The 115,343-nt window shown below is 54.8% G+C and carries 88 protein-coding genes and 1 pseudogene (1 of these 89 cut by a window edge); 44 read left to right on the plus strand and 45 right to left on the minus strand.

The window, feature by feature from the left end; genetic code table 11:
- Positions 1 to 76: 76 nt before the first annotated feature.
- Both F1728_RS10665 and rpiB read left to right on the plus strand, forming a co-directional pair.
- Complete coding sequence (locus F1728_RS10665) at positions 77 to 1,339, plus strand: PQQ-like beta-propeller repeat protein (protein ID WP_155364088.1); 1,263 nt, start codon at positions 77 to 79, stop codon at positions 1,337 to 1,339.
- Between the two features lie 148 nt (positions 1,340 to 1,487).
- Positions 1,488 to 1,949 (plus strand): ribose 5-phosphate isomerase B, encoded by a 462-nt coding sequence (rpiB, locus tag F1728_RS10670; protein WP_155364089.1) that lies wholly within the window; start codon positions 1,488 to 1,490, stop codon positions 1,947 to 1,949.
- 90 nt (positions 1,950 to 2,039) lie between these two features.
- On the opposite strand, the gene F1728_RS10675 is transcribed toward rpiB, so the two are convergent.
- The 3 genes from F1728_RS10675 to F1728_RS10685 form a co-directional block, all read right to left on the minus strand.
- Positions 2,040 to 2,519, minus strand: coding sequence for a carboxypeptidase-like regulatory domain-containing protein (locus F1728_RS10675; protein ID WP_155364090.1), 480 nt, complete (start codon positions 2,517 to 2,519; stop codon positions 2,040 to 2,042).
- A gap of 34 nt (positions 2,520 to 2,553) precedes the next feature.
- A complete protein-coding gene (locus F1728_RS10680; RefSeq protein ID WP_155364091.1) occupies positions 2,554 to 3,498 on the minus strand; it encodes a DUF1559 domain-containing protein in 945 nt (314 codons plus the stop codon).
- Between the two features lie 533 nt (positions 3,499 to 4,031).
- Entirely contained in the window at positions 4,032 to 5,561 is a 1,530-nt protein-coding gene (locus tag F1728_RS10685; RefSeq protein ID WP_155364092.1) for a N,N-dimethylformamidase beta subunit family domain-containing protein, read from the minus strand.
- Positions 5,562 to 5,785: 224 nt separating this feature from the next.
- Between F1728_RS10685 and F1728_RS10690 the strand changes: the two genes are divergently transcribed.
- The 3 genes from F1728_RS10690 (at position 5,786) to F1728_RS10700 (ending at position 9,639) form a co-directional block, all read left to right on the plus strand.
- Positions 5,786 to 7,063 (plus strand): M20 metallopeptidase family protein, encoded by a 1,278-nt coding sequence (locus F1728_RS10690; protein ID WP_194242767.1) that lies wholly within the window; start codon positions 5,786 to 5,788, stop codon positions 7,061 to 7,063.
- A gap of 4 nt (positions 7,064 to 7,067) precedes the next feature.
- Entirely contained in the window at positions 7,068 to 8,183 is a 1,116-nt protein-coding gene (locus tag F1728_RS10695) for a carboxylate-amine ligase (RefSeq protein ID WP_155364094.1), read from the plus strand.
- Positions 8,184 to 8,262: 79 nt separating this feature from the next.
- Entirely contained in the window at positions 8,263 to 9,639 is a 1,377-nt protein-coding gene (locus tag F1728_RS10700; protein WP_228030637.1) for an excinuclease ABC subunit UvrC, read from the plus strand.
- A gap of 19 nt (positions 9,640 to 9,658) precedes the next feature.
- Here F1728_RS10700 and F1728_RS32565 read toward each other — a convergent pair whose 3' ends face one another.
- The 7 genes from F1728_RS32565 to F1728_RS10735 form a co-directional block, all read right to left on the minus strand.
- Complete coding sequence (locus F1728_RS32565; protein ID WP_155367368.1) at positions 9,659 to 9,874, minus strand: SMI1/KNR4 family protein; 216 nt, start codon at positions 9,872 to 9,874, stop codon at positions 9,659 to 9,661.
- Positions 9,875 to 10,111 (minus strand): hypothetical protein, encoded by a 237-nt coding sequence (locus F1728_RS10710; protein WP_155364096.1) that lies wholly within the window; start codon positions 10,109 to 10,111, stop codon positions 9,875 to 9,877.
- Between the two features lie 35 nt (positions 10,112 to 10,146).
- On the minus strand, positions 10,147 to 11,427 hold the full coding sequence (locus tag F1728_RS10715; protein ID WP_194242768.1) for a hypothetical protein: 1,281 nt from the start codon (positions 11,425 to 11,427) through the stop codon (positions 10,147 to 10,149).
- A 569-nt stretch (positions 11,428 to 11,996) separates the two neighbouring features.
- Complete coding sequence (locus tag F1728_RS10720) at positions 11,997 to 13,625, minus strand: phospholipase D-like domain-containing protein (protein WP_155364098.1); 1,629 nt, start codon at positions 13,623 to 13,625, stop codon at positions 11,997 to 11,999.
- A 1-nt stretch (position 13,626) separates the two neighbouring features.
- Complete coding sequence (locus tag F1728_RS10725; RefSeq protein ID WP_194242769.1) at positions 13,627 to 14,403, minus strand: endonuclease/exonuclease/phosphatase family protein; 777 nt, start codon at positions 14,401 to 14,403, stop codon at positions 13,627 to 13,629.
- Positions 14,404 to 14,471: 68 nt separating this feature from the next.
- Positions 14,472 to 14,939, minus strand: a complete 468-nt coding sequence (locus F1728_RS10730) for a sll1863 family stress response protein (protein WP_155364100.1) — start codon at positions 14,937 to 14,939, stop codon at positions 14,472 to 14,474.
- Positions 14,940 to 15,215: 276 nt separating this feature from the next.
- The gene (locus F1728_RS10735) at positions 15,216 to 15,422 is read right to left on the minus strand and encodes a hypothetical protein (protein ID WP_155364101.1); all 207 of its coding nucleotides are present in this window, start codon (positions 15,420 to 15,422) and stop codon (positions 15,216 to 15,218) included.
- 205 nt (positions 15,423 to 15,627) lie between these two features.
- Between F1728_RS10735 and F1728_RS10740 the strand changes: the two genes are divergently transcribed.
- From F1728_RS10740 to F1728_RS10755, 4 genes are all read left to right on the plus strand, one after another.
- Positions 15,628 to 16,569: a hypothetical protein gene (locus F1728_RS10740; protein ID WP_194242770.1), complete on the plus strand. Its 942-nt coding sequence runs from the start codon at positions 15,628 to 15,630 to the stop codon at positions 16,567 to 16,569.
- Between the two features lie 291 nt (positions 16,570 to 16,860).
- A complete protein-coding gene (locus F1728_RS10745; protein WP_155364103.1) occupies positions 16,861 to 17,877 on the plus strand; it encodes an endonuclease/exonuclease/phosphatase family protein in 1,017 nt (338 codons plus the stop codon).
- A gap of 765 nt (positions 17,878 to 18,642) precedes the next feature.
- The gene (locus F1728_RS10750) at positions 18,643 to 20,757 is read left to right on the plus strand and encodes a glutamine synthetase III family protein (RefSeq protein WP_155367369.1); all 2,115 of its coding nucleotides are present in this window, start codon (positions 18,643 to 18,645) and stop codon (positions 20,755 to 20,757) included.
- A 124-nt stretch (positions 20,758 to 20,881) separates the two neighbouring features.
- Positions 20,882 to 22,000: a potassium channel family protein gene (locus F1728_RS10755; RefSeq protein ID WP_145438938.1), complete on the plus strand. Its 1,119-nt coding sequence runs from the start codon at positions 20,882 to 20,884 to the stop codon at positions 21,998 to 22,000.
- Positions 22,001 to 22,019: 19 nt separating this feature from the next.
- Here F1728_RS10755 and F1728_RS10760 read toward each other — a convergent pair whose 3' ends face one another.
- Positions 22,020 to 22,262: a hypothetical protein gene (locus F1728_RS10760; RefSeq protein WP_155364104.1), complete on the minus strand. Its 243-nt coding sequence runs from the start codon at positions 22,260 to 22,262 to the stop codon at positions 22,020 to 22,022.
- A gap of 39 nt (positions 22,263 to 22,301) precedes the next feature.
- Positions 22,302 to 22,775 carry a hypothetical protein gene (locus tag F1728_RS10765; protein ID WP_155364105.1) on the minus strand — a complete coding sequence of 158 codons (474 nt, stop codon included), beginning with the start codon at positions 22,773 to 22,775 and terminating at the stop codon, positions 22,302 to 22,304.
- Between the two features lie 168 nt (positions 22,776 to 22,943).
- Here F1728_RS10765 and F1728_RS10770 point away from each other — a divergent pair, with 168 nt between their 5' ends.
- On the plus strand, positions 22,944 to 23,711 hold the full coding sequence (locus F1728_RS10770; RefSeq protein ID WP_155364106.1) for a hypothetical protein: 768 nt from the start codon (positions 22,944 to 22,946) through the stop codon (positions 23,709 to 23,711).
- 51 nt (positions 23,712 to 23,762) lie between these two features.
- On the plus strand, positions 23,763 to 24,305 hold the full coding sequence (locus F1728_RS10775) for a DUF1572 family protein (protein ID WP_155364107.1): 543 nt from the start codon (positions 23,763 to 23,765) through the stop codon (positions 24,303 to 24,305).
- A 307-nt stretch (positions 24,306 to 24,612) separates the two neighbouring features.
- Here F1728_RS10775 and F1728_RS10780 read toward each other — a convergent pair whose 3' ends face one another.
- Positions 24,613 to 25,701, minus strand: coding sequence for a bifunctional transcriptional activator/DNA repair enzyme AdaA (locus F1728_RS10780; protein ID WP_155364108.1), 1,089 nt, complete (start codon positions 25,699 to 25,701; stop codon positions 24,613 to 24,615).
- 187 nt (positions 25,702 to 25,888) lie between these two features.
- Here F1728_RS10780 and F1728_RS10785 point away from each other — a divergent pair, with 187 nt between their 5' ends.
- From F1728_RS10785 to F1728_RS10810, 7 genes are all read left to right on the plus strand, one after another.
- Positions 25,889 to 27,439, plus strand: a complete 1,551-nt coding sequence (locus F1728_RS10785; protein WP_155364109.1) for a glycoside hydrolase family protein — start codon at positions 25,889 to 25,891, stop codon at positions 27,437 to 27,439.
- A 591-nt stretch (positions 27,440 to 28,030) separates the two neighbouring features.
- Positions 28,031 to 29,536 carry a hypothetical protein gene (locus F1728_RS10790; RefSeq protein ID WP_155364110.1) on the plus strand — a complete coding sequence of 502 codons (1,506 nt, stop codon included), beginning with the start codon at positions 28,031 to 28,033 and terminating at the stop codon, positions 29,534 to 29,536.
- Between the two features lie 145 nt (positions 29,537 to 29,681).
- On the plus strand, positions 29,682 to 30,182 hold the full coding sequence (locus F1728_RS10795) for a hypothetical protein (RefSeq protein WP_155364111.1): 501 nt from the start codon (positions 29,682 to 29,684) through the stop codon (positions 30,180 to 30,182).
- A gap of 305 nt (positions 30,183 to 30,487) precedes the next feature.
- Entirely contained in the window at positions 30,488 to 31,009 is a 522-nt protein-coding gene (locus tag F1728_RS10800; protein WP_228030642.1) for a sigma-70 family RNA polymerase sigma factor, read from the plus strand.
- 5 nt (positions 31,010 to 31,014) lie between these two features.
- A complete protein-coding gene (locus F1728_RS10805; protein ID WP_228030644.1) occupies positions 31,015 to 32,430 on the plus strand; it encodes a FecR family protein in 1,416 nt (471 codons plus the stop codon).
- A 32-nt stretch (positions 32,431 to 32,462) separates the two neighbouring features.
- The gene (locus F1728_RS31580) at positions 32,463 to 32,678 is read left to right on the plus strand and encodes a hypothetical protein (protein ID WP_228030646.1); all 216 of its coding nucleotides are present in this window, start codon (positions 32,463 to 32,465) and stop codon (positions 32,676 to 32,678) included.
- A 148-nt stretch (positions 32,679 to 32,826) separates the two neighbouring features.
- Complete coding sequence (locus F1728_RS10810; RefSeq protein WP_155364112.1) at positions 32,827 to 33,465, plus strand: hypothetical protein; 639 nt, start codon at positions 32,827 to 32,829, stop codon at positions 33,463 to 33,465.
- Between the two features lie 29 nt (positions 33,466 to 33,494).
- On the opposite strand, the gene F1728_RS10815 is transcribed toward F1728_RS10810, so the two are convergent.
- From F1728_RS10815 to F1728_RS10825, 4 genes are all read right to left on the minus strand, one after another.
- On the minus strand, positions 33,495 to 34,550 hold the full coding sequence (locus F1728_RS10815) for a 2-hydroxyacid dehydrogenase (RefSeq protein ID WP_390644233.1): 1,056 nt from the start codon (positions 34,548 to 34,550) through the stop codon (positions 33,495 to 33,497).
- Positions 34,551 to 34,747: 197 nt separating this feature from the next.
- The gene (locus F1728_RS31585; RefSeq protein ID WP_228030650.1) at positions 34,748 to 35,125 is read right to left on the minus strand and encodes a hypothetical protein; all 378 of its coding nucleotides are present in this window, start codon (positions 35,123 to 35,125) and stop codon (positions 34,748 to 34,750) included.
- Positions 35,074 to 35,496 carry a class I SAM-dependent methyltransferase gene (locus F1728_RS31590; protein ID WP_228030652.1) on the minus strand — a complete coding sequence of 141 codons (423 nt, stop codon included), beginning with the start codon at positions 35,494 to 35,496 and terminating at the stop codon, positions 35,074 to 35,076. Before F1728_RS31590 ends, F1728_RS31585 begins: the two co-directional genes overlap by 52 nt.
- Positions 35,497 to 35,595: 99 nt before the next feature.
- A complete protein-coding gene (locus F1728_RS10825; RefSeq protein WP_155364114.1) occupies positions 35,596 to 37,023 on the minus strand; it encodes an enolase-like domain-containing protein in 1,428 nt (475 codons plus the stop codon).
- Between the two features lie 209 nt (positions 37,024 to 37,232).
- Between F1728_RS10825 and F1728_RS10830 the strand changes: the two genes are divergently transcribed.
- The 3 genes from F1728_RS10830 to F1728_RS10840 all read left to right on the plus strand — a co-directional run bounded on the left by F1728_RS10830 (position 37,233) and on the right by F1728_RS10840 (position 38,861).
- Positions 37,233 to 37,811 (plus strand): TIGR03067 domain-containing protein, encoded by a 579-nt coding sequence (locus F1728_RS10830; RefSeq protein WP_194242771.1) that lies wholly within the window; start codon positions 37,233 to 37,235, stop codon positions 37,809 to 37,811.
- A gap of 98 nt (positions 37,812 to 37,909) precedes the next feature.
- Positions 37,910 to 38,269, plus strand: a complete 360-nt coding sequence (locus F1728_RS10835) for a nuclear transport factor 2 family protein (RefSeq protein WP_155364116.1) — start codon at positions 37,910 to 37,912, stop codon at positions 38,267 to 38,269.
- Positions 38,270 to 38,351: 82 nt separating this feature from the next.
- Positions 38,352 to 38,861, plus strand: coding sequence for a hypothetical protein (locus tag F1728_RS10840; RefSeq protein ID WP_155364117.1), 510 nt, complete (start codon positions 38,352 to 38,354; stop codon positions 38,859 to 38,861).
- Positions 38,862 to 38,933: 72 nt separating this feature from the next.
- Here the strand turns inward: F1728_RS10840 and F1728_RS10845 are convergent, their stop codons facing one another.
- Positions 38,934 to 40,382, minus strand: a complete 1,449-nt coding sequence (locus F1728_RS10845; protein WP_155364118.1) for an SGNH/GDSL hydrolase family protein — start codon at positions 40,380 to 40,382, stop codon at positions 38,934 to 38,936.
- 443 nt (positions 40,383 to 40,825) lie between these two features.
- Positions 40,826 to 41,836 carry a DUF1214 domain-containing protein gene (locus F1728_RS10850; RefSeq protein ID WP_228030654.1) on the minus strand — a complete coding sequence of 337 codons (1,011 nt, stop codon included), beginning with the start codon at positions 41,834 to 41,836 and terminating at the stop codon, positions 40,826 to 40,828.
- Positions 41,837 to 42,350: 514 nt separating this feature from the next.
- Between F1728_RS10850 and F1728_RS10855 the strand changes: the two genes are divergently transcribed.
- A complete protein-coding gene (locus tag F1728_RS10855; RefSeq protein WP_194242772.1) occupies positions 42,351 to 44,909 on the plus strand; it encodes a mechanosensitive ion channel domain-containing protein in 2,559 nt (852 codons plus the stop codon).
- A gap of 15 nt (positions 44,910 to 44,924) precedes the next feature.
- Here F1728_RS10855 and F1728_RS10860 read toward each other — a convergent pair whose 3' ends face one another.
- From F1728_RS10860 to F1728_RS10870, 3 genes are all read right to left on the minus strand, one after another.
- A complete protein-coding gene (locus F1728_RS10860; protein WP_155364120.1) occupies positions 44,925 to 46,940 on the minus strand; it encodes an LVIVD repeat-containing protein in 2,016 nt (671 codons plus the stop codon).
- 349 nt (positions 46,941 to 47,289) lie between these two features.
- A complete protein-coding gene (locus F1728_RS10865) occupies positions 47,290 to 47,592 on the minus strand; it encodes a hypothetical protein (protein ID WP_155364121.1) in 303 nt (100 codons plus the stop codon).
- Between the two features lie 900 nt (positions 47,593 to 48,492).
- Positions 48,493 to 49,488, minus strand: a complete 996-nt coding sequence (locus F1728_RS10870; RefSeq protein WP_149343215.1) for a sugar phosphate isomerase/epimerase family protein — start codon at positions 49,486 to 49,488, stop codon at positions 48,493 to 48,495.
- Positions 49,489 to 49,736: 248 nt separating this feature from the next.
- Between F1728_RS10870 and purE the strand changes: the two genes are divergently transcribed.
- Together purE and F1728_RS10880 are read left to right on the plus strand one after the other, a co-directional pair.
- Positions 49,737 to 50,231 (plus strand): 5-(carboxyamino)imidazole ribonucleotide mutase, encoded by a 495-nt coding sequence (gene purE, locus F1728_RS10875; protein WP_155364122.1) that lies wholly within the window; start codon positions 49,737 to 49,739, stop codon positions 50,229 to 50,231.
- Positions 50,228 to 51,367, plus strand: a complete 1,140-nt coding sequence (locus F1728_RS10880) for a 5-(carboxyamino)imidazole ribonucleotide synthase (protein ID WP_155364123.1) — start codon at positions 50,228 to 50,230, stop codon at positions 51,365 to 51,367. Before purE ends, F1728_RS10880 begins: the two co-directional genes overlap by 4 nt.
- A gap of 17 nt (positions 51,368 to 51,384) precedes the next feature.
- Here the strand turns inward: F1728_RS10880 and F1728_RS10885 are convergent, their stop codons facing one another.
- Positions 51,385 to 52,065, minus strand: coding sequence for a 7-carboxy-7-deazaguanine synthase QueE (locus F1728_RS10885; protein WP_145180852.1), 681 nt, complete (start codon positions 52,063 to 52,065; stop codon positions 51,385 to 51,387).
- Between the two features lie 162 nt (positions 52,066 to 52,227).
- On the opposite strand from F1728_RS10885, the gene rph reads away from it, so the two are divergent.
- The 3 genes from rph to F1728_RS10900 all read left to right on the plus strand — a co-directional run bounded on the left by rph (position 52,228) and on the right by F1728_RS10900 (position 54,902).
- A complete protein-coding gene (rph, locus tag F1728_RS10890) occupies positions 52,228 to 52,968 on the plus strand; it encodes a ribonuclease PH (RefSeq protein ID WP_155364124.1) in 741 nt (246 codons plus the stop codon).
- A gap of 187 nt (positions 52,969 to 53,155) precedes the next feature.
- Positions 53,156 to 54,094: a YwqG family protein gene (locus F1728_RS10895; RefSeq protein WP_155364125.1), complete on the plus strand. Its 939-nt coding sequence runs from the start codon at positions 53,156 to 53,158 to the stop codon at positions 54,092 to 54,094.
- A 160-nt stretch (positions 54,095 to 54,254) separates the two neighbouring features.
- Positions 54,255 to 54,902 carry a hypothetical protein gene (locus F1728_RS10900; RefSeq protein WP_155364126.1) on the plus strand — a complete coding sequence of 216 codons (648 nt, stop codon included), beginning with the start codon at positions 54,255 to 54,257 and terminating at the stop codon, positions 54,900 to 54,902.
- 50 nt (positions 54,903 to 54,952) lie between these two features.
- Here F1728_RS10900 and F1728_RS10905 read toward each other — a convergent pair whose 3' ends face one another.
- Entirely contained in the window at positions 54,953 to 55,867 is a 915-nt protein-coding gene (locus F1728_RS10905; RefSeq protein ID WP_155364127.1) for a leucine-rich repeat domain-containing protein, read from the minus strand.
- Positions 55,868 to 56,002: 135 nt separating this feature from the next.
- Positions 56,003 to 56,542, minus strand: a complete 540-nt coding sequence (locus F1728_RS10910; protein ID WP_155364128.1) for a DinB family protein — start codon at positions 56,540 to 56,542, stop codon at positions 56,003 to 56,005.
- Positions 56,543 to 56,730: 188 nt separating this feature from the next.
- On the opposite strand from F1728_RS10910, the gene F1728_RS10915 reads away from it, so the two are divergent.
- Positions 56,731 to 57,510: an ATP-grasp domain-containing protein gene (locus tag F1728_RS10915; RefSeq protein WP_155364129.1), complete on the plus strand. Its 780-nt coding sequence runs from the start codon at positions 56,731 to 56,733 to the stop codon at positions 57,508 to 57,510.
- An 88-nt stretch (positions 57,511 to 57,598) separates the two neighbouring features.
- Here the strand turns inward: F1728_RS10915 and F1728_RS10920 are convergent, their stop codons facing one another.
- Positions 57,599 to 57,994: a hypothetical protein gene (locus F1728_RS10920; RefSeq protein ID WP_155364130.1), complete on the minus strand. Its 396-nt coding sequence runs from the start codon at positions 57,992 to 57,994 to the stop codon at positions 57,599 to 57,601.
- A gap of 201 nt (positions 57,995 to 58,195) precedes the next feature.
- Between F1728_RS10920 and F1728_RS10925 the strand changes: the two genes are divergently transcribed.
- Complete coding sequence (locus F1728_RS10925; RefSeq protein ID WP_155364131.1) at positions 58,196 to 59,212, plus strand: zinc-binding alcohol dehydrogenase family protein; 1,017 nt, start codon at positions 58,196 to 58,198, stop codon at positions 59,210 to 59,212.
- A gap of 145 nt (positions 59,213 to 59,357) precedes the next feature.
- On the opposite strand, the gene F1728_RS10930 is transcribed toward F1728_RS10925, so the two are convergent.
- The 6 genes from F1728_RS10930 to F1728_RS10955 all read right to left on the minus strand — a co-directional run bounded on the left by F1728_RS10930 (position 59,358) and on the right by F1728_RS10955 (position 63,880).
- Complete coding sequence (locus F1728_RS10930; protein WP_194242773.1) at positions 59,358 to 59,726, minus strand: hypothetical protein; 369 nt, start codon at positions 59,724 to 59,726, stop codon at positions 59,358 to 59,360.
- A complete protein-coding gene (locus F1728_RS10935) occupies positions 59,651 to 60,745 on the minus strand; it encodes a sodium/glutamate symporter (protein ID WP_155364133.1) in 1,095 nt (364 codons plus the stop codon). The genes F1728_RS10930 and F1728_RS10935 overlap by 76 nt, the downstream gene beginning before the upstream one ends.
- Before the next feature lie 37 nt (positions 60,746 to 60,782).
- On the minus strand, positions 60,783 to 62,453 hold the full coding sequence (locus F1728_RS10940) for an FAD-dependent oxidoreductase (protein ID WP_155364134.1): 1,671 nt from the start codon (positions 62,451 to 62,453) through the stop codon (positions 60,783 to 60,785).
- A 76-nt stretch (positions 62,454 to 62,529) separates the two neighbouring features.
- On the minus strand, positions 62,530 to 62,919 hold the full coding sequence (locus tag F1728_RS10945) for a hypothetical protein (RefSeq protein WP_155364135.1): 390 nt from the start codon (positions 62,917 to 62,919) through the stop codon (positions 62,530 to 62,532).
- Between the two features lie 24 nt (positions 62,920 to 62,943).
- Entirely contained in the window at positions 62,944 to 63,417 is a 474-nt protein-coding gene (locus F1728_RS10950) for a DUF1569 domain-containing protein (RefSeq protein ID WP_145438859.1), read from the minus strand.
- A gap of 82 nt (positions 63,418 to 63,499) precedes the next feature.
- Entirely contained in the window at positions 63,500 to 63,880 is a 381-nt protein-coding gene (locus F1728_RS10955; protein WP_194242774.1) for a gamma-glutamylcyclotransferase family protein, read from the minus strand.
- Positions 63,881 to 64,131: 251 nt separating this feature from the next.
- On the opposite strand from F1728_RS10955, the gene F1728_RS10960 reads away from it, so the two are divergent.
- The 6 genes from F1728_RS10960 (at position 64,132) to F1728_RS10985 (ending at position 70,300) form a co-directional block, all read left to right on the plus strand.
- Positions 64,132 to 64,560, plus strand: a complete 429-nt coding sequence (locus tag F1728_RS10960) for a hypothetical protein (RefSeq protein WP_155364137.1) — start codon at positions 64,132 to 64,134, stop codon at positions 64,558 to 64,560.
- On the plus strand, positions 64,560 to 65,606 hold the full coding sequence (locus F1728_RS10965) for a hypothetical protein (protein WP_155364138.1): 1,047 nt from the start codon (positions 64,560 to 64,562) through the stop codon (positions 65,604 to 65,606). The genes F1728_RS10960 and F1728_RS10965 overlap by 1 nt, the downstream gene beginning before the upstream one ends.
- The gene (locus F1728_RS10970; protein ID WP_155364139.1) at positions 65,603 to 66,409 is read left to right on the plus strand and encodes a hypothetical protein; all 807 of its coding nucleotides are present in this window, start codon (positions 65,603 to 65,605) and stop codon (positions 66,407 to 66,409) included. The genes F1728_RS10965 and F1728_RS10970 overlap by 4 nt, the downstream gene beginning before the upstream one ends.
- The gene (locus F1728_RS10975; protein ID WP_155364140.1) at positions 66,406 to 66,750 is read left to right on the plus strand and encodes an NADH-quinone oxidoreductase subunit K; all 345 of its coding nucleotides are present in this window, start codon (positions 66,406 to 66,408) and stop codon (positions 66,748 to 66,750) included. Before F1728_RS10970 ends, F1728_RS10975 begins: the two co-directional genes overlap by 4 nt.
- On the plus strand, positions 66,743 to 68,623 hold the full coding sequence (locus F1728_RS10980; protein WP_155364141.1) for a hypothetical protein: 1,881 nt from the start codon (positions 66,743 to 66,745) through the stop codon (positions 68,621 to 68,623). Before F1728_RS10975 ends, F1728_RS10980 begins: the two co-directional genes overlap by 8 nt.
- A 66-nt stretch (positions 68,624 to 68,689) precedes the next feature.
- On the plus strand, positions 68,690 to 70,300 hold the full coding sequence (locus F1728_RS10985; RefSeq protein ID WP_155364142.1) for a hypothetical protein: 1,611 nt from the start codon (positions 68,690 to 68,692) through the stop codon (positions 70,298 to 70,300).
- Here the strand turns inward: F1728_RS10985 and F1728_RS10990 are convergent, their stop codons facing one another.
- Positions 70,301 to 72,925 (minus strand): carboxylesterase family protein, encoded by a 2,625-nt coding sequence (locus F1728_RS10990; protein WP_155364143.1) that lies wholly within the window; start codon positions 72,923 to 72,925, stop codon positions 70,301 to 70,303.
- Positions 72,926 to 73,251: 326 nt separating this feature from the next.
- On the opposite strand from F1728_RS10990, the gene F1728_RS10995 reads away from it, so the two are divergent.
- Entirely contained in the window at positions 73,252 to 74,220 is a 969-nt protein-coding gene (locus tag F1728_RS10995) for a YHYH protein (protein WP_155364144.1), read from the plus strand.
- Between the two features lie 73 nt (positions 74,221 to 74,293).
- Here F1728_RS10995 and F1728_RS11000 read toward each other — a convergent pair whose 3' ends face one another.
- Both F1728_RS11000 and lgt read right to left on the minus strand, forming a co-directional pair.
- On the minus strand, positions 74,294 to 74,881 hold the full coding sequence (locus tag F1728_RS11000; protein WP_228030657.1) for an RNA polymerase sigma factor: 588 nt from the start codon (positions 74,879 to 74,881) through the stop codon (positions 74,294 to 74,296).
- Positions 74,882 to 75,190: 309 nt separating this feature from the next.
- The gene (lgt, locus tag F1728_RS11005; protein ID WP_155364145.1) at positions 75,191 to 76,066 is read right to left on the minus strand and encodes a prolipoprotein diacylglyceryl transferase; all 876 of its coding nucleotides are present in this window, start codon (positions 76,064 to 76,066) and stop codon (positions 75,191 to 75,193) included.
- A 192-nt stretch (positions 76,067 to 76,258) separates the two neighbouring features.
- Here lgt and F1728_RS11010 point away from each other — a divergent pair, with 192 nt between their 5' ends.
- Positions 76,259 to 77,752 carry a hypothetical protein gene (locus F1728_RS11010; protein ID WP_155364146.1) on the plus strand — a complete coding sequence of 498 codons (1,494 nt, stop codon included), beginning with the start codon at positions 76,259 to 76,261 and terminating at the stop codon, positions 77,750 to 77,752.
- Positions 77,753 to 77,756: 4 nt separating this feature from the next.
- On the opposite strand, the gene F1728_RS11015 is transcribed toward F1728_RS11010, so the two are convergent.
- Together F1728_RS11015 and F1728_RS11020 are read right to left on the minus strand one after the other, a co-directional pair.
- Complete coding sequence (locus F1728_RS11015; RefSeq protein WP_155364147.1) at positions 77,757 to 79,295, minus strand: tripartite tricarboxylate transporter permease; 1,539 nt, start codon at positions 79,293 to 79,295, stop codon at positions 77,757 to 77,759.
- Between the two features lie 57 nt (positions 79,296 to 79,352).
- Positions 79,353 to 80,732 (minus strand): tripartite tricarboxylate transporter substrate-binding protein, encoded by a 1,380-nt coding sequence (locus F1728_RS11020; protein WP_194242775.1) that lies wholly within the window; start codon positions 80,730 to 80,732, stop codon positions 79,353 to 79,355.
- A gap of 429 nt (positions 80,733 to 81,161) precedes the next feature.
- Between F1728_RS11020 and F1728_RS11025 the strand changes: the two genes are divergently transcribed.
- From F1728_RS11025 to F1728_RS11035, 3 genes are all read left to right on the plus strand, one after another.
- Positions 81,162 to 83,543: a DUF1592 domain-containing protein gene (locus tag F1728_RS11025; protein ID WP_155364149.1), complete on the plus strand. Its 2,382-nt coding sequence runs from the start codon at positions 81,162 to 81,164 to the stop codon at positions 83,541 to 83,543.
- The gene (locus tag F1728_RS11030; protein WP_155364150.1) at positions 83,540 to 84,883 is read left to right on the plus strand and encodes a DUF1552 domain-containing protein; all 1,344 of its coding nucleotides are present in this window, start codon (positions 83,540 to 83,542) and stop codon (positions 84,881 to 84,883) included. Before F1728_RS11025 ends, F1728_RS11030 begins: the two co-directional genes overlap by 4 nt.
- 174 nt (positions 84,884 to 85,057) lie before the next feature.
- Positions 85,058 to 85,735: a hypothetical protein gene (locus F1728_RS11035; RefSeq protein ID WP_145036556.1), complete on the plus strand. Its 678-nt coding sequence runs from the start codon at positions 85,058 to 85,060 to the stop codon at positions 85,733 to 85,735.
- Between the two features lie 739 nt (positions 85,736 to 86,474).
- Here F1728_RS11035 and hisB read toward each other — a convergent pair.
- From hisB to ychF, 3 genes are all read right to left on the minus strand, one after another.
- Entirely contained in the window at positions 86,475 to 87,062 is a 588-nt protein-coding gene (hisB, locus tag F1728_RS11040) for an imidazoleglycerol-phosphate dehydratase HisB (RefSeq protein WP_145036554.1), read from the minus strand.
- 194 nt (positions 87,063 to 87,256) lie between these two features.
- A complete protein-coding gene (gene hisC / locus F1728_RS11045; RefSeq protein ID WP_155364151.1) occupies positions 87,257 to 88,318 on the minus strand; it encodes a histidinol-phosphate transaminase in 1,062 nt (353 codons plus the stop codon).
- 178 nt (positions 88,319 to 88,496) lie between these two features.
- Positions 88,497 to 89,588, minus strand: coding sequence for a redox-regulated ATPase YchF (ychF, locus tag F1728_RS11050; protein WP_155364152.1), 1,092 nt, complete (start codon positions 89,586 to 89,588; stop codon positions 88,497 to 88,499).
- 335 nt (positions 89,589 to 89,923) lie between these two features.
- Between ychF and F1728_RS11055 the strand changes: the two genes are divergently transcribed.
- Positions 89,924 to 91,723: an arylsulfatase gene (locus tag F1728_RS11055; RefSeq protein ID WP_155364153.1), complete on the plus strand. Its 1,800-nt coding sequence runs from the start codon at positions 89,924 to 89,926 to the stop codon at positions 91,721 to 91,723.
- A gap of 21 nt (positions 91,724 to 91,744) precedes the next feature.
- Here F1728_RS11055 and F1728_RS11060 read toward each other — a convergent pair whose 3' ends face one another.
- A complete protein-coding gene (locus F1728_RS11060; RefSeq protein WP_155364154.1) occupies positions 91,745 to 92,566 on the minus strand; it encodes a glycosyltransferase family 2 protein in 822 nt (273 codons plus the stop codon).
- 6 nt (positions 92,567 to 92,572) lie between these two features.
- On the minus strand, positions 92,573 to 93,331 hold the full coding sequence (locus F1728_RS11065) for a glycosyltransferase family 2 protein (protein ID WP_155364155.1): 759 nt from the start codon (positions 93,329 to 93,331) through the stop codon (positions 92,573 to 92,575).
- 225 nt (positions 93,332 to 93,556) lie between these two features.
- On the opposite strand from F1728_RS11065, the gene F1728_RS11070 reads away from it, so the two are divergent.
- Both F1728_RS11070 and F1728_RS11075 read left to right on the plus strand, forming a co-directional pair.
- The gene (locus tag F1728_RS11070) at positions 93,557 to 94,303 is read left to right on the plus strand and encodes a BUD32 family EKC/KEOPS complex subunit (RefSeq protein ID WP_155364156.1); all 747 of its coding nucleotides are present in this window, start codon (positions 93,557 to 93,559) and stop codon (positions 94,301 to 94,303) included.
- Between the two features lie 116 nt (positions 94,304 to 94,419).
- Positions 94,420 to 95,682: a glycosyltransferase family 87 protein gene (locus tag F1728_RS11075; protein WP_155364157.1), complete on the plus strand. Its 1,263-nt coding sequence runs from the start codon at positions 94,420 to 94,422 to the stop codon at positions 95,680 to 95,682.
- A gap of 7 nt (positions 95,683 to 95,689) precedes the next feature.
- Here F1728_RS11075 and waaF read toward each other — a convergent pair whose 3' ends face one another.
- From waaF to F1728_RS11090, 3 genes and pseudogenes are all read right to left on the minus strand, one after another.
- Complete coding sequence (waaF, locus tag F1728_RS11080; protein WP_155364158.1) at positions 95,690 to 96,754, minus strand: lipopolysaccharide heptosyltransferase II; 1,065 nt, start codon at positions 96,752 to 96,754, stop codon at positions 95,690 to 95,692.
- Positions 96,751 to 98,295 (minus strand): PfkB family carbohydrate kinase, encoded by a 1,545-nt coding sequence (locus F1728_RS11085; protein WP_155364159.1) that lies wholly within the window; start codon positions 98,293 to 98,295, stop codon positions 96,751 to 96,753. The genes waaF and F1728_RS11085 overlap by 4 nt, the downstream gene beginning before the upstream one ends.
- Positions 98,296 to 98,515: 220 nt before the next feature.
- Positions 98,516 to 99,903 (minus strand): annotated as a pseudogene (locus tag F1728_RS11090) (alkaline phosphatase family protein).
- 648 nt (positions 99,904 to 100,551) lie between these two features.
- Between F1728_RS11090 and F1728_RS11095 the strand changes: the two are divergent.
- Positions 100,552 to 115,343, plus strand: partial view of a Calx-beta domain-containing protein gene (locus F1728_RS11095; RefSeq protein WP_194242776.1) — the 5' portion only. 1,447 nt of this gene lie beyond the right edge of the window; 14,792 of the gene's 16,239 nt are visible here — the first part of the coding sequence; the start codon lies at positions 100,552 to 100,554; its stop codon lies off the right edge, out of view.

Raw genomic sequence — 115,343 nt, forward strand, 5'->3', positions numbered from 1 at the left:
AAGATAATCTGTCTTTCCCTGCGCGTTCAAAACAAAGGTACAGTTAACCCAGCCTCAATCAGGAGGGCCTGCTGACGTGAGTGTTTCCCGAATTTTCTCTCTCTGCGTACTCTCAACCGTCTCTGTAATCACTGCCCCTGCACTGCTCTCAGCTGAGGACTGGTTTGAATTTCGTGGCCCGACCGGCCAGGGACATTCTTCCCAGACATCGCTGCCGACCGCCTGGAGCCCGACCGAACATGTGCTGTGGAATACCAAGATTCCCGGCGTTGGCTGGTCGTCTCCGATTATTGTCGGCGAGAAAGTATTCGTCACCACCGCTGTCCCCGAGGGGGATGGCCCCATGCCCGAGCAGTCGCTGCGGGTAGTCTGCCTGGATCTGGAGTCGGGTAAGATTCTCTGGGATAAAGAGATCTTCCAGGAAACCAAAGAGACCGTACAACGGATTCACAAGAAGAACAGCCACGCCAGCCCAACACCGATCTCAGACGGTAAAGTACTCTATGTGCATTTCGGTACGCACGGCACCGCCTGCCTGACATTGGACGGAGACGTGGTCTGGAAGACAAATGCCCTCAAATATGAGATGCAGCATGGCAACGGAGGATCGCCGATCCTGGTCGACGATAAACTGGTTGTGATCTGCGACGGTAAAGGTTCCAACTTCATCGCCGCCCTGGATCGCAAGACGGGCGAGATCGCCTGGAAGGTGGAACGGAACGTTGATGGCCGGAAAAAGTTTTCGTTCGCCACGCCGCTGCTGATCACCGTGAACGGGGAAGAACAGATTGTGGCCCCGGGCACCGATGTGATCTCGGGACATTCTCCCAAGGACGGCAAAGAGATCTGGCACCTGGATTACACTGGTTACTCCGTCATCCCCCGCCCGATTTACAGTCATGGTCTGATCTTCGTGACGACCAGCTACGACCGCCCTACTCTGCTGGCAATTCGTCCGGACGGTAAAGGGGATGTGACGGAGACGCACCTGGCCTGGTCCAACAAGAACCAGATTCCGCATACACCTTCACTGCTGGTCGTGGGCGACGAGCTATATACAGTGAGTGACAAAGGGATTGCCCAGTGTTTTGATGCCAAAACCGGCAAACTGCACTGGAAAGAACGCGTGGGCGGTAACTACTCTGCCTCTCCACTGTTCGCAGATGGCAAGATTTATTTCCAGAGCGAAGAGGGGGAAACCACGATCATCGCTCCTGGAACAACCTATAAAGAGATCAGCCGCAATCACCTGAAAGAGCCGACACTCGCGTCTTACGCCGTCGCCGGTGACACGCTGCTGATTCGCACGAAATCACAACTCTACCGGATTGGGAAGTAAGACCTCGATTCACCGTTAACCCTTTTTATTTGATCCGGCGTTCCCTGCCGATGTGAGCGGGCACTGCGGTCTCTGTTGTGTGAGATCCCTGCTCGACGCGTCCGAAGAGCGCCCCTGCACGATTGCTCGACACTAGAATTTCAAACGCATGACCGCTCCAGTACCTTCAGAAGAACCTGTTAAGAAAATTGTAGTTGCCTCCGACCACGCCGGTTATCGCTACAAACGACGAATCATCGAATACCTGACGCAACAGGGCTACCAAGTCGAAGATTTCGGCACCGATTCGACCGAGTCGGTCGATTACCCGGACTTCATCTTCCCTGCCGCTAAAGCAGTGGCTGCAGGTGAGTTCGAGCGAGGCATTGTGCTGGGAGGATCAGGAAACGGCGAAGCGATTGCCGCCAATCGGGTCAAAGGGGTGCGCTGTGCCTTGTGCTGGAACGAGAAGTCAGCCCGACTGGCACGACAGCATAACAATGCAAATATGATCTCGCTGGGCGAACGTATGGTCTCGATGCACGACGTGTATGAGATCATCGATATCTGGCTGAATACCCCCTTTGAAGGGGGACGTCACCAGAGACGCATCGAAAAACTGGACGAGTAACAACTGGACGACTTACACACAAACAGGCTGTGACACTCCCGGGTGCCACAGCCTGTTTTTTTGAATGCATCGCTCCAGTGAACGACAATCTCAAGGATTACTTTTGAGATCGAACTGGAACGAGGTGTGGTCGGCGTCGACGGTCGCTTTGAGGGTCGACTCTTGATTGTACGCCGCGGGAATCTTGCCGGGAGCCGGTTTCTGCTTGCCCCCTTCATCCGAGTTCCCTGCATCGTCGGGGGCCTCTCCCATGCCTTCGGGATTACCGGCCATCCGAATACGGACCGTTTTGTCACCGATCAGGCAACCCGATTTTTCTGTGTTGAACATCAGGTCGAAATTGCCGCTGGAGTCCGTCACACCAGCGGAGTAGGTGCCATCGGGGGCTTCGAAAGCGACCTCGGCACCGGACAGAGGCTGCCCGTCGAGGGTCACGGTTCCGGAGACATCGACCAGACCGAGCTGGCTGTAATCGGGATGGATCGAACCACCACAGCCGACCGTTGCGCTGAGCAGACAAAGGGTCGCCAGCATTCGAACCGCGCGACCGGAAATTAGAAACAGTTTCATCAGAGATCACCTTTAAAATCAATCAGCATGGATGTTACGGAGTCACGACTTCCCGGCCATTGCGTGTAGCCAGGCCGCGGTAGACGTTCAGATCCATATTCTCCGAGAGGAAATGAACCGAGCCATCCGCATAGGCCATGTGTCCGCCCCCGACGTGCCAGCTGCCGTAAGAAAGTTCCATCAGATGTCCGCTGACGGTCGGTTCGGTGCGACGGGCATTCATCCGGGGATAGGCTGAGCCGACGAACTCGGTGAACTCCGTTCCGCCTGTGCCGTTATTACAACCGCAGGGATCGGTCTGGGGAGAACCGATGACCCAGTGGTCCATGGACTGCCCGTCTTTGCCGAACTCGATGTCGGTCTGCGTTTCGCCGAGCATGAAGGTATTGGAGGTTCCGTCTTTGATATCGCGGAGCACGACGCTGCTGCAGGCGTAGAACAGACCGTTCTGCGTGGTGTCTTCCAGCGACCTGGTGCCCGTGATCTTGGTCGATTCATCATCCGAAGAAGCTTCAGACCCGGAGTTCCCGAGGTAAGTCGAGGGGGCCCGGTTCGGGATGCCGTTGAAGCTGTAGTGCTTTTTGATGGGAGCACTGGGGCAGACGAGTACGGGGAGATAGGTGCTGGCAGCGGTAGTATTGGCAGAACCGGAGTCCCAGTTGCCGTCACCTGATTCCTGGAAGATGAGGGTGTTGTAAATGTTGGCCCGGTCGATCATGGGTAGAATCATGGCACTCCAGCCGGCCCCGCGCTGATCCCAGCCGAAGGGGAGCAGACCGTGGACATCGTGGTAGTTGTGCATGCCGATGGCGAGCTGCTTGAGATTGTTTTTACATTGTGAGCGACGGGCGGCTTCGCGTGCCTGCTGAACGGCGGGCAGGAGCAAGGCGATCAGAATGGCAATGATCGCGATGACGACCAGCAGCTCAATCAGAGTGAAGCCAGTGCGTCGTCGGTGTGCGTGGGCGTTGGGTAACATTCGGTTTCCTCACATGAACGGGATAAAGCAATCACAAAATCAGGTGTGTCTGTTTGCACCTGATCGAATCAGTCTGCGAGCCTGGCAGTGAAATTGCTGAAGTTCCAGATACTGCGGCGGCGGGTTGGTGGTGTGCAGGCAGCACAACCGGAATGAGCGGGAACTCAGCCTGTAAACGCAGTACTTTATACCCGGCCTGTTGAAAGATTTAATGAAGCGCCGGTAAATACCGGGGAGCAGAGAGCACTCTTATTTTGAAAAAATGTGTTCTGCAGTCCGTGGTCCCAAGGCCACCCCACCAAACCCATAACCACTTTCAGCAAAGACACTTACAACCGAACCACAAGCTATTCCACCAGGGTATCCAGGGCGATCTATCAGCAGTCTGCAGTGCTGAAATCGAGCCATCCCGCTGCAGTAAGAAGATTTCGTGAGTTTCGTTTGAAGTCCTGATCAATCTTGCCGGAGAACTGTGCTACACAAAAAAACGCCCCGTAAAAACGGGGCGTGGTGAAGCTGTCGTTCGCTCTGCTTCAGGAGATCGCGCGGCGGATGATGTTGTGTGTAATTCGCTGCACACGTTCATCGGGTCCGTGCGGTCGGGACCAGTGTGACCAGGGAAGCATGTGCCCGGGCGGGCTGGAGAGATCCTGACACCAGAAGATGGTCGAAGCGTTAAACACGAAGTTGTTCTTCGGGCCGGGGTAAATCGTAGCGGTCCACTCTTGTGGATTCACGCCTCCCTGCAGGGCGGTTCCTTTTGCCACGACTTCGAGTCCGGGAATGTCCTGTGGTGGATCGCCGTGATATTCCCAGCCGATAAGACCGGGAATCGAGTCTCCTTTTTTCATGCCCGTCCCTTCGAAGATCCAGTGGTCGGGCAGTTCGCAGACCCAGTCGCCGCCCCCGTTGACCGGATCAACATTACGGGATCCCATCAGGTAACCTTCGTCGGGACCGCGGTGCGGGAAGGGGCCGTTGTCTCGCTCACGGTCTTCGGCGTATTTATATTTTCCGCCGTAAGGACCACCGCGGAACATGATCCGTTTGGGACGCCCGTCGGTGCTGTTCAGCAGCGGTGTGACCCAACAGACGGAATTACCAGAGAAGAAGAGCAGGTTCACGCCCGCGTCGCGCATTTTGACCGCCGACTCGTACTGGCGAATATCCCAGTATTCATCGTGGCCCACCGAGAGGAACGACTTGCATTTCAGTCCGTGATCGGGGGTGATCATGTCGCTGTTGGAACAGTAGGTCACATCGTAACCATGTTTTTCCAGCCAGTAGGCGAAGGGGAATTCAAAGCAGAGCCATTCCCCCGAGCCGAGTGACTGCGGGTTCTCATAGATCTGGGCATACTTGGCATAGGGACGGTCAAAGCTGACATCGGCCCAGGGGCCTTGGTTCCCTTTGGGATGCGTGTAGACCGAATAGTTGCTGGGCCACTTGTTATAGGCCTGCCAGGTATTGTCGGAACACTGGAAGAGGATGTCCGCAGGGCGATCGTCTTTAACGATGAAGACGACATAGCTCTGCCAGTAGCCGTGACCGGTCTTATCTTTGAGTGTGGAGAGCCGGCCCAGGTAGACGCCGCTGGGCCAGTCATCGGGAATCGTCAGTGTGACCGCGGAGTCCCAGTGGCATTCGTGCAGATTCTTTTTGCCCGGTTGGGGAACGGGCTGTGGCTTGCCCTCGAACGGGCCGAGTGTGGTCATCAGCCGGGCACCGCGACCGCCGTAATAGCCGGTGCGGAAGATTTCGATTTTGAACTCTTGCGCCGGTCGGGTGGAGACCATGATGTCAATCGGCTCGCCGGCAGCGACGCTCTGCTTCGAACAGTAGCCTTCAATCTTGGACGAACGAAATCCATTGCGGCTATCGAGCATGACGCGGGTGAGCTGCCAGTCGGTGGATCCTTCTTTGAGGTTTTCCCGATGAATTAAATCGGGGTCTGCTTTGGCGGCGTGGGCACTGTTGAGTGAGAAGTTTCCGGCGAGTGAAGCCAGCGATGTTGCGACGGCCCCTTTCAACAGATTCCGGCGATCTGCATCTATCTCTTTCATGTTGCTGATTCCTAAATTCGCTGTGGTCGATTCGGTCGCAGAAATTCGGTGTGGCGGTTTCCAATAATTATTTAGGACGCTTAATTTTCTGCTTCTGCCTTTATGATAACCTTAACTTCATTAAAATAAGAAGTACAAATAAATGCTTTTTCATATCAGCCCATGATTCATCGGCTGTCGCGCAGACGGTCTGTCGGCATCATGGCAACGACGCGGAGTACTCAGTGGCCTCATTCTCAATAGATCAGACAGAAAGCCGAGCCTTTTATCAGTCACTTACGAAACAGCTGCATGAGGAGTTGGACGAGCTCGAGCCAACACTCATTCAAACACGACGCACACTGCATCAGAAACCGGAAATCAGCGGAGAAGAAAAAGAGACTTCGCAACTGATCTGCAACACGCTGCGTGACATCGGCCTCGAACCGCAGCTGATGAATAACGACATCGGTGTGGTCGCCGACATGACGCTGGGAACGCCGGCCGAGGACGCACCGCTGATCGCGATTCGGGCCGACATTGATGCGCTGCGGATCACGGACCTCAAAGAAGTCGATTACTGCTCGCATAATCCAGGTGTCGGTCACCTGTGCGGCCACGATGCTCATACGTCGATTGCCCTGGGTGTGGCGCTCGCTGCGGGACGGGTGAAGGAGCTGTTCGAGAGCGAATGGCCGGGCCAGGGATTACGGCTGCGGTTCATTTTTCAACCGGCGGAAGAGATCTGCATGGGTGCCCGCTGGATGGTGGAACAGGGCGCCCTGGAAGGGGTGAGTGCGATCATCGGGCTGCACATGGATCCGGAAATCCAGGCGGGAACCGCGAACATCCGCTATGGCGTGATGACTGCGTTCTGCGATGAAGTCCATTTTGAAATTCATGGTCGCGGCGGACACGCTGCCCGGCCGCATCACGGAAATGATCCGATCACCACGGCAGCCCAACTGATCTCAAGCCTGTATCAGAACCTGCCCCGCTCAATTGACTCGCGCATGCCGGCGGTATTTACCATTGGTCAGATCTCCTCGGGGCTGGCACCGAATGTGATTCCCGAAATTGCGGAACTGAAAGGAAGCCTGCGTTCCACCAACGACCAGGCACGCGAAGTCCTGCACGATCGGATTCAGAATATCGCCAGCGGCGTCGCCCAGAGTACGAATACCCGGATTGAAGTGCTGTTCAAATCGCCTCTACCCGCGGTCGTGAATGACAAAACGATTTCGGCCGCACTGGAACAGGCGTCGATCGACGTACTGGGGCTTGAGCAGGTCGGACTGATCGATCTGCCCAGCATGGGGGGAGAAGATTTTTCCATTTATCTGCAGCACGTACCCGGTTCGATGTTGCGACTGGGGTGTGCCCGTCCCGATCAAAAAACGGTGTTTTTGCATTCTCCCTATTTCGATATCGATGAGCGTGTGCTTAAAATAGGAAGTCGCATCTTACTGCAGGCTGCTTTGCTGCTTTCGCTGAACCCGCAACTCATCCAAAAAGGGAATTAGTACGATGGGGACCCTCTCTTTTGCCCGTAACGATTATCCGACACTGGGTGTGGAACTGGAACTGCAGCTGGTGGATGCGGAAACCTTCGCCCTCTCCAACTCGATTACGGATCTACTGCAGGGGATGCCCCCTCATATGAAAGAGACCATCAAGCCGGAGTTAATGCAGAGCTACCTGGAAATCAACACGGGCGTCTGCCGCACGGTAGGTGACGTTCGCAAAGACCTGACACAGAAACTGGAAGCGGTGACCAATGTGACCGACCAGCTGGGGCTGAAGCTGTTCTGGGCCGCGACGCACCCCTTCTCTTCCTGGCGGGATCAGAAGATAACAGTCAACGATCGTTATTACGAACTCGTGGAACTGATGCAGGACGTGGCCCGACGCCTGGTGACCTTCGGTCTGCACGTGCATGTGGGCGTTGATTCGGGCGACAAAGCGGTGATGGTCTGCGACCGGATGCTGCGTTACCTGCCGCTGCTGCTGGCACTCTCGTCGAACTCGCCGTTCTGGGAGAACCGCAACACCGGCCTGCATTCAAACCGATCCAAGATCATGGAAGGTCTGCCCACCGCGGGATTGCCGCCGAACATGCGGAACTACAGCGAATACACGTGGCTGATCAACCACCTGATCAGCACGGGCTTCATCAATACGATCCGTGAAATCTGGTGGGACATCCGTCCGCATCATAATTTCGGGACCGTGGAAATCCGCGTGTGCGACATGCCGGCCAATCTGGAACAGGTACTGTCGATCGCCGCGTTCGTGCAGTGCCTGGTGAAATGCATTTCTGATGAAATTGATGAAGGCGCCTACCAGTTGCAGCATCACCCGATGATGGTGCAGCAGAACAAGTGGCGGGCGACCCGCTACGGCATCGACGCGAGCCTGGTTAACAGCGACAGTTACCAGCTGTATTCGGTGATCGATTCGACGACGCACCTGGTCGATCTGGTCTCTCCGATGTCAGAGCGTCTGGAGTGTACGGACGAATTACAGCGGATCTACGATCTGGTTCATAACTCCGGTGCCAAGCGGCAGTTGGCCATCATGGAGGAGACCAATGATAAACGGGAAGTCGTGAAACGGATGATCGAGGAAAATAGCCTCTTCTGATTTCATCACGCCGCTTCTATAATCGTTTAGTCCGCGATCCATTCGAACAGTCACCCCGCGTTTGCAGGAATCTGATTTCGTGTCTGATTCAGACCCTCAGTCTCCAGAAGAAACTCCCACCGTCGAAACGACGTCCGCGTCGAGCGGGGAGACTCCGCAGACACCCCACGAGAAAGTACGAACGTTTCCGACCACGCCCGGCGTGTACCTGATGAAGGATGCGCAAGGCCGCGTGATTTATGTGGGGAAAGCGGTGAACCTCAAAAGCCGCGCGTCGAGTTATTTCACCCAGGCAGCTGCGGTCGAACGCAGGACGGCGGAACTCGTAACCGAAATCGCGGACATCGATTATCTGGAGACCGAGACCGAGGTCGACGCCCTGCTGCTCGAAGCGCGGCTGATCAAGGATATTCGCCCCCGCTTCAATTCCGAACTGAAAGATGACAAGACGTTTCCCTACCTGGAGATCACCACCCGCGAAGATTTTCCCCGCGTCGAGTTCACCCGCACACCGCAGAGCAAAGGGACGAAGCTCTACGGCCCCTTCACCAACGCGAAACAGCTGCGGGGGGCGATCACGGTGCTGCAGAAGATCTTCCGGTTCCGCAACTGTTCGCTGGACATCGATGAGGGGGACGAGAAGTGGCGCTGGTTCCGTCCCTGCCTGCTGCACAGCATCAACCAGTGCACGGCGCCCTGCAATCTGCGGATCAGCAAAGAGGACTACCGCAAGGACATCAACAAGCTGAAGCTGTTCCTGGACGGCAAGAAGGACCGGCTGCTGAAAGAGATGCGGAAGGAGATGCTGGCGGCGTCCGAACAGCGACTCTACGAAAAAGCGGCCCGGCTGCGGGATGAAATCGAGCTGCTGGACAACATCAACCTGCGGGGCAACCTGGAAGACCATGCGCAACCCGAGGTGTTTTACATCGACCCGAAGAAAGGCATGCAGGGGTTGAAGAAAGTCTTCGGCCTGGCTGAACTGCCGCGACGGATCGAGGGGGTCGACATCGCACATCTGCAGGGGGGCGAAACGGTGGCCAGCCTGGTGCAGTTCATCGACGGCCTCCCCTTCAAGCATGGTTATAAGCGGTTCAAGATTCGCACCGTCAAAGGGATCGACGACTTCGCCTCGATCCGCGAAGTGGTCAGCCGACGCATCCGGCGACTGCACCAGGAGGGGGAATCGTTCCCCGACATCCTGCTGATTGACGGCGGCAAAGGTCAGCTCAACGCCGCGATGACCGCGATGCGCGAACTGGGGGTCGAGCCCCCGTTCACAATCTCCCTGGCCAAGCGCGAAGAAGAGGTCTACGTCCCGGGCGAAGTCGAACCCCGCCGCCTGAGCCGGCATTCCTACGGTTTAAGACTGCTGCAATACGTGCGCGATGAATCGCACCGGTTTGCCCAGCATTACCATCATCTGCTGCGGAAGAAATCGCACTTTGATGAGTGAGGGGGAATTTTATCCGCCATCAGTCGCCCGCCTGCATTTCATGAGCTGTCAGTTCTTCTTCGAGAAATTCTCCGAATGAATTGAACACTTTTAAAAACTGCTCTGGTTCCTCATCGCTCCATTTATAAACGGGTCCCTTCTTTTTTTCAGCCAGTCGAAAGAAGAGGATCTGTTCGCCATACCGGTCGGCAAAGACGAAGGCATCTTCAGGGAGTGAAATTGATTCGGCAATCAGTTATCTTGTCCGATCGGTTAAAGAGAGCATGGCTGGATAGAAAAAGTCCAGATCACTCATGAAATGTCCGGCATGGCAGCCAATGAGCGACAGAGTTTCCAGATAATCTGCAGGGAGTGGTGCCCCCGCACATTTTTCTATTTGCCTGAGTTGCTTCTGCGAGCATCCTCTTATTTCATCAGGAGGGCAGAGTTCTGCTTGAATCAGGCGTTCCCGTAATTGTTCTGGCTTTGACATTTGGGTTCTTTCGCGATTGGGGGCTCGGTGCAATATTACTTAGTAGAATCCAGCACACGCAAGAAGCGTGCATCCCAGTCGTCAGTCTGTTTATGTTTGCCTGTCACATAACCGCTACAATAATCGACAAAACATGGCACGGTATTCAAGTGGGGGTCGATCCGCCTGAGCTTGCTCCAGGTGGCGCCAACGGGTAAGACAGCACGACCTCTGCCCGCAGCGTATCCGGCTCCCCAGGCAATATCTTGAAATTGATAGCTTGCTTTATACCTGGTCAGAATCGCTTTACCCTTAATCTCTGTTGTGCCGAATGTGGCCCAGAGCATCCCGAATTCAGCTTTCGAGTATCCATAGGGACCAGAGTCTTTCAGCAACACTACTTCAAATTGGGGTAGCCATTCGCGATCAAGCCTAAGATCGCTGAACAGGTAAAACCAGTCTAGATTCTGTGATTGCTGATCATACAACACATCAGTGTAAAATTCGCCCATTTGGGGGTACAGCTTGAGTAACCGAGAGAGCAGATCACGCTGCAGTTCCCGGTCATTCAGGCGTTGTGCTGCGTAAAACGCAGAAAAGTAGAGATAGCAGAGATCGTTGGGACTGTTCTCGTATTCTTCCCGGCTGATGCTGTAAAGCCGTTCGCTCTGTTCCAGCAGACTATTTGATACCAGTTTTAACAGTTTTTGATCCGCGCGCAAACGCGCGGATTCCAGTGAGAGTAATACATTAAACCGCCAGAGTTCACTGTCGGGTTCCTGGAGTAGTCGTTTGAAATCTTCCGGGCTCTCTTTATATGTCTCCTTTTGCAACTGATGCAGACACACATTTACACCGGAAACAAATTGTGCTAATTCTGGTGATGCCTTTCGGCTTTCAGGTGAGATCAACTGGGATTCATTACTTGCTATTTCCGGGTAGTCTAGAAAAGATGACTGCCAGACAAGCAGCGCCTGTCCTTCATCTTGTCTGGCTAACAGCTCGATCCCCGTCTCGAAAGCAGCGTACCAACCGCGACGGACACACCCGAGGCCGAACATATCGTCAATTTGACTGGAAAGTTGTCGCAATTGAGGTGTGTGCTGCTCGGCAGGAATAATAGTAAGCATAGCCAAGCCACACTGTGCCACTTCATACCTGACGGGATGATAGTGGAGGGTATGATATCCTCCGGAGGGATACTGCTTTTGCAGAAGCTGTAACACCTGCGGCACCAGTTCAATCGCGACTGGCACCAGTTTATTCTTTTCTGCATCAGGATGATTACTCTTAAGTGCCTGGTCATAGCGGGCTGCGAACCGCAGGAGTTCTACCATGGACTGATCCTGCTTTGAGAATGGTTTCTGCTCCCGTTCCAGCACTTGTTTGATCAGTTTTTCCGGTGGTACTACCACTAGTCCAGCCATGCTGGCCAGTTTCCGGGAGAGAGGGAGATCGGTTTGTGATAAGAAGTTTAGGCCTGTCCAGTAGAGCTCATTCTCCCAGCAGATTGAAAGTTGCGATTCTGCTGAGTCCTGTTCTCCTTTCGTCCAGTGCTGTAAAAGTTGCCAATACTCTTTTTCCCGGCGTAATTTTACAAGGGCACGCAGACACTGTGATCGTCGATGGTTAAGAGACAACTCCCCCGGATCGGCCTGATCGTTGAGTATCGAACGCCCCATTTGGAACAGAACGTCTTCACCTGCCTGACTGGAAGAAGAAAAGGCAGGGATGAGCATTAAAGTCATGTTCAGGAAAAGGAGTCGGCAGTGAAATCGGAATTTCATAAATCGTTTCCCCTGGAAGTAAAGGCCCGAGTCATGTCGATGATAACACGCCATGACAGCTAACCCGCCATAAATCTTTCACTTCTCCCGCTCACCTGTCGGAATCCTGTTTCTATCTTTCAGAGCGAATCGCGAAACAGATAGGACAGATTCTCGGTCAGGAAGAGTTCCACTTTTTCGTCGGAATCGTTGATTCCCGGATAGACGCCGCAGGCCTGGTAGCGTTCGTAGAAATCGGCAGCCAGGGGATCGGGGATTTCTTTGACGGTGCCTTCCCCGGGGGTGAAGCAGTAGCCGGGTCGATGCGCTCCGATGGCGTCATCGCGTGGCTGCTGGAACGAAATCAGGCCCGTTAAGCGGGTCCAGAGCGTTTCGTCCGGCCGACGGGCGACGATCCAGCTGTTCGTGTTATACCGCAACCGATTGTGGTGCTCCAGGTAATACTGGCTAAGTGCTTCATCTTCGATCCGCAGCAGCAGTTCCGTGTTGATGTACAGCGAACGGGGATCCAGATTGGGTGAGCCGAGCAGTGTCGTTGTGCCATCAATGATGAAATACTTGCAGTGCAGGGTCGTGTGGAGTTGCTCACACTCAAAGGGATTCGCCCCAAAGCCGGAAGCCGGCTGTTCGTCCGTTTTCTGATTCTCATCCGAGAGTTGTGGAAAGCTGGGAATGACTTCGGCCACATCTTCGGGAACTGCACGAATTTCATGTAGATACGCTTGGAACCGGTTGATCAGCTTTTTTCGTTGTTTGAGTCCTGCCGCATAAGTGTAAAGGTTGTCTGTGGAAACCAGGCTGTTTGTAACAATCGAGAGCAGAAAGCCGGCGTTTTGCGCGCGCAGTTTTTCCAGTCGCTCGAACCATGCAAGAGGAAAGATCGTAATCGGCGAAGTGAGATGGATACTTTTCCGGGCTGAAGCCAGGGCCTCTTCCAGCCAGTTCCCGGTTTCGTCCGGTAACCGCGTGTCGACTTGAGGCTGATCATAACAGAATTCGATCGAGCGGGGCTCAAAGAGGCGTGCGGTATAGTCTGGGCAACGCTCTGCTGCGATGGTCGAAAACGGCTCCGGCAAATCGGCCATGGTATTTGTATCTGACTGTGCCGGGGCATCGTCTTGCTCCGTTGCGAAATCCAGCAGGTTCACACTCAGATCGTGATCCCAGAAACGTGCAAACGCGTCGTGTGCTTCGGGGACGACGGGACCGCTGACCAGAATTTCCGTATCGGTAAAACAGCGGAAACGGTGCATGTCAAAATACTCATCACCCAGATTGCGGCCCCCCACGATGACGCAGGCATCGTCAAACAAGGCGATTTTACCATGCATCCGGCGGTTCAACGTTTCTCCCGAAAGCGCACCGGCCCACATGACTTCCACATCGCCGGGTTCCATCTTCTCTACGACGGGATTAAACAACCGTACTTCAACCTCACTCGAAGCCGCGAGCTGACGCAGACGTGGTAAAATTGAGTCTTCTGATTGCAGAGTAACCCAGTGGTCGAGCAGAATTCGTACTTCCACACCTTCCCGGGCACGGCGTTCGAGTTCGTTGACCAGGAAGTTTCCCGCCCGGTCATTCCGCCAGAGGAAGGTACTGAACCAGATGCGATGCTGCGCCTGTCGGATCAGTCGTTTGCGGCAGTCAAATGCGGAAAGACCTTCGCTCAGCGGTATACATCGATGCTCGCTGGCGGGAACCAGAAAAGAGGAAAGCACGGAAGAGGCCGAACTGCTTCGACTCATTTTAAAGTTCTAATTCCACTTTGACAGGAAAATGATCAGAGGCTCGACGCGCACCCGGCGAGGTGAGTATCTGGCTGGGTTGAGGTTCCAGAGCCCCGCCCGTAAAAATACGATCTAATTGTAGCAATGGAAAACGGCTGGGGAAAGTGGCACGCGGCTTTCCTGTCGGAATGCACTCTGACATCAGGGTGCGAAGCCTTCTGATCGCCCGCGACCGCCCGGTTGTGTTAAAGTCCCCCAGCAGGATCGATGCCTCGTGTTCGGTACCGGTCTGCTGAATCAACTCACACAAGGCTTGCATCTGGAGCAGATTTTCCCGGCGGTGCACGCTTAAATGCGTGTTCAGGATCGAGATGGATTTCCCCTGCCACTCTGCCTGGATTTGAAAGACACCCCGCGGCTCGCTTAACGGACTCAGCAGGGGCAGGTGAAACTCCCGGGAATCGATCAGCCGTAAGTCTTTCCGCGACAGAAAAGCCAATCCGTAGCGTCCCTGCTTTTCATGTCGACTTTGAAACTGGGCCCAGTCCACCAGACTGAAGAAGTGCGGCGTCATCTGCAGTTGTCGACCGATCTCCTCCGCCTGATGGATTTGATCTGTGCGGGGGCAGTCGACATCAACTTCCTGCAGAGCGACCACGTCCGGCTGAGCATCACCAAGCACATTCACCACCTCATCCAGAGAAGGTTCCAGTCTGGCTGAGCGGCACGAATGAATATTGTATGACACAAAGCGGAGTGAGTCTCTCTGCACATTGTCCCTTTCAATGGAGGGCACCCTGATCTTCCGCCGGCAGAATTGCGCTGCAGTAACGGGAGACCAGCAGGTGTCTCCGGAAGTTCCTGTTAAACTTCCTCGTCGATTTCATTTTCAGCATTATCGAAGGAGTTCTCCAGATTTTCCCAGGCGGTGTCCAGATCCTGTTTGAGACCTTCCCAGGCATCGGCAGAGGCATTGTTAAACTCTTCGAGTTTCTCACTTACGTGGTCGCGCTGGACTTTCAATTCGTCCATCTGCTCATTCCATTTGACTTTCGCGTCATCTTTCAGATCGCTGCCTTTTTCCTGCAGTTGATCGATCTTGACGTTCAGTTCTCTGAGCTGCTTATCCAGCTTGGCCGCGTACTCGTCGTGTTTCTGCTGGGTGAACTTTTTAGTGGTTTCGAAGGCTTCGCCGAATTCCTTAGAAACGTCCTCTTCGGTTACCGGGTCAGCAACCGGTTTTTTCACGACGACCGTTTCAGAGGTATCCTCGTTCGCACAGGCGACCAGGAACAGACTGAGACAGAGACAACAGGGGGTTACATATTTCATGGCGTTCTCCTTTTTGTTGGTGAGGGATTCTGTTTAAAGCGGCTACAGCCGCAATCACCTCTGTGTGACAGACTGTCGCAAAACACATGCCAGTGCCCAATCGGCCCGATCTGGTGGAAATACTGGTTTCTGACCGCGCAGCCTGCTTGCTGATCTGTCAGCTGCTGTCAGAATGCGAGCCGGAAACGGAATCTGATTCATGACTAAGGAGACGTTCGCATTGGACTCAATAATCTGAGCCGAAATCTGTTCGAGACGGCCAGTGGGTGAGGTTACTTAGATTGTCCAGCCACGTACGAGTGCTCGAATCACAAGAAAATGAAACAGCAATTCTGCGCCAGCGAAGAAAACCCAAGCGGTGATTTTGGTAGACTTCTTGTCCAACCGCTTTACTAGCAGCTGGTGGAAAATGAACCCCGGCAGAACGATCACCATGCTCGCCCAGGTCAACAAAATCGAAATTGCTTCACCGTCCAGCATCATCGCGTGTGCAACCTGCGTCTTTTAAAAATGAGGACAGAGCTCGGTTGGCTCTCAGTATCATGATAGCAGTGTGAAAATCACCTGCCCAAAAGGGATTTCATAATATTCGTGATTTCCATGTTTTTTTCTTATCCCCTGGAAAGTGAATTGGATATCGTGAAAAAGTAAGAGTTTTCTGTACCCACTCCTGACACAAACTCTGAACATGGTGGCGCGCCTGATGAAGCTGATGTGCAAGGTAACACTACTTACGGTTCTACCTGGTCTGTTATTCACAACGGCTAACCTCAAAGCTCAGGGCAGGAAAACAGAGAAAGAAGCCACCTGGTACGACGGTCTGACGAATAGACCGACTGAGGTTCAACCACAGAAATTGCAGCTGCTGTCGCTGCAGGTAAGCAGGCTGCCACGCGACACGTTCGGCAATGCGAAATCTCCTGTGAATCGCTTCAGTCTGAGTTCATTTCTCGCAGCCAGTGGCACCGGCGTGTACGGTACGTTCACTCTGAATGATCCAGGTACTCTGCTCTACGAAAACGAACCGAGCTTGCTGGTGAAATTCACGGATAATCGGGGGACGGATTTAACCCGAAACCCCGGAGAAGAAAAAATCAATGACTTCTTCGAAGCCAACAAGCCACTGGTCGTACGTTTGAGCGGGAAAGATCCCCGGGCGACTTTTATCGTTCGCGGGTACTCTGCCCCTGCCCGGGGAGCGGAATCGATCAATGCGACGGCTCATCTTTTTTTCCTGTCGATGAAAGAAGTCAAATCAGCTTCCGCCAGGATACCTGCTTTCCAGGCAGACCAGCAGCATCAAATCGGGCCTGTCAGTTTTACCGTCATGAAACCCATCAACAAGCAACTCGTGCGGACGGGCCGGACGGTGAATGAATCGTTTGGCCGGGGAAAACGAGAGTGGGTTTTCACAATTAAACCCCGTCTGAAACCCCTCAAGAATATAGAACTGCTGAATGCCGAGGGAGAGGTCATCAAAACCATCAACGGTCCTTACTTTCATGGCGCCAGTTTTCAATATTTTCTGGAGCCCCTGAAAGAAAAACCGACCATGATTCGCGTGAACTGGTTTGAGAAATGGAAACTGTTGCGCGTTCCTTTGAAAATCGACACTCCCCTGGGAATTTAAAAGACAGGCCCCGGAAGAAACTCAGCTTTACCAGGTGATTACCGTCGAGCAGGATCGTCTGGTCTATCAGACTAAAACGCCTACGGGAAAACGATACGATCAATTCACGATCAACAAAGAGGGAAAAAAGTATCTGAGGATCAGGCACCGCCGCTGGAGGATTGTGGGAGGAAGAAACCGGGTGCAGTCCACAGTTTTTCAACATTCACCGCTGACGTGCGTGCCTGCTCAAACTACAATTTCAGAGGCGATCTGTATCCGCACTGTTTCTTATCTGAAATCAAGCCTGGCATGACTGAACCCGAGTCGCAACCTTTTTCTCGCCCTGACAGCACGTTGGATCGGGTTGTCGCGCGGATCACCGCTGCCATCACGCTACTGTTGTGGATCGGACTCAGTATCTGTTATGCCTGGCAACCGGATGCGTGTGCTGCGGTAACCGTTTATCCGAGCTGGTGCTGGTTTGTCTGTGGTGTGGGACTGGCGCTGATGTTGTTACGGGCGAAGCGCGGACGTTTCGCCCTGGCTTCGATCGGGCTCTGGTTGCTGTTCCTGGTGGTGTTTGCGGATACGCCGCTCAGTCTGTGGCGGGGGCTGTGGAAGAGTGCTGATCCGGCCTGGCGCACACAGGCGGGAGATCAGGTTCCGTTGCGGGTTATCTCACTCAATGCGCATGGCAGCAGTCGCGCGGTGGCGGCACTCGAACAATATGAGGCGGACCTGATTCTGATCCAGGAAACGCCGGGTGTGATTCAACTCCGCGACATCAGCCAGCCGCTCCTGGGAGAGGATGCAGGCCTGCTGGCGGGTGTGGATTCTTCGATTTTGAGTCGCACGCCGATCCAGCCGCTGGCATCGACGGTCAGCTTTCTGATCGGCAAAGTGCGTCTGCAGACCGGTCGCGAGATCGCCGTGGTTTCGCTGCGACTCACACCGCCTCCGTTTCGGTCGGATTTGTGGAACCCGGACTGCTGGCGTGCGTATCGCGATCAGCGAATTCTGCAGCGGGACGAACTGCGTACACTCAGTCGACGACTCGCAGAGCTACCTGCAGACCTGCCATTGATCGTGGGTGGGGACTTCAACGTCAACCCGCGGGATCCGATCTTCCGGGAACTGCCTCCTCAGCTGCGTGATGCTTTTACGAGCGCAGGAGCGGGCTGGGGCTGCACGATTACCAACGCGGTCCCCTTCCTGCGGATTGACCAGGTACGGTGCGACACTCACTATCAGCCGGTCCGCGTCGTAGCCCAGCGAGCCGTAGACACGGACCACCGGGCTGTGATCGTGGATCTACTGTTGGATTGAGTACACAAAAGCACACTTTCGCGTGGCCAAACCTTCTGCCTTTTTTTCGTGCATGATTTGCGCGCATTCTCGGCATCTGCTCTCCAGACTGGCACGGATTGCCTGTTGTCTTCCCAGCAAGAGACAATTTTCTCCAGATTGGGCGTCCGCAGGGTGTAAGGTCGGAAGGGCTCTATTTCCGGGGGAATAAGTGGTGAAAATCCCGTACCTCTGCTTCCGGGTGTCCAAAACATCCGTTGCGGGGTCAGCGGGGAGTCGATTGTGACAGTAAATCGGGTTATCAGCTGCGGTTTGGCACACCTTCTGCTATTGTTAAGAAATATTCTTCTTCACAGGAAGTTCTGAGCCAATCTGGTGTAAGCTCGCGGGCGAATCACCCGCCGATCGACTCCAGTTTCGAAATCAATCACATAAACACAATTAGATATAACCTCACTCAGAATCTCCGGATGCGGGTTCCCTGGAGCGGCACGTGGCAATGACTGCCCGGCGACGTGAACGGATCAGGCCGCCAGGCCCGCACTCTTGATTATCCTGGATGAATCTCCGTTTCACCGGTGATGCGCTTCACGTATGAGTGGTATCGGCCGGTTGTTTTGTCAGTCGTATTAATCGCCCTATGAAAAGGTCAAAACAGTGAACACAGCAACTTCGAGTGCGTCCACTTCGTATTCCGGTGGCAGCAATGGCACCAAAACCACCGTTGGTTCAACCCGTTCCGCCGCCATCGCCGCAGTCACCAGCTACAAGCCAAGTTATCCTCCGATGAACTACAAAGAAGAACCCACCGCACAACTTTTCAATGCCAACGTCTTCTCCAAGTCAGTTATGAAAAAACGACTGCCGAAAGAAGTCTACAAGAAACTGGTCAAAACCATCGAAGCTGGTGAGAAACTGGACTGCTCGACTGCAGACGTTGTTGCTTCCGCTATCAAAGACTGGGCCATCGAAAAAGGTGCCACTCACTACGCACACGTTTTCTACCCCCTGACCGGTTCCACCGCAGAAAAGCACGACAGCTTCCTCTCTCCCGATGGAGACGGCGGTGCGATTGCTGAATTCAGCGGTTCACAGCTGATCCAGGGTGAGCCCGATGGTTCGAGCTTCCCGACCGGTGGTATCCGCGTGACATTCGAAGCCCGTGGTTACACCATCTGGGACGTCACCAGCCCCGCTTACATTCTGGAAAACACCAACGGAACCACTCTGTGCATTCCAACGGCTTTCGTTTCCTGGACCGGAGAAGCTCTCGACAAAAAAACTCCCGTGCTGCGTTCGATGCAGGCTCTGAACGTCCAGGCACAGCGGATTCTGAAGCTGTTCGGTCACACTGACGGCAGCCTGGTTTCTTCTACCGCCGGTCCGGAACAGGAATACTTCCTGATCGACAAGAACTTCTACTACGCCCGTCCCGACCTGCTCAACGCTGGTCGTACCCTGTTTGGCGCCAAGCCTCCCAAGGGACAGGAATTTGACGATCACTACTTCGGTGCCATCCCCGACCGTGTTCTGTCTTTCATGTTTGAAGCCGAACGCGAACTGTTCAAACTGGGGATTCCCGTTAAAACCCGTCACAACGAAGTGGCACCGGGTCAGTTCGAAATTGCACCGCTGTTTGAATCTGCCAACATCGCAACCGACCATCAGCAGCTGCTGATGACCACACTGCGTCGCACTGCAGAAAAACATGGCATGGTCTGTCTGACTCACGAAAAGCCTTTCGCTGGCGTGAACGGTTCAGGGAAACACGTCAACTGGTCAATGGGTAGTTCCTCTCAGGGCAACCTGCTTGATCCCGGCGATACTCCTCACGAAAACGCCCAGTTCCTGCTGTTCTGTGGTGCCGTCATCCGTGCGGTTCACAAGTTCCAGGGCCTGCTGCGATCCGTCGTTGCATCCGCCAGTAACGACCATCGTCTGGGTGCTAACGAAGCACCTCCAGCCATCATTTCAGTCTTCCTGGGTGATCAGCTGACTGACGTCTTCGAACAGATCAAAGCCGGTGGTGCTAACTCTTCAATTCCGAAGGGCACACTGACCGTCGGCGTCGATGTACTGCCTCCGCTGCCGAAAGATGCGGGCGACCGTAACCGAACCAGCCCGTTCGCCTTCACCGGTAACCGGTTTGAATTCCGTGCTGTTGGTTCTAATCAGTCTATCGCCGGTCCGCTGGTTGCGATGAACACCATCGTCGCTGAATCACTGGATTACTGTGCGACCAAACTGGAAGAAGCCACCGGTGGCGATCCTGCCAAACTGAACTCTGCCCTGCAGACACTGCTGACCGAGATCATGAACGAACATGGTGCCGTCATTTTCAATGGCGACGGTTACAGTGACGAATGGCACGCTGAAGCGGAAAAACGGGGTCTGCTGAACCTCAAAACCACCGCAGACGCTCTGCCGATTCTGCAGACAGAAGAAGTCAAAGAACTGTTTACCAAGTACAGCGTCCTGTCGGAACGCGAACTGGAAAGCCGTCTGGAAATTTACCTTGAGCAGTACGTCATGTCGATCAAGGTCGAGTACAACCTGACACTGAAGATGGCCAAGACCATGATCTTCCCGGCTGTCATCCGTTACCAGGGCGAACTGGTTTCCAACTGTGCCAGCCTGAAAATGCTGGACTACGAGTTCGACACCAAGACCCTGGACAAGGTAACTGCACTGGTGAAAGCACTGCAGGACAGTATTGGCGAACTGGAAGCCGCTGGTGCCGAAAACGGATCAGAAGATCTGCTGGCCGAAGCGAACTACTACTGCCATACGATTCTGCCGCTGATGAACAAAGTCCGCGAATATGCAGACGAACTGGAAGGTATTGTGGCCGACGATCTGTGGCCGCTGCCAACCTACCAGGAAATGCTGTTCATCAAATAATCATCTTGATGAATAAGCTGGATTTTTCGGAACAGGAGCCGACCGGCACAGTGCTGGTGCGGCTCCGTTCCTATTTGAGCCACCGCCTTCGATTCCTTCCCGCGCGTTGACGAGCAGACGAGTCATGACGGAACCTGAATCACATATCTCGACCGCAGGGAATCAGCGCCGACCTCGACACTCGGGTCCGTTCCGCAAAATTATCACGGGGATCTCGCTGTTCTTCGCAATCTGTTTGATTGCTGTCATCGGCTATGTTGCTGCAGGCTGGAAACTCGAAGACTCAATCTACATGGTGATCATCACGATCTTCGGCGTCGGCTACGGCGAAGTGCAGCCGGTGGAATCATCGGCACTGCGCGCGTTGACCATCATGGTGATCATTGCCGGCTATGGCGCGGTGATCTATACAATCGGCGGTTTCATGCAGATGCTGATTGACGGTGAAATCAACCGGGCACTGGGAGCGAGAAAAATGGCGAAAGAAATTGAACGCATGCAGGGCCACACGATCATCTGCGGCATCGGTCGCATGGGATCGATTCTGGCCAGAAACCTGTTCGCCGCGGGAAAACCATTTGTGGTGATCGACTGTGACGAACGTCGTCTCAAGGCGGCTGAGGAACAGGGCTACTGGGTCATCTACGGCGACGCTTCGGAAGAAACGACGCTGGAACAGGCGGGCATCGCTCGCGCTGCGGTGCTGGCAACAGTACTTTCGGAAGATGCGACCAACGTATTTGTAACGATCACCGCCCGCGAGATGAATGCGGACCTGATGATCATCGCCCGGGGTGAAAATCCGAAAACCGAAAAGAAACTGCTGGGCTGTGGTGCCAACCGGGTCGTGCTGCCCACCGCGATCGGGGCAAGCAAGGTTGCGCAACTGATCATGCGACCCACCGCGGAAAATATGCTGGAAGAACTGACCAGCGAAGGCGCCATCAAAGATGAACTGGGGCACTTCGGTCTCCAGTTTGAAGAACTCCAGGTCACCGCCGGTTCCGCGTTTGTGAATAAGACGCTGGAAAAGATTGAGGTCCGCAGTGAACGAGGCTACCTGGTGGTTGCCATCCGCCGGGCCAACGGTGATGTAGAAAAAGATCTCACGCCGGATACGACACTGCAGGAAGGGGATACCGTCATCGTTTTAGTGCACGATACCGACGTGCCCCGCATGACAGAGAAGTTCGCTTCGAAGGGAATCAAGATCCGCTATCGAGGTGCGACCGCGGAGATTTGAAAGCCAGTTCTCCATTCTCTTATCCATGCGCGACTGCCCTATTTTCAGGCAGGTCTGTCGCTGGTGCGGGACCTTCGAGTGCCTCCAGTCGGGTCCGGAGTTCGTCGTTTTCTTTCTGCAGTTGCACCAGATGGAGTGTGACCAGGTTGAACAATACCAGCAGTCCGACGGCATTCAGTCCTCCGTCTCCCTGACTGAAATAGACCGCGATTGAAAAGAAGACTGTGGTCACCAGTATCATCCAGGGGTTCATTCTTTGCATTAGATTTGTATCCTCTTACTAATTTGCTGACAGGCTACTTCAGTGCAATGGTCGGACCTGCTTTGAACGACACAAAAAGTATAAGGCGAGTGTCAGGCTGGAGAGTAGTGTCACATATGCGGTAAGACCAGCAACGATTGAGGTCAGCACCAACGTGTTATGAATTGGAAGCAGCGACAACAGCCTGCCAAAGAGCCGACTCATAATGACCATTCCCACGCCTGCGATGAACATGAAGTAAGACAGGCCCAGCGCACCGAGAGCCATACTGCAGACAGTAATCAGCGTCTCTCTCCAGGTAAGACGGGCTTGCAAATCAGGTGAGAATTTCCTGCGAATGAGTTCCAGCCCGAGCCCGGGGCAAATTACAGCGAGCGTGACAGCCAACAGAGTGGCCACCTGGAAGAGATCCAGTTCCGAATGCAGACAGACGAGGAGCAGGTAAACCAGGAACATCACCGCAGTCCCCACTACGAAACTCATCAGATGTATGCTGTTCTGAAAGGGTCGCATTGCCGGGTTTCCTTTCCATTCAAGTTCTGCAGGCGAAAGACGGGACGTACCAGCCCTCTGTTTGAACACATGTTACATATCAATTATGATAACAGCCTGAGGCAGTGTGATACAGCCGAAACTGTGATCCGCCTGCCCCGTGAAACATGAATAAGGAGATTCTGTCCGATGGCAATCAAGCGATGTCTTTTTCCAGAGCGAACTACCTTCCGTGGATTGCGTTTTCCATGCGCGGTTCTGATTCTGTTAACGTGTGTCTCCACAGCCAGCCTGCAGACTGCCCGGACCGATGAGGCGGAGCCCAGGAAAACACGCCCCGAGCAAGAATGCTTTATTAAACCGCTGACGTTTTTTAATGAGGTTTCCTGGAAAGAGGCTGTTGATATTTCAGATGAGTATCAGCATGCCCTGAATCATTTTGATTCGACAAACGAGAGCATGCTCCAAAAATATCAGGCTCCGGGGTTTTCCAGTCCGGGTCCCGGGACGTTAAATCCCCCGGTTAAAAATGAAGATGCGATGATCGTGTTTCTTGGATACATGCATTCAACACATAGAACGGGGCTATTAACTAACACACTACTGGATAAAATTAACCAGAAACAAAAAACCTATTATTATGCTTCAAACAGATACAAACTATTCTGTCGTGAACAACGCCCGGCCTACGACGCTCTCTCTAGAATGGGGCCCAATGTAGTCCATGCCACTTTAAGAATAATCGGTCAGGAACCGGACAAAGAAAACCGCTACTACATGGCCAAGTTATTATGCCTGGTTTTACGCAAAAAGTTTGCGTTGCTCTATCTGGAAGACCGGCAGGAGCAGGTGACTGCGGATGACAAGCTCACGGCCTCACAGAAAACGGAAGCGCTAGCCCGCTACGGCGAAGCGATTGCGGCGGTGAAAGAGATGGAAGACAGAGTACGCCACTGATGTTTCTGTTGCACTAAAAAATAAATAACTAATTTCCAGGGATATAGATCAATGGCCCCTTTCACACAATTCATGTCGGCGACGCTCAATGTTTTTGAAGCCCAGAAGCAGATGGCGGAACGGGCGGTGGCACAGGTTTCTGACGAGGGGCTCCGCACGGCTCTCGACGAGCACACGAACTCGATTGCGGTGATCATGAAACATGTCGCCGGGAATCTGATTTCGCGGTGGACCGATTTCCTGACAACCGACGGCGAGAAATCGGACCGGAACCGGGACGACGAATTTGTGGATACGTTCTCCACCCGCGAAGAACTGCTGGCCTACTGGGAGCGGGGCTGGGGTGTGCTGTTTGATTCTCTCAACAGTCTCCAGCCCGACGATCTGGAAACGACCGTCTATATCCGCGGTGATGCCCACACCGTGCCGCTGGCGATCCAGCGTTCCCTGGGACACACCTGTTATCACGTGGGACAGATCGTGCAAGTCGCCCGAATTCAGGCCGGCGATGAATGGAACACGCTGACGATTCCCCGCGGCCAGTCGGAACAGTTTAATCAAGAACGCTGGGGAGAGGGGAAGCCCGGGAAATAAGTTGAGTGGGATTGCGCTCCTCGTACTGCTCAGATTTTAGAGAGCAACAAACCACGAAGAAGAATGGGTGGGCCCGAATATAATTCGGGCCGAGCGCAGCGAGCAGGAGGTCGCAGCTACCGCGTCGAACCTCGAACCGATTTTCCACTGTAAAACTGATTACAGATTAAAGCACATTACAGAACCGGTCTTCGCTCACTACGCAACCTCCTGTTGTCTGCGACAACCACGAATTGCATTCGCGGCCACCCGATGCTGGTTCTGGAAACCGCGTTTTACATTTTACCGGTGGCGAGCGCCATTCTGCTCACTCGATTGGAGCGTTGTCTCCCTGTTCGATTTCCAGCAGTCGTTTTTTGCGCCAGAGGCCGCCGCCGTAACCGGTGAGGGTGCCGTCGGCTCCGATGACGCGGTGGCAGGGGATCAGAATCGCGATACGGTTGTCGCCGTTGGCGCGGGCCACGGCTCTGACTGCGGTGGGCTGTCCGATGATCTGGGCCTGTTCGGAATAGGAACGGGTGGCACCAAACGGAATGGTCCGCAGGGCGTTCCAGACTCGTTCCTGAAACTCAGTTCCCGCCAGGACCAGGGGGAGATCGAAGTCGGTCCGCTTACCGGCGAAGTAAGCCTGGAGCTGGCCGTCGAGTTGCGGGAACCAGGGGCTGTCGCCGGGGAGTGCGCGGGCGTTGAGTCGTTTCTGCAGGCGGTTGAGCTGCGTTTCGAGCATCCGCCGATCGGTGAATTCGAGCAGGCAGATCCCCTGCTCCGTCGCGCCGGCCAGCATCGGTCCCAGGGGGGTCAGCAGGCGACTGACGTTGATCACCTGCCGGTCATTACTTTTGGCGGGCGCGTTGCCCATCGCTTTCTTGAAGCTCTCGCCGAACCCGCTCAGCGATTCGTAGCCGCTGTCGAGGGCGGCGTCGGTTACCGTGGATTTGTGCTGCAGCTGGCTGAAAGCCTGGTTGATCCGCCGCATCCGGAGGTAGGAGGCGAAGCTCATACCGTGCAGTTTCTGAAACCAGCGGCGGACGCGGACCGGGTCGAGGCCCCGTTCCCGCAGGTCGTCAGCGGTGAGGCGAAGCGTGGCGTCCTGATCGACCTCTTCGATCAACGGCTGCAGCCAGTCGGGGGTGGAGCCGAGGGAGACGAGCGGGCGACAAACCTTGCATTCCCTGTAGCCGTGCGCGAGGGCGGTTTTCGCATCGGCGAAGTATTCGACATTCTCCGGTCTGGGTTTGCGGGCCGAACAGGAGGGCCGGCAGAAAATCCCGGTGGTGCGGATCGCGGCAACGAAGACGCCTTCAAAGCTGCTGTCCCGCTGGACCAGGGCGGCATACATCGTCTCCCGGTCCGGCAGCGATTCGGTTTCGGTAACTGGTTGATCTGTCTGTTTCATCTCGGGAAGTCCTGTAATATCTGGTGACTGTGCTATCATGGTATCGGTTCACCAGAGTGTGACAACCGGGAAATGAACAGGGAATTGGGATTTTGGGATCAGCTGAAGTCTCTATTGATGGTCCCTGTCCGTGAATTATTTGATGAGTTGAAGTACAGATATTTAGCTTTTGAATGAAAGCCGCACCATGAATTCCCCTCTCACACGTCGTCAGTTTCTGCAAACCGCAGTCGCGGCTACTACGCTGCCTGCGGTGGGGTGGGCTGCGGAATCGGAAATTTCCTCTATCGGTTCTGAACGGCAGCTGTTTCTGGATGATCTGCTCGTTGATACCGGGCGGAGCCACGGCGTGACGCGGCGGTTGAATTCGCCGACTGCGATTGAGCGGGTTTTGAAACCGGAGCAGCCTTCCGAAGCGCTGGGGTTCATCTTTTACTGCAGCGTCGTGGATGATAACGGGACTGCGAAACTGTTTCATGGGAGTTATGACGCGGAGAAGAAGAAACATTTCGCCCTGGCGACCAGCGAAGACGGCATTCACTGGGAACGTCCGCACCTGGGGCTGAAGGAATACCAGGGGAGCCGGGAGAACAACCTGCTGCCTGTCGAGGCGGTGGAAGCGAGCGTGTTCCTCGATCCGCGTGCCCCGGCGGAGAAGCGGTATCGGCTGCTGTATTCCCGGTACTGGCCCGATCCCCAGAAGGCGGGCGTGTATGTGGCTTCGTCGTCGGACGGGGTGCACTGGAGTGAATCGGAAACGCGGATGCTCCCCTTCGTGCCCGACAGTCAACATTGCGGCCTGTGGGACGAGGCGTTACAGAAGTATGTGATCTATACCCGCTGCTGGAATCCGGTGCGAGCCGTTGCGCGGGTGGCGGTGAAAGATCTCGAAACGCCTTGGCCTTATGATGCGTCCGTTCCGCCGCACCATATCTGGGGCAAAGCCAAGGTTCCCACGTTGAGTCGTGAACTGGCAACGGTGATGGCCCGCGGCGATGACGATCCGCCGGGCGTGCAGCTCTATACGAGTGCCGCGGTGAAGTATCCCTTCGCCCCGCACGTGTATCTCGCCTTTCCCGCCGCCTACCAGACATTCAAAGGACCGGACTGGCAGGACCGCGCGCTGAACGGCAATGACGGGACGTTTGATGTGCTGTTTGCCGCGAGCCGCGACGGCGTCAACTGGCACCGCTGGCGAACGCCTTATATTCCCGCGGGCTTTTACGACGGACTGGACCTGCGGCTGGTGAGTATGGGACAGGGGCTGATCCGCCGGGGCCGCGAGTTGCATCAGTATTTTGTCGGCTGGCCGCACACGCATGGCCGGCCCGTGGTCTGGGACCGTGATCTCAAAGACCGGGCCGCATGGCTGAAGAAGGATCTGGGAGGCATCTATCGGGCAACGCAGCGAGTGGACGGTTTTGTCTCGCTGGACGCAGGTTATCCTGGCGGCGTGGTCACGACAAAACCGCTGCGATTTACCGGCGATGAACTGTGGGTCAATCTGAGCACTGCCGGCGCGGGAGGTGTGCGGGTGGCGCTGCTGGATCTTGAAGGGACTCCCCTGCCCGGTTTTGGACGCGAGGATTGTGCGTGGATCAACGCGGACGAGATCGATCACCGGGTGGAATGGAAGTCCGGCAGTGATCTGAGCCGACTGGCGGGGCAGCCGGTACGTGTGGAATTTACCATGCGGAACGCGCGGCTGTTTGCGTTTGAGTTTGGTGAGGCCGGGTGACGCGGAGTCTGATTTCATTTGAGCGGAATGGCGCTAGCCACCGGTATGTGCGTTGATATCGAACTCATTACCGGCGGCCAGGTAGCGTTTCTTAATTCAGATGCTATATACCAAAGACGTTTCAACCGGGGCTAACGCCCTGCGGCTAATTTTCTTTTCTGCTGTTGAAGTCCTGAAAACAAGAGTAACAGCATACCCTCGGCCACGGTAGAAACTTACATAGCTAACGCTGTCGACCTTATGATCACGTAGAAAACTATTAAATAAACGCTACCTGGCGCCCTGCCGCTCAGGAGGGAACAGATTCGACGAACTACTGATCGCTTACCCTGACTGTTTCCTGCTCGCTGCGCTCGGCCCGAATTTTATTCGGGCCCACCCATCAATCTAGTTCTCAGTATCAGAGATCCGCCTGAGTGCCTTCACTCTGCCGCTCAGGTGCTGGTGGCCTGTGCGTTGGAGAGGCATGTGAGTAATTCTGAATTTCGAGCTGGAATGGTTGCAAAAGATTCGTCTCCCGGATTGTTCCCTGTTATGCTGTTGCTGATGCCATTGATTCGGAAACCTCTGGATGAATATAACAGGTGTGCCATGTCTTTGCGAAAGATTCTGACGACGACACTTCCCCTGGTCACGGCCCTGGTAACGACCCTGTTGCTGTCTGTGACGGCTGATGCCCAGTCGCGGAGCCTGCCTGCTGAGCCGGTTGAGATTGGCTCTGAGCCTCAATTCGTGTTCGATGGCTATATTGTCGATAATCATTATGCCTTGAAATACAAGCAGCAGGCGGTGGAGCGGGTATTTCATCCGCCAAAGAAGCATGCCCGCAATCCGCTGATCGCTGGTGAGGGTGGCTATGTCACCGTCCGCTGCGATCCCGACAGCGGACGATTCCAGATGTGGTATCAGACGCATACACCCCGGCTGGATGCCCAGGGAAAGCACAAGGGGTCGGATTATGCGATTGCTTATGCCGAATCCACAGACGGTCTGAACTGGGAGCGACCCGAGTTGGGACTGTTTGAATGGAAGGGAACGAAGCAGAACAACATTATCTATAAAGGGATCACGGACCAGCGTGCCAGCGGCCCGTGTCTGATTGAGGCCCCTGAAGCGGATCGGCGGGGATATCGCTTTATCATGTCTTACCACACGGGGGGTGTGAAAAAAGGGATGAATGGCATCCGCGTGGTTGGGTCGCAGGATGGAATTCACTGGGATAAAGCGAGCGACTCCCTGCTGGCGGAACTGCACAGCGATACCTTGAACAGCATTGTGTATGATCCGGTCGAGAAACAGTATGTGATGTACTGCCGGGCCAAACATATCTATCGCACCTTTCGCGGCGACATTCTGGATACGGGTGCCTCGCGGCGGGTGGCCCGGATGACGGGGTCTTCGCTCTGGGAAGAATGGACGAGTGAGCCACAGAACATTCTGATTCCGGATGAGCTGGACAGTGCAAAGCAGTTCAACTTCTTTTATGGCATGCCCGTGCGGTACCACGCGGGAATCTTCTGGGGAAGTTTGTGGCCGTTCAAGATGAATACCGACGTGGTGACCGAACTGGCTTTCAGCAGAGACGGCGTGCGGTTCGAGCGGCTCCCTGCACGGCCCCGCCTGTTGGATCTGGGGGAGGATGGCCAGTGGGATGACGGCATGGTGTTTGGCAACAACTGGATCGAAGTGGGCGATGAGTGGTGGTTTTATTACTCCGGCTTTGATGGTCCACACGGCGATCCGACGGCGCGGCAGCCGGGCATTGGCGTAGCGACGATCCCCAAAGAACGCCTGATTTCCCTGCGGGGCCCGCGTGGGGGAGGCGTGGTGATCACGCGACAGATCCGATGGCCGGGTGGCAAGCTGCTGTTGAACGCGGATGCGAGCGTAGGTGAAATCAAGGTGCGTCTCTCGGATGCCAAACGCCAGGTACTGGACGGCTTTGATTACGACGACTGCGTTCCCCTGGATTCCGATAGCGTGCGGCACACCGTGCGCTGGAAAGGCAAGTCGATCGAGTCGCTCGCCGGCCAGACGATCCGGCTGGAAATCTTTTTGCAGGACGCCGACCTGTTCACGTTTCGTGCGGGTAGTTAATCCTCTCTTCCAGAGACCGCGCGATTCTGAGATTAATCCCCGACAATTAACACTTGACCACCTAAGGTCAGGAGTATCCCTTCTCCGAAATTGAATCGTTTCCGATTCAGGACACGCGCCTCGTCATTCAGAAAGGAAGTCGATCATGCGACTGTTCGCCTCGCTGCTGTCAGTGTTTCTGTTGTGTGTCAGCCTGTCTCCTGTTCTGGGAGCAGATAAGACGCCCCGGGCGAAACCGATTGTGCTCCAAACCCTTGAATTCCTACTGATCGTTCCTCAGTCTCGGGACAAACTATTGGCCTTCAGCATGGAATCTGGCGACTGGTCTCAGACGAAAGTCGCAGGCAAACCTTCTGCAGAGGCACTGGCGAAACTTCAACCCACGGTCTCGTCTGCAATGGGGATCTGCCCGGTCGGACGAGATCTCTACGCGTACTCGTCTGCATCCGGGAACTGGAGCCGCCTGCGTGTGCCGGAAGAAGTCAAATTCAGCTATAGTGTCGGCGATTATTTCGTATTCGCCCAGATTGAAACCGAAGCAGGCGCGTCGCAGTATTACCTGTTCGGCAAAAATTCACTTGAATGGTCGGGCGTCGATCTGGCGACGGGGAAGCTGTTGACAGCCAACTCAGGAAAAAATGAATAACCATCCCAAAAATGGAATACCTCCCACCGGATCCTCCCTTTGGTTTGGAGAGAAGTAATTCGCCTGTAATCTGACTTTTTGCTCAATCCGAAATTTCAATTCGAGATTCTGGTACGCACAATTGCCGGGACTGAAAGAACTTTTCGCTTGCAAGCACACTAACCACATGTATTCTATCAGAGGTAGAATCTGTGATTGTTTCCGTCCTGAATGTTTTTGTCTGCCTGAGATTGCGAGGCTGCGTCTGAGCACCGCATTGAATGGCTGCCTGTTTATCGTTTTGGGTAAACGGAGTTTCAACGTAGATGTCGCAATCAAAAACGAACAGCCTGTTTACATCACTGTTAAGCAAAGATCGAATACGGATTTTCAGTTTTATTCGGTCATTGATTCCTCATAATTCTGATGCTGAAGATGTTTATCAACGCGTCTGCCTGACTCTCTGGAAGAAGTTTGAAGAGTTCGATCGGGATCGAGACTTCTTTCCCTGGGCTTGTGGGATTGCTTTTTATACCATACGGAATCACCATAGAAGCCTGCGCCACGATCGACATTATTTCAATCAGGAACTGATGGAAACCATGTCTCGAAAACGGGAGCAGCATTTATCTAACTACAACAGTCGGATCGATTATCTCCATGAATGTTTAAGCTCCCTGACCTCGTCCGATCAGAAGTTGCTGCAGGACGCCGTTTATGAAAAACAGTCCATTCCGGAGATCGCCAAAACAACTGAGAAATCTATCCAGACGCTTTATAATCGCATGTCATTTCTCCGACGGGAACTGGCAGCGTGTATTTCACGTAAACTGCAGAATGAGCAGTAAGCAGAATGTCAATCCAGGATCTCCCCCCCGAATTTGAACCGTTGCTGAACCGGCTGTTGGACAGTCCGGCCGAAGAGATTTCGCAATCCGAGTTTGACCAGTTCCAGGCTTATCTGTCGAGCAATCCCGAGGCGATGCAGTACTACTTTGATTACCTGGACATCAACCTGGGACTGCAGAGTGATATGCAGGCACGCCTGGAGGCGCTGGAACAGACATTCAAGACGCACCACACACAGCAACCGCAAGTTGCCCCGCAGCCGGTGGTCCCCAGGCGGGCAGCGTTGCTGCGTTATTCTGTCGTGGCCGGCTGCTCGCTGCTGGCGGGACTGCTGCTGGCATGGAGCTTCGCGGGATATTTCCCGGGGAACCGGGCTCCCGATCCGCAGTCCGGGAAAGCAAATCGCACATATTTAGCCACACTCACGCGTTCTACGGATTGCGTCTGGGGCAGCGATTCTCCGCCTGAGTTCTCCGGCCAGAGGCTGATGTCGGAGGATCTGGTCCTGGAACAGGGGGTCGCTGAATTTCGCTTTGATACGGGTGTGCGTCTGATTATCGAAGGGCCAACCAAAATCAACCTGGTGACATCCAGCTGCGCGAAACTGGATTACGGTAAAATCGTTCTGCACGGCTATGAACCGGCGCCGGAATTTTCGCTGATCACTCCCCTGCTCACCTTGCAGGATATCGGCACCGAATACGGCGCGCAGATTCATGAGGACGGTGAAGTCGATTTGCACGTGTTTGAAGGAGCCGTACGGGTCGACCCCAATCAGAAGAACGACCAGTTTGCAGAATCGGTGATCATCGAAGAGGGCCAGGCCCGGCATCTGAATGACAGGCAGATTGAAGATATTCAACTGGAGCCGGAACTCTTCAAACGGGAAGTTCCGGGAACCCCACAGAATTTACAGGCGCAGCGCCAGGAACTGCGCGCCTATGACAGTTTTCATCCCCCGGAGATTCTGGATCCCGAGCAGACCTCCCCGTGGCAGAACTCCGGAATCGGCTGGGTGAATCCCTGGCGGACCCCGAAAACCGGTGGCAGAGTGAACCAGTCGTTCAGCCATCCCCGTGAATCACTGGCCCGAACCGAGGTGGCCCCCAGCCAGTTAGGGCTGCTCGAACTCCGCGGAGGAATTTCTTTCTTTCGCAAATTGAAGCAACCGGTTCGCCTGGATGTCAACGCGATCTATTACGTCAGTTTCTACATGCAGAAAGTCACAACGGATCAAAAAAATCAATCTTACCAATATGGAAATTTCGCCCTGATGTCTTCAGCCCAGCAGAAAGATCCCCCCAAAATCCGCATGGGGATGAGCATGAACGATTATGCGATTCTGCAGGCCGATCTGGAGATCATTGAAAGAGCGCCCCCCTGCAAAGCGGGGAGACATATCTGTTTGTCGCGAAAATAGTCGCCAGTGAAAAAGCCCCGGACCAGGTCTTCATGCGTGCGTTTGCGGAAGCAGAAACTATCCCGGATCAGGAACCGGCTGTCTGGACCTGCGTCACCACTCCCTTCGAAGCCTCACACGAGTTTGACGTAGCCCGTTTCCATGTCGGCAAAAACAGTACCTACCTGTTCGATGAATTACGCATCGGCAGTACCTGGTCATCGGTTGTCGATCCTGATCTGCCCCGACTGGTACTCGAACAGGAGTGAGCCCGGGACGAAATCATGTTGCCCGGTTCGACATTGCTGTTGCCTGAAAAATGAGAATCCGCGAGACTGGAGGCATCCTGAAATCGGGGGGGGAGGAACGTCATCCCGCCTGTGTCTCGTCGATTTACTTTGCTGGAAATGTTACTGCATGGATTCTCCCTTCTCCGCTGATCAGAGGCGTTACTTGCCGTGGTCTGAATATCGAAAGCTCGAACAGGAGATCGGTGAGGAATCGCTGATTGGCAAGAGTGACCTGTCGTCAGATAAAGTCAACAGTCGGATCCGGGAACTGATTGGTTTTGAGAAACGATACGGCATTGTCTTTCTGGGGGAACGAAAGTGGCTGGAGTTATTATGCACGGTCAATACCCTAAGGAACTATGCGCTCTGGGTTCTGTATCAACTCAACACTCTGTTTGACATGGGACTGACAGAGTCGGCCGGCGATCTGGAAGGCGACTGGTGGTATGGATACACCGAAAACCTGGCTCCGATCTGGCGGCCGCCGGAGTTAGCCGATGCGTGGATTCAGGTCGATGATATTGACCTCGTGCTGCCGGGAGATGAGTCGGCTCCCGATGATGAAGCATTGTGTGAAGCCTTTCGCATTCTGCACAATCTGGCTTACTACCTGCATAACGTCCCCCACCAAGATTCGCGTCCGGTCACCCTGGATAAAATAACGGTCGAACCCGAGACGGGATACTGGTTCGTGGACGTGATCAGCGAGTATGGCAGTGTGTGGTCGGTGGAATTTTTCGGGAATGAGGTGCGGCACACCGGCTAATGTGTCGACGCTGGATCAACTTCACTCTGTTACCCGACGTGATGCGTCAGCTCTGCGCCCCGTTTGCCGGCGAAGAATTCTTCTATGTTCGCATAAGTGGTTTCAGCGATGTTATCCAGAGCCTCGTTGGTCAGGAACGCCTGGTGGGAAGTGATCACGACATTATTGAATGTCATCAGTCGGGCCAGTACGTCGTCGTCGAGAACCTGATTTGAGATATCGTGGAAGAAAATACCCGCCTCTTCTTCATAGACATCCAGGCCGGCGTAGCCGATCTGGCCGGTCTTTAAACCGTCGATCAGCGAGACCGTTTCGACCAGGCCGCCCCGCGAGGTGTTGATCAGCATGACCCCCGGTTTCATGCGGGCGATGGTTTCCTGGTTAATCAGGTGATAGGTCTCTTCGAAGAGTGGCACATGCAGCGTGATGACATCGGAGTGAGAGAGCAGTTCGTCCAGGTCGACGTACTTTGTCTGTGGCAGGCTGGCGACTTCAGGATTTTCGTGCACGTCATAGGCCAGCACGTGACAGCCGAAGCCGGTCAGAATCTCGACGACGCACTGGCCGATTTTTCCGGTGCCGATAACGCCGACGGTTTTGCCGTGCATGTCGAAGCCGGTCAGTCCATCCAGAATAAACGCCCCGGCCCGGTTGCGCAGGTACGCCTGATGCAGGCGCCGGTTGAGCATGAGCATCAACGCGACGGTATGTTCGGCGACCGCATGCGGCGAATAGGCGGGCACCCGCACGACACTGATGCCATATTTCCGGCAGGCTTCGAGATCGACATTATTGAAGCCGGCACAGCGGAGGGCGATCAGTTCCACGCCCAGTTCCGCGAGCCGCGCGATGACCGGCTCGTGCGCTTCATCATTGACGAAGATGCAGACCACCTTGCAGCCCGCAGCAGCGGAGGCGGTCTGTTCATTGAGGGGCGATTCGATGGCGATCAGTTGGAAGCTGTCGTCGTTTCTAGCGGAAAATGAATGGAGGTCATACTGCTTCGCATCGAAAAAAGCAATCTGTCGGCGGCCCTCTGAGTCGTGCCCGTCCAACGGCTGAGTTGCGCGCAACTCGGCCAGCATGCGTTCGTACTTCAGCGGATTGAGGCCCGACTGCGACTGTAACTGTGCAATGAAATCCTCAAGCCGTTCCCGATCATTCCTGTCTGTCACTGCTGACATCCTTTCCCTAACTCTGACTACTGCATGAACTCTGCGCGCCAGATACGATTATAGAACAATACGGCGTTCCTGAACATCGACCGCCGGGCCGCTGGAGTTCAGATCGTGTCCTCTGCCCGGATGGCTTCGATCATGATAGCCGGGGGCTGGTTGATCATGTCGGCCCAGTAATCGGCTTCAGCGACTGCTTTCGGGGAGAGCGTGAGTGGATGAAACACGATGTCGCGAAAGCCGGCAGCTTCCAAAGCAGAGGCATAGGCTTCCTCGGGGAGGTAGTAGTTCACGACTTCGAGCTGGGAACCATCTTTCAGACAGCCCGTCCAGCGGATCAAAGCGCCTTCGCGGGCCTCGTCTTCGAGATGAATCTGGAAGCCGTACTTCTGGTAATCGAACTCAGGGAAGAAATAGAGCTGCGGATTCGTGGTCAGCGTGACGAGCCGCCCCCGGGTCTGAGCTGACGCGCGAGCCCCCGGCACATGGCAGCCAGTTCCTCCCGGTCGTGGGTGTAGACGAGTAACCAGGCAGCGACTGCGAGATCATGGTCGAGCCGGGGGCCTTCTGCGCGTACGTCCTCAACGAGGTAGTCGATGCCCAGCGGTTCACGCTGTTCCCGTTCGGTGGCGAGTTTGATCATTTCGCGGGAGATGTCGCTCCCCACAATCGAGGCGGCGCCCTGCTGCCTGAGTTTGCGGGTGAAGAAGCCTTCGCCACAGGCGAGGTCGACAACCTTCAGGCCAGCCACGGAGCCGATGAGTTGGAGCATCGAATACTCTTCAACCAGCGACCGCCAGGGGCGCCCTTTGACTTCGCGGTACTGCTCGGCGATTTTGTTATAGTCGGTGGTCATGGACGGGGTTCACTGTGATGGATTTGATTACTACCACGAAAGGCACGAAAAACACGAAAGGTGATCGTCATTCTGTAGTCATTTTTGTCTCGTTTCTACTCAGAGTGACAGTTCCTCAAAGCCGTCCAGGGGCACTTCCACACCGACGCCGAAGGGGGCGGCGTTGAGGGAGGTCAGGTTGAGTTCGCCGTTCGTGATGTTCACGCGGGCGAAGCCGTTGTCCATCTCGGTGTAGAGGTCGCCGTGCTGGGTGAGCATCAGCTGGCTGATCTGTTGGGGGAACGGGGTCAGGCCATGGAAGTAGTGGTGGCCGTTGCGTTCGACGGAGGTAATGCCCAGGGCTGCCTGGGCGGCGAGGTCCTGCAGCAGGGCGACCGGGCCGATATTCACCAGGTCTTCGCCGCTCATCTGGTAGCGATTCGTGTTTTCGGTGGCGTTGCGATGGTTGATCAGGCAGCGATGGGCGGTCGCCTTCATAATGCCTTTGCAGTTCTTGTGGCTCGTGCCCGCGTAGCCGAGCTGGAGTGCCTGTTCGAGTGCACTGAGTTCGGCGTCGGATTCGTCGATGATCACCGGCGGCCCGTTTTCCCAGTCGGCGATGTGCGCGATGTCCGGGTCGAGGGCCACGCTGCGATGCAGGGGCTGCTCGATGAAGATCAGGTTTTCGAAGAAGGCCGACAGAGCCGCGTCGGCCTGGATGCCGTCCCAGAGTTCGACGAAGCGAGGGAACTCGCGGTACTGCTCGTTGCCGTCCAGAGTGAAGGCGTAATTATTTCCGCAATGTTCGGTGATGACCTGTGCGACGGCGCGGAGCCGATCCAGATCGAGGTCGACATCCCCTTGGGCTTTGAGTTTGAAGTGTTTTAGTCCGTAGGCGCGGATGCAGTCTTCCAGCGTTTGCGGCAGGCCGTCGTTGATACGGTTTTCGGGGGTGAGGTCGGCGGCGGTCAGGGGATCGGAGAGTCCAACCGTGTGGCGGGCGATGATTTTCGTGAGTGGTTGTGCGGGGAGGAACTCAGCCGGCGTGTGGCCTTTCAGTTCGGGATGAATGGCGGACAGATCGAGGCCGACGCGGTTCTCCCGTAACAGCGTGGCCAGGTTGCACCGTTCGGCCCGGGCGAGTGCGTCGAGCAGCGTGCGTTCGACCATCGTGACGCCGAACTGGGCCAATAATGAAGGGAAGCCCTGCTCCGCGGCCCAGGCGACCTGTGCCTGGTAGACCTGTCGCCAGAAATCAAACGCGGGCGCAGGTGCCGCCTGCCGGGCGAACGCGACGGCCAGCCGGATGACCTGCAGCATTTCATCGATTTCCTGATCGGCCTGTTTTTCGGGCGACTTGTCGAACCAGCGAGGCAACAGTCCCTCGGCGGCGATGCCGGTCACGACCTGCCCGCCGATTTCATAGCGGCACTTGAGGAAGACGTGCGGGGCCGCGGTCATGACGGCGATGCCGAACCGAAAGGGCATGCGGGTCTGCGTGTCCGTGCGATGGAGCGTGGCGTCGAGGAGTTTGAGTTCGGAAAGCATGGGCGCGTTTTCGTTGGTGGTTGCTGGGAGCGTTTTAAGTTCTTTGCTGCATTATGATTGATTGATGGTGAAATGTGAAATGCAGGGAAGCTCCGTCAGGACTTACGACTCTGAGTGGAAGCTTGTTCAAATGACATTGTCCTGATTTGCAGGCGTTGATACCATGCTTACCCCCATTTTTACACATGACACGTCAAGGAGGTTCGCACATGACTCTGTTACGAAGCCTGTCTGTTTGTTTGACTTTGGGATTTCTGATCGCCTCACCGGCCACACTGCTGTCTGCTGATAAAGATCTCGGCCACCTGGAGGGGAACTGGTCGCTTTCATCCATGACCAAACATGGAGGCAAGGTATCCATCTCTGAGACACTGCTGAGCCAGACGAAGGTCTCCATCGCCGATGATGAATTGAGGATGGATAAGTACTGGCAGCTCCTCCCCAAGAACTTTAATCCGCAGACCAAAACGGCGGAAGGGTACTTAGACGGTGATCCCGGTTACCGGTATTCGATTGTGCTCCGTCCTGAGAAAAATCCCAAACAGATCGATCTGCTGGTCACCGGCCTCATTCCCCAGTCAGAAGAAGCCGACCTCTCTTCATCAGAGCTTGATTTACTGCGCAAGAAGCAGGTCCGTCATGTCGGAATCTATTCCCTCGACGGTGACAAGCTGACCATCTGCTTCGATGAGTACTCTGTCAATCATAAGGCCATGCGCCCGACGAATTTCTCAGGCAGGGAATCGGAAGATCACGTACTGATGGTATTGAAACGCAAACCTGAGTAGCAGGTGGTCTGCGTTTGGCATCAGACAGAAAAAGAGGCAGGTCTAATTATTACTGGACCTGACACCCTGATTCATATTCTATGCGGAGTGGGTACACCATGAATCTGACTGAGATCGTACAACGAGGCTGGGACGCATTGGGTGCCGGCAACTTCGACGCATTGATCGAAGATTACACGGAAGACATGAGATTTATCATGCCCGGACAATCAGATGTGCTCGCGGGGCGCGATGCATTTCGCGCGGCGCTCGATGGAGTGGCGATCCTGCTTCCGCCGGGGTTCGAGATTACGGGATTACGGCATCTCGAAGGAGACGATGAAGTGGTTTCGCTGCTTGAGTGGAAGTCCGCGAAGATCACCGGCTCTCAGCTTGCGATCCTGTTCCGATTCGAAGGGGATCAGGTCTTTGAGGAGCGCTGGTTCATCGATACAGAACAGTGGAAGAGCGCTTTCTGACTCGCGACCGTGTTTTTTACTGTGGATGACAAAGAGGTCAGAACCCGCAAATTTCACTGAATGTTATACGAGAAACTGAGCTGTGGATTATCTTAAATTTTCTGAGAATGTTAAGGATAAGTTCGATGATGTCTACGCCATTCATTGGAAAGAAAGCTCATTAGATCATATTAAAACTGTAATTGAGCATCTGAGAAAAATTGGTGGTAGAGTTCAATTTTATCTTCCGGACTCAGATCTGAGTGAGAATATCGATTTTGAGTACATTGGCAGGTACTTTCATGGCAAGGAAACTGACTACCCTTGCCTAGAGGTGCAAATTAATGGCTTAAAGCTAAACTGTTTTTTGGAATACGAGGAAAGTATCTCACTTTGGTTTAATGACTCCGGTGATACAACAATTACTGCTAAGAGCCTCAACCTCATAAAACGCTTAATGATTGATCTGGCAACAACCCATAAAAGAACTGTGTATTTCGTAAACGAAGGTGAATCAACACACAGATACAAAATTTTCAGCATAAGTAGTGAGGCAGTTGAATCAGACTATGATTTGAGTGATATATCAAAGTATTCAGAAGAGATATCGTAGTATGCAGCTTGAGAAATCGTATAACCAGAAGGACATAAAAGGGATCAGAAACCGTAGATTCCACGCCCCCTTCTATTCCTCAGCGGAGGCTTTCAACGGTGGTTGATAGATCCGGAAGGCTTTGATCGGTAGTTTGCCTGGGGTCTGCGGCTTGAGTGTCAGGCTGTGGTCGCCGTTTTTGAAGCCCTGGGCGAGAACCGTGGGATATTCTTTGGATGAGTCTGTGACCGCCGGGGATTGCCAGACGTCTACGAAGAGCGGTTTTGTTTCCCAGGTGACTTTGTAATCTTTGGGCAGACTCTGTTTGCGATACCGCAGGGACCAGTTGACCATCCACATCCGGGGTTCGATCACCACGCGACCGGAGTTGGAAACGAAACGCTGTTTGTGATCGCCGGTGCCGTCGGGGCCCGTTTTGGAACCGCTGATTTCATACCGCAGCACATCCTTTTCCAGATCGCATTCGAGGATGCGGGCGGTCCAGGTTTCCACCTGCAGCGGGGCACGATGATCGATGCGATTGAAGGCCGGGCGTCCCGCGACGGGCGTGGGGCTGGGACGCGTGTGATAGTAGAGCTCCGGGAATTGCGAGGGGGATTTCCCGTCCAGCAGCACGTCGGCTTTCGCTGCGTCACCGGGAGCCGCGATCACGTCGATGCGGTTGCCTTGAAACTTCAGGGTCAGGGAGCCGTCGTCCTTGTGCTGAACCCGCGGATCATTCACGGGGACATCGGTGACGAGGTCTTTCCACTTGTCATCGGGGAAGCTGGGATCATAGCGGAGATGCGGTTTGACCAGCTCTGCGATGAGGAAGTTCCCTAATTTGTTCGGGTGCACCGTGTCGCGGAGGGTGTCTTTCACCACCAGGTTATTTTCTTTCAGATAACGTTGCATACCGGTGCGGACGTCGGCCACTTCACAATTGAGTTCGCGGCCCAGGCGCTGGTAGAGATCGGAAATCGCCTGATCCTGCGCGTCTTTGGCCAGTACGTCGGGATGTTGCGGGTCGCCGTCCGGCGGGACGGTACTCGGCCAGCGCAGGTTACTGGTCCAGAGCAGGACCTCGGCGGTGGTCCGCTCACGGATGCGGCGGATGATTTTTTCCTGGTGACCGGTTTCCACCCCGGACCAGACGTGAAAGATCACCAGATCCGGGTAGAAGGGATAGAGATCAAATTCGGCGGTGTTGATCAGGACCGGCCCGCCATAGCCGCCGATGGCGCGATTTTCGATTTCGAGGTCGGCGTGCGGAAACCGTTGGCGGAGGTCATTCGCCACGTCTTCCCACCACGGATTGCGGGTGACGGACTGGCCGTAGAACAGGATGCGGACCCGATTGCGTTTTTCCGGTGTACTGGTGGCCAGAAGTGTCATGGTCCGCTGAATGTTCGCCCCGAAGGTGGCCGGATCGCCAGCAGGTTTCACCGGGGCAAACTTTGCGGTTGGCTGTGCCAACAGGTCAGGACTGCAGGCGACCAGGGCCAGAGACAGGATCAACGTGGACCGTAACTGTTGCATCATTGGGTTCCTCAAGGCGCGTCGATTAACAGGGGTGCAGACAGAGACGCACGAAGCAGGAAGTCGCCACGTGGTTTCTGACTGGGGAATTATTGTGTGTGGTTCTATGAGAATCGAATTAGGGTCGAGTGGCAACTGTGGGAAGGGAATTTGTGGGGAATCACTTAACTGGGGCGGTTGGTGTTGTCTCAGCGTCTGCAGGCGAATCAGTGATGCCTACTGCCCGCTTATGTCTGCTGGTTATGAGCTGATTTCTGATCTGGCTTAATGCCCGACAACCTGATTCTGCTGAATTACTGAAGGGAACAGCAGGGTATCACAGTACATGGATCCGATGAAGATGAAGGGAGAGGTCCAATATTTTGAACCTCCCAACTGTTACTGCTCTGCAGAAATTTCTCAGAGAATGCCAGTCACTTCATAAGTCCTCAGCCTGTGCCGGGCTATTATTCGACAGGCTGCGGGGCGGGTGGCGTCCAGTTGCCTTCCACGATCTGCCAGCCGGGAATGTAACAGCGGACGATGTAATTCCAGCCATCAGTGATGGGGAGATAATTGGTTGCCTGGGGGTCGCCGCCGAAATGAATCGTCGCATTACCGTCCTGATCGCGCTGGGCGGTGATGCTGTTGAACGAGTAGGCATTGAGATCGTTGGGTTCGAAGAAGCCTTCTTTGTTGTATACGGTGACCGACCAGAAGGCCTCAACGGGCACGTCCTTGGGCATCGTGAGTGTGTAAGCGATCTGGCCGTTGTTCTGCTCAGGCGTGACGTTGAAGTACATCGCCCCGCGCTGCGGGTTCCCGCCCCAGCCGAACGCGGCTCCCAGCAGGTGCTGTGTCGGATCGACTTCTCCCCTGGCCCCGAAGGCATTGGGCAGGCCGTCGAGTTTTGTAGCGAGATGGTTCAGCGTTTGACGGGTTTCCACGAGTGACTCCATGTCCCAGTCTGGCAGTTCGAGTGTGCCCGCTGCTGCCTGTTCGACCTTGATCGCATCCTGAAGGGCGTGTGCCTGTTTCATGTCTGCCGGGCTGTTCGGATCACAGAAGGTGCGGAACAACAGCATCACGTAGCGCGTGCCGACGTTGTCGATGGTCAACGTCACCTTGCCCCCACCGTTTTTGAGTACGGGGTTGTATTCGTCCTGGTCGATCACAAGTAGAGACTGGAACCGATTCGGGGAATCCGGCTTGATGATCGTCACGGGGCTGGCCAGGTCGTACACGCCGAACGAGTATAATGTGTCCCGATTGCCGCGGATGGTTGTCTGGTTCTTGACCGAGTACACCTCGCGCAGATTCATGAGCCTGCCAACGCCGCCCGCCTTGGCAGCATAGGCCTTGAACTGCAGGTCGGTCTCGGCGCGAATGTAGTTCAGAACGGTAACAGTCTTACCGCCATAAGCAGTAGCCGACATGAAACAGAGAAGCAGTACGGTCGCAATTCGAGTGAAAGCCACAACACACTCCTTATAAAAAAGGTGCCAGCCGCCGAAGGGAAATGAGAAGATGAGTCTACCATGTCGGTGAGGTGTAAAATAGTCCCAGCGTGTCTGGCCTCCGACCTTTCGGCAACCAACGTCAAGCTGTTGTGCTTTCCGGGATGGATGCTGCGGCCATTACCTGATCCTGTGATTGCGTGTGAGAGCCCGACTCAATCAGTCATATTCGCCTTTAGAACACCAAATAAAAAGCATAGCAAACTGGACATCATGGGACTGTTGAACACTGCAATTATTGACTCATTGCTTCGCGAGCGCTGAACAATTTGCTTGCTACTATTCAGACGACTTTGTACGATTTGTCTACTCTTAAATCTTCCCTGCGTCGCATGATGCGATTGTGAAGACAGTCAAATCTGCCGGATAACGTTGAGAGTTTTCGGGGTTTTCTTTTCACATCAATTTGTGAGCGAGATCTGTTTCTGATTCAGATCACGCCCTCCTTTTCTCTCAACGGCAGATGAATTTTTCCATGCGCAAAAGAGCTAAAACAGACACATACTTGATCGCTGCCCATGCGGGATCATGCCGGGCACGGGTATTCCTGCTGACAGGCCTGGTACTCCTGCTTCCCTGCCCGATCGCGTGGGCACAAACAGAAGCGACTGTCAAAAGTCCCGCAGAGGCAGTCGCCGATTCCCCACAGACGGAACAGGCAGTGCAGCCGATCCCGCTCGATCAAGTCTCGAATCGCGCTGAAACCATCGGTCTTGAGCTGAATATTCTCCTGCCTCGCGAAAATTCCCGCAGGGCTCTTGAGCAGGTTAGTTCTGAAACCGATCGCACGCTTAAAGAAATCAAGTCTTATCTGGCGAAGACTCCGAATACACTCGCGGGTCAGCCGAACATCCGTGTCCTGCAAAGGTTTGAGTCCCAAATAAACAAAATGCTGAATGACCTGCGGTCCCTCGCAGACGAACTGGAAGAACAGCTCGAAGACTTGAGTGAGTCACTGGCTCAGGTTGACAGAATTTCGGCGGACTGGCAGGCGACAGAGGAACTCACAAAAAATGAAGAGGGCATCGAAGCATCGACGATCACCCGTATCAGGGCCGTGCGTACTGAGATTGCCGAGGCAAGATCAGCCATCGTCAAGCGGCGTAACGAAGTACTGGCATTACGAGACAAGCTGGTGAACCCGAGTGTTGCGCTCAGTGAGGGTGCCGAAAATTTACAAAGTGAAGTTGATGCCCGGGTCGAGGGAATCTTCCAGGCAGACCATCCACCTTTGTGGAGCCCGCGCGTGCGAGAGTCCATCCGCAAGGAGTGGCAGACCCTGGGGCCAGAGCAGTTGTTGCAGCGTTTTAACGAGAACAGAGAAGACTCACAGACCTTTGGGTTCCAGTTGATCTTGTTTGTGGCTTTCGGTCTGGGTCTGCAATGGCTCCGCAGCCGCACCCGTGCCATGATTGATAATATCCAACACCAGCAACAAGCCGATGCCCCGCTGGTATTTGAATACCCCTGGGCAATGTCTCTCTTAATAACTGCGATTCTGACGATCCCACTCCACCCGACCGCCCCACGCAGCTCAGGCCTGATCGCGGCCGCACTCATTGCAATCGCGACAATACGCATCGTTCTGCGTTTCCTGCCCTCCGCCATGGCTCCCTTTGCCTGGGGCTTTGCGATCCTGTTTACAATCGATCGGGCCCGCGACCTGCTGGACACAACGCCCACTCTGGAACGCCTCGTATTCCTGGTTGAGCTGGCAGGCGGACTCAGCCTGCTGGTCTGGTTACTGCGTCCCAGCCAGATCGCCAGGCTGCCGGAAGACTGGCGGGGACATCCGTTTGTCAGATTGATTCATTTTGCGATGCGCGCCGGTGCGCTCCTCGTGATGCTGGCGATCCTGGCTGATCTGGCCGGCTGGAGCGACCTGGCGGTCCTGGTGGGAGGTCTCGCTTTACGGAGTGGCTATATGGGGCTGCTGCTATTCGTACTGCTCAAAGTGTTCTGCGGCCTGGCAACTTTTGCGCTTGTGCTCCGCCCGCTGCGTTTAGTCCGGGCGATCACAAATCATCGCGAGTCCGTGGAGCGCATGCTGCAACGGATTTTGAGCGTGGTGGCCGTGTGCGTCTGGGCCGCCCTTGTGAGTGGGCAACTCGGCCTGCTGGTACCTGTGACCGATCTGGTCAAGGTCATCTTCAACGCCAGTATCACCTCTGGCACTCTCTCCATCTCGGTTGCCGATGTGCTGGTCTTTGCCTTCACTATCTGGCTCTCATTCCTGCTCGCCCGGTTCATACAGGTGATCCTGCAGGAAGACGTGTTTACGCGGGTGCGGATGGCTCGCGGTTTACCGAACGCGATTTCAAACCTCGCACGCTACACCGTGATCTTTCTGGGTTTCATGTTCGGGCTGTCGGCGGCTGGTGTGGAGATCACCAAGCTGGCAGTGATTGCAGGCGGCCTGGGCGTGGGGATCGGCTTCGGTCTGCAAAATGTCGTCAACAACTTCGTATCAGGTTTGATCCTGTTGTTTGAGCGGCCGATCGACGTTGGTGATACGATCGACTTGTCAGATACCTCGGGAATCATGAAACGCATCGGCATCCGCGCCAGTGTGATCCGCACGTTTGACGGGGCCGAAGTCATTGTCCCCAACGGGATGCTCATTTCTGACAGGGTCATCAACTGGACGCTCTCGGACAGGCGACGACGCATCGATGTGTCTGTGGGTGTCGAGTACGGAACCCCGGCCCAACGCGTGATCGACTTATTAGTCGAAGTAGCGAAGGCCAATCCCAAGGTGCTGTCCGATCCGGAGCCACACGCCTTCTTCGAAAACTTTGGGGACAGCTCTCTGGACTTCAAGCTCCGGGCCTGGATCAATGTTTTCGAGGGTAGTTTTCCCAATACCCACCTCGCAATCCAGAGTGAGATTGCGGTTGCCATTCAGCAGGCGCTCGATGAAGCAAACATCGGCGTCCCCTTCCCACAACGCGATCTCCATCTGATCAACGCCCCGTCCAACCTTGTTTTGGAACCGGATGAAGCAAAGCCGCAGTCAGATCCGGAAACAGAGTAGTAACACGGATCCGGCTCAGGGCTTAGATGCCCGTTCGAGTAACAAACCCTGGTAGCCGGCGGGGATCAGGAGTTGGTTGTTCCAGAAGCGGCAGGCGCCGGGGTGGCCTTTGAGATCGTATTCGCGGATCGGTTTGGGGTGCTGGAGGTCGGTGATGTCGTAGAGTTCTACACGTTGATCGGGGCGGCGGGAGAGGGCCAGTTGTTTGCCGTCGGTGGTGGGGCGGCCGCGGAGACGATGGCCGGGGACCGCGCTGGCGGGCAGCTGGCTGACTTCGCGCTGGTCGCCGGGGTCTAACATTTGCAGCTTGCCGTGTTTGACGAGCAACAGTTTGTCGCCCAGTAGACAGACGCCGTCGGTAAAACTGTAGCGCCGCTCGTCGGGGGTGTTGCCCTGGTAAACGGGTTTCTCGCCGGAGACGTCGTACCAGGCCGGTCCGCTGCGGTGCCAGTAGGCGACCAGGTAACGGCCCCCCAGCAGTTCGGGGACCAGTTGATCGCCGTAGAACAGGCCGACCTGCGAGTCCTTTAAGACGACCTTAGGGTGAGCGGGATCCTGGAGGTCGGCGATCTCCACGGCGGAGCTGCCCCAGTGGTATAAGGCGAACCGTCCGGGGGCGGGACAGGCGACCTGTTTCACATTGCGGTTCTTCAACTTGAGGCGACCGATTTCGGTCAATTTCAATTCGGGGCCGATGTCGTAGATGGCGAGCCCGGCGTCGTTCTCGGCGGCGTAGAGTCGCGAACCGGAGACGGCCAGGTGCATGACCTCGCCTTTGCCCGGGGTCACGCTGACCGGCTTCAGGGATTTGCCGAGCTGCACCGCATGAATTCCGGCACTGCCGCAGGCGGCCCAGGCGATGTCGCCCACGACGGTGGCAGAGCGGACCTGACCGCCGGGCTGGTAGGTGAGGAAACGGGGATCGCCGGCCTGGTCTGAAGCGGGTTTCAGTTCGGGTGCCCGGTCCTGTTCGGAGACAACCGGAGAGGCGAGGCCGGGCGCGGGGACGACGTAGAGTCCGGTGAAGATGCCGGCGGCGTAGATCACATCCTTGCCGAGGGCGATGCCGCCGACGGGGTCGGGGGTGTTGTCACTCTTTGACCTGGGCGGCAGGATGGCATGGGCGACGATTCGCGGTTGCTTGATGTCGTGAATGTTGACGACGAAGAGTCCGTTCCAGGTGTCGGCGACGACACAGTGATCGCCGGCGACGCGGGCGGTCCACATGTCGTTCGTGATGTGATAGGAGGCCGGGAACTTGACGCGGGAGACGAAGGTCGGCTGTTTTGGATCGGCGACATTGAAGATTTCGAGGCCGTGCCCTTGGCCGTCATCACGGCTCCCCCGCGAATGGTGTCCGGTGGCGGCGAAGCAATAGTTGCCACGGAGGCAGCCGCCGTCACCAAAACCGTCGAGGGGGGCTTCGCTGATGATCGTGGGCTGGCGCGGGTTGCGGACGTCGGCGATGACGAGTTTCCGAGGCGCCCAGTCGCCGATATAGAGGATGCCGTCGCGGGACCAGCAGGACTGAGCTTCGCCCGTTTTCAGCATGCTGACATGTTGCGGGGCGCGGGGGTCGGAGACGTCGATGATTTCGACGCCGTACTGCCGCGTGGCGACGAAGGCCAGAGAGCCGGAGACACTGATGCCGGTGGCCATCTCGACGGTGTCGTAGTGGCTCAGCAGTTGGGGTTTGTTCGCAGCGGAAATATCGACGAGCCAGAGTCCATCCTGGCGGGCGGTGATATAGGCGATGTTGTCTTTGATAAAGAGCTGGCGGGTGTTGCCCAGGCCGGAGAGTTCGCCGAGCGGGACCGGTTTTTCGGGCTGGGTGATGTCGAGCACGTGGAACTTGCCGCGTCCGGTGGCATAGAGGCGGTTGCCTGCCACGGCGACGGCCTGGCAGGCGTCGATGCCGTTGACCTTTTGGGGAGTTAATGCGGGGCCGTAGGTTTCTGTTGGTGCAGCGGGGAGGGAATTGGTGGCGGTGATGACCAGGAGGCAGATGAGGAGTGCGAGGCGTGTGGGCATGAGAGTGTGCTCTGCGGGAGTTATTGTGATTGAGTGATGGTGTCTGGGTTTGATTATGTGGGGCTGGGGGTGTGATGTCAATTTGTCTGGGGTTCGGTGTTCATCTCTGTGAGGTGGTGGCACTGTGGTAGAATGGCTGGTTTTGTGGTGGGAGTGTTTTCCCTGGCGGGCGGACACATGGGTCCGCGGTATTTGGTTCACTTATCACTGTTGGGCAAGCCAACAGTGCCACCCGTTTTTTTCAGGTAGGGATTTTTGAGGGAGCGTTCGGAGGAGTGCTCTGTCAGTTTCCTGTTCGCTGCGGCAATCCCGAATTGCATTCGGGGCGACCCTTGATTGCTGGTGAAGATTAGAACGGTTCATAAAAGTGACTTAGTTTTGTGAGTGCGTTGTCCAGGGCGAGTTGTTCGCTGTCGAAGAATTCTGCTTCCGTCGCTACCGATTCTTCGACAGAGCGGATCATCTCGGTGGCAGTCGTGTTGGCCGAGAGGACATGCAGATCGCAATAAAAGGATCGTTCGACTGTGGCAAAGTATTGTGAAGTCCCCTGCTCTTTCCAGATTTCGATACGGAACCGGTATTCCTGATCGAGGTTATTGATGGGGTGCATGCGGGGGGTGCTTATCGTTTGTATGAGGATGTTTAAGTTCATCTTTGTTTTCCTGGGTTGGCGGTGTTTTTACCGGTGGTTAGCGTCTTGCCGGTCAGGGTTGATGGGCGTTTGATGATGAAGGAGATCATCGTGAATGGCGGGGGGAGGTCAAGGGGTTTCTGCTTCGATTGTGCTGTGAGTGGTGGTGAGTTTGCAGTGAGTGGGTGGCGAGTCTGGTTGAATGTGCTGCGAAATGATTTGAAATCATACGGAACAGCGGGAACCGGTTCATTTTGTTTCAGTGAAAAGCGGGAAAAATCGACGGCGATTCAGGTGGATCTGAGTCACTTAAGCGTCGTGTTCCAGTGCACGCATCGTCCGCCTCGCGCGCGAAGCACAATTGCAATAAAATATTCAACGGGGAGAGGGGATCAAGGTCAGTTTGAGCACTTAGAGGTGGGGGAGGTTCAGTGGTTTGATGTGGGAAAGGTGGATCTGATCTTCACTGTGGGGCAAGCCGACAGTGCCACCCGGAGTTTGGTTGAGGTAGGTGGGTGGCTGGGACGTTTGGGTGATTGCTCTGTCGGTTTCCTGTTCGCTGCGCTCACCCCGAATTGCATTCGGGGCCACCCGTTTGATTTGAGCGGAATGGCGCTAGCCACCGGTAATTGGGATCCGCGCTGGAGAACTTTACCGGCGGCTAGCGCCTTGCCGCTCAGGGTTGGTGAGCGTTTACTAATCACTGTCGGGCGAGCCGACAGATGGCGCCCGGGGTTCATCTGGGACCGGGGAATGTTTGATCTGAATTGTGCTTCGAGAGGCGGGCGGACACATGGGCCCGCCCCTACACGACTTCTGGTGGAGGGTTATTTCTTGATTCACTGCGCGCGAAAACAGGGAGCACGAAAAACGTACTCCCTGTTTTGCTTGAGCAGATCTAACCGAAGCTCTGTATTGGTATCAGTCTCCGAAGGCGCCGTCGAAGGCGATGTCGGAGGGGGCGAAGTCGACGTTCTTGGTGAACTGGCAGGCTTCGCGGGCACCCATTTCGCGGTTCATGCCCATGTCTTCCCATTCGATGGAGAGGGGGCCGGCGTAACCGATGTCGTTGAGGGCGCGGATGATTTCTTCGAAGCGGACGCCACCGCGGCCGACGCTGCGGAAGTCCCAGCCGCGACGCTGATCGCCGAACGGGAGGTGACTGGTCAGGATGCCGGTGCGACCGTTGAGGGTGACCGAGGCGTCTTTCATGTGAGCATGATAGATGCGATCGGGGAAGTAGCGGATGAACTCAACCGGATCGACGCCCTGCCAGATGAGGTGGCTGGGGTCGAAGTTGAAGCCGAACTCTTCACGGTTGTCGAGGGCCTTGAGGGCGGCTTCAGCGGAGTAGATGTCGAAGGCGATTTCCGTGGGATGGACTTCGAGGGCGAACTTGATGCCGCATTCCTGGAAGACGTCGAGGATCGGGTTCCAGCGGTCCGCGAGGAGCTGGTAACCGGCGTCGATCATTTCGCGTGGTGTGGGCGGGAAGTCGTAGAGCAGATGCCAGATGCTGGATCCGGTGAAGCCGTTGACCACGCTGACGCCGAGCTTCTGAGCGGCGCGGGCGGTGTTCTTCATTTCCTCGATGGCCCGTTCGTTGACGCCGGCGGGATCGCCGTCGCCCCAGACGTATTCGGGGAGGATGGCCTGGTGCCTTTGATCGATGTTATCGAGGACGGCCTGTCCGACGAGGTGGTTGGAGATGGAGAAGAGCTGCAGGTCGTATTTCTCGAGCAGTTCCCGTTTGCGGTTGCAGTATGTGTCGTCGGAGAGCGCTTTGTCGACTTCGAAATGGTCTCCCCAGCAGGCCAGTTCCAGGCCGTCATAGCCGAATTCCTGGGCTTTTTTGCACATTTCTTCAATCGGGAGGTCGGCCCATTGTCCGGTGAATAGCGTTACAGGGCGTGCCATAAGAAGATCCTTTCAAAATGTCACATCTGGGAATGGATTAATCGCTCTTCACACTAGACCAGCGGGGTCAGAAAGTCAAACGAACACGCACTTGTCGGAAAGAGGGGGTAAAAAAAGGGGATGGCAGACTCCAATCGGGTGAGAAAATTGATTATTATCGGGACCACTTCCAAGCCGAATAACACAAGCTTACTTAGAAATTCGCTGCCCTGTGGGTGGCGTACCATCTCGAATACGAAGGTTCCATTATGTCAGAACAGAGTCCCCCGCTGGTGGGCGTGATCATGGGCAGTCAATCCGACTGGGATACGATGAAGGAAGGGGCCGCGCTGCTGGAGCAGTTCGGCGTGGCGCATGAGTGCCGCGTGGTCTCGGCTCATCGGACGCCTGACTGGATGAACGAATACGCCAAGACCGCGGAGGAACGGGGGATCGAAGTGATCATCGCGGGTGCCGGCGGTGCAGCGCATCTGCCGGGGATGGTTGCGGCGCAGACAGTTCTGCCCGTACTGGGCGTGCCGGTGAAGAGCCGGGCCCTGCAGGGGCTGGATTCACTGCTGTCGATTGTCCAGATGCCGGGAGGCGTGCCGGTGGGGACGCTGGCGATTGGAGAATCGGGGGCGAAGAACGCGGCGCTTTTGGCGATACGGATCCTGGGTAACTCGCGGCCCGAGCTGCGGGAGAAGATGAAGGAATTCTGTCAGAATCAGACCGACAGCGTACTGGATAATTCAGAACTATGAGTGAGCTGATTCCCCCCGGAGCGACCCTGGGCATGCTGGGCAGCGGCCAGTTGGGCCGGATGTTCGCCATCGAAGCCCGCCGACTGGGTTATAACGTGCACGTCTTTTCGCCCGAGCGCCTGACGCCGACCGGCCAGGTAGCTGATAAGGAAGTGGTCGCCGAATATGACGATCTGGACGCGGTCGCGGAGTTCGCGAAGAACGTGGATGTGATCTCGTTTGAATTCGAGAACGTGCTGTCGGTGACGACCGATGCCGCTTCGCAATATGCGCCGGTGCGTCCTGGCGCGCATGTACTGCATGTGGCCCAGAACCGAATCCGGGAGAAGTCGGACCTGCGGGACGCGGGGATTCCGGTAACGCCGTTCAAGGTGGTGAAGTCGGTGGAGGAACTGAAAGCCGCGATTGACGAACTGGGATGTCCGGCGGTGCTGAAATCGGCGACGTCGGGTTACGACGGTAAGGGGCAGGTCAAGATCGACGCGCCCGAGGAAGCAGAGTCGGCGTGGCAGGAAGTTGGTGCGGACGAAACGATCCTGGAAGCGTTCATCGATTACACGTGCGAGCTGTCGGTGGTAGGCGTGCGGGGACTGGACGGCGAGTTCGCCTGGTATGGTCCGATGAAGAACGATCACGCGAACCACATTCTGGATATCTCGGTGTTTCCGTCCGGACAGAGTGAGAAGGTGAATCAAGAGGCTGTGGAGATCACGCGGGCCGTGTTTGAGCGGCTGGATGTGGTGGGCGTGCTGTGCGTCGAGTTCTTTCTGACCGCAGACGAGCGGCTGATGATCAACGAGATTGCCCCGCGGCCGCATAACTCGGGGCACTTGACGATTGACGGGCACGTGTCGTGTCAGTTCGAGCAGCAGGTGCGGGCGATCTGCGGATTGCCGCTGGGTTCGACAAAGTCGCTGGGACCGGCGGCGATGGCGAACCTGCTGGGCGACCACTGGGAGCCGGGTCCGCCCGACTGGAATGCGCTGCAGCAGTTCCCCGATGTGAAAGTGCATCTGTACGGCAAACGGGAATCGCGAATTGGTCGCAAGATGGGACACCTGACGGTGCTGGGTGAGACGCCCGAGGCAGCCGTCGAACGGGTGAAGCAGGCACGGGCCGCGATCTTTCATGGTTGAAGCCGTGGTCGCGGAAATTATTTCCCGCGGACGTTGCCCCAGAGTTCGATGTGCATCCGGCGGGTGACCTGACAGCCGAGCTGTTTCGCGATTTCTTCGATCCAAGGCATGCGTTCGGCGAGCATCTCGGCGGTGGTGCCCTGGGGCATCAGGTAAACATTTTCGCGGTTGATCTCTGGGTACCGCTTTAGATAATCCTCGATCTCGCTGAGGTCTTCCCGATGATCGACGACGAACTTGATCTGATAGGGATGGCGTTTGATCAGTTCGTGGATGACGGTGGGCTGATCGCGGCGGGCGTCGTGACGGTGAGCCCACTCGGGATTGTCGACGGGTGTTGAGTTCGAGAGCTTGGGGCTGATCGACATCAGGTCGGCGTGGACATCGCTGAGGATGGTGCCTGCGGTTTCGATGGTGATGATCTTGCCGTCCGCGTGGAGCCTTTGGGTGAGCGATTCGATTTCGTGGCTCAGCATCGGTTCGCCGCCGGTAACGACGACGTGTTCGCAGTCGTACTGCTTGATGTGTTCCAGAATCTGATCGACGGACATTTTTTCGCCCTCGGGATTCCAGGAGGTGTACGGGGTATCGCAGAACCAGCAGCGTAGATTGCAGCCACTGGTCCGAATGAAAATCGAGGGAACCCCGATCCATTTCCCTTCGCCCTGGGGTGAGTGAAAGATTTCCGAGATCAGCAAGAGAGACGCTTCCTAAATTGAACATGGTTTGAGTATGACGTCTATCTTATCGGAAAGCGTGAGATCTTGCATTGAAATCTGCGGTCAAAGCGTGGTAACTTTAGCGAAAAATTAAGCTGAACACAGATTACAATGACACCTTCAAGCAGACAGGATTCTTCCATGCGCCACGATTCTCGCCAGACCGATCAACTCCGTCCCATCAAAGTCGAACGCCGGTATACGAAAGCGACCCCCGGCAGCATTCTGATCTCTGCGGGAGACACTGTCGTGCTCTGTACAGCGAGCCTGGATAACAGTGTGCCACCGTGGAAGAAGAACGACGAGAACCCGAGCGGCTGGGTGACCGCGGAATACAACATGCTGCCGGGCAGTACGTCACCGCGCAAACAGCGGCGGGCGGACGGACGCTCGAGCGAGATTCAGCGACTGATCGGTCGGAGCCTGCGGGCCGTGATCGACTTTGAAGCACTGGGGCCGCGAACGATTACCGTGGACTGCGATGTGCTGCAGGCGGACGGGGGAACGCGAACGCTGAGTATCACGGGCGGTTTCCTGGCGCTGCTGGATACGGTGCTGGCGATTCCGGAAACGTGCGAACTGGCCGAGGGGGAAGTCTTTGATCCGAAGAAGGTATTCACCAACAGCGTGGCCGCGGTGAGCGTGGGCGTGGTGGAGGGCGAGCCGGTACTCGACCTGGATTACGTGGAAGACAGCACCGCGGGCGTGGATATGAACGTGGTGATGACGGGCGGCGGCGACTTCGTGGAAGTTCAGGGAACAGCGGAAGGCCTGGTCTTCAATCGAGGAATGCTGGACGCACAGCTGGAACTGGCGACGCTGGGAATTGAGCAACTGACGGCGATTCAGCGGGAGTGCATTGGAGGGGACTGGCCTCTGTAGGGGGAACCCCGAAACATTTTTTGCTACCACGAAAGGCACTAAAGACACGAAAAAGTGAGGGGGTAAGCGGTAAGTAGAAGAGTGAATCAAAACAAACGCTCAACTAAACCCAAACATTCCAGAGACACAGCAAAGCAGAAAAAGAGGTTTACCCGAACTAACGCAGCAGTTTTCAGGGAAGTGCAACATGAATCAGCTTCGCGACAAGATCCTTCGTGGCATTAAACGGTACAAAGTCAGTGAGTTGCAGGATCAGATACTGGACGGTTTGTTGCCAGCCGTCGATCTGGTACCGGGTAAACCAGTGAAACGCAAGCTGCCTGCTGGTCGTTCCAAGTTTGGTGGCGAGCCTGACCTGCATGATCCTGAAGACTGGCCCTACGAACCTGCAGGACGACCGTTACACTTCCTGGCTCAAATCCGCTTGAGTGACCTGCCGGCAAAACATATTCCCCGTTCGATCCTGCCGGCGAAAGGCTGGCTTTGGTTCTGGTATGACAGCCTGGGAATGTGGGAAGAACATTATTCGCTGCGGACTGACTGGATGACACACGGTTTTCAAGTGACTTTTTCGCCCTCTGAACGAAAGCCGGTGCAACGCTGTTCATTTCCGAATTTTTCAGAGCGGAAAATTCCGAAAGCAATCACCCGGAAGAAATATTACAAACCGGCTGCGGAAATTTATCGGCCTGCCCCTGAAGCATCACTCCGTTTCAAGCCCATGTATTCTTTAAACAGCCGGGCTCTGGATACGCTCTATAAAGCAGAAGATGAAACAGAAGAGCGTGAGAATCAGATTACCGGGTTTATCTATCATTTTTTTGAGACCAATCACCAGTTGCTTGGAGACTATGACGACCGTTTTGATGGAGACTGTCGTGAAAGTTGTCATCTGGCTATGAAAGCAAAATCCAAAGGAGAAAGCGTACATCATTTCCGTCAAGATCCTGGAAAACCAGTCACCAACAGACAAAAAAAAGACTGGCGGTTATTACTGGATTTAGGTAGTGACAATCAATTCAACTGGTGCTGGAGTGATTTTGGTAGTTTATCATTCTGGATCCGAGAGCAGGATTTAGCTAAGCAGGATTTCTCCAAGGTGCATGGCATGATGTGTTCCGGTTGATCCAGTACCAACGAAACCTGATCTAGTATCACTCTGCCACGAAAAGCACGAAAGACACGAAAAAGTTGATCTCCGGAGTTCTCTCCCGCGTTGTGAATGTTGAAAGCAGTGCGGACAACACTATTCTTGCGTACCCTGCCCTTGTTTCTGGAGTGGAGAAATGCCGATGCTGTTGACGCTGGGGAAACGACTCGCTCAGGGCTATGGACTGCTTTTGGCGATGGCTGCTGGCGGGCTGGTTTTTGCGAATCTGTTTGGACTGGGGGCCTTTCTGATTCAGGAAATCGGTTCTGACAATCAGCGTGCTGCCTCTCTGGAACCGTATCGCTGGTGGATGCATTGTGGCTGGTGGGTAGGCGTAGGCTTCGCGCTGACAGGAGCGGTCACCCGAAAGCGGGCGACACAAACAAAGACAGTCCGTGAGCAGACGTCCGCCGCTACAGAGTCCGCAGATCTGGCGACGCCGGAATCAGGGAGATGGAAGACGGTCGGTAAACGGAGCGGTGTGCTTTCTTCGGTCGCGTTCTTTGGTTGTGCCGGTGGATTCGCCGGGCTGATGCTGGGAGGCTCGCTGCTACTGCTCTGGTTCTCGCTTGCTTACAGTCCGTTTGCCCCCGCGGGCTGGGCCGGTTCCGTCAAAGTGGAACAGAGAGCGAATGGGCATCTGATTGAAAATGAAAGGGTGATGACGACGACTCACCCGGTGGCCCTGTATGCGTTTGGCGTGCCGATCGGACTGGGAGCGACTGCGGGTGCGATCATAGGTGGTGTGGGAGCTGCGCTGGGTAAAGTTGAAGATGTGGAATGATGCGGGAGAACATCGCTCGACAACTTTTTGTGAGGCAGGTCATTTCAATACTAATAGGAAAGTTCTGGCAGAGGCGAAGAAAAACGAGGTTTAACCAGTATCTCTTTACCCTCATTTTTCTTCGCTCTCAGTTCTAAAGCGATTCGCCAGATGTAATGCTCGTTTTCTGTAACATTCGTGCCATCGAGATACAGTACCTGCAATTGACTGAGCCCATTCAGATGAGAAAGGGCAGCATCTGTTACGCTGGTATCATTCAGACTGAGAATGGTTAGGTTTTTCAAGCCCTTTAAATGTACCAACCCCTTGCCGGTAATCGCAGTTTTTGCGAGAGAGAGATTACGTAAATTTTTGAGTTCCGACAGATGGATGAGACCTGTATCAGAAATTTCCGTTTCGCTGAGAATGAGACGCTCCAGATTCGTCAATCTTTTTAAATGAACCAGCCCTTTATCTGTAATCAGGTTGTCATGCAGATTCAAGATCCGGAGATTCCTCATATTTTTCAGATAAGCCAGTTCAGCGTCTTCTATGTTCGTATCGTAAAGCGTTAACTGATCCAATTGAGTAAGATCTGACAGGTAGACGAGCGCATCACCCGAGAAGCGGCTGAAAGAAAGATCCAGATGAGTCAGGCTGGGAAAAGCATCAATCCCTCGCAGTGTATCACTAGATGTTGAATTATATATAAATTTGAATCGAACCTCTTTGAGTTCTTGGTAGTGAAGCCAGTCTGGAAGCTCATTAGATCCTTTGACAGACACTGGAATCAGTGGTTTTCGTTGAAAGGTCAGTTCTGCATGAGTTGTATACTTTAGCCGTAGAAGAAACTCGTCTCTGACTTTCCTTTGAAACGAACTTTTGATCCCATGAAACAACAACAGAAGAAATATGAGAATGCATCCCCATCGCACATAATGTAAGGGAGTGATTCTTTCAGGCTTTATTTGAAAATACTTGCCCATGATGATCGCCAGATCAAATGTTATCGGGGCAACTGGCTGACACTCCCACGACTAGAACGGTTCTTAAAGGGATGTAGTGCGTCAGACTCTGACTTCCTTAAATACATTTTACAATAAAAGACACCAGGTGCACTATTAATTACTAACCAGTCGCTGCCAGCGGGCTTTGTGGGAGGAGATCTGGAAGGCGTGGCCGGCTTCGTGTTCGATGAGGTGGAAGACGGCCCATTCGGGAGTGGTTTCGTAGGGCTGGTCATTAACGGGAGGTCGGAGCCGGTGCCATTCGTCGGGGGTCATCTGCTGGAATCGGGAGAGTGCGATTTCGCGTGTGGTCGTGAGCCGGTGCAGGTGTTCTTGCAGAGTGACGCCGGGAACGTGACTGACTTTGCCGGCGTCGTCCGCCATCGGAAAGGAGAACAGATCGTTGACTTCAGGCGGAAACTCCTGCTGCAGAAGGTCAAGATAGAGCCAGGACATTTCGACGAGGGCGATGTGATACAACAGGGAGCCGACGGAGTTCTCAGCACCGTCGGAGCCGCGCCAGTCGAGCAGCCGTTGATCGATGTCGCCGACCAGACGAAGTGTCCGCTGGCGGACTTCAGCGAGAGCCCAGAGCCAGCGACCGATTTCAGGGGTTGCGGCGGGGAGCGGGTTGATTTTCAGTTCGGTGGTCATATTGGGCCTCTCTGGTCATCTGGGAGTTTGTTTGATTCTACCACGAAAGGCACGAAAGACACGAAACAGGTCGCGTTTTAAGTCTTGAACCTGAGAATGCTCGCGGGTGTCAGACCAATTCTATTTAATGACTTTTATATTCTGAGAGAGACAATTTCCAGCAGAATATCAGTTTCCGGGAGAACACAATGCGGGCGTATGTGCAACAGGGACAAAAGGGGGATCCGAATTATCTGAATCTGGAGCGAATCGCGTATACGTTCTGGGAGCGGGGTTACGAAGTCACCCGGTTTGATGCGCCCTCATTATTTGATGGCGCCCTGGATCGAGGGCTGCTGTCTTTTCCCGATGAAACCATCGTTGCGGGTGGCGTGGGAACGGTGCGTTCTGCGATCAAGCGGGCCCAGCGCCAGTTACCGGACCTGCAGGATCTGCCGGACTGTCTGAAAGAGTGGATCGGTCGCGATTTCTGGATTTCGACACTGGAAGAAGTGCGCCAACCATTCGAGAAGGAAGAGGAAACCCGGGCACTGCACGTGAAACCGCTGTGGGAACATAAACGATTTACGGGAAAGGTTTTCAAGGAGTTCAAAGATCTGATCCCCTCTGCAGCGGTTAATGGTGAAACAGAAGTCCTGGTGCAGGAAGTGGTGGAATTCGTTTCGGAATGGCGCGCGTACATTTTTCGCGGTGCAATCAGAACGGTTGCAAACTACCAGGGTGATCCGCTGACTTTCCCCGACAGAACGCGGATGCAGTCTGCGCTGGATGCGTTCGAGAGCTGCCCCATCGCCTGTAGCATGGACTGGGGAATCACTTCGACCGGTGAAACGTTGCTGGTGGAAGTGAATGACTGTTATGCGCTGGGTAACTACGGAGCCGACATGTATCTTTATACGGCGATGATTGAAGCCCGCTGGCGGGAAATCATGGGTCTGGAAGATAACGGAATCGGGATCAATCTCTGAACCGGAATCGACTATCGCAAGAGAGTCGGTTCCGTTTTTCTACTACCACGAAAGTCACTAAAAACACGAAAAGAAAGTGCGTTGAATCTTAGTCGGTCTCCTCGTATGTTCCTGCAACCGGTCTGCCCCAGAAAGGGACTTTGGAGTGATAGCCCGGGCACCAGATAAAATACTGGCGGACGGGGCCCGGACAGATATCACAATGTCGCATATCGACTTCCAGACTGACGATGCCCGGACAGGGGGCACAGGGATAACCGATCAGATACCAGTTGCTCTCAAGATCTGCGGGACGGCGATCCGTATAAATGTGGGCGCTGGCAGGCAGCCCTTTGCTGTTGAACTTCACATAAGACTGTTGCACCTCGCTCGTGCCCCAGAACCAGGTCAGGACCCAGTAAGCGATCAGCAGCAGAAACGGGATCGTAGAGAGCTGCATCAGCCGCCGGCTGTAAGACCGTTCTGTTTTGTTTTCGGAATTCATGAATGCGGTATCCCCTGTACCGTGCCTGCAGTTTTGATTGTAACCGGTTCTGTGATGTTCGCGAGCGGTTATCTGTAATCCTTCACCACGAAAAGCAGAAAAGACTCGAAACAGGCACCTTGATTTCCTCGCGTATTCCTTAGAACATGAAGTGAGAATCTTTGATTTTCTGCCATTCATCTCTCGAGAGGAGTTTCAAAAATGAAAGCCGTTGGTTTGACCCGTTATCTGCCGATTGAGGATCCCGCATCACTAATGGATGTCGAACTGGATCAACCGAAGCCGGGTGGACGGGACCTACTGGTTGCGGTGAAAGCGATTGCCGTCAATCCGGTGGATACGAAAGTCCGGGCTCCCAAAGAGGGGGAGGAACCTGCTCCCAAAGTGCTCGGCTGGGATGCGGCGGGAGTCGTCGAAGCGGTCGGACCGGAGGTGGAACTGTTCCAGCCGGGTGATGAAGTGTTTTATGCAGGTGACATTACCCGCCCGGGATGCAACGCCGAGTACCAGTTGATCGACGAGCGGATTGTGGGTACGAAGCCGAAATCGCTGGATTTCTCGCAAGCAGCCGCCATTCCCCTCACAGCGATCACCGCGTATGAATCGTTCTTCGATCGACTAGGGATCGACGTCGAAGGGGGGAATGCGGGTGAGACGATTCTGATTACCGGCGGTGCCGGCGGCGTCGGTTCGATCGGCATCCAACTCGCGAAGCTGGCAGGACTGACGGTGATCACCACCGCATCGCGGCCGGAGTCGATCGAGTGGGTTCAGAAACTCGGGGCCGACCATGTCATCAATCATTTTGAGCCGCTGCGTCCGCAGGTGGAAACGCTGGGTTTGAAGCAGATCGATCACATCGCGCTGTTCAACAATACCGACCAGCACTGGGATCAGGCCGTCGACCTGCTGCGTCCACAGGGCAAGATTGTGCTACTGGTGGATAATAAGCAGCCGCTGGATCAGTCGTTGATGAAACGCAAGTCGGCAACGATGGTCTGGGAGTTCATGTATACGCGATCGATGTTCCAGACGCCGGATATGATCGAACAGCATCACCTGTTGAGCCGGGTGTCGCAATGGCTGGATGCGGGGAAGCTGCAATGTACCGCGAACGAGTTCCGCTCGCCAATCAATGCAGAGAACCTGCGGTGGGCGCATCAAACCCTGGAAGCGGGGCACACGATTGGGAAGATTGTTCTGAGTGGCTGGGAGTGAACCACGAACGTTATTTCTACCACGGTCAGCACGAAAGACACGAAAAAGGGTTTGATGTGTTTTTGCTTGATGGGTTCAACTGGTTCCGTTCAGAGCGTGAATCCAGGTCGTCTCGTACCAGGCGGGAGGACACATGGGTCCTCCCCTACTTTAAGTCGTCGATGATCTCCTGTTCGCCGGGGCGGAGCTCGCCGGGTGGAGTGCGGTACCAGCCAACGAGGTAAGCGGAGAGGGCGAAACAGGCGGCTGCGATCACGACGATGACGATTGCGGGAGCCAGGATGATCTGTCGGGCGACCAGTGGAGGGACGACGACGATCAGCAGGATCTCCAGAGGTGAGATACCCACAAAAGCGAGGCCGTAATCCTGCAGGGTTTTGGATTTGAGTTGCGGGTCGACAATCCGCAGTAGCAGCACGCCGATACCGACAACGCCTGTCATCCAGCCGTAGGCGAAGATGCTGCGTTCGAACCAGAAGTTGTGAAACAGGTGCCGCCCCAGGAACCAGAGCATGCCAATCGCGTAGAAAAAACCGAGCAGCGACATGACCACCAGGGGGCCATGTATTCAACGACGACGCTGATTTTGATCGAGGCGACCGCGAAGGCAATCAGGTAGTCGGAAACCGAAGAACCAATGCGGGCCATCACCTGACGATCCACATATTTGCCGATGTGACAGAGTTCGAGCACCAGTTGTAACACCGCACTGACCAGCAGTGCCACTGCGAACAGGGGCAAAATGATTTTGGATTCGAGTACGTGCCGAAACAGGTAATCGATGCCATGTGCGCCGCCGAACGCGGTCATCACAATCGCGAAGTGCCAGGTAAGTGGATCGAGAGACATGGCACTGACAGTGCTGGTGCCCATTGAGGTCTGTTCTTCCGGAGTGAGAAAACCGGAGCGGGTGCTCTCGGGCAGTTCCTGTGCGGAAGAGACCAGGTGCGTCCAGCCCCGTCGAGTAGCGATGTTGATCAATGTCAGACCGCCGAAGATCCCGATCAGCAGACCAATCGTGGCAAACGTGAAGCCCAGGCTTTGTGCATCATTGAAGCCCCCCGCCTGCAGGGATTCGCTGACCGCGGCTGCAGTGCCGTGTCCCCCCGCGAAGCCGGCGGGCATCATCAGGGCAAAGCCGGGATTGAGATCAGGAAACATCAAAGGCAGGACATACAGACCGAACAGGAGGGCGACGCCGAACTGTCCGATGTAGGCAGCGAAGTTATAGAACCAGGTATCGCCGACATCGCGGAGCATGGTTCGCAGCGTGGGACGGTGGGGCTGATGCCCGAGAAAGAGGGTCGCGAACAGAATCGCGATCAGTTCGTAGGGATAACGCTCCATCGCAATCTTGCCTTCCCCGGTGAGACTGAAGGGAAGCCAGCCCAGCAGTTGCGGGCCGCCGAGCAGTCCGAGAAAGCCGGCCAGGATGGGTGCGGGGATCAACAGATTCTGCAGGAGACGCAGTCGGGAACGTAAAAGATGCGCGATGACCAGCAATACCGAGATGAGAGCGAAGTCGGCGAACATCGTGGGGTGTGGGTTTCCAGATTATGGACCAGGAAAATTATTCAAACAACTCCGGTCGGGCGAAGCGTTGCATGAGCATGCCGCCGGTGAGATTGTGGACGTTCTCGAAACCCGACTGCTGCAGGATCCGGGCGGCGATATAAGCCCGCATCCCGGAATGGCAGACGGTGATGATCGACCGCGACGTATCGAGTTCATCCAGGCGACCGCGGAGTTCGTCGACGGGAATGTGCGTAATCTCGGGGAAGCGGAACGTGTCAACTTCCTGTTGGGAACGGACATCGAGAATCTGATATCCAGAGAGGTCGGCATCGACTTCGATGATGCGGGTCAGTTCATCCAAGTCGTTGCAGGCGACGAACGCCGCCATGTGTACCGGGTCCTTGGCCGAACCGAAGGGCGGAGCATAACAGAGGTCGACGCCGGCCAGATCGCGGACGGTGCCTTTAAACTTCATCGCGGTGGCGATCACGTCGATACGTTTATCGACACCTTCACGACCGACAGACTGGGCGCCCAGGATCCGCCCTGTTTCGGGATCGTAAGTCAGCTTGAGAAACAGCTGCTGAGCGCCAGGGAAATAGCCGGCGTGATGTTTGCCGACGATGATAATGGAACGATTCTTACTCTGACTACGTTCCGCGAACTTTTTACTGAGACCCGTGACCGCTGCGGTGATGCCAAAGACACGGACAATGGCCGTTCCCATGGGGGCGATCATCGGGTCGGCCGACGTGCTCGCGGCATGTTGACCGGCGATACGACCGGCGCGATTCGCGGGACCGGCGAGCGGTATGCGCTGGGGTGTTTCCAGAACGCCGTGCTGATATTCGACGGCATCACCGACCGCGTAAACGTCCGGATGCGATGTCTGCATGAAGTCATTCACGGAAATTCCGCCCCGTTCGCCGATGTCAATCCCTGCAGCCTGGGCGAGTTCAATCGCCGGGGACACGCCGATCCCCAGAATGACCAGATCCGCAGCGATCTGCGTTCCGTTACCGAGTTCGACTCCGGTGGCTGTGTTGTTTTCAGTCTGAATCGTATCGACGGCTGTTCCCAGATGCACCTTGATGTCGTGATCGGTCAGTTCGTTCTGAACCAGGCGAGCCATTTCCGGATCGAGTGGAGGCAGGACCTGGGACTGCAGTTCGACCAGATCTGTCTCCAGTTTCAGATGATGCAGCTGTTCCACCATCTCCAGCCCGATGAAGCCGGCCCCCACGACGACCGCTTTCTGGCAGCCATGCTCCGCGATAAAGGCCTTGATGGCATCTGCGTCGTTCAGATTACGGAGTGTGAATACATTCTCGGATTCAATGCCCGGCAAGGGGGGCGTGATCGGAGCCGCACCGGTAGAGAGAATCAGCCGATCCCAGGGCTCTTCGCTCACCTCACCTGATTCCCGATTCAGAACCGAGACGGTTTTGTTTTCGACGTTGACTGATTGCACCAGGTGCCGGGTACGGACATCGATGTTAAAGCGTTTTCGAAACAGCTCGGGTGTCGCGACGAGCAGCTTGCTGCGTTCGGTGATTTCCTCGCCGATAAAATAGGGTAGACCGCAGTTGGCGAAAGAGACGTATTCGTCTTTCTCAAACAGAATAATTTCCGCGCGTTCATCGCAGCGACGTGCCCGGGCTGCAGCACTCGCGCCCCCCGCGACTCCTCCGACGACGATGATTCTGTTTCCCTGCGACTCTGCCATTGCATCCCTTTCCGGTCATTCACTGTGTGTCATTAGATCACTGCAGCGGCATTATAGACGCCGCGGGCGGATACCTCTACTGACAGGCCATCACGATTGCGATGAAGCCGCCCACAAGCCAGAACGCACAAAGCCCCACGCAGAAAAAGATCGAGCCAACGATCCAGCGTATTGAACAGGCACAGGCCAGAGACAGAGCCGGCAGGGCGGTACAGATTCCCAGTGCATAAATGGGAAACTGAAACACGAAGAAGCCGAGGATATCGGGAAAGTGCTGGCAGCCATCAGTCGAGAAAGCCAGCATGAGCAGAATCATCAATCCGGTGCCCGCGGCTGTGATGTAAGATGCGGTGAGCAGACAGAAGGCGAGCAGCAGACGCTTGAGCAGGCTCCAGCTGCGGAGTCGTTCATCGAATGTTTTCGGTCGTGCGGGCTCAGGTGGGAGAGAATTCGGTTCGTCGTCCACGTCGATCCTCGATGGGGTGGGAGTTCAGGCTTCCGGTTCGGCGATGAAACTCATGTGCAGCTCAGCGTGTCGACGATGCAGCAGATCCCACTCTTCACGGGTCAGTTCCTCCAGAACGGGACTGGGGTGACGCTGCGATTCGTTCTGGAGACGGTGAATCGCCTGCAGCAGATGATCAAGCCCCGCCTGGTCTGCGACTGGATCTGGAAGGAGGACTCTGCCGGCATCCCCTTTCAATTTGAAACCGGCGGGCATGCCTTTCTTGAAAATCAGTGGTTTGAAGATCCACTTCGAAATCTTGCGCAATGGCCAGGCAGCGGTGAAGTCGAAGCCATCCAGAGAGCCATCCATCAATCGTGCCAGATGATCATAGATCTGGCCCTGCGACCAGTTTCCCGTGGTAGGGGCACCAGCAGCATGGAGACGTTGTGCGTCGTCAGCAATTTCCTGTAATGACGCATAAGATACGGTTCTGCGGGCTTTGGTCGGCGCAGACATGACGGGTTCTCCAAAAGCGATTTGAGTCAGCAGCGCTATTGTGAGGCGCTGAACGAAAAATCACAAGCGTCTCCCAGGAAATTCAGGTCTGTCGGGTCCAGCAATCTCCCAGACGGGGCAGCTGCGAGACATCATGCAGATAGAAGTAAGCATGCACTCCCGTGGAAATCAGCGGCGACTCGAGTTCAATGCTTTCCCGGGCATAGAGTTGTTCGGCAACCCCTTCGACTTCATCAAGGAGTTCCAGCCCCCGTGCATCCACGCGCCACAGTTCGCCCTGAATGCGGATGCCTGTGGTGTTGTCTTTCACCAGTGCGGGGTACGCGCCACAATCATAGAGTGCGTAATGGGGCGCGGTGCATGCTTCTTCCAGAAACTGCTGATCAGACAGAAACGGAGCCCGACAGAACCCCCGCTTGAGAGTACCGTAGACGAAGATCAGAGTCTGTGATTCATCATTCATGCCAGTGTCTTCCCGGATGGAGCGGGATCTCATTCAACCGGTGCTAACAGATCCGCATGCTCGACCGGTAGCATTGTTGGCAGGTCGGCGTCTACTGTAAAGTGGCGGCGCACATTCATTTCCTGAATTGGAAGATTTGCAGGATGCGAGTCGCTTCGCTTCGTCCTCGATTTCACTTAAAATTGGTGTCTATCAACAGTTCGGTCACCTGCGTTCCCGGCTGCTATTCCGCATTTCGTCGAAAGTCCACCATGGATTGGTTCACCTTTCTGATATTACTGCTGACTGCTTCGCTGACGGCGCTGGCTGTCTGGTGGGCCATTCAGAAATGGTTTCGCGTCGAGTCCGAATCAATCGTCGAAGACTCAGCATCGATTGCCGGCAGTTATGAAGCACCTCAGCACGCGCTGTACTGGAACTTTACGACCGTATTGATTGCCGTCTGTATTCTGCTGCTGGTACTGGGAATCAGTGTGCAGACAACCTCACTGCGGGATCCGATCACCTGGACTCTGGGAGCGGCCCTGCTTCTGAGCTGGGGAATGGCACTCTGGTCGGGCATGCTGACCGCACCGAAAAAGCCGCAGACCGCTCCGGTGCCCTCTGATCCTGAATTGACGATCTATGCGGAACAGGAATCAGCGTCCGCCGATGATCCGAATCCGACGGAGGCCACCTGATGCTGTGGCAGATTCCCCTGTTCCTGGTTAGCACGCTCGTGTTTCTGTTTATCTCGCTGCTGCTGGCAGAGGCAGCCTGGTCTCCCCTGAATGCCTCTGTCAAAACGCGACTGCAACTCGCAGTGAAGCGGGTTGCCCGTTCCCAGGCAGAGATCACTCAACGGAGCGAACGCTGTCTGCTGCTGTTCTCACTGACCTGCGGTCTGCTGACCATTGCTTTTCTCCCCGGTTATATCACCAACATGTGGTCCATACGGATTGAACCGGTCGAAGCGACCGGGCTCGTGACGTGCCGCTATGCACCGATGATGTATCTGGGATTGTTCTTGCTGCTACAGGCCGCGGGGCATATCAGTCTGGCGGTAACCGAGCGACAGAGGCACCCGCTGTCGGGACTGCTACTCAACGGCTATTTCTGGCTCCCGCTGCTGCTGTCTTTCGCCTCGGTGGCAGCCTATCTCCCCGTGCATGCGGAACTGGAACAGACTACAAGCGGCGCGACATCCACTGTCTGGTTGCTGCTGATACAACCGGTGGGAATGCTGGCGTTGTTCCTGTCCCTGACCGGCCCTGTGATTCTCGTCAATGCCCAGGTACCCAAACCTGTCCGGCCGGTGCAGCACTGGATTCGCGAACTGCATCTCATCAACACCGTCTTCGTGATGTCTATCATCATCCTCAGCCTGACCTGCTTCGGCCCGCGCGAGGAGATGAGCGTGCTACAGATTATCATGCGATTTGGTTTGTTTCCCGCCCTGCCCTTGGTGCTGGTGGGAGTCCATTATCGACTGATCCGTTTTCTGAAACGACGTCCCGTCTATGATCCGGAAGCGATCTGGAAGCTGTTGCTCTGGCTGTCGCTGGTTGCGGTTTCCGCTTCGTTTCTGGCGTTTCATGTGCTGGGTATGTCAGACCATTACATGCATCTGCTGCTCAACTTCAGTCTGCTGGCGATCTGGTGGGGCTTTGTGCTGCCCCGGTTTCCGTTCCCCTCTTCCACGAACGCACATGCGGAAGTGCAGACTGCAGGGGAGGTTCAGCCATGATTGACGAACTGTTATTCTACCTGCCCGGTACCGCGGATAACCTGCTGTTTTTAACACTGGCGGTACTAATTCTACTGATGCTGACCGGCGTGTATGGTTATCTGAATTTAACAACGCATCAGGCACCAGAGACAGCGCCCCGCTGGGGCTGGCCGTTGCTCTCGATCGGGGCACTGCTGATCCTGCTCTACTGGTTCGGCTCTCCCTTCTCTTTTAAAACCGAGGGCAAGGCGGAGTCGCTGCTGGCGTTATTCAGTCCGATTCCCGTGGGTACGCTGGTCATCGTCAGTGGTGCTGCAGCGGTACTCGCTTCGCGAATGAGATGGGCCCTGGCAGCTGCGTCGGTTTCTCTGCTCTCCAGCGGTCTACTCTTCCTTCAGGCTCACATGCCTCCGCTGATGATTCTCAGCTGGCTGACTCTGGGAGGCCTGATCGTGTTGCTCTGCTATCACAACTGCACTGACGAGGAATCACCCGAATCAGTCTCGGCAGAGCAGGACGAAGAGGGCGCGTTCCGCGAACCGCTGCTTGCCTGCCTGGCGTGTGGATTTCTGTTATGTGTCTGTCTGTGGGTGGTCCAGCGGGACTGGGGGCCGGGAGCCGAAGTGACACCCGTACCGAAATCAGAATGGGCCGGGCTCTCCTTACCGGAACTGCTGCCCCGGTTCTTCAGTCAACACTGGCCGACGTTGCTGCTTCTGCTCTGCTTCGTACTACTGGTCTTTGTAGGCATGACCTGGCTGGTCTTTTCCCCGCGGGAGTCCCGCGTTTCACAGACAGAGGAACCGGGAGGGAACGCATGATCCTGTTGCAGGCCACCGCCGTCCTCCACCAGAATTTGATGATCGGGATCATCCTGATCGCAGTCGGCTACCTGGGAATGCTGCTGCAGCGGCATCGCCTGGCGACCGTCTTTTCGCTGCTGATCTGGCTGCAGGGAGCGGGCCTCATGCTGGCGGCCTTTGCAGAGTATCAGGGTTCGCGGGCACAAACGGTGTTTTTTCTGTTCGTCCTGTTTCTGGTGATGCTGCCGGCCGCTGCGCTGGCGGTACTCAGCCTGCGCCGTAAATCACCTGATGCTGAAACCGATGCCCCTGCGGAAACGAAGTCCCCCGTGGAAAGGGGGGCCGGGTCTGGTGGATAGAACAATCACCCTGTTACTGCAACTCGGACTGGTCGTGCCCTTCGTCACGGTGCTGATGTCGGCCCTGGTCGCCTGTCGCATTCTCAAAGGGAATCCGCGCTGGCCCGCACTACTGGGAGTCTCAGTCACGACACTGGTCTCGGTGGTCGCGGCTGGTTACTTCAGTCCCCTGCTGGGAGAACAGTCTTATTCGTTCCCCCTGGTTCGCTGGCTGACGCTTCCCGGCGAAACCTCTCTGCCTCTGGAAATCGGTGTACTCTACGACTCACTGAGCCTGACATTCTATGCGCTGGTCTCGGCAGGCATGCTCTGCGTGCTGCTGTTGAGTCCGCCCGATTCAGCTGAGTCTGCAGATACCGTTGCGCCGCGCTACGGGGGTTTGCTGTTACTGATGGGTTTCTGCGCCACGACTGGCATCATCCTGGCAACGAACTTTCTGCAACTCTTTTTCTGCTGGTGCCTGCTCTCGATGAGTTTGAACCTGCTGCATGAAGTGCACCTGCGGACGACGCTCGCTCCGGAAACGGCACGCCGACACTGGTGGGGCTGGAATGCGCTGGGGGATGGGATGCTGCTGCTGGGACTGTTTCTCGTTCAGACCAATTTCACCAGTCTGGACTTTCTTACGATGCTGCAGCCGGCGGCGTTGACCCAGGTTGCGGAAACCAATCGCACTGCCCTGCCCGGCATCAGCGTGCTACTCTTCTTTGCCGCCCTGCCTCGTCTGAGCCTGTTTCCTGCTTCGGCTCTGCTGGTGAGTCGGGAAGAGAACTGGTCGGCACGTTCGCTGGCCGGGATCAATCTGCTGGCGATGACCGCGGGACTGTTCCTGTTGCTCCGCTGCGCGCCTCTGATTCAGGCAGTTCCTGCGACCCGCACGCTGATGGTGCAACTCGGAACGCTCTCAGCTCTGCTGACTCTGTTTTCCGCTTTGAGCCTGCCTCGCGATGCGCACCCGGATCGCTGTCTGAGCTGGTTGACGGCGACGCTCGCGGGACTAGCGGTCGCGTCGGTGGGACTGGGCCAGGTGGGAACGCTGTCCGGCACACTGGCACTGGTGGTTCTCGAACTTCTGGTCCTGGTGATCCTGATTTTACTGGCAGCCTGGCGAGAGCAGAATGGGATTCCGACCGCAGCGCTGGCGTCTGTTAAGCTCTGCCTGATGCTGTTGATTCTGCTGGCGGTCTGTGGACTAACAGGACTGCTGCCCGCGCTGATCCTGTCCCGCGCCGCGACCGACGATTTACGCGTCAGCTTCTTTATCTGGTTGACCGTACCTGTAGCAGCAGGATATGTCGCAGGCCTGATGCGATTTTATTTTTCGCTGGCGGATTCAAACTCATCATCGAAAACTGGTAAATCCTTCCCGGTGCTCCCTCTGTGGAGTGCGACACTGGGGGTGAGTCTGCTGGGAAGCCCGTTACTGATTCCCTTCCCCTTTGTGCCATCTCTCTGGCCGGGACCTCTGCTGGAAATGCTGCCTCCGCTGTTCGAACATGACTGGCTGATGTGCAGCCTGTTCGGTCTGGCTCTGCTGGTGGCGATGATCCTCACCTGGATGACCGCGGGACGTTCCCATTCTGTCGCGACTACGGAACCGCCGGCTCTGCTGCAGTTAGGACGATCGCATTATTACCTGATGTCGCTGCTGGACCGTGTGTTGATTCAGCCACTCGAGTTGCTGGCCCGCACGGTGTCCCTGACTGAGGAGTGGCTCGTCTCCCGTCTGAGTCGGTTCTCGCTGGAGCGACTGCCGCGGGCCTGGGGCGATCTGCTGCTGCACATGCAGAACGGCCAGGTCACCTTTCCGACATTGATTCTGGTGATGACCCTGTCCGTGTTAATTCTGGTGTTGATGGTGTTACAGATTTAGCGAGATCCGATTCCCCGGTTACGATTATGCCAGGATTGATTTGATTTTTTTGATTGAGCCCCGTTCATGGACCTGTTTCTGAATTCCCTGATTTCGTTTTCGCCTGTACTGCTGGTAATGATGCCAGTCGCCGGGGCCTGCTTTGGCCTGGGCAGCGTGAAACTGGGTCTGGAATTCCATCGCTGGACCGCGTTCTCGAATACGCTCGTCTCCTGTCTGATCCTGGCACTGGTCCTCTTCGCTCCGGAACTGCAGGGAACCGGGGCGACCCGCATTATCTCGATTACGCTCAAGCTGCCGGTACTGAGTACGGCTGGTCCCGACGCCGCCACACCCCGGAATTTTCAATGGGGCCTCGATGCGCTGTCTGCCTGGTTTCTGCTGTTGATTACCTGCCTCTGGCCGCTGTTAGTCTTCTTTTCGAATCGGCTGACGAGGGTCTCCCATCGGCATTACTTTCTGCTACTGATTCTGCAGTCACTGCTGGCGGGGCTGTTGATCTCGCATGATGTGATCAGTTTTGTGACATTCCTGTTTCTGTCAACGGTCTGCACCATCGGTCTGCTCCAGGTCTGGAACGGTTCGCGGGCTCGTTCGGTGCTGGAAAGTACCTTATACCTGCAACTGCTGGGGGACACTTTGATTCTGGCGGGCCTGCTGCTGGCGGCGACGTCGTTTTCCTGGATGCAGGGCGTGCTGCTCGAGGCGCCGCAGGCACTCACGTTTCAGTTTGATGCCTTGTTCCGGGAGAGCAGGAGCGACGTCCGGCTCTACCCACTGGCTGAGGCTTACTGGAGCACCAGTGCCCCGTGGATCCTGTTGCTGTTATTGGCCGGCTTTGCCTGCAAGGGTTTTCTGTTCCCCGCCTATTATGGCATGACCCAGTGGCTGAAACAGCAGACGGCACAGACCGCATCCCCCTCGGTGATGACGGGCTGGTCGCTGATTCTATTATTGATCCTTACCAAGCTGAGCGTCTACGGCATGCTGCGTTGCCTGGTACCGTTGCAGCAGAGTGTGAGTGAGAGCCTGTATTCCCTGCTGGCCTTCTGGGGAATCATTGGTTTTCTGATCACGGCGTTACTGGCGTGTGCCCGTCGGGAGCTGCTACAGACTGTCGTCTGGTTCCTGGTGGGACAGGCGGCCTTAACGCTGACGATTCTCTCTGCCTCTCAAGAAGTCGTTGCTTACTTTGCTGTGTTAAATGTGGTACAGGGGCTGGCTGCGGGAGTGTTGCTGCTGGTCATTCCCTGCCTGTCACTGATACAAGGACATCACTCAGAACGAGTGATGCACTGGCTGGGCTGGCTGTCGTTATTGACGCTGATCGGAGCTCCCGGCCTGGGTGGTTTCACCGCCTGTTTTGCGTTCCTGTGGAGTCTGACCAGCCAGCAGATGCTGCTGGCACTGGGCTATCTGCTGGGAACATTGCTGTTCAACCTGGCGCTGATTCGCGGAGGCTGGCAGCTGTTGACCGTTTCACATTCCGCTCCCGACAAAGCCGACAAAGAAACAGCACCCGCTGAGAAACGGGCGCTGGTCTGGCTGGCGCTGGCTCCAGCCGTGCTCTTGATTGTCAGCCTGGGGATCACGCCGGTTTATCTGCTGGAGCGGACTCTGTTCCCCCTGGTCAGCTATGAGGCCGCCCCGTCTACCGAGGCGGCCGTTGAAGAGTGATCAGTTATCGGCGGCTTCGTAGAGCACGCCTTCCGGATGACCGGCTTCGGGCAGGAACTCGAAATGCGAACCGGAGGCGAGTGTGAAGACATGCAGTTGCCCATCGACTTTGCGTCGATAGGTGAGTGGCATCGCCGCATCAAAGGCATGCGACTCGCCGGGCTTGAGCTTGTACGGTCCGCCCCAGTCACTGTAGGGACTTTTCAGTTCGTATTCGATGTCCTGTTTTGTGCCGTTGGTGATCTTCAATTCGGGTACGGAGAAGGTCGCCAGCAGCTGAGGTGCAGACCACTGGATCTGCTGAATACGATAACGGCCGAAGCCGAGCTCGATGTCGGGGATCTCTGCGACCGAAGCGGGGCCCTGTTTCGTCCAGCCATCCCAGGCCGCCTGGACCAGGGAACGCAGTTTTTCCTGGTCGATGTTCTTCTCCTGCGGTTTGTAATCCGGGGCGAAGCGGGCGAGACCACCAATGCGTGAATCCCCTTCCCAGTCCAGGCGAATGGCCCGTTTCGAGAAGCTCTGGTCGACGATCTCGGGATCGACATCCTGACTCAGTGAAAGTGAGAACTCGGCGTAAGGCGTCCACTGTTTCTCGGAGGCCGATTTTTTGATCGCCATCGAAATCGCCGCCCGGGGAACGACGAAGCGAAAAGGATCGTCGCTGGCGGACTTGGGTTTGTTGCTGTCTTCTACCTGAATCGGTCGCGTGAGTACCAGTTCAGACCAGATCTGCAGTCCGTCGCTGTACTGTTTCAGATCGGGGAAGACCTGCTGCAATGTTTTGCGATCTGCCAGTGGATCGAACGAGTGACCAGGAATATCCAGAACGGGAATCCGCGCGACATCGTCTTTAACCAGCATCTCGGTCAGCGGTTTGAGAATCCCGGGTGCCACGCCGACCTGCAGATCGGTGACCTTGGGAATCTCATCCACGGGAGTTCCGAAGGCGTTGACCTGTTGAACGGTGGCCGGTGGATTGGTCGGATCAAGGGCTGCGACGGTCAGACCGAAATTGAGTGAGACCCCCTGTTTATCGGTGACCACCTCGCGGGGCCAGAGTTTAATCCGCGGCTGATAGACGGGGAGTGGCCAGACGGCATCGACGACCTGGCTGGCTTCGCTGAAGCTGAGCTGCTTTTCGAGTTCTTCCACCAGACCGGGGACGATCGCTTTGACTTCATCTTCAATACGGCCCTTGCTCCCGTAAATACCGTCAATCAGTCCGCTGGAGACCTTTTCAGAAGTCATGCCGATTCCGCGGGTCGAAACGCCCGCCGGCCCGGAGACGTACCAGTTGTCCTGGGGAATCGTGAACCGCGTGCGGATCAGTTTGAGCTTGAGCTGATCCCCCTGAATAAAGGGCCGCACATCGAAACTGAGCCAGACCGGTCTTTGATGACCGATGCTGACCGAGATCGGACCGGCGACCGCGGAATGTCGATTGCCGGTAACGTAGGTGTTGCTTATATAGAGGTTCACATCCTTGATCCCCAGTTGAATGTTCAAGGTGCCGGCAGCGTAGGCTTCCACGGCGGCGCGTTCCAGTGCTCCCTTATAGGAAATCCCGGAGAACTGCACGCTGAAGCTGCGTCCCTGGGCGGTGGTCCAGTCCTGAATGTCGGCGATGCGTCCTTCGAGCATATCCGCGGGAACCATGCTGGGAACCGCATCGGCGAGGGACTGCAGAAAACGATTGCCCAGTCGCACCGAGACAGCGTCGTTGATCATCAGTGCCGGTACGAAGGGAGTTTCACTGTCGACGGCAGCCGGTTGTTTACGATCCGGCTTGACCAGCAAGGGTGCCGCGGGATCAATCAGTTGAGTGGGATTCTGCATCCAGTCGAACAAAGGTTGAGAGTAGGCGACTTTCCAGACATCATGACCGGCCTCGGGAACGAGGGTGAAGCGCGGTTCGCCGCCTGCTTTCTTGACTGCATCGATCATCCGCTGTGATTCTTCCGGCAGGACTACCCGATCTTTGGCACCATGAAACGCCCAGACGGGCACGTCTTTGAGTTGCGCCGCCGATTCGGTTTTACCGCCGCCGGAGAGAGGTACTACGGCCGACCAGCGATTGGGAAAAGCGGCCGCCATGCTCCACGCGCCGTAGCCTCCCATAGACCAGCCGGTCAGGATCTGTTGATTCGAATTGGTTGAGTATTTCTGCAGCACCTGGTTGAGGATCTGCAGGGCCCGTTTGCCGTCGGAGGAGTCGGCCAGCCAGCCTTCGAGCAGACGTTCTTTCATATTCTCTGCCTGCGGGAAGACGGCGATGAAAGGAAATGTTTTTTCCTGCTGTTTGATGATCGGTCCCAAGCCGACCTGAGTCTGTTTGAGTCCGTCGTTACCCCGTTCGCCGGCACCGTGGAGAAAGAGGATGACCGGATATTTCTTCGCAGGGTTATAATCGAGGGGCACGAAGACAACGTAGCGATGTTCGCCGGCGTCATCCTTATAGACGGCATTCACAAAACCGGTTTTCACCGGAGCCGTTTGTGTGGACTCGGGTGTTTTGGATTTGGTTTGAGCCTGTAAAGCGTGGCCTGTCGTCAGGAGGCTGACGCAGCAGACCAGAAAAGCGGTGCGGAACGCAAACAGGAAGCGAGTTCGGAGAGTTTGCATCGGTCAATCCATTTCCAGATTCCGGAGAATCAATGGGACATATCATTCCTTGATTGAAGCGAAATCAGCGCCAGTCGTTTGTGACGGCGACTGCTGACTACTACGTTGATTCTTGTGAGCGCAGGGTGGACTGTCAACAGAACGACTGTCTGTGAGCCTTGGGAACATGTTTTCGGAGAGGCGACACCTGGTTTCATTTTGACAAAAAACAGATCAAAGCCAGTGGATTCCACGGTGCTCAGCCCGTTATTCAAACAGGTGAGAAGAATCCGTGAATTTTTCTGGCGACGAATCGGGCCTGGTGAAAATGAGGTAACCCCTTGAATATGCAACTGCTTACGCTCTGCTGTTTCGCGACGCTCGGATGTGCCGCCCCCCTGTTTGGATATCCACCTCCCGGGTTCGGACCTCCGGGTTTCGGATCCTCGAATACCAGTGCGACGAATCAGGTCAAGGTGGTCATCAAGGGGAACTACCGCTACATCTATTCCAACGGGATTCCGGATCACCAGCCGGGCCGGTTTCCGAATCGGAACAATCCGAATACGATTCGACCGCAGCAATATGAATTTCGAGTGACCATGGAACCGAAGGCGACCCGCAACCCTACGCCTGTATCGCATTCTCCATTTGGAGTCGCCAGCAATGGTGTGGTCTTCGATGCGGCGACTGCGGAGTTCTGGAACCGGAATCGCAGTTCAGGCTGGAACTATGAAGCCAAGTCGGGAAAGATCAATCTCGGATTGGATCAGAGCAATGCCCATGTCCAGCCGACCGGCAGCTATCACTATCATGGTCTGCCGACGGGACTGATTCAGAAGCAGGGGAAAGTGGGAGAAGTCACGCTGATCGGTGTGGCCGCAGATGGTTTTCCAATTTATGCCCAGTTTGGTTACAGCGATGCAAACGATGCTGAGAGCACGGTTCGCAAAATGAAATCGAGCTACCGAATCAAAAAAGGGAATCGACCGAGTGGCCCGCGCGGCAGGTATGACGGGACGTTTGTGGCTGACTATGAATATGTCGCGGATGCGGGTGACCTGGATGAATGCAACGGTCGCGTGGGTGTGACCCCCGAATACCCGGAAGGGATCTATCACTACTACATCACCGAAGATTTCCCCTATATCCCCCGTCTGTGGCGCGGGACGCCGGATCCGAGTTTTATGCGACGCGGCCCCGGACCGGGACAGCGTGGTCCCAGTGGACGACGTGGCTTTGGTCCGCCCCCCTTTGGTGGTCCTCCTCCGGGATTCGGACAGGGCCAGGGATCGGGACGGAGCTTCAGTAATTGAACCAGCAATAGAAACTGTCGGCGCGTAACGTGAGCGTCAGACTGAGTAAGAAGGAGGTGAACTCTATTATGAATTAGAGCGTGCGTGTCCGGGATTTATTTTCCCGCATGCGATTGCGTGCCCGAGTGAGTGTGGGGCCGATCGAGTTTTCCGGGATGTCCAGATCACTGCTGATCTGCTGGTAAGACTTTCCCTGCAGGTGATATTGCTCCACAATCTGAGCGTCTGCCGGAGGTAGCTGGCGAATCATATTCTGGATCTCTTCCTGATCCTCAAGCGCCTGCTGTTGACGGGTCTGTTCGTCGGAGACACGTTCGATGCGCGAAGAGGTGGAGACATGCCCCAGCGCTTCAGCCATCCGTCGCTCGACCATTTTTTTTACAATCACGCGACGGGAAACCACGGTCAGATAAGTGGCCAGGGAACTCTGTCCCCGGAAATTGCGAAGCACACGGTAGTCGTTGGCCAGCAGAACCAGAAAGACTTCGGACAAGAGATCGTCAATGTCGTTGTCGGTCACACGAATACTGCGGGCGTGAGCGGTGTGGTGGATGACGTGTGTAAACAGGCCGATAAACCGGTCTACGAAGTCTTTCCAGGCACCCGGCTCTTCTGCTAAGCAGCGTTTGAGCAAATTTTTATCAATATCCGTGAGAGCCACAAATCGCCTCGATTCATTTTGAACACTGCCGTACTGGCAGCAAGCGAGTTAAAGCCTGCAACTCATTATACACCGATGTCCCACATTCGTGTTGAAAAAAAACGGCTGAATTCAAAATGTGAATTCCGCTCTGGTCATCAGTAGTAAAATCTGAGTATTTGGCACGCGGACTTTACAAGGATCTCTGATTTAAGGCAATACGATCCCGTAAAATATACAAAAGGCCACTTATTTTCAGCCCGCGAGTGTATTTATAGACGTTCTGTGTACACTTTTCTAACAGGACACATACATCCACATTCGCTGTTTTTATGCCTTCGCGGCTGGTTCTCGCGGCGTCTGCAGGGCGATTTCTTCTTCCAGAGGGGGCGCTGGTCTGCGATAAAGCAGGAATACGATGCCGGCAATCACGAGTGGAATACTCAGCATCTGCCCCACACTGAGGGGGAGATTTTCCGCGAATGCTGCCTGACGGAGCTTGAAGAACTCCAGCACAAAACGGGCGGTGAAGACGGTGATGAAGAAGAGTCCGATCAACAGTCCGCGAGGCGTGCGTTCCTTGTACTTCCGGTAAACGAGCAGCAGCAGAACAAAGATGAAGCCGTAACACAGAGATTCGTAAAGCATCACCGGATGACGGGGAATCAGCTTCTCTTCCGGACTGAGTCCGAGCCCATCTCTGAAGACCACAGCCCAGGGAACATCGCTGGCCCGCCCGAGAATTTCCGAGTTAAAGAAGTTACCGATGCGGATAAAAAAGCCGGCCAGCGCAACGGGGATGGCAAGTCGATCCAGCAACCAGAGCAGCGGTTGATCGCGGTGTCTGCGCGAGTAGAGCCAGGCCGAAAGGGTAATCCCGACTGCCGCACCGTGACTGGCCAGTCCCCCATTCCAGATCTGAAGTAAGCGGATCGGGTCGCTGAGATACTCCAGGGGATGATAGAACAGACAGTGACCGAGGCGGGCACCGATAATCGTTCCCAGCACCATGTAAATCAGCAGCGATTCCACATCGTCCAGGTTGCGTTTTTCGGTACGAAAGATCCAGCGAAGCAGCAGATAACCACAGATAAACCCGGCGGTGAAGAAGAGCCCGTAATATCGGATCTTAATTGGACCGACTTCAAACAGCACACGGTTGATGTCCCACTGGAGATAGGCAAGCGTTGGATATACGTGACTCATATTTCCCAAATTCCAAAATGGGGGGATCTGCGATTCAATTCTGTGATTTCAGAACACGGTTAATCTGTTATGATGATCAGACCGAAAGATAGACCATTCTGCCAGTTAAGCCTAGTCCGAATTGATGTTTCCTGCGGTGATGACGCCTGATCACCCCATTCTGACCTTCCCTGCTGAAAGCTGAATCAGACAATGAACACGGTTCTGCCACGCATCATCTCGGGTGCAGTCGCCTGTGCCGCCGGCCTGGCACTCTGGGAGATTGTGGAAATCAAGGGAACAATGCTGGTGGCGAGTTTCTCGCTCTCCACGATCGCTGCTGCCTGTTGCATGCTGGCGGTCGTGATGGGTATCGCCGGCTGCCTGGCTACGAATTATTTCTGGGAAGCAATTCTGCCGGTCCTCGAGCGATTTCTGAAACGACTGTCTGCGCCCTGGCAACAGTTGGATCACTGGAGCGGTAGTCTGCTGCTTTCGTTTTCGTTGATTGTCTATTTTGTCATCATGCTGAATCTGCTGCCTGACCAACCGCTGCCGGAAGGCAATGATCAGGCGGCGTTTCTGACCCAGGCCCGGGATGTGCAGGAAGCGGGCGGTCCGTCTGTATTACTGCAGCAGCTGTTTGCGGGTGAGTATACCGAGGCGAACCAGCACCCGCTCTATGTTGCAATCCTCTCGTACCTGCCCGATTACGAAGCGGGAAAACGTCTCTCGGCGATGCTGGGGCTGGCGGCTTTATTACTGTTCGCATTTGGAATCGCGCGTCGCTACGGAAACCTGGTGGGAGGACTGACAGGACTTCAACTGGCCGTCAATGCCGCCTGGTGCCGACTGACAGGCCAGGTGGTCTGTGAAGCCCTGCTGCTGTTGATTGTCGCTGGCTTGTGGCTGGTTGTGTTGCGTGTCCCCACTGAAGGGACCTCTGAAACGCGTCCACGGTTTCTCTGGGTCGGCATCGGTCTGCTACTGGCTCTGGCCTGGTTGACCAAGGGGACGGCACTGCTGCTACTGTTGGGAGTGCTGTGCTGGCGACTTTCGTATGCGGTCGACTGGCGACGGTGTCTCCCTGCCCGATTCAAAGCGGAGACGACTGAATCGGAAACGGAACCGCGTGTGGGTCGGCTCTCCTGGAAACAGGCGCTACTCAGCCTGGCACTGGTAGTGGGAAGCTTTTTTGTGATCGCGGCCCCCCTGCTGGTTCGCAATGCGCGGGTGTATGGCAGCCCGACATTCAATGCGAATTCGTATCTGCTCTTTGAAGATGAATTCACGGAACCACACGCGTTGATCGAGGAACGGGGATCGCTGGGGAATGCGGTCCGTCACTACTGGCAGACGCATTCCCTCGCGCAGATGATCAAGCGGGAAGTCAAAGGACTGGCGTGGCAGGTTTTTATTTTTCTCCGCAGCCTGGGTCCCTTCCCTTTCCATGAGGGACGACTGTTCTTTGGCGTGCTGCTGCTTCCGTTTCTACTGACGGGACTGCTGACCGAGTCCGGACCGGCGCGGCGATTGTATCTGATCTGGCTCGTGTTGTTCTGGCTGGCGTTCGCCTGGTATCTGCCGATCGCTGCCGGGGAACGCTTCCTGATGCCGCTGCTGCTGCCGACGTTCGCGTTTATCGGTCTGGGACTCGCGCGGGCAGGTCAACTACTGAAAGCGCAACCTGCTGAATCGGGTGAATGAGACCTCAGGTTGTGGCGGACTTCTTGCGGATGAGAGGCATGATGACCGGTACCAGCCAGAGCGCGATGCAGAACAGTCCCAGTCCTGCGGAGATGGGACGATTGAAGAAAGAAAGCAGGCTGTCGTCTTTAGTCAGGTTCTGGACGAACGACTGTTCCAGTTGTCCCCCGAGGATGATTCCAAGCACGACCGGACCGAGGGGAACATCGAAAACTTCGAGCACGAACCCGAGCATGCCCATGCCGAGCATGACCCAGACGTCGAAGTAACTCCCGTTGATCGAGTAGGCACCGACAACGCAGAACATCAGAATCATGGGCATCAGAATGCGGCGGGGGATGCGGACCAGTTGTGAACCGCTGCGAATCGCCAGGAAGCCGAGCGGGATCAGCAGCAGGTTGGCGATGATAAACGTGAGATAGATGCCATGCACGAGCACCAGCTGCTCGGTGTTCTGAAAGATCTCCGGACCGGGGGTGATGTTCTTCATTAAGAGGACGCCGATCACAATCGCGGTGACCGAATCGCCGGGGATCCCCAATACCAGGGCGGGAATCCAGGCACCGGCGAGTGCCGAGTTGTTTGCACTGGTGGCATCACCGACGGCATCGAGGGAACCTTTACCGTACTCCTCGGGTGTGTTCGAGAACTTCTTGGAGACCGCGTACGAAATCCAGGCCGCGATGTCGGCTCCCGCGCCGGGAATCATGCCGATGGTGGAACCGATGCAGCTCGAACGGAGCCAGCTGAATTTTCGCTTCCAGAACTGGGGCAGCACGCCGCCGAAGACCGGCTTCAAATGTCTGAGCAGTGAATGGTCATCTTCTTCTTTAACTGCTGACTGCAGTTTTTCCGCAGCTTCGTAGGTCTTTGAGGTCAGCGTATTGCGGAAGACTTCCGAGAGACCAAACAGTCCGATCATCGCGGGAATGAAGTTGATGCCGGTAAAGAGTTCATCGAAGCCGAAGGTGAAGCGGGGCATGCTGTGAACTTCACTCAAGCCGACGGTCGCGAACATCAGGCCGATCATCAGCGCCAGTGCGCCTTTGAGGCGGGAGCCGGTCGAGACAATGGCGGCACAGCTCAGGCCGAGCACATAGAGCCAGAAATATTCGTAGGTGGTAAACTGAAACGCGATTTTCGCCAGCTGCGGGGCAGCGAAGATCAGCACGAGTGCCCCGAACAGGCCGCCGAACACACTGAATACCAGTGAGATGCCGAGCGAAGTCTCGTGCAGTCCGCGGCGGGTGAGCGCATAGGCGTCGTCGGTATAGGCGGCTGAAGAGGGGGTCCCCGGTATGCGGACCAGCGTGGTGGGTATGTCTCCGGCAAAGATGCTGCAGGCTTCGAGCGTCACAATCGCGGCGATGGCGGAGAGGTTATCCAGATAGAACGTCAACGGGATCAGCAGCGCGACAGCCATGGTCGCCGTCAGTCCCGGGATGGATCCCACAAACAGACCATAGACGGCCGAGAGAAAGATCACCAGCAGGACTTCGGGAGTTGCTATATTCTGTATCGCGGTAATGAATGTCGATTCCATGATGTTTCTTCAGAGCGCCAGAGAAGGAGACAGAATTCAAAACGATATGTAGCAGCGTTACCAGCCCAGGACGCCGCGTGGCAGCGGAACGCGAAGCAGGTTGGCAAACAGGGTATAGATGCCGGGAATCAGGCAGACTGTGATCAGGGCACTGATCCACCAGCGGGTTCCCAGTTTCCAGAGCAGCAGGAACATAATGGCCCCCGCTGTCAGCAGGAAGCCCAGTTGTTCGGCGAACAATTGATAGGCCACGATCCCCAGCAGCACCAGCGCGGTATTGACGATGCCCTGTGACGTGACCGTATCCTTGGAGACATCGGGGGCCAGTGCGTGAACTTTCTTCTGCACAGCCAGGCAACCAAGAATGACACACATGGCAATCGCCAAAAGTCCGGGGAAGACCAGTGGCCCCGTCCCTCGGGAAGACATCTTCTTGAAGGCATCGCTGGTCAGCAGCTTGCCCAGCGTTTCGTCGTTCTCCTCCAGGAAGACAGCGAATTCGTCATTGGCGCGGTAGCGGGTACTCAGGCCGGCGTCCCGCATCGATTCAGGAAAGGTTTTGCCCTGCACGGTAATTTCGCCGTCGGTGATTTTTTTGACCGCGGTGGAGATCTTCTCGACAATGGGTGCGGGCGTGCCTTTGGGAACCGCCAGTCCGTTCCAGCCGGAGATGTTCCAGTCCATGCCCTGAGAGGCGAAGGTGGGAACATCCGGAAATTCCGCCAGTGGCTCTTCGGCCATGACTCCCAGGCAGCGGACCTGACCGGACTCATATAAGGTCTTGGCTTCAGGCAGGCTGCAGCAGACGAGGTCCACACCGCCACTGGCCAGTTCCTGCAATGAAGGGCCGGCACCGTTCATGGGAATCCATTTGATATCGCTGGCGTTAAGTCCACAGAAGTCGAGCCAGCCGGCCAGTGCCAGATGCCAGATCCCCCCGGCTGCGGTTCCGGTTGCCGTCAGCTTGCCGGGATTCTGTTCCACAAAGTCGCGGAGTTCCTTGATGGTTTTGAATTGAGAATCCTGTTTGACGAACACGGCCCCTGCCCCATCGACGAGCGACATGATGGGTTCTGCATCGTGCCAGGTCAGCGAGGTCAGATCCTGCCAGTGCAGCATGTTGAGTTCGCCGGTGATGATGGCCACCGTATAACCGTCGGGACGGGCATTCAGGCCGCGACTGTGTCCGGTTACGCCGCGTCCGCCGGTGGCGTTGATGACGTTGACGGGAACTTTGAGTTCCTGTTCAAGGAAGACCGCCAGTTGTCGCGAAGTGCGATCGGTGGCACCTCCGACTGACCAGGGGCAGATGACGGTGATGGGTCGATCGGGATAATCTTCAATTGATTCCGCAGCACACCCGCTCATCAACAGGAGCAGGCAGCAGAGGATCGACCTGGACAGGACACTAACTCTAATGATCGCGCGCAGATTCATCAGTTCAGTACCAGAATGCTTTCTCAGGCTATTTTTTTCAGGAAAAGTGACTGCCGGTGCAGTGGACTGGAATAACCTAGAATGCAGGGAGCAGAACCGCCTGTCAACGACCAGCAGGACCATGATCACCGGTTTCGTTAAGTTACCATGAATAACTTAAGAACCAAAAATATTGAAACGCATCAGGGTGTCGATGAGTACAATATATAACAGGCGGTTTGCAGATGATAAAATCGCCTGTCAGCAGGAGATCTGACGAGGACTGATCTTGCAAAATGGTCTCTCGGCAGGTTACGCTATATGTAGAGATTCCTGCCAACTTATATCCTCCCTCAGACTGATCGTGTGCTGACGCAGTGCTCCTTGCCTTCGATCTGGAGCGATCTGTTTGATCAACGTCTGAGTTTCCCGCCTGAAGGTTTTAATTGAATGCGATTGTTGCCCACGTTAACTCGAATTCCCCTCCCCTGCTCCCCGCGAGAAATCTGTTTCGCTGTCTGTGGTCTGTTGTGCGTTTTCTCTGTCAACACGCTGCAGGCCGAAGTGTCGAGTGTCGAGAAGTCGGAAAAGCTGTTCAACACGAAAGTCAAACAGTTCATCAGTAAGTACTGTCTGGACTGTCACACGGGTCAGGGATCAGAAGCCGGGCTGGCGCTGGAGAAGTTCACCACGCGGACCAGTATTCTGGAGAAGCGTGAAGAGTGGGAAAAGATCGTCCAGCGAATTCAGATTCAATCGATGCCTCCCAAGGATGCCGGCGAGCTGCCGACTGACCAGGAACGCGAAGATGTTCTCGCCTGGTTCGATGACGCGTTGTACGGCGTTGACTGTTCGGGAGACATCAACCCCGGTCGTGTGACGATTCGTCGTCTGAACCGCAATGAATACAACAATACAATCCGGGACCTGGTCGGCGTGGACTTCTCGCCTGCCGAAAACTTTCCTTCGGACGATGTTGGCTACGGCTTTGATAACATTGGCGACGTCCTCTCACTGCCGCCGCTGTTGATGGAAAAATATCTCGATGCCGCTGAGCAGATTTCCGAGAAAGCAATCTTCGCGAATACACCGGACAGCTATCCCTGGAACAAAATTTCGGACAAGCAGTTTAAAAAAGAAGGTGCTGTCACGGTTCGCAAGAGTGGCGCCGGGTTCCATTCGCGGGGTACGCTGAAAGCGTCCTTGAATCTGCAACAGGATGGCGAATACGAAATCCGCATCATTGCCGGTTCGACACCAGCTGGAGATGAAGCGGCCAAGATGGAAGTCAAACTGGACGGTAAGCCGCTGAAAACGTTTGAAGTGGCAGCGGACCGGAATTCTCCCGAGAAATACATGCCGCCCAAGGCGATCAAGCTGCCCAAAGGAAAGCATGAACTGGAAATCTCGTTCCTCAATGATTTTTACGATCCCGATGGTCCAGCCAACAAACGGGACCGGAACCTGTACGTGAATGAAGTCGCGGTGCGGGGACCGATGGGTAAACTGCCCGATAACGTGCCTGCTTCGCATCACCAGATCATCACCTGCACGCCGGAGAAAGGTCGCTCAGAACGTTACTGTGCCGAGCGGATTTTCAAACCGTTCATGGAGAAAGCCTTCCGTCGGCCTGTTTCTCGAAACGAGATGAAGCCGATCGTGGAACTGGTCAACGCAACTGTGGAATCGGGTCGGACGTTTGAGCAGGGTGTGCAGGTCGGCATCCAGGCGGTTCTGGTTTCCCCCCACTTCCTGTTCCGCATTGAGGGACTGCAGGATTCAGCAGATGAATCGTACAGCATCGAGAATGTGGCTCAATACGAGCTGGCTTCGCGGCTGTCTTACTTCCTGTGGAGCACCATGCCCGACGAGCGACTGTTCAGCCTGGCCGGACAGGGACGACTGGACGATCCCCGCACGCTGCGTATGGAAATCAAGCGTATGCTGGCCGATCCCAAATCGAAAGCGTTTGTGGAAAACTTCGCTGGTCAGTGGTTGAACCTGCGAAACCTGGATGAACTGAATCCCGATCCCCGGAAGTTCCGGGGCTTCAACTCGCAACTCAAAGCAGACATGCGTCAGGAGACCGAAGAGTTCTTCGCTTACATCATGCGGGAAGATCGCAGCGTGGTGGAATTCATCAATGCTGACTACACCTTCATGAATGAAAACCTGGCGAAGTTTTACGGTAATGACAAAGTGAAAGGGGAAAAGTTTCAGAAGGTCAGTCTGGACAAATCCCGACGGGCCGGTCTGATTACCCAGGCCAGTATTCTGACGCTGACTTCAAACCCGGGGCGAACTTCTCCGGTTAAACGGGGTAAATGGATTATGGAAAATATTCTGGGAACCCCCCCCCCGACACCTCCGCCGAATGTGCCTGAGCTGGAAGAAGCGACCGAGGGCAAAAAGAACATGAGCCTGCGTGAACAGCTGGCTCTGCACCGCAAGATTCCCGGCTGTGCGTCCTGTCATGATCAGATGGATCCATTAGGCCTGGGCTTTGAAAACTTCGATGCAGTCGGTCGCTGGCGCACCAAAGAAGGTCAGCATAAAATTGATGCCTCGGGTAAATTACCCGATGGTCAGACATTTGAGAGCCCCGTAGAATTAATCGGGATTCTGGAACAGCAGAAAGACGGATTCTGCCGATCTTTAACAGAGAAGATGTTGACGTACGCCATTGGTCGAGGCACTGAGTATTACGATAAATGTGCCATCGATGCGATCACCGCGAATTTTACCGCCAAAGGGTATCGTTTTTCGGAGCTCGTCACCGAAATTGTTCTCAGCGATCCCTTCCTGAAACGTGAGAAAGGTTCTCGAAAATGACAAATCTTCTAAAACGCCGTACATTCCTGAAAGGTCTCGGAACGACACTGTCGCTGCCGCTGCTGGATATCATGCAGCCTCAGCCCGGCATTCTGTCAGCCGCTACCACTGCGGGAAAACCACCGGTGAGAACCGCGTTCATCTTCTTCCCGAATGGCGTGATCGGACCATCCTGGTTCCCGACCTCAGCTGGTGCCGATTATGAAATGCCCCAGTCACTGAAGCCGCTGGCCGATCTGAAGTCGGACATCAATGTAATTTCGGGGCTGGCCCAGATCAATGCCCGTGCTCTGGGTGATGGCCCGGGTGACCATGCCCGTTGTGCTTCGGTTTACCTGACCAGCGTGCACCCGACCAAGACCAGTGGTGCCGACATTAAAGCCGGTATCTCGGTCGACCAGGTCGCCGCACAGCAGGTAGGTCACAAGACACGCCTGCCTTCGCTGGAACTGGGTCTGACGCGCGGTCGTAACGCCGGCCAGTGCGACTCGGGTTACAGCTGTGCTTACTCGTCCAACGTCTCCTGGCGTTCGCCTTCTACGCCGACCTCGAAAGAGATCGTGCCCAAACTGGCATTCGAACGTCTGTTTGGCGGCGGTGCTGAGCGGGAAAAAGAACGTGCCCGTCACCTGAAGGATCGCCAGAGTATTCTGGACCTCGTCAAGCACGACGCTGATCAGCTGAAGAAGCAGCTGGGCAAAAACGACAAGCGGAAGATTGACGAATACTTCACCAGTGTGCGTGAAATCGAACAGCGGATTGAACGCAGCACACAGCATGAAAAGATCAAACCGCCCGAAATGCGGCTGCCGGATGGAATCCCCACCGAACTGCAGGAACATGCCCGCCTGATGTACGACATCCTGTTGCTGGCGTTCCAGACCGATTCCACCCGCATCGCCACTTTCATGGTGGGGAATGCCGGTAGCAACCGGACGTATCCAATGGTAGGCGTCAACTCCGGTCACCATGCACTGTCGCACCATCGTAATGATGAGAAGAAGATCGCCGATATTCAGAAGATCGATGAATATCTGATTTCGCAGTTTGGTTATTTCCTGAAGCGTCTGAAAGCGACTCCCGAAGGAAACAGCAATCTGCTGGACAACTCGATGATCTGCTACGGCAGTGCCATCGGCGACGGAAACCGTCACACACACCACGATCTGCCAATCATCCTGGCGGGTAAAGGGGGCGGAACGATTAAGACCGGCTTCCATCATCAGGTCAAAACCGAAACGCCGCTGGCGAACCTGTATCTCTCGATGCTGGATCGGATGGGCACAGACGTGACCGCCTTTGGTGACAGCACCGGACGTCTGAGCATTATCGATTCCTGATATCCGGTCGTTTTCGACTTTAATAAAACTTCAGGCCGCTGATCACTGCCGATCAGCGGCCTTTTTTTATGGGAAATGATTCCTATAGACACAATTTGATAACTGCCATAACATTACGACCCCGAGCACACTTCCTGTACAGACAATCCCAACTCTCCAGAACATGCAACTGGTATGGAAACCTCCCTGCATCGTCAATTGAAATCGTATTACGCTCCCAATGCGGAGTGCGAAGAAGTCACGCTGGGCGATTACCGCATTGATGCCATCGACGGTGATCGGCTGATTGAAATTCAGCACGGTTCCCTGGGTGCGATTCGGGATAAGGTACGCTGTCTGCTGGAAGATTACGACGTGCATGTGGTCAAACCAATTGCCGTCCGCAAGTACCTGGTCAAGCGCAAGAAAAAGAACGGCGAGACCATCTCGGCCCGGTTCAGCCCGCGGCGGGGTTCGGTGTTTGACCTGTTTGAAGACCTGGTGCATTTCACGAATGTGTTTCCGCATCCACGGCTGACACTGGAAGTCGCGCTCACGATTCAGGAAGAACACCGCATCGCCAAAAAGCCGCGTCGCTTTCGGGGCAAAGATTACCGGATCGAAGATCGCGTCTTACGTTCGGTTGAAGAACAGATCGAATTGAATACGGCCGGCGACCTTTTGAATCTGATTCCCGGTAAACTGCCGAGCCCCTTTCATACGAAGGATCTGGCGAAAGCAGCGGGCATTCAGCGGTGGCTGGCACAGAAGATGGCGTACTGCCTGCGCAACACGGGTGCGATCAACCTGGTCGGTAAAGAGAAGAACGCCCTGCTTTACGAAGTGGCGTCGGGAGATCAGGCCGCAGCCTGAGCAAAAGAAAAAGGAAACTCCCGAAATGAAAAATTGTGAGCTTCAATCACAATAGATTTGACTACCAACCAACTTACTCAAAATCCGTACAGAGCCATTAAGTCCTAGGCTGCCGCTGACACATCTGGCCATATTTTTCGGCAGTCAAAATAACCCAAGTCGCCATCCGTATTGGCACAAGCGGTCTCTTTTTCGGGAGTTTCCCTGTTGAATCACATTGGCCTCCCCGAAGTCAAACCTGTCTGTCTGACCTTTGCAAATACTCATCAATGTCTAGAACGCGACCGCAGTTATGAAGGTCCATAGACCTGAAACACACGAAAGCGAAACAGAAGTACGATGAGTGAAGTAACACCTCAACCTGGTTAAGAGTAATTCTTAAAGTAGAAAAATCTTAGTGGGTTCAAGTATCAAAAAAAGGTATCGACTGAAGACAGTCTCATTCGGAATGGCTTATTGTTTATCGTTTTTCTTAAACATGCCCGATCAGTAATTGTGTTTTGATTTCAGCAGAAATCAGAATGAATTACATCAGTTGTCGGGTGCTAATTCTCAGATTAACTTTTCTTCACAGAGAGTCAACAAAGATGAGAAGAAAAACCATGTGAAAAAAAAATTCGCTTTTTTCCGCTACACCATCTTACCGAAGATTGACATTCACACTCCCAAACGAAACGGCAACGACTTATGAAATCGTTCCCGAAAAGCTGGTGTGTCTGAATGAAAAACGGCGATACTTTTAGAGTACGCCTTTGGAAGAAGGCACTCCCTGTTGACGCGGATCAATGCTGACTGCCTGCCGCAGTGCTCGCGCAGTGCCTTTGAAAATGCCTTCCGAAATGTGATGGCTGTTCGCACCATGATGCAGAACGTGATGCAGGTTGAGCAGACCGTTGGAAGAGAACGCCTGCCAGAATTCGCGGACGAGTTCGGTATCGAACTGCCCGATTTTTTCGGTGGGGAACTCGACCTGAAAGACAAACCAGGGACGCCCACTCAAGTCGAGGGCCGCGGTGACCAGGGTCTCTTCCATGGGAATCGTCAGCGATCCGTAACGGGTGATGCCCTGCTTGTCGCCGAGTGCCTGGCAGAGTGCTTTGCCCAGACAGATCCCGACATCCTCGACCGTGTGATGATAGTCGACTTCCAGATCGCCGTTCGCTTTGATTGTCAGATCGAACAAAGCGTGGCGGGCCAGCAGGGTCAGCATGTGGTCGAAGAAACCGACGCCGGTCTGGATATCGGACTGGCCGGTACCATCCAGTTCCAGGGTGAGTTCAATCTGGGTTTCGGCTGTTTCACGTTTGATCGATGCTTTGCGGCTCATCTCTGTCAGTTCATGTCTAAAGGGATTAAGTGGGTCGTTTATCAAAGTTTACCGTGTGGCAGACGATTCACCAAAATGCTTCAGAGAGACAGGCCTGCCTGCCGCTAATTCCCCGGTGGGGGAACGGCGGGAAATGCATAACCGTTTTAATCGCACCTCAGTGAAAGTAAAGCTGTGCCTGTTTTAACAGTCGCTCAGCCGATCTCCTGCAGTGCATCCAGCACGTGTTGAATCTCGGCATCGGTGCCGACGGTGATCCGCAAGCCGTCCAGAGTTCCCTCCGTCAGAGAAAACTTCATGTAACGCACGAGAATCTTCCGCTGCTTGAGTTCCTGGTAACGCCGTTCGTGCTGTTTGTCGGCGTGTGTACACCAGACAAAATTCGTCTGGCTGTCGACCGCTTCAAAGCCCAGCTTGCGGAGTTGTTCGACGAGGTAGCGGCGGGTGGTGCGGACCTTCGCGGTATTTTCCTGCATCCACTCCTGATCCTTGAGGGCTGCGGTCGCTGCAGCCAGGGAGAGGGTGTTACAGTTGTAACTGTCTTTGACTTTCCGCATGCCGCTGATCAGATCGGGATGCGCGACGGCGAAGCCAAAACGGATGCCTGCCAGGCTATAGGACTTACTCAGGGTGCGGGTCATGATCAGCTTCTCGCCCTGCTCCGATTTGAGCAGTTCTCCCTGGTGCGGCTGATCACAGAAATCACCGTAGGCTTCGTCGAGGACGAGCACTCCCCGGGCAGGAATCAGTGAGAGCAGTTGCTCGTCGGACCAGCGATTGCCCGAGGGGGCATTCGGGTTGGGAACGAACAGAATCTTACTATCGCCGATTTGATTCTGTGTGGCGTCGGGCCAGCTCCAGTCGTGATTGAGTTGAATCTTCTGAAAGCGGGCGCCCTGGATCTCAGCCAGCGTTTCATACAGCGTGTAGCTGGGATAAGGAGCCGATACCAGTTCGCCGGCATCGACAAAGGTTCGCATCAGAATCGTCAGAACTTCATCGCTCCCGTTGCCGGGCAGGATCCAGTCGGGATCGACGTCGAACAGTTCTGCAGCGACTTTACGAAACTCGGTTGCCAGCGGATCGGGGTAGATATTCAACCGACCTGACAGTGTCTGCTGCACTGCCTCGAGGACGCGTGGCGAGGGAGGATAAGCGTTTTCGTTTGTGTTCAGTTTGACCCAGCCGGACTCCTGGGGCTGTTCCCCGGGAGTGTAACCTTCCATCTGCTGAACCTGTGGTCGAAAGAGACTCATGATACTTCTTCTCGAATGTTAGCGTTTCAATTGTGTATGTCCCTGCCTTCACCTGCGGCAATCCTGACCGGAACCTGTAACAGGACAAGTCGACCGCAACGGGAGTTCTCTCATTTCACAGGATTTCGTCACCTCAGCACAGAGATTCCTCCGTTCGGACGAGACGAGTCCTGGAAATTTAGACGTTGAACAGGAAGTGACAGATATCGCCATCCTGCATCACATATTCTTTGCCTTCCACGCGAAGCTTACCGGCCTCACGGATCGCTTTTTCCGACTGGTACTGTTCGAGGTCAGCCACGGAGAAGATTTCCGCCCGGATGAATCCGCGTTCGAAGTCCGAGTGGATCACGCCGGCTGCCTTCGGTCCGGTCGCGCCGATGGGAATCGTCCAGGCACGGATTTCAATTTTCCCGGCGGTGAAATAGCTCTGCAGACCCAGTGTACGATAGGCGGCACGTGCGACTGCGGCGAGGGCCGGCTCTTCCAGACCGACGCTCTCGAGCATTTCGTTGCGGTCTGCTTCGTCGAGTTCCGCGATTTCGGCTTCGAGGCGACCACAGACGACGACGACTTCGCCCCCCTCTTCTTCGGCTCGTGCCCGTACCCGCTGTACGAGTTCACTTTCGCCCTGGAGATCGTCCTCATCCACGTTCGCCAGATACAGGACCTGCTTGGCGGTAAGGAACTGATAACTCTTGAAGAGTTTCTGTTTTTCCGGATCGTCGAAGGTCAGACCACGGAGCGGTTTTTCTTCCGCCAACCATGCGGCACAGCTTTCCAGGACGGCCAGTCGCATTTTGGCTTCGGCATTCCCGGAGCGGGCGGTCTTGGCGGCCTTGTCTTTCGCCGAGTCGACAGTCTGCATGTCAGCCAGCATCAGTTCCATATCGATGGTTTCGATGTCGCTGATCGGGTCGACCTTGCCTTCGACGTGGATCACGTCGCTGTTCTCGAAACAGCGGACCACGTGCAGAATGGCATCTACGTTGCGAATATGAGAGAGGAACTTGTTTCCCAGCCCCTCTCCTTCGGAGGCCCCCCGGACGATACCGGCAATGTCGACCAGCCTGAGAATGGCGGGGATGACTTTGTCGGTGGTAATGTATTTATGAATGATATTCAGCCGCGGATCGGGGACGTTGACGATTCCCACGTTGGGTTCAATCGTACAGAAGGGATAGTTCTCGCTTGCGATCCCCGCCGCCGTTAAGGCGTTGAATAACGTTGATTTACCTACATTCGGCAGGCCAACAATACCAGCTTCCATAGCTCTTTTCAGTCATCAGAGAATATTGATATCAAACCGACCCGGCGGACGCTCCCGGTCGTAGACCTTTCAGGTTCTTTGATTTAATTCCGGCCCATCATAGCGAACTGGGGAATCAAAAGGAAATGATCGCCCGGCGTCCTTTTTGGCCTTGGTGGCGGGAATCGGGACAGTACAACCAACATAAACCCTCTAACGGGAGTTGAAATCTAAGACATGTTAAATTATTGCTACCCATCTCTCACGGTGCCAGTTAAAATAGGAGCGGGCTATTCGCACTAAATCGATTTATATCTGAATGACTTTCCGAACAGAGAGACCTCAACGAGCACCCTATGCGAGCGATTTTTCAGCTTGTGACCTGCACATTGCTGCTACTGGTCACCTTCACCGACTGTCGCGCTGACAGTACCAATACCAGAAAGCCGAACGTTGTTCTGGTCATCACAGATGATCAGGGATACGGGGATATCGCCGCGCATGGGAACAAGATGATCCAGACGCCGAACCTGGATCAACTGTATCGCCAGAGTCTGCGTCTGACCAACTTCCATGTCGACCCGACCTGTGCGCCGACCCGCTCTGCTTTGATGACCGGACATTACTCCACGCGGACCGGCGTCTGGCATACGATCATGGGTCGCTCGCTGATGAATACCAACGAGGTTACCCTGGCTGAAGTAATGCAGAGTAACGGCTACAAGACCGGCATGTTCGGGAAATGGCACCTCGGTGACAATTATCCGCTGCGTCCCCAGGACCAGGGATTTGAAACCGTCGTGCAGCATGGTGGTGGGGGAGTCACACAGACCCCGGACTACTGGCAGAACGATTACTTCGACGACACCTATCTGCGGAACGGCAAGCCGGAAAAGTTCAAAGGCTATTGCACGGACATCTGGTTCCAGGAAGCGCTGAACTTCATCGAGATGAACAAGTCGGAACCGTTCTTTGCTTATATCTCGACCAATGCCCCTCACAGTCCGTACCTGGTTGATCCCAAATACAGCGATCCTTACGAGCGTAAAGGGGTATCAAAGCAGATGGCTGCCTTTTACGGCATGATCACCAACATCGATGAAAACATGGGGCTGCTGGAACGACGTCTCAAAGATTGGGGACTCGATGAGAACACGATCCTGATCTTCATGACCGATAACGGAACCGCAGCCGGTTTTAAACGTCCCCAGCCGGAAGACCTTTCCAAGAAACAGCAGCGACGACTTTCCAAAGGCAAACCGATCGTGCTGGAATCGTGGCCCGGTTTTAACGCAGGCATGCGGGGTACGAAGGGTTCAGAATACGACGGTGGACATCGCGTTCCCTGTTACATTCGCTGGCCGGCCGGCAAACTGGACGGGGGGCGGGATATCACCCAGCTCTCGGCTCATATCGACATCCTGCCCACTCTGGCCGAACTCTGTCACCTGACGATTTCCAGCGAACTCAAGCTGGACGGCACCAGCCTGGTGCCCATCCTCAAGGGGAAGAAAGACGCGTTACGAAATCGGACTCTGATCGTCCACTCGCAACGGATTGAGACGCCGGAGAAGTGGCGGAAATCCTCGGTGATGACCGAACGCTGGCGACTGGTAAACCAGACGGAGCTGTATGACATTCAACACGATCCCGGGCAGACCAAGAACATTGCCTCCGAATTTCCCGGCGTGGTGAAGTATCTGTCTGCGGAATACGAAAAGTGGTGGGAGAGTCTGAAGCCCCGCTTCACAGAATACGTGGCAATCGGCGTCGGTTCCCGGTTTGAGAACCCTGCCCACCTGACCTGTCACGACTGGCACGCCCCGATTCAGCAGGTCCCCTGGAATCATCAGCAGATCGCGAAGAACCCGATCGCCAACGGCTTCTGGATTGTGAATGTAGAAGCACCGGGCACGTATGAAATCACCCTGCGTTGCCGACCGGAATCGGCCCATCATCCACTGAAAAAAGGTGTCGCACGGATCCAGATTGGCGATCAGAAACAACAGCAGGACATCGATGAAGGCGATCTTTCCACGACCTTTACCCTGGACCTGACAAAGGGACAGAAGAAGCTGCAGACCTGGCTGGATGAAGGGAACGGCGTCTCACGGGGTGCCTTCTTCGTCGAAATATTTCGCAAAGAAACGCCGTAACAGCGCAGACGAGATTCAGGTTCAGGCAGTTCGTGCCTGGGCGATCCCCATGCGGGCCTGAATGCGATCGGTCTCGATCAACTGTTTGAGTCGCCGCTGATTCTCTTCCAGTTGATCCCGCGAATTCTCCGGGTGCCAGAGGTGAAATACCGGGGCTGCAAAACGGGCATCTTTGTGAAACACTCCATTACGGATCAGACGCAGGACGAGGTCGGAATCTTCCATGCCCCAGCCGGTGTAGTCTTCATCGAAACCATTCACGGCGAGCAGGTCTGCCTTCCAGGCGGAGAGATTACAGGTCTTGGCACCTTCCCACTGCCGGGCAGTACGGTGGCGGTAGTGTCGTCCCAGGGGCAGACGGCACAAAGGCAACAGACGGTTGATACTCCCCTTGCGTCGGGCGGCGAACCATTGCGCCCAGGTCCAGACTTCCACGGGCAGATTCTCTTCGAGTACCCGTTTTGAAAATGACTCTGACAGCAGTACCCGGTTTCCCGACAGGAACCAGCCGGCCTCCGCGTGCTGTTCGTGTTGGGCCAGGAACCAGGGGGCGGGAATGCAGTCCCCGTCGGTGAAGACGATGTAGTCGGCCTCGGCAGCTTCGATGGCCCGATTCCGAATTGCTCCTGCGCGGAAGCCTTCATCGGGGTGCCAGATGTGTTTGACGGTGAACGACGCTGTTGCCTGGAATGCTTCGATCACCGTCCGGGTTTCGTCTCGGGAACCATCGTCGGCAATGAGCAGTTCATCCGGGGCACGCTGCTGACTCAAATAACCTGCCAGCACTGCTTCCAGGGCAGTGGGCCAATTGTAGGTGGTGATGACGACAGCAAGTCCGGCCATGGAATTTCAGAGCTCTTCCTGTTTTTCCCGGTTGAGAACCATCAGCTTCAGGTACCGATAGTAGGTGCCTTCCGCGTTGGAAATCGCCAGCATGAAACCTTCTTTCCCATCCAGAAAACCGGCCCGCAGAAAGTAGGTGCGGATAAAGGTCCACGTGCCGTGACAGATGGCCTTGCACAGGCTGGCCTGCTGCCGTTCTTCCGCCATCATTTTTGCACCCGCGGTAGAATAGGAATTCATCGTATTCAGAATCTGTTCCAGCGTGAGCAGAGATTCGTGAATGATGGGTTCCTTGAGTTTGCCTACTTTGCCCTGCACGACAATCCGCTCATGGACCAGATCGTCGCTGAATTCGGCTTTGCCCCGGCGGAAGAGACGCACCACATGATCGGGCCACCAGCCACTATGCTTCATGTATCTCCCGCAGTAGTTGGACCGGCGGGGCATGGAATAGGCATCGTAGCGTTTGGGCATCTGGATGACGCGTTTGATTTCGGTCTGCAGGTCGTAAGAGATTCGTTCGTCAGCATCGATCGACAGGACCCACTCTTTGGTGGCATGATCGAGTGCGCGGTTCTTCTGAGGTCCAAATCCGGGCCAGTCGGTTTCGTAAACGTGCTCTGTGTATTCCTTGCAGATGGCCACCGTCTGGTCAGTACTGCCGGAATCCAGGACGATGATTTCATCTGCCCAGGCAACCGACGCCAGGCACTCGCGAATCGTAGATTCTTCGTTTTTAACAATGACGATAACCGATAACGACATAAAGCTGGCTTTTAAACTTCAGTAAGAATGGTCTATGTTTCACAGGAAGGTCGAGCAAACATCAAGATTGTCAACCGCGCGCGATCCTGTTAAAAGAGGAATCCTGATCGATGTGAATACTATTATGATCAATTATGCCTTTTCCTGAAAGCTTGCCACGAGTTTGGCAGGAAACTGTAATCTGGAAAAGGGCAATCATCGAAATCATGAGATGCCAGGGTAAAATTGTCTGAATCCCCTCCCGCAGCACTACACCACTTCTCGTTATTTGATGACAGCGTTCCCTATACAATCATTCGCTGTCTCAAAGAAGAAGACTTACGTTCCGTCTGGCTGCTCGATATTCAGGGACGCGGATTGACTACAGTCAAACGCTGGCCCCGCGACTGGAAGCTCCGCTGGAAGTCCCTCTTTGGTCAGTCACAGCCGCAACGCCAGGTGACAGGTGCCTGGCGACTGCTGCAGGCAGGCGTTAACACACCTCAGCCGGCGACACCCCTGTATCGTTCCGGTCCGTATTATCAGCTGGAAATGCCTTATATTGAGGGGACGACGGTTTACGAGGTCTTCAAATCAGTCGCTCTGGAATCCAAGTCAGAGCTCTACCCCATCGCGCGGGAACTGGGGTCGATTGTACGTCGCCTGGCTGATGCGCAGTTGCGGCACCGGGACCTCAAGCTGGAAAACATTGTTCTCAAGCCGGGTGAATCAGGGCAGAGTGTGCCCGCGCTGTGGCTGATCGATCCGGTGGGAATCCGTCGCTGTGCTTCGTTGGAAAAATCGCTGATCTGCATGCTGGACCGACTGGCGATTCAGCCACTCAATGAGGGGCTCCCCCTGCCCCTTTCGCTACAAGTCATCTGTATACGTGCAGCGATTGAAAATCTGCCCCGGGAACACCGCAGGCATTTCTTCTCAAAGCTCAAAAATCAGATGAAACACTCTACAGAACAGGCGGGAACCGCTGATTGATCTTGCCCTGTCTGGCGAAAAGCAATACAAGCGGGGGCGTCGTTTTTCCTGCATGATCTCCCCCCGTCTTAGCATGCCTGTCTTCGCATGTAAGGCACCGATTCCTCAGGCCTGACATGAATCAATTGCCCGATAACCCACTCTATTTTAAATCTCCCCAGGTCGAAGCCACTTCCGGAGCCATCTGGCTGAAGCGGGCGCTGATCTTATGGGCCGTATTGTGGGTCGTGGTGAGTGTGAAATTCATTGTTCAACCCGAACGGAAATCGGTTTATCCCTGCTTTGCAGACTCTTCGATCAACTGGTGGTCCGACCGGAACCTGTATGATAATGAAGCCTACAGTACCGGGTTTCGCTATAGCCCCACATTTGCGGTGGCATTCTCAGCTTTCGCAGTTTTTCCTCCGACCGTCGGGGGGATTTTCTGGTCCGCTTTGAATATCGGACTGCTGGTCTGTGCGCTGCGACTGTTGGTTAAGGAAATCTTCCCCGGCTCATGGACACGAATGCAGGAAGCCGGCTTTCTGATCCTCTGTTTGGTCGGCTGTACGCGCGCGATCTGGTCAGCCCAGAGTAATGCCCTCGTCTTTGCCCTGGCGGCGCTGGCGGTCGTCTGTCTCAAAAAAGAGCGCTGGTGGGGAGCCGCTTTCATCCTGGCTGCCGCCGTGCATATCAAGCTCTGGCCGGCTGCGCTGGCGTTACTGTTGATGGCTCGATTTCCGTTTCAGCTGGGTCCCCGCTTTGCCACCGCCTGTGCGGTGCTGGTGCTGCCCCCGTTTTTGACACGCCCCTTGCCGGTCGTCGTTCAGCAGTACCAGAACTGGTATGACCTGCTCACCGGCCCGTATCGTACACTCAGACAGGCGGGATTGCGGGATGCTTACACGATTGCCGAGAACTTCGGGACCTACATTGACGATCGGGTCTACACACTTCTGCAGTTAGGAATGGCCGGACTGGCGCTGTTGTGGTGTCTGCGTCTGGCCCGCATCGCCACCTCGAAAGAAGCGTATTTCACCGGAGTCTTGACCACCTGGGTCTGCTGGCAGCTACTCGTTGGCCCTGGTACCGAGCGTTTGACGTTTCTGCTGGCCGCCCCCATCGCCAGTTGGGCGCTGATCGTGAGTATGCAGGAACGTTGCTACCGTGGACTCGCTCTGACAGCCTGGCTGTTACTCGTCCCTCTGGGAATGGGTGCAGTGGAACGCGTCCTGCTGCCGGTCGCTGCCTGGTCACCGGCGATTTTACCGCTGGGAATTCTCCCGTTGATGGCGTGGCAGATGGCCTATTTTGAAAGCCGGGCACGCGAAAACCGGATGAGCCAGTCAGAGGGAGCAGATACGACAGAGGCTGCTCAGAACGCTTCCCTGGCCGCTTAAGAAGTATCTATGCGGCTTTGGTCTGCTGTTGTTCCAGTAGAGAAACGACTGCTTCAAAGACCTGATTGGCGGATAAGTCTTTCATACAGCGATGGTGCCCCAGGGGACAGACCCGCTGCTGACAGGGACCGCAGTCCATCGCAAGCTGGAGGTGTTGTCCCCGTTCGTAAAACGTTTCACTCCACATGATATGTGTGGGACCGAACAGCGTCACCACAGGCACATCGAACGGAGCTGCGAAGTGACGGGGACCGGAATCGGTGGTCACCAGTAACTCGGCCTGTTGAATCGCGGCCTTCGTGAGCCCCAGATGTAACGGTTCATCCGCCAGCGAAGTCACCAGGGGATGCTTTGCCTGCGCGACGATCTGCAGGGCTTCCTCTTTTTCAGCGGGTCCACAGACCACCAGCACCGAACGCTGTAAGTCCGTGGCCAGGCGGCTTGCGAGTTCCGCGAAATTCGCGACCGGCCAGTGTTTGGCAGCGCCGAACGCGCCACCTGGATTCAGACAGATCAGTGGATGACGTTGAAGCTCCGCTGACTGTTTATTCCAGAAGCTTGACCAGCGCTGACGATCGGCGTCGGTCACAGCCAGTTCCATTTTCCGCGACAGTCCGGAACCCGGTTTTGAATCAGCTTGCTCTGTACCAATGATATGCGCGACGATCCGCAGGTATTCATCGATCGCCGGATGAGGAACCTGACGATCCCCGGCCGGAAGTGCATCGGTCAAGAGCCAGCCCCGCCCATCCCGCTGAATGCCCACACGCCTGGGGATCCCCGCCAGAAAGCTGAGACAGGCACTGCGAAAGGAATTGGGAAACAGCACGGCCAGATCGAAGCGTTCGCGTCTGAGTTGACTCAGCAACTGGAACTGTGATTTCAGACTTTTCTCATTGCCGCTGGCGAGGGAGTGATCGACCAGATCGAGTCCATTGAGGACTTCAGCCACGTATGGCTTCTGAATCGCTGTAATTTCCGCGTTGTGAAACTCATCACGCAATGCCCGTAAGGCGGAGGTCGCCATGACGGCGTCTCCGATCCAGTTGGGTAGAAAGACTGCAATTTTCATCCGGCTTTTCGTTTCGGAGGCTCGATAGGTTGATGGAGAGGCAGGATATCGGGCTGCCCGGCGGCTTCACCGCGGATAATGCCCAGAATCTGTGTGGTGGAAATGCCCGGGGTAATTCCCAGTGCTTTGACTTCCCCGCCGTAGGCTTCGACCAGTTCCCAGCCGACAATTTCCTCTTTCGAGTAAGTGCCACCTTTGACGAGTAAATCGGGTTTGAGTTCATTGATCAGTTCGCAGGGCGTCGACTCATCGAAGATGACGACATAGTCGATCCCTTCCAGGGCCGCCAGCATCAATGCACGATGTTCCTGTCCGAAGATCGGTCGATCCGGTGCCTTATTCAGAGAGCGTACGCTTGTATCACTGTTGAGTGCGACGATCAGGCAGTCCCCTTCGGCGGCCGCCTGTTCCAAGTAGGAAACGTGCCCCACGTGCATGACATCGAAACAGCCGTTGGTCAGGACGACTTTCTGTCCCAGTTTCTGCCGGGCCGAAACGTGCCGTTTGAGCTCTTCCAGCGAGAGTACTTTTTCACTTGTCGCGCGAGCCCCCATGAGCAGGTCGGCCAGCATTTCTTCGCGACTGATCGTGACGACGCCAATCTGTTCGACTTCCAGACCGCCGGCCACATTCGCCAGGCGGGCAAGGTCCGCGGGGGCAATTCCAGCGGCACTGCCGACACCGATTGTCGCCAGCACCATATCTCCGGCACCGGTGATGTCATAAACTTCCCGTTTGCGGGTCGGCAGCAGTTCTGTTGCACCATCGGCTTGTGTTAAAGCGATGCCATCACTGTCGAGCGTCACAAAGACAAAGTCCAGGTTCAACTGTTCGCACAGCAGTTTGCCTGCACGAAAGGCATCGGATTCGTTTTCAATTTCAAATTCGACCGCCCGGGATGTTTCGAGTCGGTTCGGTGTGATCGCTGTGGCACCCGAGTAGATCTGATAATCGCGGCCCGGACAGGGATCTGCAATCACGGGCACATTTGCCTTGCGGGCTGCCTGAATCACACAAGCCAGCACGTCCGGAGTACAAACACCTTTGGCATAATCGCTGACCAGGATCGCCTGTTGTTCGGGAATTAAAGGCAGGATTACGTTGAGTAACTGTTCGGAAGCGGTCGCATCCAGGGGCGTATTCACTTCCCGATCGACACGTAGAATCTGGTGCGGATGACGCTGCTGCGCCCGTCCGATGAACCGCTGCTTAACCGTTGTGGGTCGACTCGCATCAGCGATGATGGCCGAGCAGTCAACGCCCCGCTTTTCGAGGGCTTCCCGGATCACAACGCCATCCAGATCGGTGCCTGTCACCCCGGCCATGGTTACTTCCGCTTCCAGACCGATCAACATGTTGGCTACGTTGGCGGCTCCGCCCAGGCGGACTTCCTGGGTATCTTCCCGCAATAGAATCACCGGTGCTTCCTGGCTGATCCGTTCGGCATCTCCCCAGGTATAGCGGTCCAGAATCAGGTCTCCCAAGACGAGGATTTTCGGATGACCCAATTTTTGAATTGTATTGATTAAATGATATGACATTGATCGCGCGTTTCAGACGAAGTGATAAATCCAGTTCAGTCAACGTGATCTGAAGAGAACTTCAGCCGCGGAATCATCATCAGAACGCTGATTTGAGTCAATGCCTTTTTTGTCAACCTGGCGACTTTAGAAAGGATAGCGGCGAAGTTTTCGCAGGTGACTGATGCAGAGCCGTCTTGCCCCTGTGAAAACAGGAAGCAGACCGCCTTTTGTTGGTGAATTACTCACCAAACTGAAGTTTGAGCAGCAGATCTTTGACTGCGGTCATGGGGATTTCATCCTGCTCGATGGCCTTGGAAGAGCTGATAAAGACAGGCGCTTCCGCGTCCTCCCGCCCCGGTGTCGGCAGACGACCGTGGCTCCCCTTCACCAGCGTCGCATCCAGGCTGGTCAGATCCATGTAGTAGCGAAATCCGAGTTTCTTCCTGGCGAGACGACGGGCCAGACGAAGTTTGGGGAATTTGATTTCCGGGTCGATAAACAGTTCCACAGGATCGTAACCCGGTTTGCGATGAATATCGACGGTCCGTGCGTAATCGGGGGCGAGCCGGTCATCCAGCCAGAAATAGTAAGTGAACCAACTGCCGGTAGCCGCCACGACGACCAGTTCACCCGAACGTTCATGGTCGATTCCAAATTCGGCCTGTTGTCCTCGATCGAGGATCATCTCGATGCCGTCGATTTTTTCGAGTAGTGCTTTGACTTGTGTTACATCCTCAGGCTTTTGCACGTAAACGTGTGCCAGTTGATGATCGGCGACAGCAAAGGCAGGTGAGGCACCGCAGTCCATGGTTTCCCAACCCAGGGCTTCCTGTCTGACTTGAAGCCAGCCGTGTTCCCTTAATATGCGGTTTATGTGCACCGGCTGAGCAACATCCGTAATGGCATATTCGGACAGCACCACTACGTCAGCGCCTGCGTTTTGAGCGACGTCTATCAGACGTCCCGCTTCGTGATCGATGTCGCGAATATCCTGATCGATAGCGGGATCCGATACGCCCAGACGCTGCAGGTTGTAGTCCAGGTGAGGCAGGTAAACCAGATTCAGGTCTGGTTGCTTCTCCCGAAATACTTTGATAGAGGCATCTACAATCCATCGGGAACTGGAGATATCCGCACCGGGGCCCCAGAAGCGGAGTAAGGGAAAAACGCCCAGGTCAGACTGCAGTTCATCCTTGAGTGACGCGGGCTGGCTGTAGGAGTCGAATACCTTTCTGCCATCCGCAGGATAACTGGGGCGAGGCGTAACCGACCACTCTACCGGAGCATACATGTTATACCACCAGAACATTTTCGCTGTGGTGTAATCGGGGGCTCGTTTTTTAGCTGCTTCGTAGATCCGTTCCCCCGAACGAGTTTATTCGACTGTTTCCAGAACATGACCTCGGCCAGATCGCGGAAATACCAGCCATTCGCCACGATGCCATGATCGCGCGGCATCAACCCGGTCAACAGGGTCGACTGAGCAGAACAAGTCACCGCAGGTAATACAGTCCCCATGGGGCGCGAAAACCCTTGCCTGGCGAGGCGAGACAAGTTGGGCGTTCGTTCTCCCAGCATTTCATGGGTCAACCCGACAATATTCAGCACGACCAGAGGTTTACGCATGAATCAGACACTCTACAGAAAGCTTTAAATAGTTTTAACTTACCACATTGATCAGCCAGCATAGTCAATCAAAACGGAGATTGAAAGGTGTTCCTGTCTGGGTAAAAAAGAGATATTTTCCGCCAGAATAATTGTCATAGACAGTTAGATTCCAAAACTCGAAACGTCCCTCCCAAAGCCAATTGTCTGAATAATTAATCTTAAGGAAATGAGTGTTCATCTTTTCAGATAAGTGATATACAGTAAAACTGAACTGACACCCAAACGGCTCATTCTCTCTATGTAACTACTATTTCTAAACTTATAACTTTATATTCCGGAGATCCTTATAGTTCCCGGTTCGAATATGCCCCAAGCCAGAAAAACTGTTTTTACAGAGATAAGCGTTTAACTGAGTAGATTTATATTGACTACTCATATTATCTATTTTAGCTTATTTGTCATTTGTGTGATAATTGGAAAATTCCACATTATCAAAAAGGTTAGCTTCTAAATTTGTAAATATTTGAGTGAGTACTGATAATAATTTGACCAATCTATAACGACTTGAATCCGCTTCTGGGATTCACGTAACAATTTGTTAGAGAGACTGAAACTATGGTTGTGGGCCGTCCATTCTTCGTGTCATATCTTCGCCGACCAATTTCTTTGCTGAACTGTCTTCGCAGAGGTCAAAAAAAACGACAAAGTCGTGAGAAACTTCGCAGTTATGTCAGTACTTACTCCACAGCGGAACAGTTAGAAGATCGCACGCTGCTGGCTGGTGCTTCGCTCGTCAATATCGAGCCGAACATCGATCTCTCGCTGACTGATGGAGAGGTTTATAACCAGGCCCCCTCAGAGCTCACTTTCAAATTCACCCCCGGACAACAGATTAACCCTGATACCCTGGGCGCCATTCAGATTGTCCGCAGCGGCCTGGACGGCACCTTCATAGACGGCAACGAAGTTCCCATTACTCCCGGCTACATCGGCATTGGTGAAAATCCGAATGAAGTGATTCTCCGCTTCGCTGAATCTTTGCCCGATGATCATTACCAGATCACGATTCTGGGAACCGGCGCAAATCCGTTACTGAATCAGAATAATGAAGCATTTCAGGACGGCGTGGATCAAATCATCGATTTCGAACTGGACCTGGGTGCGAAAGTGGTTGCTGTTGTCCCCCAGCCTGTCTCTGGAGGAGGAACAGGCAGCCTGACCCAGGCCAAGGATCAGATCGACGTCTACTTTAATGCAGATACCCTGGATCTGGCGTCTGCAGAAAACGTCCAGTTCTATCAGTTGATTGATACATCGTCGAATACACTCATCAATCCTGACAGTGTGACTTATGATTCTGCTACGAATAAAGCCACGCTGACCTTCGCCGCCGATATCGCAGACGGTACCTACCATTTACGGATCGGCGAATCCAATACACCTGATTTCACTACCGCCAACGTGGTAGCTGTTGGCGATGTGAATTCCAGCTTTGATGAAGCTGATGCAAATGCAGACCTCGGTGTTCTGGGAACGCAGACCATCCAGGTGAATGGAGTGATTCAACCGCAGTCTGTTTTGCAGCCACAATTACCCGGTGGGAATGACGAACCTGGTCACCGCGAAATTACGATTGAGCAACACATTGAATCAAACGCGACTGGTACAACACCCTCGGCTCCGTCAGCAATTCCTACAATTCAATTTTATTTCCCAGACTTCTATGGGAATGATTTGTATGGTAATCCACTATATAACGAGATTACGGAAAATCAAAAGCAGCGTACTCGCGAAATTTACGAACTCTACAGCTTCCTCACTGGGATCGAAGTTCAGGAAACCGCAAATAGTGGTACCGCCATCGTAACTGGTGACATCCGTGTTCTCGACCCAGGCACTCCACCATTAGCAGTGGGGGGGATCGCCAGTGGAAGCATGGCCATTATGAATGGCGCGCTCGACTGGGGTGACAGTCCCTATGGGGGGGGCTGGTTCGGTACCGCCTTTCATGAAATTGGACACACACTGGGCTTAGGTCACTCATACGACCTCCCCTCGGTCATGGGGTCCTCCGGTGGAGATGTCGGCGGGACAGTAGCGGGAGAGCCGATTTTCCCCTCAAATTTTGACATTACTCACATCAACCGCATACACCCTGCTCTTGCCAATGATATTGATCTTCACAAGTTTGAGTTAGCAACTGCAGGTCGATTCACTGCAGAAATCACTGCAGATCGTTTGCCAACAAAAAGTTTTCTGGACAGCGTGCTGACTCTGTATAAGGAAACTTCACTTGGAGTCCGTGAAATCATCGCTCGGAATGACGATTTCTTTGGCGAAGATGCGTTTCTGGATCTGGAACTGGAAGCAGGTAATTACTATCTGGCGGTCACCAGCGTCGGGAACATCGATTTTGATCCTAATGTGGCTGATTCCGGCTACGGCGGGCGGACCGATGGCTTGTACTCGCTGGACATCAACTTCACCCCAGATCCCATGGCGAACACCTTCATGGTGGATTCCACAGGCGTAGCTCTGGATGGAGACGCCGATGGGACACCTGGTGGTGTATTTGACTTCTGGTTCCAGTCAGGTGAGACCATCTTCGTCGATAAAGCGACTCAGTCAGCAGGCCCCGCGGATGGTAGCCTGTCTAACCCCTACACCAATATCGACGATGCTCTGCTTGCCGCAGGTAACAGCGCGACAGCGAAGATTGTCCGCATTGTCGGTAATGGCGGAGTTGATGGTGACATCAGTACGATTGCAGACAATGATGCCTACCTCGTCGGTCTGACTGACAGTTTCCAGCCACTCGAAGACGGGGCTACGTTTAACATTCCCAAAGATGTTACGGTCATGGTCGATGAGGGTGCGGTGATTAAACTGCAAAGGGCCAATATCGATGTGGGATCGAATAACCTGCTGGATGATCGCAGCCAGGGTGCGCTCCAGATTCTGGGTACGACCGAAAATCAGGTCTACCTGACAGCCTATGGCAATGATGCTATTGGCGGCGATGACGATGGTCTGAGTGATGGTGCCAATCCCGGCGACTGGGGGGGCATTGTATTCCGCGATGACTCCGGCCTTGAAGATCAGGGTATCTTCCTGAACTCGGTCAACAATGCCAACATCAGTTATGGTGGGGGTAGTGTGTTTGTGAACTCGGTTCAGCAGGTCTTTTCAGCTATCCATGCTGAATCTGCCCGCCCCACGATCTGGCAGAACTCAATCACTTTCAGTGCCGACTCTGCCATCTCTGCTGATCCACGCAGTTTCGAAGACAGTCAGTTCACCAATGGCTCGTTTGTCATGGACCGGCATGGTCTGGAGATCTTCGACAACAATATCGCAAACAACTCGGTGAACGGACTGTTTGTTCGCATCAACACCCCTTATGGCAGCACAATTAACAAACTGGATGTGCCTGCCATTTTCAATGACAAAATCACTCACGTCGTCACTGAAAATCTGCAGATTTACGGAGCCCCCGGGGGACAGATGGACGAGAGTGGCAATCCGACAATCAATGGACGTCTGAAAATCGATCCGGGTACTGTGATCAAACTGTCTGGTGCACGTATTGAAGCAGAGCGTGGCAGTGCTCAGTTAATTGCAGAAGGTACCGAAGCCAACCCGATCATCTTTACCTCACTCAGCGATGACCGTTACGGCGCAGGCACGACGTTTGATACATCGAATGACGGTTTTGATACATCAGACCCGGCGAACCTGCCTTACGGCCCCGGCAACTGGGGGGGCATCATCTTTAATGCAGCTTCTTCCGGAAGCATCGATCACGCATTGATCACCAACGCCGGCGGTCTGATTCCGATTGAGGGGGGCTTTGCGAACTTTAATGCCATCGAAGTTCATCAGGCTGAGTTTCGTATCTCCAACAGCATTCTGGAAAACAACGCCAGCGGTCAGACAGGATCCAACCGCAATGGTCGGGGATCAAACGATGACGCCACAATATTTGTACGTGGCGCTCAACCAATCATTGTCGACAACATTTTCCGCGATAATGAAGGAACTGTCGTCAGCATTGATGCGAACTCGCTCAATTACAAGTTCAAAGGTGACTACGGACGATCAACGGGCTTTAGCGAAGCGTACACACAATACACGGACAACCACGGTGCACTGGTTCGGCTGAACCGGATGGAAAACAACGGCCTGAACGGTATGGAAGTCCGGGCGGCTCTGCTCGATACAGAAACCGTCTGGGATGACACTGATATCGTGCATATCCTGCGGGGGGAGATTCAGGTTCTCCAGCACCATACCTTCAGCGGCATTCGCCTGCAGAGCAACCTCGATGAAGGTCTGGTAGTCAAGCTGGACGGCGCTGATGCCGGCTTCACCGCCGACGGTGTACCACTTGACATCGAAGATCGAATCGGTGGTACTGTCCAGATCATTGGACAGCCTGGCTTCCCTGTAATTCTGACATCGCTGGCAGATGATACAGCCGGAGCCAGTTTCACTCCCGCCGGTCTCCCCCAGACTGACACCAACAATGACGGAGATGCCTCCACCCCTTCCGCAGGTGACTGGCGCAGTATCCGGCTGGACCGCTACAGCAATGATCGGAACGTCGTAGAACGTTTTGAAACCGAAGGCAATAACACAGGCGGGGTCGATACCAACAGCAACCCTGGCTTCGCTCAAAATCTGGGAATCCTGGCACCGGATGAAATCAGCGGAGACGAGAATCGCGCACTGGGCTTTAACGTTCATGGTAATATCAGTGCCGACGCACCGGACGATGTTGATGTTTACAGTTTCACGGGGACTGCTGGAACCCGTATCTGGATTGACATTGATCGGACCTCTTCCGCTCTGGATACCATGGTCGAGCTGGTGGATCTCTACGGGAATGTACTGGCTCGTTCACTCAACTCGTTTGACGATTTGACACTTAGTGGTCTGGCAGAACCTCTAAATCAGACTGCTCATCTCCTGGGAGACTTTTATTCCCAGAACATCAACGATGCAGGCTTCAGTGTCATTCTGCCTGGGTCTGCGGGTGCTACTGGTACCTTCTTTATCCGAGTACGCAGTCAACCTGTCGCCGGCGATGAAGCCAACCTGGAAGGCGGCCAGACATCGGGACAATACCAGCTACAGGTTCGCCTGAGACAGGTTGATGAGAAACCTGGTTCCACAGTCCGTTATGCAGATATCCGCTACCCCACTAATGGGGTCGAGGTACTTGGTCAACCAGCCCATTCGCCGCTGTTGGGTGAATCATCCGAAAAAGCCGCGAATAACGAATCGATTGATAACGCTCAAGGCTTGGGGAACCTGCTGACCAGCGATCGCAATACGCTTTCGGTATCCGGCTCACTGTCCAGCGGCTCTGATGTCGACTGGTATACTTTCGAGATGGGCTACGACCTGATCCAGGTCATCGGTGGTCGTAGCGACGGCGGTAAAACCTTTGCCGCCATCTTTGATATCGATTACGCCGATGGCTTATCACGTGGCGATACTACGCTCTCCGTCTTTGACGATCAGGGGCGTCTGATTCTGGTCAGCCGCGACTCAGACATTCAAGATGATCAAGCAGACGGTGACACCGAGAACCTGGCCGCTGGCAGCTTCGGGAAACTGGATCCGTACATTGGCACTGTGCAACTGCCTTCAGCAACTCCCGGCAGCACATTCCGCTATCACGTCGCGATTTCATCCAATGCCCGTCTGCCACAAGCTCTGAATGCAACCTTTGTCTCTGGCGCATTAAACTCTCAAATCCGCCTGGAACCGGTCAGTTCCGTCCAACGCATTGTTGAAGATCATATCGGTTTCAGTGGATATACTTCCGGCAATTCGCTGGCTGGCTCGACTTATGTTGTGCCCCCCACCACCAGCAGCATCTTTGATATTTCGAATGAGACCACTCTGTCGACTAATGTCACAGCTTTCACGCTGGAAGACGTGAACCTGTACGTTTCACAGAATGATCGCCTACGTATTGTGGATCCTTACGATGGCCGTGTTGCTGAGTTATATCCCGGAGCGAATGCGACCATTGATGTCGGCGCGCTTTCCACAGGGGGGAACGATAACACTTCAGATATTACGATTCGTTCAGACGGTCGTCTCTTCAGCTACGAAAGTCTGGGCGGTGTCGGTAACACCGTTGGTCGTTACCGGGAAATTGACCCCGGTAATGCCGGCACGATTTCTTCCAATAATGACGGCATCCCCAGTATTCCCAATACAGGTGCAACTGATCCCGTCCAGATAAACTCTGACAGTGTGGGCGCCCTGGCATTCCAGAGAATTGGCGTTGCCACCTATAACCTCTTCTATGCCGTCAATGATGGGGCGAACACCACACTCTATCAGGCGAATCCGGCGAATGGTGATGCAGGTGACAACCGTTGGACCAGTTCGACTGACACAACCGATCCGCGTAATACTTTCACTGTTATCGGCGATATCACCGGTTACGGTAACATAACGGGAATGTCTTTCCGTGGCATCAATGCATCAGCAAGTCAGAGTATCCTCTACGCTGTCACTGACGATAATTACCTGCTAACAATTACATTTACCGACAGAAGCTGGGGGAGACGTGACGTAAACAATGTTACTGCTGTTGACTTATCCGGACAAATCAGTGGTACCTTGCAGGGTCTTACTGCAGCGCCCCAGAATCTGAACAACGGCGCCTTCCAAAATTATCTGTTTGGTATTACGAATACGGGGAACCTCTATTGCATCGATCCCGCGACAGGCAGCCTTCTGTCCACAATTGATGATCCGGCATTAGGGACCATCAATATCTTTAATGGCGGTGGCGACTTCATAAACGTCGGGACTTCCGGTATCACCGGTCTGGCTTTCTCACCACTGGACTTTAATCTCTGGCATCCCACATTCCGACGGAACACCGATTCCGGACATGGGATCAACAACACATTTGACCAAACCAGAACAGATGTCGGCGGCAATGACCGTGACACCTTCCCGAATGGCCTGGAACAAAGCGAACAGCAGGGGGGAGCCAGTTTCTACTTTGGCTTTGAGCAATGGCTGCAGAATAATTCATCCACCAACGACTACATCGATTATGAGCCGAATGCGCAGTACGGTGTCCTCAGTTCTAACTTCCAGCGCGATCTCTCGACCAACCCGAACATCGGTGATAACTACAATATCGCTGGCGGTGCCCATGGCTCTCTGGTTTCTGGTGAATTCAGTCTGGCTGGCTACAATGGAACTGATCTGCCGACGCTCTACTTCAATTACTTCCTGGAAACAGAGAATGCCAACTCCATCACAGGTAACATGCGAGACGCTGCTCGTGTCTATATCACTAACGATGGTGGTATTACCTGGGAAGAACTGGCAACCAATAATTCGACCTTAGCCCCCGCTACAAATCCAAATGCGGGAGAGTTGTCTTCCTACCTCACCGTTTCTGAGAGAGAAGGAGTTGGAAATGCGAATCAACAAGTTCAGGAAATGTTTGACAACTCCGGTGTCTGGCGACAGGCCCGCATTGACCTGAGTAATTATGCCGGGGATGCCACTCTGCAACTCAGATTTGATTTCAGCACCTCGGGTACAGTAGAGGGTGAGAATATAACAACCTCTTCACCCATTACGCCTCCAGTCTCTGATTATCAGATCGATGTGCTCTTCACGGACTCAAGTCTGACTGCCAGCCAACAGGCCGTTTTCCAGCAGGCAGCTTATCGCTGGAGCCAGATTATCCAAGGCGATGTTCCCGATGTTGATCTGAGTGGTATGGGTTATGGCATCGTTGATGACCTGGTCATTGAAGCCACTGCCCCCTTTATTGATGGTGTCGGGGGAATTCTCGGACAAGCAGGTCCAACTTCTGTACGGCCGGGGACATTCATTCCCTCATCTGGAATTATGCAGTTCGACAGTGCTGATATTGCGGACATGGAAGCCAGCGGTCGACTGTTTGACGTGATCCTGCACGAAATGGGCCACGTGCTCGGTATTGGAACGATCTGGGATGATCTGGGGCTGGTTACCGATCTTGGTACATCAGACCCGCGCTATACTGGTACAGAAGGGGTCACTCAATACAATGCTCTACTGGGTACCAGCCTGTCAGACATTCCTGTAGCCAACACGGGTGGTCCAGGCACCTTTGGTTCTCACTGGCGTGAATCAGATCTGGACACGGAACTGATGACCGGATACGCGGAGCCTGCCGGGGTAAATATGCCCATCAGCACGATCACCATCGGAAGCCTGGCAGATCTCGGTTATGATGTCGATCTGGGAGCCGCTGATACTTATCCCCTGCAGGCACCAGAATCACAAACAGAGGGACTGGTCTCCCTGGGTGAAATGCTGGAAGCCCCCACATTCCTGGTATTGGATGAAAGCTCGATTTTAGCCAGTGCCAATGATTCATCACTGTCAAGCTTATTGCCGGGAGACCTCTTCGGAGATCCGGACGGCAACCGCCAGGCACAGAATAATAACTTTGAAGGGTTCTATATCGATGACATCATCATCGGTTTCGCAGAGCGTGGGGAAATGGTCACGGGAGCCCAGGCTGATCAGACCGCCTTCTTCAACCTGCCTCAGAATCCAACATTCGGTGCGCCTACTCAGCTTCTCTCGGGTGGGTATCAATTGGAAATCCGACGTGGAACGGAATACGCAGCACCGCCCAATGGTCAATTACCTGACCTGACAATCTCTACGCAGTTCGACACCAATGACCGGCTCGTGCGAGAGGTCGTTGACCTCACTGACACGACAATCAACGCACAGCAGGGCGATCGGAATCTGGCCCGTCAGCAGGGTCATATTTCGATTGAATCCAACTCGATCTCCAGTGCTTCCGAATATGGTATCAACATTGATGCCGGTCAGCGTGAATCTGTTGCAGCTGGTCCCAACGGCGGTGTGAGTGCCCGTTCTCAGGCTGGGGGCGTGATTAACGTTCCGGAACTGAATGACTTCTTCAATGGGGGCCTCGGCTTCGCTCCGGGTGTGACCATTCAGAACAACGTGGTCACTGAGTTCACTAACGGACTCGGTGGTATCCGTGTGAGTGGCGATACGAACAGCAGCACTCAAAACAACCCGGCAGCAGTTTCCTACACGAAGGTTGTTAATAACACCCTGTCCGGGGCCAACGTCACCGTCACACAGTCTTCAGCTCAAATTGACGTGGTGTTCATCATCGATATTTCGGGCAGTATGGGACCGGCGATTGCGAACGTACAGGCGCAATTGCTCAACTTTAACTCACAGATGCAGGCAGCAGGTATTGATGCCCAGTACGGGCTCGTTTTGATGCCTAGCCCTGTCGGTTTCAGTGATGATCCAACCCAGGTACAGGATATTGTTGACTTTGCCACGTTTACTGCCCCTGGAAGCCCGTTCCAGACAATTCCCATTACGGGAGCTACCGAACGCGGCAGTGATGCCATCCTGGAAGCCCTGAACCTCTTTGATCCTGATGCTGGCCCTACAACGTTCAACTACCGACCAGGTTCCCGCATCGTCCCGATTCTTCTCACTAACGAGGATGACGACAGTACCACGCAAGCCGCCATTGATGCCCAGGCTGCCCTGCTTACAACGAACTCATTGTTCTATGCGATTGCAGATCCGTTATTCTTTAACACGGCCAGCACGTATGGTACTTTCGCCACCTCGACCGGCGGTCAGCTCTTTGACATCAACAACTTCCTGCTCGATCCCACCAATTTCTTCAACACGATGACAGCCGACCTGATTGGTCAGATCGCAGTGGGGGCAGCCGGCCAAGGGATCCTCGTCGAAAATTATGCGACGACAACCATCCTGAACAATATTGTTGCAAATACTTCTACGGCGATCGACCTGCAATCATCGGGGGGTATTCCGAATGTTGTCGGTGCTAACGTCTTCAAAGGTAATACTGCGATTGGCACCGCTGGAACGAATTCGATCCAGCTGGGAGCCAGTGATCCTCTGTTTGTGAATCCATCCAAAGGAAATTACTATCTCGCAGACAACAGCAAGGCCATCGACAGTTCTTTAAACAGTCTGGCCGATCGACCTGATTTCGTAAACGTCAAAGACTCTATCGGGATGCCCAACTCGGATATCTTTGCTCCGACATATGATGCGTTCGGGCAGTTACGCGTTGACGACCCAACTCAAACTCCGCCCCCTGGTTTAGGTTCCAACATCTTCAAGGACCGCGGAGCGATTGAACGAGCTGACTTTGTCGGCCCGACTGCGATTATCTCGTTACCCGAAGATAATGATGTCGACGGCGTTGACCAGAACAGCGATCCCAACGCAGTTTACATCACCAACCCCGAGCTGTTCACAACGATGATCGTGAAGCTGAAAGATTCAGGCATCGGCATTGACGATAGCCTGGTGAATTCACTGCAGTTCACTCTGACTGCACGGACAAGCACTTCTACCCGCACGCTGGAAGAAGGTCTGGATTACATCTTCAGCTACAACCGCAACACTGACGAAGTCATCTTCACATCCATCGCCGGTGTCTTTGGAATGGACACGCTCTATACGATTGATGTTGACAATTCGACTTCGAACGCGGTCAAAGACCTTGCAGGGAATCTGTTACAGCCAAACCAGACGGATGGTTCGACATCCTTCACAATCCTGGTGAGCGATGGTGTCAATGCACCGCCGATCAACCACTTCGACGCTACGCCGATTCCGGATTCCCCGAATGTCACTGTGACGACAGATCCCGGGTTCTCGGTCGTGTTCTCGGCTGCCAACGGAAATGCCCTGACGGTTACTGACCAGGACTCCTTCCTTGGTACCCAGGGGATTCCGACTTCTCCTGCCACAGACGGCATGGTCACGGTCACTCTGTCGACGCTGATGACTGAAGGCAAACTGGCTGCAGGCCCCAATACCAGCAACGTCACCATCAATCTTACCGATGATGGCACCAGCTATTTCCTGGAAATCACCGGTCTGATCGAAGATGTCAACACAGCCCTGGATGGAGTATCGTGGACACCTCTGTCAACACCGACAGACGGTACAACCTTCGCGGGAGCGACCGCATCACTGACGATGACCACTGATGATAATGGCAACTTCTTTGGTGATCCCTCTCAGACAGACACTGATGTGATCGACATCGTGGTAACAGCTTTGCCTGAAGTCTTCTTCAACACCCCTACCTACAGCCTGAATGAAGATGGTACAACTACCGTTACCGTTGAGCTGGAGCGGGATAAGATCGGGCTGGTAACCACCGTCGACCTTCTGTTCGGGGCCGGAGATACCGAAGGAATTGACTTCACCACCCCACCACCGGCACAGGTCATCTTCGCCGCCAATGAGCTGACGGCGGAAGTCGTGTTTACCATTTTCAATGATGATATCGTTGAGCTGGATGAACAATTCACTCTGACGATTGATACTGTCGACAATGGTACCAAGACCGACGGCCTCATCGATGACGGGCTGGGTGGAACACTGACAGTTTACGATCAGACAACGATCACGATTGTGGATAACGACACAGCTACAATCACCTTCGTCGAGACCGATCTGACCGTCGCGGAAGATGTCGCCACCGGCTATGTCGAATATACGGTGCATATCTCCAACGCGGTTGAGAATGATGTCCAGTTCTTTGTCACTTCAGCTGATGGTACATCTCTCGTAGTCGACAACGCCAGTGACGAAAACACTGACGACGATTACACCAGTGTCAATGAACTGGTCACTTTCGCCAACTCCATCACGCCGGCTGCTGACCAGACTTTCCAGGTGTTCATCACCGACGATAACAAGCTGGAACTGGATGAAATCTTCAATCTTTACATGAACAGCCTGACCGCTGGCGGACTGGAGTCCAAGATCACTCTGGGCTCTCCTGTAGGAAATCCGGCACAGGTGACCATTACCGATGAAGACACTGCCGTCATCAGCTTTGTTTCTGATGACCTGAGTGTAACGGAAGACGATGGTGCCACTGTCACGTTTAACATTCAGATCGACGATGGTTCAGGCGGAGCAATTACTCTCGCGAAAGATGTCAGTTTCTCTGTTTCGACCGCTGACGGCACCTCAATCGTCGATCGCAACGCGACTGTTGCCGACAACGACTACACAGCGAAAACGGAACAGTTCACCTTTGCGGGATCTGCAGATGCAGATCTGGCTACCGGAATTCAGAATTTTGTCATCACAATCAACAATGACGACAAGCTGGAACTGGATGAAGTCTTCAATGTCTTCATGAGTCAACTGGCAGCCAATGGTCTCGATTCCAAGATCACGCTGTCCCATCCCATCACTGAGCCTGATTCCAACAACTGGGCACAGGCGAAAATTACGGATGAACTGGACACCGCCAACATCACCTTCCTCAACAGCAATATCACCGTCAATGAACAGGCAGGGGCGATTGCACTGTTGACCGTTCAGATTGACAAAGCGATTGCAGAAAATGTGAGCTTTGATCTGTTCACGCAGGATGGAACTGCCACTGACGAGCTTATCGATGACGACTACTCATCCGATCGTCAGACCTTCACCTTCCTCGGAACCCCCGACACCGATGTGGTTCCCGGGGTCCAGACCTTTGTCGTTAACATCACCAATGACGACAAACTGGAGCTGGATGAAATCTTCAACGTTCTGATGGACAGCCTGTCTGCCAACGGCCTGGACAGCAGAATCAATCTGGACGGTCCAGCTGATGTCACAATTAAGGATTTGGACACCGCGTTCATCTCTTTTGTCAACAACGATGTCTTTGTCGACGAAGAAGCGGGCTCGGTCACATTTAACGTCTACATCTCGAATGCGATTGCAGTCGATGTTGGCTTCGATCTGACGACAAAAGACGGTACTCCTCCGTTACCCGCCGGTTCCGGAATTGCCACCGATGAGTCGCTGGATGATGACTACAAATTCAAAACCCAGAGCTTCACCTTCACGGGTACTCCGGACACCGATAATGTCCCCAGTGCCCAGGCCTTCACCGTCACCATTACTCCCGACGAGAAAGTGGAACTGGATGAACTCTTCAATGTGTTCATCGACAACCTGAATGCCAACGGGCTCGACTCCCGAATTACTCTGGGGGCAGATGCCACCGGTATTATCCGCAACAATGACTCGGCTATCATCACGGTTGATCCTGTCATCTCCGGCGGTGTTAATGAAGGCAGTGGTACCGGCACTACCGATATCACTTTCAATGTGAATATTTCCAAAGCGATCGACACGAATGTCAGCTTCTTCCTCTCCACCGTGGACAATACAGCCACGGTGGCAGACAACGACTACATTGCGGTGCTGAACCAGCTGTATACATTCCTGGGTTCTCCCAATTCCGACGTTGTCCCGGGGCAGCAGACATTCACCGTGCAGATCGCCCAGGACAAAAAAGTCGAACTGGACGAAATCTTCAATGTCATCGCGACCAATCTGAATGCGTCAGGACGCAACGTCACACTGGGACTGCCTGCAGCGGGTACGATCATCAATGATGACTCGGCGACTGTCACAATCAACAACGTCTCCAAGCTGGAATCCGAAGGAAACTTTGTCTTCACCGCGACTCTCTCGAATCCGGTCGATTCTAACGTTTCCGTTGAAGTTTACACTCAGCATGGGACGGGACTGATCACCGACAGCGACTACAACGCCGTTGATCCACTCACTCCAATCATCCTGAACTTCACTCCGAATGGTGCCCTGACTCAGAACTTCACGATCACCGTCAATGATGACAATCTCGTAGAAGGTGATGAGTTCTTCTCCACCATTCTGGCCAACCTGGACGCTGCCCTTCGCAATGTTTCGATCATTAACGGAACCGACCAGGGACACATCCGGGATAACGACTCCGCGAAACTGTCAATCACTCCAGTCATCGACACCGAAAACCACAGTCCGTTCCAGTTCCTGGTCGAGTTGTCTAACCCGGTTGACGTAGCGATTACCGTGGATGCTTCAACCATCGACGGAACAGCCACATCCCCGGATGACTACCAGGGAATCTCTGGCCAGACTCTGACCTTCGGCCCCGGCGTGACGCAGGTTCCGCTGAACATCACTGTGTTCAACGATATCTTCACCGAAAGCCCGGAAACGTTCGAGGTCATCCTGGACAATCTGGTTCCAAATGGACGTGCCGTCTTCCTGACCAGTGTCGAGTCGCTCAGCAGTGTCGCCACTTCTGACGCTGCAGTCGCCGTGGATGTTGTCGGTAACTACGCTTATGTGGCAGACCGCGATGGCGGCCTGCAGATCTACAACATTGCCAACCCGGCTGCTCCTTTCCATGTTGGTGAGTTTGACTTCAACAACCAGGGCATCGCCCAGGCGATCGATGTAGTCGGCAACCTGGCATACCTGGCGGTTGGTGAAGCAGGACTGCAGATCATCAACATTGCGAACCCGGCTGCTCCGGTCTTCGTCGGCAGTATCGCCACTCCCGCTCGAGCCCGCGGCGTCCAGGTCATCGGTAATCTGGCCTATGTCGCAGACGACAGTGGAAATGGTGGCGGTCTGCAGATCGTCGATGTCACCAACCCGGCCTCACCATCCATTCTGGGAAGCTTTGGAGTCTCTACTCCCGGCGGTCTGGCAGGGGGCGTCGAAGTCATTGGCAACATAGCCTACCTCACCGATGGAAATAACGGGCTGCAGATTGTCAACGTCACAGACTCATCCAACCCCACCCTGATCAAAAATGTTCTGACTCCGGGTGGAGCTGCGATCGGCCTGGATGTAGTTGGAAACTACGCCTTTGTAGCGAACCGTGAAGGCGGTCTGCAGGTGATTGACATCTCGACCCCCGCCACCGCCTCAATTGTGGGTACACTGAATACTCCTGGCGTCGCCACGGGTGTCCAGGTAGACGGCAACTTCGCCTATGTGGCCGATGGAGCCTCCGGCCTGCAGGTGGTTGACATCACGAATCCGACCAGCCCGATTCTGATCAACACATTTAATACGCCCAGCAGTGCCCGCAGCCTGTTCGTGAACGGCACCCTGGCATTCGTTGCTGACACCTTCAGCGGTCTGCAGATTCTGGAATTCTTCCCCTCGACTACCGCGACGGGAACGATTCTGGATCCCTCCGGCCCGCCATTGACGGGAACTGCTTCTCCCAATACCACCATCAGTACTTCGATCGTGAAATCACAGACAACTACTGATGCGAACGGCGAAACCGGTTCCGTACCGGAAAGCGAAGATTGGGTTGATGAATGGGACAGTTTCTGGGTTGAAGTCTGGGGTACCACCACAGACGGCTCCGGTATCACCGGCGGTTCGTTTGACCTGGAATACAACACGGACTTCTTTACTGCGACCGCCATCGACTTCGGTTCCGCATTCGGCAGCAGCAGCTCGTCCAGCATCGATGACCAGACCGGCATCGTATCGGGCATCAGCGGTCAGAACGGCGTGGGCACACTGGGGTCCAGCAAGCAGGTTCT

The organism is Gimesia benthica, from assembly GCF_009720525.1.
Classification (GTDB): domain Bacteria; phylum Planctomycetota; class Planctomycetia; order Planctomycetales; family Planctomycetaceae; genus Gimesia; species Gimesia benthica.

What these genes read in the sequence shown, in the direction of transcription:
- rpiB (WP_155364089.1), top strand. Translation starts at nt 1,488, where the DNA reads ATGACCGCTCCAGTACCTTCAGAAGAACCTGTTAAGAAAATTGTAGTT.
- F1728_RS10675 (WP_155364090.1), bottom strand. Translation starts at nt 2,519, where the DNA reads ATGAAACTGTTTCTAATTTCCGGTCGCGCGGTTCGAATGCTGGCGACC.
- F1728_RS10680 (WP_155364091.1), bottom strand. Translation starts at nt 3,498, where the DNA reads ATGTTACCCAACGCCCACGCACACCGACGACGCACTGGCTTCACTCTG.
- F1728_RS10685 (WP_155364092.1), bottom strand. Translation starts at nt 5,561, where the DNA reads ATGAAAGAGATAGATGCAGATCGCCGGAATCTGTTGAAAGGGGCCGTC.
- F1728_RS10695 (WP_155364094.1), top strand. Translation starts at nt 7,068, where the DNA reads ATGGGGACCCTCTCTTTTGCCCGTAACGATTATCCGACACTGGGTGTG.
- F1728_RS10710 (WP_155364096.1), bottom strand. Translation starts at nt 10,111, where the DNA reads ATGTCAAAGCCAGAACAATTACGGGAACGCCTGATTCAAGCAGAACTC.
- F1728_RS10715 (WP_194242768.1), bottom strand. Translation starts at nt 11,427, where the DNA reads ATGGTAGAACTCCTGCGGTTCGCAGCCCGCTATGACCAGGCACTTAAG.
- F1728_RS10720 (WP_155364098.1), bottom strand. Translation starts at nt 13,625, where the DNA reads ATGAGTCGAAGCAGTTCGGCCTCTTCCGTGCTTTCCTCTTTTCTGGTT.
- F1728_RS10730 (WP_155364100.1), bottom strand. Translation starts at nt 14,939, where the DNA reads ATGAAATATGTAACCCCCTGTTGTCTCTGTCTCAGTCTGTTCCTGGTC.
- F1728_RS10735 (WP_155364101.1), bottom strand. Translation starts at nt 15,422, where the DNA reads ATGATGCTGGACGGTGAAGCAATTTCGATTTTGTTGACCTGGGCGAGC.
- F1728_RS10740 (WP_194242770.1), top strand. Translation starts at nt 15,628, where the DNA reads ATGGTGGCGCGCCTGATGAAGCTGATGTGCAAGGTAACACTACTTACG.
- F1728_RS10745 (WP_155364103.1), top strand. Translation starts at nt 16,861, where the DNA reads ATGACTGAACCCGAGTCGCAACCTTTTTCTCGCCCTGACAGCACGTTG.
- F1728_RS10750 (WP_155367369.1), top strand. Translation starts at nt 18,643, where the DNA reads ATGAACTACAAAGAAGAACCCACCGCACAACTTTTCAATGCCAACGTC.
- F1728_RS10755 (WP_145438938.1), top strand. Translation starts at nt 20,882, where the DNA reads ATGACGGAACCTGAATCACATATCTCGACCGCAGGGAATCAGCGCCGA.
- F1728_RS10760 (WP_155364104.1), bottom strand. Translation starts at nt 22,262, where the DNA reads ATGCAAAGAATGAACCCCTGGATGATACTGGTGACCACAGTCTTCTTT.
- F1728_RS10765 (WP_155364105.1), bottom strand. Translation starts at nt 22,775, where the DNA reads ATGCGACCCTTTCAGAACAGCATACATCTGATGAGTTTCGTAGTGGGG.
- F1728_RS10770 (WP_155364106.1), top strand. Translation starts at nt 22,944, where the DNA reads ATGGCAATCAAGCGATGTCTTTTTCCAGAGCGAACTACCTTCCGTGGA.
- F1728_RS10775 (WP_155364107.1), top strand. Translation starts at nt 23,763, where the DNA reads ATGGCCCCTTTCACACAATTCATGTCGGCGACGCTCAATGTTTTTGAA.
- F1728_RS10780 (WP_155364108.1), bottom strand. Translation starts at nt 25,701, where the DNA reads ATGAAACAGACAGATCAACCAGTTACCGAAACCGAATCGCTGCCGGAC.
- F1728_RS10785 (WP_155364109.1), top strand. Translation starts at nt 25,889, where the DNA reads ATGAATTCCCCTCTCACACGTCGTCAGTTTCTGCAAACCGCAGTCGCG.
- F1728_RS10790 (WP_155364110.1), top strand. Translation starts at nt 28,031, where the DNA reads ATGTCTTTGCGAAAGATTCTGACGACGACACTTCCCCTGGTCACGGCC.
- F1728_RS10795 (WP_155364111.1), top strand. Translation starts at nt 29,682, where the DNA reads ATGCGACTGTTCGCCTCGCTGCTGTCAGTGTTTCTGTTGTGTGTCAGC.
- F1728_RS10800 (WP_228030642.1), top strand. Translation starts at nt 30,488, where the DNA reads ATGTCGCAATCAAAAACGAACAGCCTGTTTACATCACTGTTAAGCAAA.
- F1728_RS10805 (WP_228030644.1), top strand. Translation starts at nt 31,015, where the DNA reads ATGTCAATCCAGGATCTCCCCCCCGAATTTGAACCGTTGCTGAACCGG.
- F1728_RS31580 (WP_228030646.1), top strand. Translation starts at nt 32,463, where the DNA reads ATGCGTGCGTTTGCGGAAGCAGAAACTATCCCGGATCAGGAACCGGCT.
- F1728_RS10810 (WP_155364112.1), top strand. Translation starts at nt 32,827, where the DNA reads ATGGATTCTCCCTTCTCCGCTGATCAGAGGCGTTACTTGCCGTGGTCT.
- F1728_RS10815 (WP_390644233.1), bottom strand. Translation starts at nt 34,550, where the DNA reads ATGCTGGCCGAGTTGCGCGCAACTCAGCCGTTGGACGGGCACGACTCA.
- F1728_RS31590 (WP_228030652.1), bottom strand. Translation starts at nt 35,496, where the DNA reads ATGACCACCGACTATAACAAAATCGCCGAGCAGTACCGCGAAGTCAAA.
- F1728_RS10825 (WP_155364114.1), bottom strand. Translation starts at nt 37,023, where the DNA reads ATGCTTTCCGAACTCAAACTCCTCGACGCCACGCTCCATCGCACGGAC.
- F1728_RS10830 (WP_194242771.1), top strand. Translation starts at nt 37,233, where the DNA reads ATGACTCTGTTACGAAGCCTGTCTGTTTGTTTGACTTTGGGATTTCTG.
- F1728_RS10835 (WP_155364116.1), top strand. Translation starts at nt 37,910, where the DNA reads ATGAATCTGACTGAGATCGTACAACGAGGCTGGGACGCATTGGGTGCC.
- F1728_RS10845 (WP_155364118.1), bottom strand. Translation starts at nt 40,382, where the DNA reads ATGATGCAACAGTTACGGTCCACGTTGATCCTGTCTCTGGCCCTGGTC.
- F1728_RS10855 (WP_194242772.1), top strand. Translation starts at nt 42,351, where the DNA reads ATGCGCAAAAGAGCTAAAACAGACACATACTTGATCGCTGCCCATGCG.
- F1728_RS10860 (WP_155364120.1), bottom strand. Translation starts at nt 46,940, where the DNA reads ATGCCCACACGCCTCGCACTCCTCATCTGCCTCCTGGTCATCACCGCC.
- F1728_RS10865 (WP_155364121.1), bottom strand. Translation starts at nt 47,592, where the DNA reads ATGAACTTAAACATCCTCATACAAACGATAAGCACCCCCCGCATGCAC.
- F1728_RS10870 (WP_149343215.1), bottom strand. Translation starts at nt 49,488, where the DNA reads ATGGCACGCCCTGTAACGCTATTCACCGGACAATGGGCCGACCTCCCG.
- purE (WP_155364122.1), top strand. Translation starts at nt 49,737, where the DNA reads ATGTCAGAACAGAGTCCCCCGCTGGTGGGCGTGATCATGGGCAGTCAA.
- F1728_RS10880 (WP_155364123.1), top strand. Translation starts at nt 50,228, where the DNA reads ATGAGTGAGCTGATTCCCCCCGGAGCGACCCTGGGCATGCTGGGCAGC.
- rph (WP_155364124.1), top strand. Translation starts at nt 52,228, where the DNA reads ATGCGCCACGATTCTCGCCAGACCGATCAACTCCGTCCCATCAAAGTC.
- F1728_RS10895 (WP_155364125.1), top strand. Translation starts at nt 53,156, where the DNA reads ATGAATCAGCTTCGCGACAAGATCCTTCGTGGCATTAAACGGTACAAA.
- F1728_RS10900 (WP_155364126.1), top strand. Translation starts at nt 54,255, where the DNA reads ATGCCGATGCTGTTGACGCTGGGGAAACGACTCGCTCAGGGCTATGGA.
- F1728_RS10905 (WP_155364127.1), bottom strand. Translation starts at nt 55,867, where the DNA reads ATGGGCAAGTATTTTCAAATAAAGCCTGAAAGAATCACTCCCTTACAT.
- F1728_RS10910 (WP_155364128.1), bottom strand. Translation starts at nt 56,542, where the DNA reads ATGACCACCGAACTGAAAATCAACCCGCTCCCCGCCGCAACCCCTGAA.
- F1728_RS10915 (WP_155364129.1), top strand. Translation starts at nt 56,731, where the DNA reads ATGCGGGCGTATGTGCAACAGGGACAAAAGGGGGATCCGAATTATCTG.
- F1728_RS10920 (WP_155364130.1), bottom strand. Translation starts at nt 57,994, where the DNA reads ATGAATTCCGAAAACAAAACAGAACGGTCTTACAGCCGGCGGCTGATG.
- F1728_RS10925 (WP_155364131.1), top strand. Translation starts at nt 58,196, where the DNA reads ATGAAAGCCGTTGGTTTGACCCGTTATCTGCCGATTGAGGATCCCGCA.
- F1728_RS10930 (WP_194242773.1), bottom strand. Translation starts at nt 59,726, where the DNA reads ATGCTCTGGTTCCTGGGGCGGCACCTGTTTCACAACTTCTGGTTCGAA.
- F1728_RS10935 (WP_155364133.1), bottom strand. Translation starts at nt 60,745, where the DNA reads ATGTTCGCCGACTTCGCTCTCATCTCGGTATTGCTGGTCATCGCGCAT.
- F1728_RS10940 (WP_155364134.1), bottom strand. Translation starts at nt 62,453, where the DNA reads ATGGCAGAGTCGCAGGGAAACAGAATCATCGTCGTCGGAGGAGTCGCG.
- F1728_RS10950 (WP_145438859.1), bottom strand. Translation starts at nt 63,417, where the DNA reads ATGTCTGCGCCGACCAAAGCCCGCAGAACCGTATCTTATGCGTCATTA.
- F1728_RS10955 (WP_194242774.1), bottom strand. Translation starts at nt 63,880, where the DNA reads ATGAATGATGAATCACAGACTCTGATCTTCGTCTACGGTACTCTCAAG.
- F1728_RS10960 (WP_155364137.1), top strand. Translation starts at nt 64,132, where the DNA reads ATGGATTGGTTCACCTTTCTGATATTACTGCTGACTGCTTCGCTGACG.
- F1728_RS10965 (WP_155364138.1), top strand. Translation starts at nt 64,560, where the DNA reads ATGCTGTGGCAGATTCCCCTGTTCCTGGTTAGCACGCTCGTGTTTCTG.
- F1728_RS10970 (WP_155364139.1), top strand. Translation starts at nt 65,603, where the DNA reads ATGATTGACGAACTGTTATTCTACCTGCCCGGTACCGCGGATAACCTG.
- F1728_RS10975 (WP_155364140.1), top strand. Translation starts at nt 66,406, where the DNA reads ATGATCCTGTTGCAGGCCACCGCCGTCCTCCACCAGAATTTGATGATC.
- F1728_RS10985 (WP_155364142.1), top strand. Translation starts at nt 68,690, where the DNA reads ATGGACCTGTTTCTGAATTCCCTGATTTCGTTTTCGCCTGTACTGCTG.
- F1728_RS10990 (WP_155364143.1), bottom strand. Translation starts at nt 72,925, where the DNA reads ATGCAAACTCTCCGAACTCGCTTCCTGTTTGCGTTCCGCACCGCTTTT.
- F1728_RS10995 (WP_155364144.1), top strand. Translation starts at nt 73,252, where the DNA reads ATGCAACTGCTTACGCTCTGCTGTTTCGCGACGCTCGGATGTGCCGCC.
- lgt (WP_155364145.1), bottom strand. Translation starts at nt 76,066, where the DNA reads ATGAGTCACGTATATCCAACGCTTGCCTATCTCCAGTGGGACATCAAC.
- F1728_RS11010 (WP_155364146.1), top strand. Translation starts at nt 76,259, where the DNA reads ATGAACACGGTTCTGCCACGCATCATCTCGGGTGCAGTCGCCTGTGCC.
- F1728_RS11015 (WP_155364147.1), bottom strand. Translation starts at nt 79,295, where the DNA reads ATGGAATCGACATTCATTACCGCGATACAGAATATAGCAACTCCCGAA.
- F1728_RS11020 (WP_194242775.1), bottom strand. Translation starts at nt 80,732, where the DNA reads ATGAATCTGCGCGCGATCATTAGAGTTAGTGTCCTGTCCAGGTCGATC.
- F1728_RS11025 (WP_155364149.1), top strand. Translation starts at nt 81,162, where the DNA reads ATGCGATTGTTGCCCACGTTAACTCGAATTCCCCTCCCCTGCTCCCCG.
- F1728_RS11030 (WP_155364150.1), top strand. Translation starts at nt 83,540, where the DNA reads ATGACAAATCTTCTAAAACGCCGTACATTCCTGAAAGGTCTCGGAACG.
- F1728_RS11035 (WP_145036556.1), top strand. Translation starts at nt 85,058, where the DNA reads ATGGAAACCTCCCTGCATCGTCAATTGAAATCGTATTACGCTCCCAAT.
- hisB (WP_145036554.1), bottom strand. Translation starts at nt 87,062, where the DNA reads ATGAGCCGCAAAGCATCGATCAAACGTGAAACAGCCGAAACCCAGATT.
- hisC (WP_155364151.1), bottom strand. Translation starts at nt 88,318, where the DNA reads ATGAGTCTCTTTCGACCACAGGTTCAGCAGATGGAAGGTTACACTCCC.
- ychF (WP_155364152.1), bottom strand. Translation starts at nt 89,588, where the DNA reads ATGGAAGCTGGTATTGTTGGCCTGCCGAATGTAGGTAAATCAACGTTA.
- F1728_RS11055 (WP_155364153.1), top strand. Translation starts at nt 89,924, where the DNA reads ATGCGAGCGATTTTTCAGCTTGTGACCTGCACATTGCTGCTACTGGTC.
- F1728_RS11060 (WP_155364154.1), bottom strand. Translation starts at nt 92,566, where the DNA reads ATGGCCGGACTTGCTGTCGTCATCACCACCTACAATTGGCCCACTGCC.
- F1728_RS11065 (WP_155364155.1), bottom strand. Translation starts at nt 93,331, where the DNA reads ATGTCGTTATCGGTTATCGTCATTGTTAAAAACGAAGAATCTACGATT.
- F1728_RS11075 (WP_155364157.1), top strand. Translation starts at nt 94,420, where the DNA reads ATGAATCAATTGCCCGATAACCCACTCTATTTTAAATCTCCCCAGGTC.
- waaF (WP_155364158.1), bottom strand. Translation starts at nt 96,754, where the DNA reads ATGAAAATTGCAGTCTTTCTACCCAACTGGATCGGAGACGCCGTCATG.
- F1728_RS11085 (WP_155364159.1), bottom strand. Translation starts at nt 98,295, where the DNA reads ATGTCATATCATTTAATCAATACAATTCAAAAATTGGGTCATCCGAAA.